The sequence below is a fragment of the Aureibaculum marinum genome (genome assembly GCF_003813905.1).
Lineage (GTDB): Bacteria > Bacteroidota > Bacteroidia > Flavobacteriales > Flavobacteriaceae > Aureibaculum > Aureibaculum marinum.
Genome location: NZ_RPFJ01000006.1, coordinates 115,343 through 230,685, shown reverse-complemented (window position 1 = coordinate 230,685; position 115,343 = coordinate 115,343). Strand labels below are relative to the sequence as shown.

The 115,343-nt window shown below is 30.2% G+C and carries 115 protein-coding genes and 1 tRNA gene (1 of these 116 cut by a window edge); 31 read left to right on the top strand and 85 right to left on the bottom strand.

Going from position 1 to position 115,343, the window contains the following annotated elements:
* The 7 genes from EGM88_RS05605 to EGM88_RS05575 all read right to left on the bottom strand — a co-directional run.
* Positions 1–860, bottom strand: partial view of a PH domain-containing protein gene (locus EGM88_RS05605; protein WP_123896983.1) — the 5' portion only. Its footprint begins 622 nt before the window's first position; only the first 860 of its 1,482 coding nucleotides appear in the window; it begins with the start codon at positions 858–860; the stop codon falls past the left edge of the window.
* Entirely contained in the window at positions 847–1,362 is a 516-nt protein-coding gene (locus EGM88_RS05600; RefSeq protein WP_123896982.1) for a PH domain-containing protein, read from the bottom strand. The genes EGM88_RS05605 and EGM88_RS05600 overlap by 14 nt, the downstream gene beginning before the upstream one ends.
* 26 nt (positions 1,363–1,388) lie before the next feature.
* The gene (locus tag EGM88_RS05595; RefSeq protein ID WP_123896981.1) at positions 1,389–1,841 is read right to left on the bottom strand and encodes a hypothetical protein; all 453 of its coding nucleotides are present in this window, start codon (positions 1,839–1,841) and stop codon (positions 1,389–1,391) included.
* Positions 1,834–2,529 (bottom strand): GTP cyclohydrolase I FolE, encoded by a 696-nt coding sequence (gene folE, locus EGM88_RS05590; protein WP_123896980.1) that lies wholly within the window; start codon positions 2,527–2,529, stop codon positions 1,834–1,836. Before folE (EGM88_RS05590) ends, EGM88_RS05595 begins: the two co-directional genes overlap by 8 nt.
* Positions 2,530–2,635: 106 nt before the next feature.
* A complete protein-coding gene (hisS, locus tag EGM88_RS05585; RefSeq protein ID WP_123896979.1) occupies positions 2,636–4,009 on the bottom strand; it encodes a histidine--tRNA ligase in 1,374 nt (457 codons plus the stop codon).
* Positions 4,010–4,172: 163 nt separating this feature from the next.
* The gene (locus tag EGM88_RS05580; RefSeq protein ID WP_123896978.1) at positions 4,173–4,643 is read right to left on the bottom strand and encodes a hypothetical protein; all 471 of its coding nucleotides are present in this window, start codon (positions 4,641–4,643) and stop codon (positions 4,173–4,175) included.
* A complete protein-coding gene (locus EGM88_RS05575; RefSeq protein ID WP_123896977.1) occupies positions 4,633–5,208 on the bottom strand; it encodes a DUF4126 domain-containing protein in 576 nt (191 codons plus the stop codon). The genes EGM88_RS05580 and EGM88_RS05575 overlap by 11 nt, the downstream gene beginning before the upstream one ends.
* A 171-nt stretch (positions 5,209–5,379) precedes the next feature.
* Here EGM88_RS05575 and EGM88_RS15750 point away from each other — a divergent pair, with 171 nt between their 5' ends.
* From EGM88_RS15750 to secA, 4 genes are all read left to right on the top strand, one after another.
* Positions 5,380–5,532, top strand: a complete 153-nt coding sequence (locus EGM88_RS15750) for a hypothetical protein (RefSeq protein WP_162497548.1) — start codon at positions 5,380–5,382, stop codon at positions 5,530–5,532.
* A 196-nt stretch (positions 5,533–5,728) separates the two neighbouring features.
* A complete protein-coding gene (locus EGM88_RS05570; RefSeq protein ID WP_123896976.1) occupies positions 5,729–6,304 on the top strand; it encodes a cob(I)yrinic acid a,c-diamide adenosyltransferase in 576 nt (191 codons plus the stop codon).
* Positions 6,305–6,407: 103 nt separating this feature from the next.
* Complete coding sequence (locus EGM88_RS05565) at positions 6,408–6,629, top strand: DUF2795 domain-containing protein (protein WP_117883287.1); 222 nt, start codon at positions 6,408–6,410, stop codon at positions 6,627–6,629.
* A gap of 340 nt (positions 6,630–6,969) precedes the next feature.
* Positions 6,970–10,308 (top strand): preprotein translocase subunit SecA, encoded by a 3,339-nt coding sequence (secA, locus tag EGM88_RS05560; RefSeq protein ID WP_123896975.1) that lies wholly within the window; start codon positions 6,970–6,972, stop codon positions 10,306–10,308.
* A gap of 33 nt (positions 10,309–10,341) precedes the next feature.
* Here secA and EGM88_RS05555 read toward each other — a convergent pair whose 3' ends face one another.
* From EGM88_RS05555 to EGM88_RS05545, 3 genes are read right to left on the bottom strand one after another with little or no spacing between them, the layout of a single operon-like run.
* Positions 10,342–11,424 (bottom strand): AMP-binding protein, encoded by a 1,083-nt coding sequence (locus EGM88_RS05555; RefSeq protein ID WP_203229432.1) that lies wholly within the window; start codon positions 11,422–11,424, stop codon positions 10,342–10,344.
* Positions 11,417–12,334, bottom strand: coding sequence for a CPBP family intramembrane glutamic endopeptidase (locus EGM88_RS05550; RefSeq protein WP_123896973.1), 918 nt, complete (start codon positions 12,332–12,334; stop codon positions 11,417–11,419). The genes EGM88_RS05555 and EGM88_RS05550 overlap by 8 nt, the downstream gene beginning before the upstream one ends.
* 29 nt (positions 12,335–12,363) lie before the next feature.
* Positions 12,364–13,398 (bottom strand): o-succinylbenzoate synthase, encoded by a 1,035-nt coding sequence (locus tag EGM88_RS05545; RefSeq protein WP_203229431.1) that lies wholly within the window; start codon positions 13,396–13,398, stop codon positions 12,364–12,366.
* A gap of 203 nt (positions 13,399–13,601) precedes the next feature.
* Here EGM88_RS05545 and EGM88_RS05540 point away from each other — a divergent pair.
* A tRNA-Arg gene (locus EGM88_RS05540) sits at positions 13,602–13,673 on the top strand.
* Positions 13,674–13,793: 120 nt separating this feature from the next.
* Here the strand turns inward: EGM88_RS05540 and EGM88_RS05535 are convergent.
* The 9 genes from EGM88_RS05535 to EGM88_RS05495 form a co-directional block, all read right to left on the bottom strand.
* Positions 13,794–14,474, bottom strand: coding sequence for a metal-dependent hydrolase (locus EGM88_RS05535; protein ID WP_123896972.1), 681 nt, complete (start codon positions 14,472–14,474; stop codon positions 13,794–13,796).
* A 91-nt stretch (positions 14,475–14,565) separates the two neighbouring features.
* Positions 14,566–16,839 carry a TonB-dependent receptor domain-containing protein gene (locus EGM88_RS05530; RefSeq protein ID WP_123896971.1) on the bottom strand — a complete coding sequence of 758 codons (2,274 nt, stop codon included), beginning with the start codon at positions 16,837–16,839 and terminating at the stop codon, positions 14,566–14,568.
* A gap of 154 nt (positions 16,840–16,993) precedes the next feature.
* Positions 16,994–17,380: a hypothetical protein gene (locus tag EGM88_RS05525; RefSeq protein ID WP_123896970.1), complete on the bottom strand. Its 387-nt coding sequence runs from the start codon at positions 17,378–17,380 to the stop codon at positions 16,994–16,996.
* A 163-nt stretch (positions 17,381–17,543) separates the two neighbouring features.
* Positions 17,544–18,470: a 1,4-dihydroxy-2-naphthoate polyprenyltransferase gene (locus EGM88_RS05520; RefSeq protein ID WP_238988387.1), complete on the bottom strand. Its 927-nt coding sequence runs from the start codon at positions 18,468–18,470 to the stop codon at positions 17,544–17,546.
* 113 nt (positions 18,471–18,583) lie between these two features.
* Positions 18,584–19,186: an SPOR domain-containing protein gene (locus tag EGM88_RS05515; RefSeq protein ID WP_123896969.1), complete on the bottom strand. Its 603-nt coding sequence runs from the start codon at positions 19,184–19,186 to the stop codon at positions 18,584–18,586.
* A gap of 18 nt (positions 19,187–19,204) precedes the next feature.
* Positions 19,205–19,984 (bottom strand): (Fe-S)-binding protein, encoded by a 780-nt coding sequence (locus tag EGM88_RS05510; protein WP_123896968.1) that lies wholly within the window; start codon positions 19,982–19,984, stop codon positions 19,205–19,207.
* Positions 19,985–20,250: 266 nt separating this feature from the next.
* Entirely contained in the window at positions 20,251–21,567 is a 1,317-nt protein-coding gene (locus EGM88_RS05505; protein WP_123896967.1) for a (Fe-S)-binding protein, read from the bottom strand.
* 352 nt (positions 21,568–21,919) lie between these two features.
* A complete protein-coding gene (locus EGM88_RS05500; protein WP_123896966.1) occupies positions 21,920–22,870 on the bottom strand; it encodes an MlaD family protein in 951 nt (316 codons plus the stop codon).
* Positions 22,871–22,934: 64 nt separating this feature from the next.
* Complete coding sequence (locus EGM88_RS05495; RefSeq protein ID WP_123896965.1) at positions 22,935–24,050, bottom strand: N-acetylmuramoyl-L-alanine amidase family protein; 1,116 nt, start codon at positions 24,048–24,050, stop codon at positions 22,935–22,937.
* Between the two features lie 114 nt (positions 24,051–24,164).
* Here EGM88_RS05495 and EGM88_RS05490 point away from each other — a divergent pair, with 114 nt between their 5' ends.
* Positions 24,165–26,837 carry a putative LPS assembly protein LptD gene (locus tag EGM88_RS05490; RefSeq protein WP_238988386.1) on the top strand — a complete coding sequence of 891 codons (2,673 nt, stop codon included), beginning with the start codon at positions 24,165–24,167 and terminating at the stop codon, positions 26,835–26,837.
* 27 nt (positions 26,838–26,864) lie between these two features.
* Here EGM88_RS05490 and EGM88_RS05485 read toward each other — a convergent pair whose 3' ends face one another.
* A complete protein-coding gene (locus EGM88_RS05485; RefSeq protein ID WP_162497547.1) occupies positions 26,865–27,503 on the bottom strand; it encodes an HAD family hydrolase in 639 nt (212 codons plus the stop codon).
* Positions 27,504–27,642: 139 nt separating this feature from the next.
* Positions 27,643–28,776 (bottom strand): N-acetyl-alpha-D-glucosaminyl L-malate synthase BshA, encoded by a 1,134-nt coding sequence (bshA, locus tag EGM88_RS05480; RefSeq protein ID WP_123896962.1) that lies wholly within the window; start codon positions 28,774–28,776, stop codon positions 27,643–27,645.
* Between the two features lie 99 nt (positions 28,777–28,875).
* Between bshA and EGM88_RS05475 the strand changes: the two genes are divergently transcribed.
* Together EGM88_RS05475 and EGM88_RS05470 are read left to right on the top strand one after the other, a co-directional pair.
* Positions 28,876–29,514 carry an NUDIX hydrolase gene (locus tag EGM88_RS05475; RefSeq protein WP_123896961.1) on the top strand — a complete coding sequence of 213 codons (639 nt, stop codon included), beginning with the start codon at positions 28,876–28,878 and terminating at the stop codon, positions 29,512–29,514.
* 134 nt (positions 29,515–29,648) lie between these two features.
* Positions 29,649–30,464 carry a lysophospholipid acyltransferase family protein gene (locus tag EGM88_RS05470; protein WP_123896960.1) on the top strand — a complete coding sequence of 272 codons (816 nt, stop codon included), beginning with the start codon at positions 29,649–29,651 and terminating at the stop codon, positions 30,462–30,464.
* 71 nt (positions 30,465–30,535) lie between these two features.
* Here the strand turns inward: EGM88_RS05470 and EGM88_RS05465 are convergent, their stop codons facing one another.
* Positions 30,536–31,006, bottom strand: a complete 471-nt coding sequence (locus tag EGM88_RS05465) for a Dps family protein (protein ID WP_123896959.1) — start codon at positions 31,004–31,006, stop codon at positions 30,536–30,538.
* 114 nt (positions 31,007–31,120) lie between these two features.
* Here EGM88_RS05465 and EGM88_RS05460 point away from each other — a divergent pair, with 114 nt between their 5' ends.
* Entirely contained in the window at positions 31,121–32,059 is a 939-nt protein-coding gene (locus EGM88_RS05460) for a LysR family transcriptional regulator (RefSeq protein ID WP_123896958.1), read from the top strand.
* 12 nt (positions 32,060–32,071) lie between these two features.
* Here the strand turns inward: EGM88_RS05460 and EGM88_RS05455 are convergent, their stop codons facing one another.
* From EGM88_RS05455 to EGM88_RS05440, 4 genes are all read right to left on the bottom strand, one after another.
* Positions 32,072–32,275, bottom strand: coding sequence for a hypothetical protein (locus tag EGM88_RS05455; protein WP_123896957.1), 204 nt, complete (start codon positions 32,273–32,275; stop codon positions 32,072–32,074).
* Between the two features lie 146 nt (positions 32,276–32,421).
* The gene (locus EGM88_RS05450) at positions 32,422–32,691 is read right to left on the bottom strand and encodes a hypothetical protein (RefSeq protein WP_123896956.1); all 270 of its coding nucleotides are present in this window, start codon (positions 32,689–32,691) and stop codon (positions 32,422–32,424) included.
* Between the two features lie 107 nt (positions 32,692–32,798).
* Complete coding sequence (locus EGM88_RS05445; protein ID WP_123896955.1) at positions 32,799–33,779, bottom strand: type I phosphomannose isomerase catalytic subunit; 981 nt, start codon at positions 33,777–33,779, stop codon at positions 32,799–32,801.
* Between the two features lie 9 nt (positions 33,780–33,788).
* Complete coding sequence (locus EGM88_RS05440) at positions 33,789–34,238, bottom strand: peroxiredoxin (protein WP_123896954.1); 450 nt, start codon at positions 34,236–34,238, stop codon at positions 33,789–33,791.
* 132 nt (positions 34,239–34,370) lie between these two features.
* Here EGM88_RS05440 and EGM88_RS05435 point away from each other — a divergent pair, with 132 nt between their 5' ends.
* Together EGM88_RS05435 and mgrA are read left to right on the top strand one after the other, a co-directional pair.
* Positions 34,371–35,393, top strand: a complete 1,023-nt coding sequence (locus EGM88_RS05435) for an adenosine deaminase (protein ID WP_203229430.1) — start codon at positions 34,371–34,373, stop codon at positions 35,391–35,393.
* The gene (mgrA, locus tag EGM88_RS05430; RefSeq protein ID WP_123896952.1) at positions 35,380–36,405 is read left to right on the top strand and encodes an L-glyceraldehyde 3-phosphate reductase; all 1,026 of its coding nucleotides are present in this window, start codon (positions 35,380–35,382) and stop codon (positions 36,403–36,405) included. The genes EGM88_RS05435 and mgrA overlap by 14 nt, the downstream gene beginning before the upstream one ends.
* Positions 36,406–36,474: 69 nt before the next feature.
* Here mgrA and rlmH read toward each other — a convergent pair whose 3' ends face one another.
* Positions 36,475–36,948, bottom strand: coding sequence for a 23S rRNA (pseudouridine(1915)-N(3))-methyltransferase RlmH (gene rlmH, locus EGM88_RS05425; RefSeq protein WP_123896951.1), 474 nt, complete (start codon positions 36,946–36,948; stop codon positions 36,475–36,477).
* Positions 36,949–37,151: 203 nt separating this feature from the next.
* Between rlmH and nadC the strand changes: the two genes are divergently transcribed.
* The gene (gene nadC, locus EGM88_RS05420) at positions 37,152–38,012 is read left to right on the top strand and encodes a carboxylating nicotinate-nucleotide diphosphorylase (protein WP_123896950.1); all 861 of its coding nucleotides are present in this window, start codon (positions 37,152–37,154) and stop codon (positions 38,010–38,012) included.
* Between the two features lie 22 nt (positions 38,013–38,034).
* On the opposite strand, the gene EGM88_RS05415 is transcribed toward nadC, so the two are convergent.
* On the bottom strand, positions 38,035–38,679 hold the full coding sequence (locus EGM88_RS05415; RefSeq protein WP_123897185.1) for a protein-L-isoaspartate(D-aspartate) O-methyltransferase: 645 nt from the start codon (positions 38,677–38,679) through the stop codon (positions 38,035–38,037).
* Between the two features lie 86 nt (positions 38,680–38,765).
* On the opposite strand from EGM88_RS05415, the gene EGM88_RS05410 reads away from it, so the two are divergent.
* Complete coding sequence (locus EGM88_RS05410) at positions 38,766–39,740, top strand: Gfo/Idh/MocA family oxidoreductase (RefSeq protein WP_123896949.1); 975 nt, start codon at positions 38,766–38,768, stop codon at positions 39,738–39,740.
* 145 nt (positions 39,741–39,885) lie between these two features.
* Positions 39,886–40,776, top strand: a complete 891-nt coding sequence (locus EGM88_RS05405) for a 3-hydroxyacyl-CoA dehydrogenase family protein (RefSeq protein ID WP_123896948.1) — start codon at positions 39,886–39,888, stop codon at positions 40,774–40,776.
* Positions 40,777–40,872: 96 nt separating this feature from the next.
* On the opposite strand, the gene EGM88_RS05400 is transcribed toward EGM88_RS05405, so the two are convergent.
* Genes EGM88_RS05400 through EGM88_RS05385 form a run of 4 tightly spaced genes read right to left on the bottom strand, consistent with a single transcriptional unit; the run spans position 40,873 to position 45,199 of the window.
* Entirely contained in the window at positions 40,873–41,982 is a 1,110-nt protein-coding gene (locus EGM88_RS05400) for an efflux RND transporter periplasmic adaptor subunit (RefSeq protein WP_123896947.1), read from the bottom strand.
* Positions 41,983–42,036: 54 nt separating this feature from the next.
* A complete protein-coding gene (locus EGM88_RS05395; protein WP_123897184.1) occupies positions 42,037–43,278 on the bottom strand; it encodes an ABC transporter permease in 1,242 nt (413 codons plus the stop codon).
* A gap of 2 nt (positions 43,279–43,280) precedes the next feature.
* Positions 43,281–44,510, bottom strand: coding sequence for an ABC transporter permease (locus EGM88_RS05390; protein WP_123896946.1), 1,230 nt, complete (start codon positions 44,508–44,510; stop codon positions 43,281–43,283).
* Positions 44,511–44,512: 2 nt separating this feature from the next.
* A complete protein-coding gene (locus EGM88_RS05385) occupies positions 44,513–45,199 on the bottom strand; it encodes an ABC transporter ATP-binding protein (protein ID WP_123896945.1) in 687 nt (228 codons plus the stop codon).
* A 96-nt stretch (positions 45,200–45,295) separates the two neighbouring features.
* On the opposite strand from EGM88_RS05385, the gene EGM88_RS05380 reads away from it, so the two are divergent.
* Positions 45,296–45,706: a thiol-disulfide oxidoreductase DCC family protein gene (locus tag EGM88_RS05380; RefSeq protein ID WP_123896944.1), complete on the top strand. Its 411-nt coding sequence runs from the start codon at positions 45,296–45,298 to the stop codon at positions 45,704–45,706.
* A gap of 34 nt (positions 45,707–45,740) precedes the next feature.
* Here EGM88_RS05380 and EGM88_RS05375 read toward each other — a convergent pair whose 3' ends face one another.
* Both EGM88_RS05375 and EGM88_RS05370 read right to left on the bottom strand, forming a co-directional pair.
* On the bottom strand, positions 45,741–46,586 hold the full coding sequence (locus tag EGM88_RS05375; RefSeq protein ID WP_123896943.1) for a sulfurtransferase: 846 nt from the start codon (positions 46,584–46,586) through the stop codon (positions 45,741–45,743).
* A 46-nt stretch (positions 46,587–46,632) separates the two neighbouring features.
* Positions 46,633–47,940, bottom strand: a complete 1,308-nt coding sequence (locus EGM88_RS05370; RefSeq protein WP_123896942.1) for a dicarboxylate/amino acid:cation symporter — start codon at positions 47,938–47,940, stop codon at positions 46,633–46,635.
* Between the two features lie 172 nt (positions 47,941–48,112).
* Here EGM88_RS05370 and EGM88_RS05365 point away from each other — a divergent pair, with 172 nt between their 5' ends.
* On the top strand, positions 48,113–48,748 hold the full coding sequence (locus tag EGM88_RS05365; RefSeq protein WP_123896941.1) for a DUF937 domain-containing protein: 636 nt from the start codon (positions 48,113–48,115) through the stop codon (positions 48,746–48,748).
* Between the two features lie 168 nt (positions 48,749–48,916).
* Complete coding sequence (locus EGM88_RS05360) at positions 48,917–49,225, top strand: DUF6787 family protein (RefSeq protein ID WP_123896940.1); 309 nt, start codon at positions 48,917–48,919, stop codon at positions 49,223–49,225.
* 52 nt (positions 49,226–49,277) lie between these two features.
* Here EGM88_RS05360 and EGM88_RS05355 read toward each other — a convergent pair whose 3' ends face one another.
* The 5 genes from EGM88_RS05355 to EGM88_RS05335 form a co-directional block, all read right to left on the bottom strand.
* Positions 49,278–49,613 (bottom strand): DUF2853 family protein, encoded by a 336-nt coding sequence (locus tag EGM88_RS05355; RefSeq protein WP_123896939.1) that lies wholly within the window; start codon positions 49,611–49,613, stop codon positions 49,278–49,280.
* 113 nt (positions 49,614–49,726) lie between these two features.
* A complete protein-coding gene (locus tag EGM88_RS05350) occupies positions 49,727–50,050 on the bottom strand; it encodes a hypothetical protein (protein WP_123896938.1) in 324 nt (107 codons plus the stop codon).
* Between the two features lie 176 nt (positions 50,051–50,226).
* The gene (folE, locus tag EGM88_RS05345; RefSeq protein WP_123896937.1) at positions 50,227–50,823 is read right to left on the bottom strand and encodes a GTP cyclohydrolase I FolE; all 597 of its coding nucleotides are present in this window, start codon (positions 50,821–50,823) and stop codon (positions 50,227–50,229) included.
* Positions 50,824–51,078: 255 nt separating this feature from the next.
* Complete coding sequence (gene msrA / locus EGM88_RS05340; RefSeq protein WP_123896936.1) at positions 51,079–51,732, bottom strand: peptide-methionine (S)-S-oxide reductase MsrA; 654 nt, start codon at positions 51,730–51,732, stop codon at positions 51,079–51,081.
* 134 nt (positions 51,733–51,866) lie between these two features.
* Positions 51,867–53,213: a M28 family peptidase gene (locus EGM88_RS05335; protein ID WP_123896935.1), complete on the bottom strand. Its 1,347-nt coding sequence runs from the start codon at positions 53,211–53,213 to the stop codon at positions 51,867–51,869.
* Positions 53,214–53,418: 205 nt separating this feature from the next.
* Between EGM88_RS05335 and EGM88_RS05330 the strand changes: the two genes are divergently transcribed.
* A complete protein-coding gene (locus tag EGM88_RS05330; RefSeq protein ID WP_238988385.1) occupies positions 53,419–53,910 on the top strand; it encodes a hypothetical protein in 492 nt (163 codons plus the stop codon).
* A gap of 14 nt (positions 53,911–53,924) precedes the next feature.
* Here the strand turns inward: EGM88_RS05330 and EGM88_RS05325 are convergent, their stop codons facing one another.
* The gene (locus EGM88_RS05325) at positions 53,925–54,953 is read right to left on the bottom strand and encodes a threonine aldolase family protein (RefSeq protein WP_123896933.1); all 1,029 of its coding nucleotides are present in this window, start codon (positions 54,951–54,953) and stop codon (positions 53,925–53,927) included.
* A 212-nt stretch (positions 54,954–55,165) separates the two neighbouring features.
* Between EGM88_RS05325 and prfB the strand changes: the two genes are divergently transcribed.
* The 3 genes from prfB to EGM88_RS05310 all read left to right on the top strand — a co-directional run bounded on the left by prfB (position 55,166) and on the right by EGM88_RS05310 (position 58,665).
* A complete protein-coding gene (gene prfB, locus EGM88_RS05320; protein ID WP_123896932.1) occupies positions 55,166–56,275 on the top strand; it encodes a peptide chain release factor 2 in 1,110 nt (369 codons plus the stop codon).
* Between the two features lie 76 nt (positions 56,276–56,351).
* Positions 56,352–58,019, top strand: coding sequence for a S41 family peptidase (locus EGM88_RS05315; RefSeq protein WP_123896931.1), 1,668 nt, complete (start codon positions 56,352–56,354; stop codon positions 58,017–58,019).
* Positions 58,020–58,047: 28 nt separating this feature from the next.
* Complete coding sequence (locus tag EGM88_RS05310; protein ID WP_123896930.1) at positions 58,048–58,665, top strand: HAD family hydrolase; 618 nt, start codon at positions 58,048–58,050, stop codon at positions 58,663–58,665.
* On the opposite strand, the gene EGM88_RS05305 is transcribed toward EGM88_RS05310, so the two are convergent.
* Genes EGM88_RS05305 through pxpA form a run of 3 tightly spaced genes read right to left on the bottom strand, consistent with a single transcriptional unit; the run spans position 58,640 to position 60,963 of the window.
* Positions 58,640–59,497, bottom strand: a complete 858-nt coding sequence (locus EGM88_RS05305) for a 5-oxoprolinase subunit C family protein (protein ID WP_123896929.1) — start codon at positions 59,495–59,497, stop codon at positions 58,640–58,642. The two genes, EGM88_RS05310 and EGM88_RS05305, sit on opposite strands and share 26 nt — an antisense overlap.
* Positions 59,494–60,222 (bottom strand): 5-oxoprolinase subunit PxpB, encoded by a 729-nt coding sequence (pxpB, locus tag EGM88_RS05300; RefSeq protein ID WP_123896928.1) that lies wholly within the window; start codon positions 60,220–60,222, stop codon positions 59,494–59,496. The genes EGM88_RS05305 and pxpB overlap by 4 nt, the downstream gene beginning before the upstream one ends.
* Positions 60,223–60,963, bottom strand: a complete 741-nt coding sequence (gene pxpA, locus EGM88_RS05295; RefSeq protein WP_123896927.1) for a 5-oxoprolinase subunit PxpA — start codon at positions 60,961–60,963, stop codon at positions 60,223–60,225.
* A gap of 299 nt (positions 60,964–61,262) precedes the next feature.
* On the opposite strand from pxpA, the gene EGM88_RS05290 reads away from it, so the two are divergent.
* Complete coding sequence (locus tag EGM88_RS05290; protein WP_123896926.1) at positions 61,263–61,991, top strand: hypothetical protein; 729 nt, start codon at positions 61,263–61,265, stop codon at positions 61,989–61,991.
* 184 nt (positions 61,992–62,175) lie between these two features.
* On the opposite strand, the gene EGM88_RS05285 is transcribed toward EGM88_RS05290, so the two are convergent.
* From EGM88_RS05285 to EGM88_RS05115, 35 genes are all read right to left on the bottom strand, one after another.
* Positions 62,176–63,402 carry an Nramp family divalent metal transporter gene (locus tag EGM88_RS05285; protein ID WP_123896925.1) on the bottom strand — a complete coding sequence of 409 codons (1,227 nt, stop codon included), beginning with the start codon at positions 63,400–63,402 and terminating at the stop codon, positions 62,176–62,178.
* Entirely contained in the window at positions 63,383–64,510 is a 1,128-nt protein-coding gene (locus EGM88_RS05280; protein ID WP_123896924.1) for a DUF2891 domain-containing protein, read from the bottom strand. The genes EGM88_RS05285 and EGM88_RS05280 overlap by 20 nt, the downstream gene beginning before the upstream one ends.
* Before the next feature lie 30 nt (positions 64,511–64,540).
* Positions 64,541–65,377, bottom strand: coding sequence for a DUF6438 domain-containing protein (locus EGM88_RS05275; protein ID WP_123896923.1), 837 nt, complete (start codon positions 65,375–65,377; stop codon positions 64,541–64,543).
* 38 nt (positions 65,378–65,415) lie between these two features.
* Positions 65,416–66,954, bottom strand: coding sequence for a YifB family Mg chelatase-like AAA ATPase (locus EGM88_RS05270; RefSeq protein WP_123896922.1), 1,539 nt, complete (start codon positions 66,952–66,954; stop codon positions 65,416–65,418).
* On the bottom strand, positions 66,944–68,074 hold the full coding sequence (locus tag EGM88_RS05265) for a 1-acyl-sn-glycerol-3-phosphate acyltransferase (protein WP_123896921.1): 1,131 nt from the start codon (positions 68,072–68,074) through the stop codon (positions 66,944–66,946). The genes EGM88_RS05270 and EGM88_RS05265 overlap by 11 nt, the downstream gene beginning before the upstream one ends.
* A 37-nt stretch (positions 68,075–68,111) precedes the next feature.
* On the bottom strand, positions 68,112–69,398 hold the full coding sequence (locus EGM88_RS05260) for a phenylacetate--CoA ligase family protein (RefSeq protein ID WP_123896920.1): 1,287 nt from the start codon (positions 69,396–69,398) through the stop codon (positions 68,112–68,114).
* A gap of 360 nt (positions 69,399–69,758) precedes the next feature.
* Entirely contained in the window at positions 69,759–71,420 is a 1,662-nt protein-coding gene (locus EGM88_RS05255) for a C45 family autoproteolytic acyltransferase/hydolase (RefSeq protein WP_123896919.1), read from the bottom strand.
* A gap of 65 nt (positions 71,421–71,485) precedes the next feature.
* Positions 71,486–73,015: a phytoene desaturase family protein gene (locus EGM88_RS05250; RefSeq protein ID WP_123896918.1), complete on the bottom strand. Its 1,530-nt coding sequence runs from the start codon at positions 73,013–73,015 to the stop codon at positions 71,486–71,488.
* On the bottom strand, positions 72,999–76,709 hold the full coding sequence (locus EGM88_RS05245) for an MMPL family transporter (protein WP_238988384.1): 3,711 nt from the start codon (positions 76,707–76,709) through the stop codon (positions 72,999–73,001). Before EGM88_RS05245 ends, EGM88_RS05250 begins: the two co-directional genes overlap by 17 nt.
* 3 nt (positions 76,710–76,712) lie before the next feature.
* Positions 76,713–77,897 carry a DUF2062 domain-containing protein gene (locus EGM88_RS05240; RefSeq protein WP_123896917.1) on the bottom strand — a complete coding sequence of 395 codons (1,185 nt, stop codon included), beginning with the start codon at positions 77,895–77,897 and terminating at the stop codon, positions 76,713–76,715.
* Between the two features lie 18 nt (positions 77,898–77,915).
* On the bottom strand, positions 77,916–78,413 hold the full coding sequence (locus tag EGM88_RS05235) for a hypothetical protein (protein ID WP_148084081.1): 498 nt from the start codon (positions 78,411–78,413) through the stop codon (positions 77,916–77,918).
* Between the two features lie 80 nt (positions 78,414–78,493).
* Positions 78,494–78,865, bottom strand: coding sequence for a hotdog family protein (locus EGM88_RS05230; RefSeq protein WP_123896915.1), 372 nt, complete (start codon positions 78,863–78,865; stop codon positions 78,494–78,496).
* 83 nt (positions 78,866–78,948) lie between these two features.
* Complete coding sequence (locus EGM88_RS05225; protein ID WP_123896914.1) at positions 78,949–79,563, bottom strand: hypothetical protein; 615 nt, start codon at positions 79,561–79,563, stop codon at positions 78,949–78,951.
* Positions 79,544–80,104 carry an outer membrane lipoprotein carrier protein LolA gene (locus EGM88_RS05220; RefSeq protein WP_123896913.1) on the bottom strand — a complete coding sequence of 187 codons (561 nt, stop codon included), beginning with the start codon at positions 80,102–80,104 and terminating at the stop codon, positions 79,544–79,546. The genes EGM88_RS05225 and EGM88_RS05220 overlap by 20 nt, the downstream gene beginning before the upstream one ends.
* Before the next feature lie 55 nt (positions 80,105–80,159).
* Complete coding sequence (locus EGM88_RS05215; RefSeq protein WP_238988383.1) at positions 80,160–80,816, bottom strand: polysaccharide deacetylase family protein; 657 nt, start codon at positions 80,814–80,816, stop codon at positions 80,160–80,162.
* A 101-nt stretch (positions 80,817–80,917) separates the two neighbouring features.
* Positions 80,918–81,982: a beta-ketoacyl synthase N-terminal-like domain-containing protein gene (locus EGM88_RS05210; protein ID WP_123896911.1), complete on the bottom strand. Its 1,065-nt coding sequence runs from the start codon at positions 81,980–81,982 to the stop codon at positions 80,918–80,920.
* Positions 81,979–83,178, bottom strand: a complete 1,200-nt coding sequence (locus EGM88_RS05205; RefSeq protein ID WP_123896910.1) for a beta-ketoacyl-[acyl-carrier-protein] synthase family protein — start codon at positions 83,176–83,178, stop codon at positions 81,979–81,981. The genes EGM88_RS05210 and EGM88_RS05205 overlap by 4 nt, the downstream gene beginning before the upstream one ends.
* Positions 83,179–83,436: a phosphopantetheine-binding protein gene (locus EGM88_RS05200; protein ID WP_123896909.1), complete on the bottom strand. Its 258-nt coding sequence runs from the start codon at positions 83,434–83,436 to the stop codon at positions 83,179–83,181.
* The gene (locus tag EGM88_RS05195) at positions 83,437–84,057 is read right to left on the bottom strand and encodes a 3-oxoacyl-ACP synthase (protein WP_123896908.1); all 621 of its coding nucleotides are present in this window, start codon (positions 84,055–84,057) and stop codon (positions 83,437–83,439) included. It abuts the gene before it with no gap.
* Between the two features lies 1 nt (position 84,058).
* On the bottom strand, positions 84,059–85,204 hold the full coding sequence (locus EGM88_RS05190; RefSeq protein ID WP_123896907.1) for a beta-ketoacyl-[acyl-carrier-protein] synthase family protein: 1,146 nt from the start codon (positions 85,202–85,204) through the stop codon (positions 84,059–84,061).
* Between the two features lie 122 nt (positions 85,205–85,326).
* The gene (locus EGM88_RS05185) at positions 85,327–85,749 is read right to left on the bottom strand and encodes an acyl-CoA thioesterase (RefSeq protein ID WP_123896906.1); all 423 of its coding nucleotides are present in this window, start codon (positions 85,747–85,749) and stop codon (positions 85,327–85,329) included.
* Positions 85,750–85,793: 44 nt separating this feature from the next.
* Entirely contained in the window at positions 85,794–87,083 is a 1,290-nt protein-coding gene (locus tag EGM88_RS05180) for an ABC transporter permease (protein ID WP_123896905.1), read from the bottom strand.
* Positions 87,076–87,831, bottom strand: a complete 756-nt coding sequence (locus EGM88_RS05175) for an ABC transporter ATP-binding protein (protein WP_123896904.1) — start codon at positions 87,829–87,831, stop codon at positions 87,076–87,078. Before EGM88_RS05175 ends, EGM88_RS05180 begins: the two co-directional genes overlap by 8 nt.
* A gap of 174 nt (positions 87,832–88,005) precedes the next feature.
* Positions 88,006–89,001 carry a BtrH N-terminal domain-containing protein gene (locus tag EGM88_RS05170; RefSeq protein WP_123896903.1) on the bottom strand — a complete coding sequence of 332 codons (996 nt, stop codon included), beginning with the start codon at positions 88,999–89,001 and terminating at the stop codon, positions 88,006–88,008.
* The gene (locus EGM88_RS05165; RefSeq protein ID WP_123896902.1) at positions 89,001–89,405 is read right to left on the bottom strand and encodes a hypothetical protein; all 405 of its coding nucleotides are present in this window, start codon (positions 89,403–89,405) and stop codon (positions 89,001–89,003) included. The genes EGM88_RS05170 and EGM88_RS05165 overlap by 1 nt, the downstream gene beginning before the upstream one ends.
* On the bottom strand, positions 89,402–89,863 hold the full coding sequence (locus tag EGM88_RS05160; protein ID WP_238988382.1) for an ABC transporter permease: 462 nt from the start codon (positions 89,861–89,863) through the stop codon (positions 89,402–89,404). The genes EGM88_RS05165 and EGM88_RS05160 overlap by 4 nt, the downstream gene beginning before the upstream one ends.
* The gene (locus tag EGM88_RS05155) at positions 89,860–90,231 is read right to left on the bottom strand and encodes a hypothetical protein (RefSeq protein WP_203229437.1); all 372 of its coding nucleotides are present in this window, start codon (positions 90,229–90,231) and stop codon (positions 89,860–89,862) included. Before EGM88_RS05155 ends, EGM88_RS05160 begins: the two co-directional genes overlap by 4 nt.
* Positions 90,232–90,289: 58 nt before the next feature.
* Positions 90,290–91,423: a beta-ketoacyl-ACP synthase III gene (locus EGM88_RS05150; protein WP_123896900.1), complete on the bottom strand. Its 1,134-nt coding sequence runs from the start codon at positions 91,421–91,423 to the stop codon at positions 90,290–90,292.
* Between the two features lie 46 nt (positions 91,424–91,469).
* Positions 91,470–92,402, bottom strand: a complete 933-nt coding sequence (locus tag EGM88_RS05145; RefSeq protein ID WP_123896899.1) for a dialkylrecorsinol condensing enzyme DarA — start codon at positions 92,400–92,402, stop codon at positions 91,470–91,472.
* 1 nt (position 92,403) lies between these two features.
* On the bottom strand, positions 92,404–93,282 hold the full coding sequence (locus tag EGM88_RS05140; RefSeq protein WP_123896898.1) for an LpxL/LpxP family acyltransferase: 879 nt from the start codon (positions 93,280–93,282) through the stop codon (positions 92,404–92,406).
* A 9-nt stretch (positions 93,283–93,291) separates the two neighbouring features.
* Positions 93,292–93,534 (bottom strand): acyl carrier protein, encoded by a 243-nt coding sequence (locus EGM88_RS05135; protein ID WP_123896897.1) that lies wholly within the window; start codon positions 93,532–93,534, stop codon positions 93,292–93,294.
* Between the two features lie 8 nt (positions 93,535–93,542).
* Entirely contained in the window at positions 93,543–94,760 is a 1,218-nt protein-coding gene (locus EGM88_RS05130; RefSeq protein WP_123897181.1) for a beta-ketoacyl-[acyl-carrier-protein] synthase family protein, read from the bottom strand.
* A 14-nt stretch (positions 94,761–94,774) separates the two neighbouring features.
* Positions 94,775–95,506, bottom strand: coding sequence for a 3-oxoacyl-ACP reductase FabG (gene fabG / locus EGM88_RS05125; RefSeq protein ID WP_123896896.1), 732 nt, complete (start codon positions 95,504–95,506; stop codon positions 94,775–94,777).
* Positions 95,507–95,509: 3 nt separating this feature from the next.
* Positions 95,510–96,658: a WG repeat-containing protein gene (locus tag EGM88_RS05120; RefSeq protein WP_123896895.1), complete on the bottom strand. Its 1,149-nt coding sequence runs from the start codon at positions 96,656–96,658 to the stop codon at positions 95,510–95,512.
* A gap of 135 nt (positions 96,659–96,793) precedes the next feature.
* Positions 96,794–98,323, bottom strand: coding sequence for an HAL/PAL/TAL family ammonia-lyase (locus tag EGM88_RS05115; RefSeq protein WP_123896894.1), 1,530 nt, complete (start codon positions 98,321–98,323; stop codon positions 96,794–96,796).
* A gap of 92 nt (positions 98,324–98,415) precedes the next feature.
* Between EGM88_RS05115 and EGM88_RS05110 the strand changes: the two genes are divergently transcribed.
* Complete coding sequence (locus tag EGM88_RS05110) at positions 98,416–99,651, top strand: NAD(P)/FAD-dependent oxidoreductase (protein ID WP_123896893.1); 1,236 nt, start codon at positions 98,416–98,418, stop codon at positions 99,649–99,651.
* Positions 99,652–99,654: 3 nt separating this feature from the next.
* Here the strand turns inward: EGM88_RS05110 and EGM88_RS05105 are convergent, their stop codons facing one another.
* A complete protein-coding gene (locus EGM88_RS05105; RefSeq protein WP_123896892.1) occupies positions 99,655–100,260 on the bottom strand; it encodes a hypothetical protein in 606 nt (201 codons plus the stop codon).
* Between the two features lie 26 nt (positions 100,261–100,286).
* A complete protein-coding gene (locus tag EGM88_RS05100; RefSeq protein WP_123896891.1) occupies positions 100,287–101,585 on the bottom strand; it encodes an N-acetylmuramoyl-L-alanine amidase in 1,299 nt (432 codons plus the stop codon).
* Positions 101,586–101,663: 78 nt separating this feature from the next.
* Between EGM88_RS05100 and kynU the strand changes: the two genes are divergently transcribed.
* The 8 genes from kynU (at position 101,664) to EGM88_RS05060 (ending at position 109,280) form a co-directional block, all read left to right on the top strand.
* Positions 101,664–102,935 carry a kynureninase gene (kynU, locus tag EGM88_RS05095; RefSeq protein ID WP_123896890.1) on the top strand — a complete coding sequence of 424 codons (1,272 nt, stop codon included), beginning with the start codon at positions 101,664–101,666 and terminating at the stop codon, positions 102,933–102,935.
* A complete protein-coding gene (locus tag EGM88_RS05090) occupies positions 102,928–104,343 on the top strand; it encodes an FAD-dependent oxidoreductase (RefSeq protein WP_123896889.1) in 1,416 nt (471 codons plus the stop codon). Before kynU ends, EGM88_RS05090 begins: the two co-directional genes overlap by 8 nt.
* Before the next feature lie 53 nt (positions 104,344–104,396).
* Positions 104,397–104,801: a RidA family protein gene (locus EGM88_RS05085; protein WP_123896888.1), complete on the top strand. Its 405-nt coding sequence runs from the start codon at positions 104,397–104,399 to the stop codon at positions 104,799–104,801.
* A gap of 2 nt (positions 104,802–104,803) precedes the next feature.
* Positions 104,804–105,193, top strand: a complete 390-nt coding sequence (locus EGM88_RS05080) for a hypothetical protein (protein WP_123896887.1) — start codon at positions 104,804–104,806, stop codon at positions 105,191–105,193.
* A 1-nt stretch (position 105,194) separates the two neighbouring features.
* Positions 105,195–106,637 carry an aldehyde dehydrogenase gene (locus EGM88_RS05075; protein ID WP_123896886.1) on the top strand — a complete coding sequence of 481 codons (1,443 nt, stop codon included), beginning with the start codon at positions 105,195–105,197 and terminating at the stop codon, positions 106,635–106,637.
* Positions 106,638–106,747: 110 nt separating this feature from the next.
* The gene (locus tag EGM88_RS05070) at positions 106,748–107,533 is read left to right on the top strand and encodes an SDR family oxidoreductase (RefSeq protein WP_123896885.1); all 786 of its coding nucleotides are present in this window, start codon (positions 106,748–106,750) and stop codon (positions 107,531–107,533) included.
* 53 nt (positions 107,534–107,586) lie between these two features.
* A complete protein-coding gene (locus EGM88_RS05065) occupies positions 107,587–108,108 on the top strand; it encodes a 3-hydroxyanthranilate 3,4-dioxygenase (RefSeq protein ID WP_123896884.1) in 522 nt (173 codons plus the stop codon).
* An 80-nt stretch (positions 108,109–108,188) separates the two neighbouring features.
* Positions 108,189–109,280 (top strand): amidohydrolase family protein, encoded by a 1,092-nt coding sequence (locus tag EGM88_RS05060; protein ID WP_123896883.1) that lies wholly within the window; start codon positions 108,189–108,191, stop codon positions 109,278–109,280.
* Between the two features lie 250 nt (positions 109,281–109,530).
* Here EGM88_RS05060 and hppD read toward each other — a convergent pair whose 3' ends face one another.
* The 5 genes from hppD to EGM88_RS05035 form a co-directional block, all read right to left on the bottom strand.
* The gene (gene hppD, locus EGM88_RS05055; protein WP_123896882.1) at positions 109,531–110,691 is read right to left on the bottom strand and encodes a 4-hydroxyphenylpyruvate dioxygenase; all 1,161 of its coding nucleotides are present in this window, start codon (positions 110,689–110,691) and stop codon (positions 109,531–109,533) included.
* A 10-nt stretch (positions 110,692–110,701) separates the two neighbouring features.
* Positions 110,702–111,868, bottom strand: a complete 1,167-nt coding sequence (locus EGM88_RS05050; RefSeq protein WP_123896881.1) for a homogentisate 1,2-dioxygenase — start codon at positions 111,866–111,868, stop codon at positions 110,702–110,704.
* A 317-nt stretch (positions 111,869–112,185) separates the two neighbouring features.
* On the bottom strand, positions 112,186–112,422 hold the full coding sequence (locus EGM88_RS05045; RefSeq protein WP_123896880.1) for a NifU family protein: 237 nt from the start codon (positions 112,420–112,422) through the stop codon (positions 112,186–112,188).
* A 4-nt stretch (positions 112,423–112,426) separates the two neighbouring features.
* Positions 112,427–113,569: an Mrp/NBP35 family ATP-binding protein gene (locus tag EGM88_RS05040; RefSeq protein WP_123896879.1), complete on the bottom strand. Its 1,143-nt coding sequence runs from the start codon at positions 113,567–113,569 to the stop codon at positions 112,427–112,429.
* Between the two features lie 168 nt (positions 113,570–113,737).
* Positions 113,738–115,336, bottom strand: a complete 1,599-nt coding sequence (locus EGM88_RS05035) for an Ig-like domain-containing protein (RefSeq protein WP_123896878.1) — start codon at positions 115,334–115,336, stop codon at positions 113,738–113,740.
* Between the last annotated feature and the right edge of the window lie 7 nt (positions 115,337–115,343).

The window sequence follows — 115,343 nt, the reverse complement described above, 5'->3', positions numbered from 1 at the left end:
TCTAATTGCACGGTAAATTCTGTTTTATTAAAAATACCTTTAGTTATTACAAATGCTTCCCTTTTTTTTCTAATAGAAAAATTAAAATTTAAAATCAGTGTAGTTAAAATGGAATATAACAATCCTGAAATCAATAAAAAAAGTATAATCAATGTTGATCCTAAAAAGAGATTATTGTCAAAAAACAAGGATATAAACTGACTATCTATAGTTGTTCCAAATTCTGTTAACAAATCTTTTATATCATGATAAAAACTTACAATGGCTACTATTATTATCATTAAATTTCTAAAATGATTTTCTGTAATACCCACTAAAAGAAGATCAATAAAATTCAATTTTACAAGAATAGCATCATTTGACCTATCTTCTGTTTTTTGTTCTTTTCTATCAAGCAACAGCTTTTTTAGAGCTAAAGCTTTTGGTTTCGACAACGCTTTTATTTCAACTTCATCTCCTTCATCTCCTGAACTATCAATAGTTACTTGAACAACATTTAACAGTTGTTGTATAAAACTTTGACTAATGTGAATATTTTGAATTTTAGACTTTGGAATTACCGTTTTTGATTTATTAAAAATACCCTGATGTAAATAAAACTGGTTTTCTTTAAATAGAAATGTAAAATTTTTATAAACTAATATTCCTCTAACAATCCAGAAAGTTAATAAAAAACATAAACCAACTACTACATACACACCATATGTATGAGCTAATTCAGTTTTTTTATACCATTGAAAAAAAACATAAACAAATAAAATAGCATATTGCTTTAACCGCTTTCCTAAGGTTATTAATACAATAATTATAATTCCTTTTATTGATTGACGTGTAGGTTCAGAAAAGTTATAATTTTCCATTAATTTTTGAAATTATAAAGTTTCTTATCTCCTCTGCGGTTTCAGTACGCAAACCTTTTATATAAACATCATCACCAGCACCTGCAGTAAAAACTTTTATATTAGACAGATTAAAAAATTTAGAAACAAAACCTTGTCTAATTTCCACATGTTGTGTTCTAACAAAAGGAACGGTATAATATTTTGAAAACAACCAACCTTCTGTATAAGAAATATCATGATCTCTTAACGCATACTTCCTATTTTTAAATCCAATTTTTGCAGCATAAGCATGAAATAAAATTCCAATAATTAATATACCAACTATCCAGGGAAAAAAGCGATTCCAATCAAATTTGGTATTAAAAAAATAAACAAAAAACAAAATAACAATTATGCTAATGTATTTTATAAGATTATTAATTAACATTACCTTATAATAATTCCTTTCAATAGAAATCATCTCCATATCCATAACGGACGGAAGCGAATTCATATCAATTTGATTATTTTGAAATGTCATTTGGTAAAAATAGGGAAATATTTATTTTAATTTCTTCTGAATATACTTATTGTCAGATTCATTAAAAACAGTATTTGTGCTGTCAAAAAACTCCATGTAGCATAAAACTTTAAATTTGAATTTAACCTTATTATCCTTAAATTTTCTTTTAGATCAAATCCGTCTTTTGCAGGATGTATTTGTTCAAAAATTGGACTTTTAATTAAGATTATCAATCCAATAAAAAATAAAATAATATGCATTATTGTAAGAAGTCCAATAGGCTTAAACTTTTCACTATAATATGCTAAATAGTAGCCTAAACCTGTCACAAAAAGTATTACAATTAGTAATAAAACAAAGAAATATTGAGGCAGCACAAAGTAAGTATCATGAATATTTATGTCTGTATACTTATCATAAGTAAAAAGTATATATATCAGTAGTAGAGGAATTAATCCCCAAAATAAAAATGGTACTTTACTTATCCATCTATTCAAAACTTGTTTCTAACTTAATATAGTCTAGAAATTCACGTTTTACTGCGTCTTCTTTAAACTTACCTCCAAACTCAGAAGTTACAGTACTGCTTGCTATGTCTCTAATGCCACGAGAATTTACACATAAATGTTTCGCATCTATTACACAAGCCACGTCATCTGTATTTAATGCTTTTTGTAGTTCTTGCACTATTTGCATGGTTAAACGTTCTTGCACTTGTGGTCGTTTTGAATAATAATCTACAATTCGATTCATTTTAGACAAACCAATTACATTTCCATTAGAAATATAAGCAACATGTGCTCTACCAACTATTGGTAATAAATGATGTTCACAGGTAGAGTAAACTGTAATGTTTTTTTCCACCAACATTTCGCCATATTTATAATTGTTTTCAAAAGTAGACGCCTTTGGCATATTTTTAGGGTTTAAGCCAGAAAATATTTCTTGAACAAACATTTTGGCTACCCTACGTGGAGTTCCTTTTAAACTATCATCTGTTAAATCCATACCTAAGGTATGTAAAACATGAGCCATATCTTCTTCAATGGCTTTAATTTTATCTGCATCTGAAAGTTCAAATGCATCTTTTCGCAATGGTGTTTTAGCAGAAGTTCCTATATGGTTATCCCCGATTTCTTCTTGCATAATTTCGGAATTTATTTTACCGTTTTTTCCTTCAAACATAGTCTTTAAATTAAGATTCTGGGGAATAGTACAAAATAAAACGCCCCTGAAAGTCCTTAAAAGGACAGTTTAAATCAATTATATTAATTAAAAATATTTTGCAAATTTACGAATTCTTTACTGTTTTAAGCATTTCTTCGTAACTACATGTTATTTGCTCTCCAGATTTCATATTCTTTAACGTAAAGTTTTGTTCTTTTAATTCAGATTCACCTACCAACACCACATAATCTATATCACGTTTATTAGCATAATTCATCTGTTTTTTAAGTTTGGCTTTATCGGGATACAATTCTGATTTCACCTCATTTTCTCGCAACTTTTTAATTGTTTTTAAACAATATAAAGCTTCATTTTCTCCAAAATTGATAAATAACACTTTAGGTTTTGGCAATTCTACTTTTTTAAACAAACCTAACTCTTCTAACACTAAATAAATTCGATCTAAACCAAATGAGATACCTATCCCACTCATATTTTTTAAACCAAATATTCCCGTTAAATCATCATATCTTCCACCACCACCAATAGAGCCCATTTTTACCTGAGCTGCTTCCACCTCGAATATAGCTCCCGTGTAATAATTTAAACCTCTAGCTAAAGTTACATCAAGTTTTAAATTACTAGTATTCAATTCTAATTCATTAATTTTATCAATTACAAATTCCAATTCAGAAACGCCTTGTAAACCTTGGTCGGAATCCTTTAAGATAACTTTCAATTCTGCTAACATTGATTGATTGTTACCTTGTAATTCCAATAACGGTTCTACTTTTTTTATAGCCTCTTCTGTAATCCCTTTTCCTAACATTTCTTTAACCACACCTTCTTTACCTATTTTATCTAATTTATCTAAGGCTACGGTAAAATCAATCAATTTATCAGAAGCTCCAATAACTTCGGCAATACCAGAAAGTATTTTTCTATTATTAAGTTTTATTATAGTCTCTTTTAAGCCCAGTTTGGTAAAAATATCATCATACAATTGTACAAACTCTACTTCTTGCCACAGTGAAGTACTACCAACAACATCCGCATCGCATTGATAAAACTCTCTAAATCTTCCTTTTTGAGGTCTATCTGCACGCCAAACAGGCTGCATTTGATACCGCTTAAAAGGAAATTCAATTTCATTTCTATGTTGTACTACATAGCGAGCAAAAGGTACAGTAAGATCGTAACGAAGGGCTTTTTCAGAGATTGACTTTGTTAAAGCATTACTATTCTTTTCTTTTAAAGAAACTTCATCGGCTTTAGCTAAATAATCCCCTGAATTCAAAATTTTAAAAATCAACCGATCTCCCTCTTCACCATATTTTCCCATTAGAGTAGATGAATTTTCAAAACTTGGCGTTTCAATAGGTTGAAACCCGTATTTTTCAAAGGATTGCTTAATTACATTAAAAATATAATTGCGTTGAGCAACTTCTGTTGACGAAAAATCTCTTGTGCCTTTAGGTATACTAGTTTTCTGTGCCATTTATTTTATTAATAAGATGGCAAATATCGTAAATAATTACCGTTTTTTAAGAATGAAAACTGAATTGTTTATGCCTTTCAAGTGCAAAAAAATTGGCTAAAACAAAAAAAATTAAACTTACAATTAATAAACAAACAAGTAACACATAGGTATTGACACATTTTCAAAGTCTATCAAATTTTGTTTTGTCTTCAAAATTTAATGTCACCTCTTCTTTAAACTTTTCCTTTTTAGGAAATTTCAAATACATAATCACTGCTATAAATAGAGATATGAGTAAAAAAGTAACATTATTTGAAGTAAAAGCTACTGCTATGGCTAACATTGCTGGAGCCTCTAAACAAGCACCTTTTACTAAAGTAGCTGTTTGGTATTGGGCTAACTTAGAATTTAAAGATTGATTTGATACTATTTTAGAAAGTAAAGATTTGTATAAAAAATCACTTAAAAACAATCCTCCAAAAGTAACAACCACCACTACAATTGTAAATACATTAGACAACTCTATCTCATAAGAAGGATTTTCTATTAACAAAAAGGAAACTATTGTAACTATAACTACACCTAAAACAAATGCACCATAAATAATTTGTAACGTTTTAAAAATATTGTTTTGCTGTATATTATTGTTCATTTGACTGTTTTCTTGGTTTAAACCATTTAAAAACTCTAAAAATTAGCCATAATATTAAAGCTACAAAAATTATAGCCAATACAGGAGCTACTAATGCCAAAATTGACATTATTATAGAAGTCCCTGATTCAACTGTAGAAACTATCGGATTGGCAAAACCTCCAGTTGTAGCTGTTGATGTTAACCTAGCTGTACTAGTTGAAGTTTTTATTGCAGTTGCTGTACCACCACCTGCAATAATAGCCAATGACCAAGTGGTTATAGGATCTAAATCTGCTGCAGTAGATAATACCACCGCTGTACCCGCAATAGCCGCCAGAGGTACAGCAATTGAATCTAAAGCATTATCAAGCCAAGGTATTAAGTATGCACCTATTTCTACAACAGTTGCAATACCTAAGGTAATCATAGCTGCTGAACTTCCAATCCACTCCCAGTTCTCATTCAAAGGAATAACTTGATAATAGGAGGCTATACTCAATGCAAAAAGTGGCACAAACACTCTAAAACCAACCGATGCTGCTAGACCAATACCTAATAAAACACTAAAAATTGTTTCGGGCATATATTAATATATTTTAACCTATATACTTTAACACAAATATACTTACATTTTTAACATCTTAAATAAAATGGGGATTTTTCCCCTTTTTTCATTAGGATTTTCCCCTTATTTATTTACAAAATTTTTCTTTTACTATTCAATGACCTACATTTGAGTATAAACAAAACTATTATGTATCATTCTCAACATAGATTTGATGACGAAAAAAATTCAGAACCTTTTGGTCCTCAATTTTGGGATAAGGTTGTAAAAACATTATTCATAACAGGCGTCTCATTAATACTGGTTATAATCGCTTTAAAATGGACCGGAATTATAATTTAAATAAATAACGTCTTTAAATTATAAACCTACTATATATTCATCCTTTTAAAATAATTATTTTCATTATTAAATCCATTAGCTTCACATTGCTAAAAAGTAATGCTATTTTTTATAAAAAATTTAGCAAAATCTTCTTGTATTATATTTTTAAATCGCTAAATAACTCAATAACTTAGCCACTCAATAATTAGTTACCATGAATATATATACAAAAACTGGAGATAAAGGACAAACATCACTTTTTGGAGGTACTAGAGTACCAAAATATCACTTACGGATAGAAGCATATGGCACCATAGATGAACTAAACTCTTACGTTGGTCTACTAAAAGATCAAAAAATAGATAAAAGTACAGCTGACACTTTACTTAAAATTCAAAATGAATTGTTTACCATCGGAGCAATGTTAGCGACTCCACGAGATAAAGAAACATTAAAAAATGGAAAAGCACGATTGAACATACCTAAAATTTCTAAAGAAGAAGTTGACTATTTAGAACAAGAAATTGACACAATGCAAGAAACGTTACCCCCAATGACTAATTTTGTATTGCCAGGAGGTCATCAAACTGTGTCATTCTGTCATATCGCGAGATGTGTTTGCAGGCGTGCAGAGCGTTTGACAGTCAATTTAAATGAGAATGAAACTATAAATGAACTTATTTTAACATATTTAAACAGGCTTTCTGATTACCTTTTTGTATTGGCACGAAAATTGACTTACGATAACGAAATTAAGGAAATACCTTGGGTTCCAAGCAAAAATAATTAGTAAAACTATGTTCTTTTAAATAAATTTAAAATTAATACATAAAAAACTTGCTTTTTTCCTTAAAAAAATTACTTTTGCAAAAATTTAAAAATTAATTACTATTATGTATTGGACTTTAGAATTAGCGTCTTATTTAAGTGATGCTCCTTGGCCCGCCACCAAAGATGAGTTAGTAGATTATGCTATCAGAACTGGTGCACCGCTTGAAGTAGTAGAAAACTTACAAGCTATTGAAGATGAAGATGATTCTTATGAGTCTATTCAAGAAATTTGGTCAGATTATCCAACGGATGAAGACTTCCTTTGGAACGAGGATGAATATTAACAAATCTAAAGTCTCATTTTTGAGACTTTTTTTTTTGAATTTTATGTTGCTTTAAATAAAATTTAACAAACTCTAATAACTCATATTCTTATATTTGTCTAAAATATAGATGTGACTAAAATTATTTTTTTAGAGTTTTAATTTTCACTGTTGGTATTCTATTGATTTACTTCTTTGACAATGATGGTGTTAATTTTATTTCTAGTTTACTAATTAGATTTAGTATCGGTATTGCATTTGTTGAACGATTTAGTTTAAAAAAATGGATTCTAATCAGAATAACATTATTTTAGATTCACATTAAATATTGAAAATTTTTCAGTATTAAAATAAAAAATATATGAGTATTTTAAATTCAGTCCTTAAAGTCTTTGTGGGCGATAAAAACAAAAAAGACTTAAAACAGCTACAGCCTATAGTAGATGAAGTTAGAACTTTTGAAAGTAAAATGGGAAGCCTTAGCCTTGATGAGTTACGGGCTAAAACAACAGAATTTAAGCAGAAAATTAAAGAATCAAGAAAAGATTTTGATGATAAAATTGCCGAACTAACAACCGAGCTTGAAACTGCAAATATTGATAGAAAAGAAGAAATCTATAAAGAAATTGATCTCTTAAAAGAAAAGGCTTATGAAGCATCAGAAAATACATTAAAAGAAATTCAAGCAGAAGCATTTGCCGTAGTTAAAGAAACAGCAAAACGTTTTGTAAATAATTCTGAATTAAAAGTTAAAGCAACTCCTTTTGATCGAGAAATTTCTGCTACTAACGATTATGTTACCTTAGAAGACGATTATGCTATTTGGAAAAACTCATGGGATGCAGCTGGTAAAGCCATCACTTGGGATATGATACATTATGATGTGCAACTTATTGGAGGTTCTGTATTACATCAAGGTAAAATTGCTGAAATGATGACTGGTGAAGGTAAAACATTAGTAGCCACCTTACCTATTTACCTTAATGCCTTAACAGGCAATGGTGTACATGTAGTTACCGTTAATGATTACTTAGCAAAACGTGATGCCGCCTGGATGGGACCTCTTTTTGAATTTCATGGTTTAAGTATAGATTGTATTGATCATCATCAACCGAATTCAGACGCAAGAAGAAAAGCTTATAATGCCGATATTACTTATGGTACCAATAATGAGTTTGGTTTTGATTACCTACGCGATAACATGGCTCATGATCCAAAAGACTTGGTACAACGACCTCATAATTATGCCATTATTGATGAGGTAGACTCCGTATTAATTGATGATGCTCGTACACCTTTAATTATTTCTGGTGCTACACCTCAAGGTGATAGACACGAATTTAATGAGCTAAAACCAAAAGTAAATGACATTGTTAACAAACAACGCTCTTTTTTAACAGGAGTATTAGCCGATGCTAAAAAAATGATAGCAGAAGGTAATGAAAAAGAAGGTGCTTTTCATTTACTTAGAGTATATCGAGGATTACCAAAAAATAAAGCTTTAATTAAATTTTTAAGTCAAGAAGGTATAAAACAACTGTTGCAAAAAACAGAGAATTTTTATATGCAAGATAACAATAAAGAAATGCCTAAAATTGATGAGGCATTATGGTTTGTTATCGACGAAAAAAATAATTCTATTGAACTAACTGATAAAGGTATTGAATACCTTTCTGGGAATGATAACAAAGAAGATAATTTCTTTGTTTTACCAGATCTGAGTATGGAAATTGCTAGAATTGAAAAAGAAAATGAAACTCCTGAAGAGGTTGCAAAAGCTAAAGAAGAGTTGTTTAGAGACTTTAGTATAAAAAGTGAACGAATCCATACTTTAAATCAACTTTTAAAAGCATATACTCTATTTGAAAAAGATGTTGAGTATGTGATTATGGATAACAAAATTAAAATTGTTGATGAGCAGACAGGACGTGTTATGGATGGCAGAAGGTATTCTGATGGGTTACATCAAGCCCTTGAAGCCAAAGAAAATGTAAAAATTGAAGATGCAACCCAAACTTACGCAACCATTACATTACAAAATTATTTTAGAATGTATAATAAGCTTTCAGGAATGACAGGTACTGCGGTTACTGAAGCTGGTGAATTTTGGGAAATCTACAAATTAGATGTTGTTGAAATACCAACAAACATGCCTTTAATTAGACAAGACAAGGAAGATTTAATTTACAAAACTAAACGAGAAAAGTACAATGCGGTAATTGATGAAATTGTAAGGTTAGTTGGAGAAAAAAGACCCGTTTTAGTTGGAACAACTTCTGTTGAAATTTCTGAATTATTAAGCAGAATGTTAACCATAAGAAAAATTAGACACAATGTATTAAATGCTAAATTGCATAAAAAAGAAGCCGATATTGTGGCAGAAGCAGGTAATCCTGGTGTAGTTACCATTGCTACAAATATGGCTGGTCGTGGTACAGATATTAAATTATCTGACGAAGTAAAAGCATCCGGTGGTTTGGCAATTATAGGTACCGAGCGTCATGATTCTAGACGTGTAGATAGACAATTACGTGGTCGTGCAGGGCGTCAAGGAGATCCTGGTTCTTCACAATTTTATGTTTCTTTAGAAGACAATTTAATGCGACTATTCGGATCTGAACGTGTTGCAAAAATGATGGATAGAATGGGATTAAAAGAAGGTGAAATGATTCAACATTCTATGATTTCTAAATCTATTGAAAGAGCTCAGAAAAAAGTTGAAGAAAATAACTTTGGTATTAGAAAACGACTCTTAGAATATGATGATATTATGAACTCTCAACGTGAGGTAGTTTATAAACGTCGTCGCCACGCTCTTTACGGTGAGCGTTTACAAGTTGATATTGTAAATATGGTTTATGATACTTGTGAAGCTATTGTAATGGATAATAAGCCTAACAATGATTATTCTAATTTTGAATTTGAACTAATTCGTTTTTCTTCTAGCTCATCACCTTTCACAAAAGAAGAATTTCAAAATAAATCTGCTCAAGATTTAATTGATGAGTTGTTTAGAATTGTTTATAAAAATTACCAAAATAAAATAGCTAGAAATGCAGAAGCTGTTTATCCTGTAATTAAAGATGTTTATGAAAAACAAGGAAATCAATATGAGCGTATTGCAGTACCTTTTACAGATGGCGTGAAAACTTTAAATGTTGTAACCAATCTTAAAGAAGCTTACGAAACCCAAGGAAAAGGACTAGTTGCTGATTTTGAAAAGAATATTTCTTTGGCCATTATTGATGAAACTTGGAAAGATCATTTACGTCAAATGGATGATTTAAAACAATCGGTTCAAAATGCAACATACGAGCAAAAAGATCCTCTTTTGATTTATAAATTCGAAGCTTTTGAATTGTTCAAAAAGATGTTGGACAAGGTGAATAAAGAAGTATTATCATTCTTATTTAAAGGAGAATTGCCAAATCAAAATGCTCAGCAAATATCACAAGCAAAAGAGCAAAAACGAGAAAAGGTTCAAGTTAGTAAAGCAGACTTTAACAGTCCTACTCAAGAGACTAGCACTAACCAAACTCAAGAGCAACAAGTTACTGAAACCATTGTTCGGCAAGAACGAAAAATTGGCAGAAATGAACGTGTTACTATAAAACATGTGATGAACGGCGAAAGCAAAGAAGTGAAATACAAACAAGCAATTCCATTAATTGAAAAAGGTGAATGGGTGTTGGTAGAATAACTCTTTTTTAAGTAGTTTATTCGTTGTAAAAAATTACAATTTATTAAGAATTAAATCCAATGTTTTTTGACGTTGGATTTTTTTTGTTTCTGTATCAACAAACTTCTTTAAGAAATAAATTTCTTTTGGAATTTCAAATTTCTGTAAAGATTTTAGTTTTAGAATAGAATTTTCTATTTCACTTGACGTGATATCTGAATTTCCTTTCTCAACTATTAATATTAATTTTTCGCCTAACAATTCGTCAGGAACACCAATTACAAAATAACGCTGAAGTATAATTTCCGATAATTTTTCTTCAATCAGTTCAGGAATTAACTTTACGCCTCCAGAGTTAATAACATTATCTACACGCCCCAACCATTTAAACTCTTTTTCAGAAACAATTTCAACCAAATCATTGGTTATTATTTTCTCATCAGAAACTTTTGGTGCAGTAATAACCAAACATTTTCTAGTATCTATTGATATGTTCACATTCGGTAAAATTTTATAAACCGAGTGCATCGATTTACTTTCATTTAAAGAGAATTTATTTAATCTTTTTACTGCAATATGCGTGATGGTTTCAGTCATTCCATAAGTAGCAAATATTTCCGTTGAAACGGATTGTAATTTTATCAACAAATTAGTATCAACTGCACCTCCACCAACAATTAACTTTCTTACCTTGTATAAATCTGTCAATGAATGATAAACCTGCATAGGAACCATTGCACTAAAATCATACGTTTTATCAACACCTTGCAAAGGATTAGAACTAGCTTCTATTACATCTAAATGCCATCCTAAAGTTAGAGCTCTTATCAACATCATTTTACCTGCTATATAATCAGCTGAAAGACACAATAAAGCAGTTGTATTCTCATTTAAATTAAAAAAAGTGCCTGTTGCCTTGGCACTATTTATCATATATTCTTTTTTTAAAGCAATACTTTTAGGAGTACCCGTTGACCCTGAAGTTTGAACTTTTATTGTTTTACTAGCATCAAACCAATTCTTAAATAATCTATTAATACTTGGAGATAATCCTTTAGAATAGCTCAATAATTCTTCAACAGAATTAAAAGTTATTCCGTTAAGTTTAAAGTTTTTATGGATTTTTGTGTTAATCATTAGTAATTGCATTAGGTTTTACAACCTTTCCCAACAACTTCTCTTTCCAGTTGTTCCAATGATATTTTTTAGAAAAAATAAACAATAATATTGGAAAAAGTATAAAAACAGGAACAATAACATTTAACCCTGCTGATGGTTCAGAAATATCTAGTAATAAAGAATCTGTTTGAAATGCTGTCCAATCAGATGTAACTAAAAGTGCGGTAACTAAGTTATTGGCAGCATGGAAACCTAAAGCCAATTCTAAACCGTCATCCATTAGCGTTATAATACCCAAAAACAGGCCTGTTCCAATATAGTAAATCATTATAATTGGTCCTAGTTTATCAACCTCTGGATTTGCTAAATGCATCAAGCCGAATAAAACAGAAGTAACAAGTAATGGAATCCATTTATTTTTCACCAACACCCCTATGCCTTGCATTAAATATCCTCTAAAAAAGTATTCTTCAAAACTCGTTTGAATGGGAAGAAATAGTATCGACAAAAAGGCAAGAACTAAAAATTTATGCAGCTTAAAATTCCACACAAAATCTTCTGGAGCATCAAAATATGAATATACAATCATACTTGCAGTAATAATTCCCCATAAACTAAAGGAGAATACAACACGCTTTAAATCAATACGTTCTCTTGAGGTAGATAACGAAATAATGGATTGTTTATTTACAAATCTTACCCAAAGAAATAAACCTCCAAGAAATACAACAAATACAACTAAATTTTCAAAGAATACTCGATTAGCACCCTTTTCTAAAATGCTCTTGCGAAGCAATTCATTACTATCTAAGTCTAAAACTGAAATTAAAATACTATTTAAAATAAAAATACTGAGAAGTCCTAAAGTTGGCAATAGATATTTCCAAAAGTGAGGTTCACCTTTATAAGCTTGTTGTATAAAATTCATACTGTAAATTTCTTTAGCAAAAGTAAGTTTTATAAGCTAAACTGCCATTTTAATTTAGAGTTATAATGTAATTGTCCACTTTTAACCTCTAAGGGAGAATTGAAATTATTAGTAAACAAACCTCCTGTACCTAAACCTTGTGGCATGGTGGTTTTTAAACTGTACGTATATTGAGCGATAGCATTGAGTCCAATATTACTTTCTAAGGCAGAAGTAATCCACCACAATGCCTTTTGGCTAGTTGAAACTTCAATCCATTCATTACTACCGTTAATACCACCTACCAAACTTGGTTTTAAAATAATAAATTGTGGTTTAATGGTTTCAATAAGTTTTTGCTTATCTGTCGTTTTAAAAACTCCTATTAACTCTTCATCTAATGCAATAGGTAATGGTGTCTTTTCACACAATAATGCCATTTCTTGCCATTGTCCAGCTTTAATTGGCTGTTCAATAGAATGTAAATCATAATCTGACAAACGCTTTAATTTTTCTAAAGCATTTTCTGGAGCAAATGCTCCATTTGCATCTACCCTTAATTCAATTTCATTAGCGGTATAGTCTTTACGGATTAATTTTAACAACTCTATTTCTTTATCAAAATCTATAGCTCCTATTTTAAGTTTTATAGTGGTAAAGCCATCAGCCAATTTTTCTTTTATTTGTTGTTTCATAAAATCTACTGTCCCCATCCAAATTAATCCATTTATGGAAATAGCTTGTTTGCCTTCCGTAAATTTTGAAGGAAACAATGTAAATTTATCACTACTTTTAAAAGACAAAAGGGCTTGTTCCAATCCAAACTGAATAGACGGAAATTCAATTAAAGCTTTTAATAAATTGTCTTTTTCTAAATTTATATTATCACAAAGCCATTGTAACTTATTTTCATAATCATTTCTATCATCAGCACTTAACCCTCTAAAAAGTCCACACTCTCCTATTCCTTTTTTATAACCATCTTCTACTACTAAAAAATAGGTTTCTTTGGTTTTTAAAATTCCTCGAGAAGTTCCACTTGGTTGTTTAAAATTAAGAATGTATTTTTTAAAAGTTGCTTTCATTATCATCTATAATTCTAAAAATTTCGATTGACAAAATACAAATAAATCATAGTTTTAAGAGTTCAAATTCAAAAAATTTAGTTTACATATTATAAGCCTATTTTTAAAATTGTTATTAATTTTGCCACTCACTTTTAGTAATGATAATTTTTAAATCTTATAGGTTTCAGAATTAAAAGTTTCAATTCTAAAATCTAAAAAAAGCCCTCGTAGTTCAACGGATAGAATAGAAGTTTCCTAAACTTTAGATCCAAGTTCGATTCTTGGCGAGGGTACTTTTTTTTTACTTCAGGAAAAGTTTAATACTAAATTTTATTGTGTTGAGATTTGCTATACAATCATTGCACTTACACACCTCAACACAATAAAATTTAAGAAAATAATTAGTAGTAGATTTATAATTTAATATTACCTCCAATAGCTAATAAATTTAGCTCTTTACCCTTATCTGCAAATTTCTTAATTGCTTCGGTATGGTCTATTTTTATATAACCAAAAGTATCGAAATGGCAGCCTAAAACTTTATTACATTCTACAAAGTCAGAAGCAATTATTGCACTTTCTATATTCATAGTAAAATTATCGCCAACAGGTAAAATTGCTAAATCTAATTGACCATAAAGCATGGGTATTAACTTCATATCATAAGTTAATGCTGTATCTCCTGCAATATATACCTTATGATGTGAGGTTTCTAATATAAACCCTGCAGGATTTCCGCCATAACTACCATCTGGAAAAGAACTAGAATGAATAGCATTTACCATGTGCAATTTACCAAAATCAAATTCCCAACTACCTCCATGGTTCATCGGGTGACCTTTTATACCCTTTGGTTCAAAATAAGTTACAATTTCAAAATTAGAAATAATGGCTGCACCCGTATTTTTAGCGATAGTTTCTACATCTAATATATGATCACTATGAGCATGAGTTATTAAAATATAGTCAGCCTCTAAAGTATTAATATTTATATCTTTAGCAAGTTCATTTCCGCTAATAAAAGGATCTACTATAATCACTTTTCCATGAACCTCAATACTAAAAGAAGCATGACCTAAATATGTAATTTTCATAATAATAAATTTTATAAATAAGTTACAATTTACAAAAAAGCTGCAATTAATACAGCTTGCAACGGCTGTTTTAACAACACAAAAAACGCAATTAAAACTGATAATTCACTTTTACAGTAAAATTTCTGCCTGGTTCAAATATTCTTCCTGATAAAAAATTAGAATTATTATATGAAAAATTTAAATGTTCATAATAAGCTTCGTCAAAAATATTTAAAACAGAAGCTCCAATAGTCAAATTTTTTATTGGTTTAACACCTATACTGAAATCAAATGTAGCAAAATCTTCAGAAGCTGTTTCCATAAAGCTTTCAGATATTCGATTTTGGGCTGCTACAAATCTCGAATTTAAGTTTAACCAATAATTACTTTTTTGGTACTTTAAGGCAGCATGTGCTGTCATCGGTGTTATTTGAGCTAAAGGCTCATTATATTCTTCATTTTGAGCATAGGTATAAGAAATATCAGAAGAAAATTTAAAATGATCTGTTATTTTATAATTCCAATAAAATTCAAACCCGGCTTGTGTTGCTTCATCTATATTTACAAAACGTTTGGCAACAGATGGTTGAGCAGTAGGCATAAATTTTCTTGGTATGTTTTCATCTACTATAGGTAGTATATAATCTTGAATATAAGAATAGAAAACACTAGCTCCAAATTCTATTTGACTATACTTTTTATTAAATGACAATTCTATTTGATTGTTAATTTCAGGATCTAAATTTGGATTTCCAACATACTCATAAGGATCAACACCAACACTAAAGTGATTCACAAATCGCTCAATCATTGAAGCAGTTCTTACTCCTCTACCTAATGCCAATTGTATTTGACTATTATTTTCTTTATATTTTACAGAAACATTTCCACTAAAATTTGTTTCGTTGGCATCATCAATGGTACCTCCATAAAATTGTAAAAAATCTTCTTCTGGATCATTAATAGCTGCATGTACAAAATCGGAACGCAAACCTGCTGTCAGTGTATATTTGTTTGATAACCTATACTTTCCTTCAATAAATACCCCAAAATCATACACTTCAGAGTCTTGCCATATTTTATCTGTAAAAACCTTAGGTGTTGGTAAGGTATTTCCATTCATTATCTTTACAGTTCTTATTCTGTCTCCATCCCTCTCTATTAAATTAGCATCTAAACCTGTAAAAATAAATAAGTTATTATTTGGTGATAAAACGAACTCTGTTTTACCTCCATAAGTGGTTGAAAACACATTTGATGAAGCTTCTGTTGCATTAAAACTCGGACGATTATCATTAGTCATTAAATGATCTACTTCAGAATAAAAGCCTTTTATAGAAAACGAATTTACTAAGGGAGACAATTCGTAAATTTTATAATCTATTCCTGCCAAAAAGCTATCGTCATACGGAGAATCCATAGGCAAACCTGCGTGATCTATATCTCTACCAAAAGATTGTCTCCAACTTAACTGTAATCGTTGTTTTTCTGTAGGATTATATCCCAATTTAACTGAATAATCGGTTGTTCTAAAAGACGACGGAACTTCGGTTCCATTACCATCTTTATAATCATCATAATCGCGATACTCACCATTCAGGGATAAGTCCAATTTTTCTCCTTTAAAAATAATATTTCCTGTAGTAGATATATTTTGTCCATTGGTTTCATACCCGGCATCAATACTTCCATGAATTCCGTTTGAAACTGAATTTAAATTTTTGGACACCAAATTAATTATACCTCCAAAATTTTGACCAAATCTAACAGTAAATGGGCCTCTAACAACTTCTATCCTATCAATCTCATCTGAAATAATATGCGTAGTTATAGGGTCCATTCTATTAGGACAGGCATTTACAATTTTCATTCCTCCATCCAATTGTATATTCAGTTGTTCATATTTAAAAGCTCTAAATATAGGTTCAGAAGCATATGCTCCTCTTTTTTGAATACCAAAACCTTTTATGTCTCTAAAAAGATCACCTACGTTTCTAGGTTGTGTAGTACTTTTAATGTTTTCTACAATAACTGTAGACTGAGATAAATCTCTTAAAACATCTGCCTCTACAATAATATTATCTAAATTAATTAATTTATCTTCTAAAGTAATAAATAACTTTTCTGAGACAACCATTATTTCTTTAGTAATAAAACTAACGTGATTAATTACCAAAACATCATTGATACTAGCAATAATTTCAAAGCTACCATCTTTATTCGAAGTTGTAAATTGAGTTGTATTTTTGTTTTGAATAGAAGCTTCTTCAATTGGCTTATTGTTATTGGCATCTATAATTTTTCCCTTTACAGTAAGTTGTTGTCCTAACAATCTCACTGTTGATAATACCATGATTAATAGTATTAAAATATAGTTTTTCATTATTATATTTTTTAGTTATTATTCTATAATCAAATACAGTATCTATTCTTAAAACAACTTTTAGAAAAGTCACTTTAGAACATACTGATAGTGTCCAAATAATTTTATTAAATGGACTAAGTTTTTAATTAAAAAAACAAGCTTGAAACTTAGATTAAACTAAAAAATCTGGTGGTTGAAAAACAGCAGTTATGTAATTTTTTGTTTTACCTATTTTACTTAAAAAAAAATTTAATTTTTTGGAAAAGTTAAATAATTTAAATACCCGTTGGTTGGTATTATGATTAGAAATAATGTACTTATCAAACTCTACAGCAGGTAAAACAGGTTGCTTATCTTTTGTTTTAATAGGTAAAGTTTTTGCTATTTTTTTAGACAAATGGCATTGTCCATTACATTGAAGCTCAGGTTTCTCTTTATTTATACATAAAACGGTTGCTATATAATCATAATCAACAACATATTCAATAACAGGAACAATTGGTCTTATTAAAGTAAATGTATAAAGAATTATAAATATGTAAACCCAAATTTGTTTCACTAATAAACAATTATAGCCCAAATTTAAGTTGAATTGATTGTAGTTGAAATGATATTTATCATAACTACTTAGTTAAGTAACTTTTGATACATTTCTAAAAATAAATTTTAAAAGATTCTAGTATTGAATTTTATTCGTATTATGCATCTAAACAGTGTTTTAATTATAAAATTTGACCTATTCCAAAAAGAATGGCATACAGAAATGTACTCAGAGCTAATTTTTTTAATTCAGGATCTAATTTTGCAGCATCCTTGTTTTGATACACAGTCACTAAATGTTTAAAAATTGGAATAAAAGCCAATACAAATAAGAATTGTTTGGGAGAGTTATAATGTAAGCTAATATATAGAATAGTCAATAGAAATGCTATAATCAATATCAAATAATGATAATTTTTTGCTGCTTTCTCTCCTATTTTCACAACTAAGGTGTGTTTATTAGATTTCTCATCAGAAACTCTATCTCTAAGGTTATTCAAATTTAATACCCCAACACTTAGCAAGCCAACCGCTGTTGCTGGTAAAAAAACATCCCAATAAAGTTGTTTTGTATATAAAAAATAACTTCCAACAACACTAAGCCAACCGAAAAACAAAAAAACAAACACATCTCCAAAACCACTATATCCATAAGCTTTTTTACCCACAGTATATTTTATGGCTGCAGCTATGCTCGCCAAACCTAATATTATAAACAGTAAAAAGTAATAGATATTAGATTTTCCAAAAGAAAAGTACAATAATAATAGAGCAATTAAAAAAGTGAGTATGCCTGTAATTATCATAGCATTGAGCATTTCTTTAGGAGAAATTATTCCACTTTGCAAGGCTCGTTGTGGTCCAATTCTTTCTTTATTATCGGTTCCTTTTACCCCATCTCCATAATCATTTGCAAAATTAGATAACACCTGAAAACCAGTAGTGGTTATTAATGCCAATAAGCATATTTTCCAATCAAAAAAACCATGTAGAGTGGCTAAAAAGCTACCAACAATAATTCCTGATACTGACAATGGTAAAGTTCGTAAACGAGCTGCTTTAAATAAAGCCTTAGATTTTGAGTCTTGGATTTGGGATTTTGCGTTCAAGGACTAGAATTCTAAAATTAATGATTAGTACATTAGTTTTTGCAGTATATTTACTATTCTATACATAAGAAATTATAAATCATTGCATTGTAATGAAGATTATTTACAAAAATTTAGTTTAAATATTGAGTCTCTTCACTTAATTCTAAAGCTTCTCTTATATTAACGGGATTTCCATAAGATTGAGCAATAATAAAACAATCTGTAAACCCTAACCTTTTTAAGTCTTCTTTTAATACTAAAGCTTCCGCATAAGTAGCAAAGTTACCAATAGCATATTTATTAAAACCTCCTTCTGTAAATTCTTTCATGTGAGTTAAATTATCAGAAAATAATCTTGCTTTAAAATTGTTAAACGCACCAATTTGAATACTATAAACGATTGTTTCTGCCACAATTCCTTTTGTACTTTCTTTTACTATAATTAACTCTTCTTGAGCCTCTTTTAAACGCTGTAGTGTATCGTTATCTATTAATGATAGATTATTTTTAATTAAATATTTTTCATCAATTGCATTTGTTTTTGGTAAAAAAGACCATAAAAATAATATTAGTGCTAATAAGCCAAAAATGCCCAAAATAATTCTATGTTTCCTTAAAATAGAATTATTCTCTTCTTCTTCTTTAAGTAACTTATTTAATTTATTTATGGTTTGATTAGCTTTATCAACCTCTTCATAAATATTCACTAAGTTTTTATCTTTAATATATGGCATAACTAGTTGAGATTTAAACTATAGATCTTCTGCATTTGCAATTAGTTCTGCAATATCTAACACATCTACATCTTTTTCTTTTTCCTTGTTTTTAATACCATCTGTCATCATGGTATTACAAAAAGGACAACCTGTGGCAATAATTTCTGGTTTTACTTCTAAGGCCTCTTCGGTACGCTCAATATTAATGTCTTTATTTCCTTTTTCAGGTTCTTTAAACATTTGAGCTCCTCCAGCTCCGCAGCATAAACCATTACGTTTAGAACGATTCATCTCTACTAATTCAACTTCTAATTTTTGAATTAAATCTCTAGGGGCTTCATAAATTCCATTACCTCTACCTAAATAACAAGGATCGTGAAATGTAATTCGTTTACCTTTATAGGTACCACCTTCTATTTTAATTTTCCCTTCTTTAAGTAAGGATTTTAAAAATTGGGTGTGGTGCATTACTTCATAATTACCACCTAACTGTGGATATTCATTTTTAATTGTATTAAAACAATGTGGGCATGTAGTAACTATTTTTTTTATTTCGTAGGCATTCAAGACCTCTATATTGGTCATTGCTTGCATCTGAAAAAGGAACTCATTCCCTGCACGTTTAGCAGGATCTCCAGTACACCCTTCTTCTGTTCCCAATACTGCAAAACTAACCTCAGCCTTATTTAAAATTTTAACAAAAGCTTTGGTAATTTTTTTAGCTCTATCATCAAAACTACCAGCACAACCAACCCAAAACAGAACTTCTGGTTGTTTTCCTTGAGCTGCAAGTTCAGCCATGGTAGGTACATTCATAATATAATTTTTTAGAGTTATTTAAAGTCTTTTTGATTTTGTTATCTATTAATTTCACAATCACCCATATCAAACATTCTAAAGTGATAACAAATTACAAATTGACATTACCTTATTAATTTTTCATCTCTCTTTTAGAAGAAAATTCAATTATTTAATTTTTCCCGTTTTAAAATCGTTCAATGTTATAGTGAAAGTAATATTATTACATAAACATCATTACAACAATATATTTCTATAAATTAAATTTTAGAACATTCTAAAATTTAATTTTCATCTTTCCAATTTAATCTATCCAATTGATTATACTGCCATGGAGCAGCATTATTCTCAATATTTGTCATCATCATATTTAATTCTTGAGAAGCAGCTGATTTTTCCATCACTAAATATTGTCTCATACTCATAATTATTGACAATGGGTCTATGTCAACAGGACATTCAGCTACACAAGCATTACATGTTGTGCATGCCCAAAGTTCTTCATGAGAAATATAATCAAACAGACTCTTACCGTCATTTTCAAATTTTCCGTTCTTATCAATATTTTTTCCGACTTCTTCTACCCTATCCCTTGTTTTCATCATAATCGCTCGAGGAGATAATTCTTTCCCTGTAATGTTTGCAGGACAAACAGAAGTACACCTTCCACATTCAGTACACGTATAGGCATTCATCAATTGTACCCAATTTAAGTCGAAAATATCTTCCGCTCCAAACTTTTCAGGCATAGTATCATTCTCAGTCTCATCAGTATTTTCAGGAGGATTAGCAAAAGGATCTGCATTAGGGTCAAGCATCATTTTAACTTCTTCTGTAACTGATTGTAAATTATTAAATTTCCCTAAAGGATTTAAATTTGCATAATAGGTATTTGGAAAAGCCAATAAAATATGTAAATGCTTAGAGTAATATAAATAATTTAAAAATATTAAAATACCTATAATATGTAACCACCATGCTACTCTTTCTATACCATGTAGTAAATCAGGATTAAGGTTTTTAAACCATGGAGCTATAAATTGACTAATTAAATTTCCTGAATTTGCTTGTTGAAATGAACTGTCTGTGGCATTCATCACTAAAAATAAAACCATCAAAATCATTTCAAAGTATAAAATATATAAGGCATCATTTTTTGGAAATCCTTTCATTTCTTTATTCCAAAATCTTGGAATACGAAGTATCATTCTGCGAATCCAAAAAATAATAACAGATAGCAACACTAAAAGAGCTAATACTTCAAAACTACTGATTAAAAACCCATAGAAACCTCCTAAAAATGAAAGTACTCTATGCGTACCAAAAAGTCCATCAATAATAATTTCTAGTACTTCTATATTAATAATTATAAAACCTACATATACAGTAATGTGAAGTATGCCTGCTATTGGTCGCCTAACCATTTTAGACTGCCCCAAAGCAATGTTAATCATATTTTTTAATCGTAAATTAGAATTATCTGTTCTATCAACAGATTTTCCTAATTTAATATTACGGATTAGCTTTTTTATATTTTTCATAAAAAAACCAATGCCAATAATTAATAAAATGGCAAAAAGTATGTTTGGTATGTACTGCACTTAGATAGTAATGTTGTTTTATACGTTTCTATTTTTAATTAAAATGCTAAAAAAGCAAGAATAAACATTCAACAAATCTGCATGTTCAAAACATCCCTTTACAATATATATAGCTGAATATCAACACTATAAAACCTACAAAGTTACGTAATCAACATAAAGTAAAACTAATGAATAATATTTATGTTATGTGATTTAATCCCAATTAGTTATTAACCAAATCTTAACAATCTTAATAAAAATAAAAAAAAGCACACAAAATAAACATGAAGTTAATCGAAGAACAATACAAAATAACAACAGAACCCAATGCAATTATCATTTAAAAACAATTGCTAAAAGAAGACATTAATTATTCTTCAACAACTTCTTCTGGCTTGTAAGGTTTAGGTTTTTTACCAAATAATGAGAAATGAACAAATCGTTTAGGGTTCACCTTTAATTCAAAAAGAAGTTCTTCCATTTCTTTAGAGGCCGCCTCCAAATTATCATACAACCCTTCATCTTTAAGCAATTTACCAATACTTCCATCTCCATTTTCAATTGTAGATAAAATACCATTAAATTTTGTAATTGTACTTTGTAATTGTAAAACAGTTTCTTTTATTTGAGACTCATTTAACGAATCTGTTAAGCTCACTAAATTGCTTGAAGCTATTGAAGCATTTGTTAAAACTGAGTCTATTTTCCCATTTTCAGCCAACATTATATTTAAAGACTTTGAGGCTGTATTAAATGTAGACAATGTAGTGTTTAAAGATGCTATAGCACTTTTTAAATTGGTTTGAGTTTCTTGATTAAACACCGCATTTATACCTACTAATAAGGTGTCAGCATTTGTTATAAAACTTGTTACTTTTGCTTGAAGTGGTGCAATTTGATCATTTAAAGCTCCTAAAATTCCTGCCTCAATTTTTCCTGTTAATGTATCGCCTGAAACAGCATTATCTCCATCAAAAGAAGGAAGTATTTTTATAGATTTTCCACTGATAAAATCAGGACTATATATCTCTGCAATACTATTTTTACTGAATTTAAAATTATTTTCTAAAGAAAAATTCACAACCAATACTCCGACTTTATTAGGATGAAAATAAATTTTATCTACGGTTCCTACGGTTAGTCCATTTATTGTTACAGGAGCTGAAACAGACAGCCCTTGAACATTTTCATATTCTACGAAAAAATGTCTGCTACTATCAAATAGATTAGATCCTTTTATAAAATTAAATCCCCAAATAAAAATTCCAATGGTAAGAACTGCAATAATTCCTGTCTTTAATTCTCTTGATATATTTGCCATAAATAGTGTTATCTCTGATTAGCAATATTACTAATAATTTCCGTGAATAGAACGATTTGTTTTTTTACTTAGATGCTAACGCCTCCTTAACAGAAATCTTTTTTTTATTTTTAAAAGCAACAATAAATGCTCCTTTATACCCTTTTGATTTTGCCTCTGCTCTATAAGCCAATGCTTTATTATAGTCAGAAGTAAACCCATAATAATATTTATGATGTGCCCCAACTCTAACACGCTCTACACCTTTTAAACCTTTAAAATTATAATGTTCTGTACTAATTCTTTTAGTACTTGAAGCAATTTGTACTTTAAAATCAACACCTTTAATAATTCTAGTTTTTGATTTGTTGTCTTCTTTAGGTTCTTTTTTTACAGGTGGCACATCAACAACCGTATTAGCATCAATTTGCTTCTTATAAGATTTAATAGCTTTATAGATAGATTTAGCTACTTCCTGTTGACCTTTTTTTGAATTTAAATAAGCCCCTTCTAATTTGTTTGTTAAAAAACCTGTTTCTATTAATACACTAGGCATAAAAGTATTTCGAAGTACTAAAAAACCGGCTTGTTTTACCATTCTATCTTTTCTACCTAAACCAACCATATTTTTTTGAATTAAACTTGCCAATGCTAAACTTTGATCTAAATATTCTTCTTGCATTAACGTTAAGCCTATTACAGCTTCTGGTGAATTAGGATCAAAACCATCATAATTTGCTTTGTAATTGTCTTCTAATAATATAACCGAGTTTTCCTTTTTTGCAATCTCAAAATTTCTATCATTTTCATGTAATCCCAATACAAATGTACCCGCTCCATGAACAGAAGATTTATGGAAAGCATCACAATGAATAGAAACAAACAAGTCTGCTTTTGATTTTTGTGCAATACTACCTCTTTCGTGTAATTCTACAAAAGTATCATCGTCTCGAGTATAAATTACTTCAATACTATTATCTGCTTTTAGTAACTTACCTACTTCTAAAGCAATTTTTAAAACTATATCTTTTTCTGAATATCCATTCCCTGTATTTCCTGGATCTGTACCTCCATGACCAGCATCTATTACTACCTTAAACTTCTGTTGAGCATAAATAGTAGAAGTCTGAAGCCCTATAATTAAAACAAATAATAAAAATATAAATTTCTTATTTGTTAATCTAGAAAACGAATTATTCATAAAAATATTAATTATTAACTATTCTTTAGGTGAAACGGCTTAAAAAATATATGTAAGTTTGTAATTTCAAAAACTAAGCCAAATTTAACGTTTACAAAAATACTATTTATAGCATTGCAATCAAATTTTAAGTATATAGTTTTTGTTTTCCTTTTTTTAGGGATAAGTTGCCTGTCAATAAATGCTCAAAACATAAGTCAAAAAAGGGATTCTCTAAAACCAGTTAAAAATCAAATTGTAGGAATTAAAGGTTTTTCTTTTAGTGACACCATCAATCTACCTGATGCTTCAACCCTAAAACCTATTGATACCACTAAAGTAGACTCAATTCAACCAAAAGAATTTTTAGAAGATAATATTATTAAAAAAGCTTCTGATTATGTTCAAAACGATTTTATCAATAAAAAAGCTATTTTATATAACAACGCAGAAATTTATTATCAAGATATTGAGCTAAAAGCAGGTACAATTACTATTGATTATGAAAAAAACTTAGCTTATGCCAAAGGAATTATTGACAGTACTGGAACATATGTTCAAAAACCTAAATTTAAACAAGCTGGACAAGAAAGTGAACAAGATTCTCTAGTCTATAATTTTAAAAATGAAAAAGCTATTATCTATAATACCTCAACGGTTCAAGAAGGTGTAATTGTTAGAGGAGAAATTACTAAACGTGAAAACGACTCTGTTTTTTATTTAGATAAAGCTCATTTTACTACATCTACAAAAGAAAAACCTGATTATGAGATTGTTACCAGAAATATTAAATTGGTACCCGGTAAAAAAATAGTAGGAGGACTTTCTCAACTTAAATTGGCAGATGTACCCACACCAGCTGTTTTACCTTTCTTTTATGTACCGCTTACTAAAGAGCGTTCTGTTTCTGGATTTTTAATTCCTACTTGGGGCGAAAACAGTAATCAAGGATTCTTTTTACAAAATGGTGGGTATTATTTTGCTATTAATGATTATGTTGACCTTGCCGTGTTAGGAGATGTTTACACCAATGGGAGTTGGGGTATGCGATTTGAATCTAATTATTCTGTTCGTTATCGTTTTTCAGGAAATTTTAGTTTACGATTTGAAAATTTAATCACTGGACAACGTGGATTTAGCAGTTATAATAAAAGAAATAACTTTTATGTAAGATGGTCACATAGTCCATCGACACAAGCTTCACCAAATTCTCGTTTTTCAGTTTCTGTAAACCTTGGTAGTAGTAAGTACTTTCAAGAATCGTTAAACGAATATAATATTTCACAAAGTGTTACCAACAGTTTTAATTCTTCTATAAATTATTATAAAAAATTTGTTGGTACCCCTTTTAATATGAACCTAGCTTTAACTCATAGCCAGAATACCAATACTGAACAAATTGATATGACTCTGCCTTCTTTACAAATAGGAATGGATAGAATTTACCCATTTGCTCCAAAATCAGGAGCAAAGAAAAATGCTATTCATAACATTGGCTTAAGTTATAATTTTGATGCTCAAAATAGGGTTTCTACTACTGATGATTCTTTTTCTTTAAAAGATGCTAAATCTGGTGCAAAACATACCGTGTCTGCCAGTACGAATATGAAAGCATTAAAGTACATTACGCTCTCTCCTTCTATAAACTATAACGAAGTTTGGTATTTAAAAACAGTAAACCAAAGATATAATCAAGATCTTGATGAGATTGAAAGAGACACCATTAATAAGTTTGATTCATTTAGAGAGTACTCAGGTGGAGTTTCCGCTTCAACTACCATTTATGGAATGTTTAATTTTAAAAAAGGAAGATTACAAGCAATTCGTCACGTAATGCGTCCTTCTGTTTCCTTTAATTATAGACCTGATTTTAGTTATTTTTATGACGAAGTACAACAGAGCGAAGACCCTAATGATTTAGCTGAATATAGTCGTTTTGACGGAGGTATATATGGTTCTCCTTCTAGAGGATTATCTAGCAGTATTGGTCTTAGTTTAAACAATACTTTTGAAGCAAAAATGATGTCTAAAGATTCTACTACCACAGAACCAAAAAAAATTACCTTATTAAACAACCTTAACTTCTCAACTAGTTATAATGTTGCCGCTGATTCACTAAGATGGAGTCCTGTTAGGGTAACAGCAGGAACCTCTTTATTTGACAATCAATTAAGTTTAAATGCTAGTGCAACTTTAGACCCTTATGCACTAAGTGCAAGTGGTAGAAGAATTAACACTTTTAATATTAATAATGATGGTAGTTTGTTTAGGTTAACACAAGCTAATATGTCTGCCAGTTATTCTTTATCTAGTGATACATTTCTAAAAAAAGATGCCGACCCAAAGAAAAATGAAAAACCTGGAGGTTCACAAAGTGATGGTGAGAGTCTTTTTGGAAATGATTTGACAGCGAGAAATACTAAAGATGATCAAGAAGAAAGCACAACAAAAGTAGCTAAACTTTATGGAGCTACTTTTCCATGGAAATTAAGCCTTAGATATAATGTTGGGTATTCTAATTCTAATAGGCAAAACGAAATATCAAACAACTCTCTTCAATTTTCAGGTAATGTAGAATTATCTCCTAAATGGAGCGTTGGTTTATCTTCGGGTTACGATTTTAAAAATAAAGGTATCACATTTACCAATTTAAGTTTTGAACGTGATCTTGATAGCTGGAGAATGAGTTTTAACTGGGTACCTTTTGGAAATAGCACAACTTATTATTTCTTTATTGGAATAAAATCTTCTGTGTTGAGTGATATTAAGTATGATAAGCGTAAGGTACCAGACAGAACGTTATTTTAAAGTTTTGTAATTCTTTTCTATGGTTATTTATAAACCTAAAATACGTTCTAAATCTCTCATCTTTTTAAAAGTAGAAACATCAACATTTTTTAACGTTGTTTTATTACTCTCATTTTCCAAAGCAAAAACATCAAAACCTCCTGCTTTAGCTGCAGTAACACCAGGCAAGCTATCTTCAATTACAACACAGTCTTCTGGAGAAAATCCCATAGTTTTAGCTGCATGTAAAAATATATCTGGTTCTGGTTTCCAACTCTTAATTTCGTAACAACTAAAAATATTATTATCAAAATAGGGTAACAGATTAGTGATTTTTAAATTTAATTTAATTTTATTTACAGGGCCGCTAGAAGCAACACAATAAGGTACAGTTAGTTTTTCTAACAATGCTTGAACACCATCTATAGGTTGTAAATCACGTTGAAAAGCCTCGAAGGATAATTTTCTATAGGTATCTTCAAAATTATCAGGTAATTTTTTACCAATTTCCTTTTCTACTAAAGCAAAATTATCTTTTAAAGCCAAACCAGTAAACAAATCAATAGCAGTTTCTATATTAATATGGTAATCAACTGTTTTTAATAAATCTACCATTACCTGTGTAGAAATAGCTTCACTATCTACCAAAACACCATCACAATCAAAAATAATACATTTATACTTCAAAATTAACTTCTATTTTTTAATGCTATTAATACCTATTTTACTAAGACTAACTTTTTGTTATATAATTAAAACATACCATTCTGCAACAATAATTGTTTACAAAACAAACTCTAACTACAATTTATAATGATGCCATTATTTAACAACAACCAGCTTTGACTTCTCTATAAACAGCTTCATATTGTGGCAATATTTTATCGATAACAAAATTCTGAGCATTGGCATAAGCCTTGTCCTTGAATTCAATCAATCGTTTATCATCTTCTAATATATAAATGGCATTTTTAGCCATGGCTTCCGTATCACCAACATCACTTAAAAAGCCCGTTTCACCATTAATATTTACCTCTGGTAAGCCTCCTGAATTAGATGAAATAACTGGTGTTTTTGCGGCCATAGCTTCAAGAGCTGCCAAACCAAAACTCTCAGTTTGCGATGGCAATAAAAATAAATCTGATAAACATAATATTTTACCAATCTCAACACTATTTCCTAAAAACTTAACACGATTAGATATACCCAATTTCATTGCTTTTTTTTCTGCACCATCCCTTTCAGGACCATCACCTACCATTAATAATTGGGCTTTCATCTTTTGCTGAATTCTGTAGAATATATCAATCACATCATCAATACGTTTTACAGGTCTAAAATTACTGATATGAGTAATTATTCGTTCATCTTCTTCAGCCAAATTACCTCTTAAACATTCATCACCACCCAAAGCATCATATTTTTCAAAATCTATAAAATTATAAATAACTTTAATTTCTTTTTTAATATCAAACAGCCTTATTGTATCTTTTTTTAAACTTTCTGAAACAACGGTTACTGCATCAGAATGATTAATACTAAATTCAACGGCTTTTTTATAGTTTGGATGACTTCCTACTAATGTTATATCTGTACCATGAAGAGTAGTTACAACCGGAACATCTATACCATCAGCTTTTAACATCTGCTTTGCCATATAAGCGGCATAAGCATGCGGAATTGCATAATGCACATGCAACAATTCAATGTTATGTAACTTTACCATAGCTACCAATTTACTAGATAGAGCAAGTTCATATGGTTGATAATGAAACAAAGGATATTCTTCAACAAAAACTTCATGAAAATGAATATTATTTGACAAAGCATTTAACCTAACTGGCTGGTTGTAAGTAATAAAATGCACTTCATGTCCTTTTTTTGATAATGCAATACCCAATTCTGTTGCCACAACACCACTACCCCCATAGGTAGGATAACACACAATGCCTATTTTCATAAATTAATGTTTTATTCTTATGTCGAAATAATTTTCGAATTCTTTCAAGAAAATTAATTGTAATTTTGAATTAAAATTCGTGTAAAACTAAAAATTTTAATGGACTTCAACTCTTTTTTATCACAAATAAATAAATTAAAAAAAATACCATTAGGCGGAATAGAATCTCAATTTAAAATGGCTCCTGAATTGAGAAAAAATTTTTCATCAGAAGACATTCAAGAGCGAAACCCTAAAGAGTCAGCAGTATTAGCATTATTTTATCCTGACAAAACCAATACAACAAAAATCCTTTTAATGCTAAGGTCTAACTATAAAGGGGTGCATTCAGCTCAAATTAGCTTTCCTGGAGGAAAAAAAGAAGATACCGATAACAGCTTATTAGAAACTGCTTTACGAGAAACCAAAGAAGAAATTGGTATTGATAAAAAAGAGATTACAATTATAAGAGAAATCACCAAAACATATATTCCTCCAAGTAATTTTTGGGTATATCCATTTGTAGGATATACAAATAAAGTTCCTTCTTTTGTAAGTAATTATGAGGTTGAAACATTAATAGAAGTTCCTATTAGTGATTTAATAGATGACCGTTCTTTAGGACTTAAAAATTTATCTACTTCATACATGAAAAACATTGATGTACCGTGCTTTAAATTAAACAGTTACATTGTCTGGGGAGCCACAGCTATGATTTTGAGTGAGATTAAAGATTTGTTTAAATGTCTAAATTCATAATTTCTTTTGTAAATTTGATTTTCATCAACCCATAGAATTTGAAATGACATGCATACTAATCAATATCACTTTAATCTTTAAAATGTTAAAAATAACAAGCCGTCTGACTGATACTAAATTATAAATACTAACAGATGAAATTGTTTAAACAAGACCCTTTTGGCAATGCCCTTTTTCTTAAAAAGTTTTTAATAAGAGTACTAGGAGCTATCTCTCATGGGCGATACCAAGGATTTAATAAATTAGAAATAGAAGGTTCAGAAATACTTAGAAAGTTACCCGAAAGAAATGTTTTATTTGTTTCTAATCATCAAACTTATTTTGCTGATGTAGCAGCAATGTTACATGTTTTTAACGCCTCATTAAGCGGTAGAGAGGATTCTATTAAAAATGTGGGATATATCTGGCAGCCAAAATTAAACATTTACTATGTAGCTGCGTTGGAAACTATGAAATCAGGCATTTTACCTAAAATATTTGCATACACAGGGTCAATATCAATAGAACGCACTTGGAGAAGTAAAGGTAAAGATGTTAAACGACAAGTAAAAATGTCTGACATTAGCAATATTGAAAAAGCTTTAAAAGATGGTTGGGTAATCACTTTTCCACAAGGTACTACAACTCCTTTTAAACCTATTAGAAGAGGAACCGCTTTTATTATTAAAGAAGCAAAACCAATTGTAATACCTATTGTAATAGATGGTTTTAGAAGAGCTTATGACAAAACCGGATTACAACTAAAAAAACGTAATATTTTACAATCTATGGTAATAAAACCACCAATGGATATTGATTATGAAAATGATTCTATTGCTGATATAGTAACAAAACTAGAATATGCGATAGAACAACACCCTTCTTTTTTAAAGGTTCTACCAGTACCAGAAGAAGAGTACGTAAAACATGAAGCTGCTTTAGATAAAAAAAGAAAGTTTTGGGATTATTAAAATAATTATTACAAAAAAAATTTCGGGCTTTTACCCGAAATTTTAATTTTTTTTAATGTTAGTCAAAGACACTATGCCAACCAAGATTTAAACATCCAAATTGTTTTCTCTTGTTCCGAAATAAAATCACTCATCATAGCATTTGTTCCTTCATCATCTGCTTCTGCTGATTTATCTAAAATAGCCCGTTCAATTTGAATTATTTCTTTAAGAGAAGATACTACTAAATTAACAGCTTCAACATCTTTTGAAATATTTTTTCCAACAGGCACTTTTGCCAATTTAGAATAATCGTCAAAAGTATGTAGTGGCGTACCTTCTAAGGTTAAAATACGCTCCGCAACTTCATCAATTTTTACTTGAGAATCATTGTATAACTCTTCAAATTTTTCGTGCAACTGAAAAAAGTTTTTACCTTTTATATTCCAGTGTAAACCTCTCAAACTTTGATAGTAAACTTGATAATTAGCTAGTAATATATTCAAATCTTCTGCTAATTCATTTATTTTTGACTCGCTTAATCCTAATATTTTTGTGTTCATAATTACTTTGTTTTTAATTCATTACAAATATAATTAAAGATAGGCTGAAAAAACCATAACTACCATTGATAGTTTTTATATTTTTATAGCCAAAACCTATATTAAAAATTAAAAATGACTATTACACAACTTACTTATTTACTTGCAGTTGCAGAATATAAAAATTTCACATTAGCCTCTGAAAAGTGTTTCGTAACGCAACCCACTTTAAGTATGCAAATTCAAAAATTAGAAGAGGAATTAGATGTTACTATCTTTAATCGTAAAAAAAAGCCAATTGAACTAACACCTATAGGAGAAAAAATAATTGAGCAAGCTAAAATTATTGTTGACGAAAGTAATAGAATTAATGATATTGTAGATCAACAAAAAGGTTATATTGGAGGTGATTTTAATGTGGGAATTATACCAACAATTATGCCTTCGTTATTACCTCTATTTTTAAAAACATTTATAAAAAAATACCCTAAAGTTAATCTAATTATTGAAGAATTAACCACTGAAGAAATTATTAGAAAATTAAATGATGGATATTTAGATGCGGGTATTGCTGCCACACCACTTGAAGAACCTTCTATAAAAGAAAAAGTACTGTATTACGAACCTTTTGTAGGTTTTTTACATAATAATCATAGGCTTTATTCAGAAAAAAACATATCCGTTGAAGATTTAGATATTGATGATATTTTACTACTGGAAGATGGGCATTGTTTTAAAGATAATATTATTAACTTATGCAATAGTTTTAAAAAGAAAGATCCTCATAATTTCAGAATAGAAAGTGGAAGTTTTGATACTCTAATAAAATTAACAAAAGAAGGCTTAGGCATGACTTTATTACCATACCTTCAAACCTATGATTTAAAAGAAAGTGATCAAAAATTGGTACGTTCTTTTAAAAATCCTGCTCCATCAAGAGAAGTGAGTATAATTTATCACAAATCGCAACTAAAAATACAATTAATAGATGCCTTAAAAGAGGTAATTGATAGTTTAATTAGGGGTGTAATAGCCTTTAGTGACGTTAAAATTATAAGCCCACTAAGAAAATAAAATGCAAAAAAATTACCTTTTCGGCTTTACAAGACTCATACAAACGTATAATTCTGGCTTATTAGCCGTAAATTGCTGTAGCCAAATTTTTAATTCATCAATTTCGTAAGGTAATAATCGGTTTAAAGCTTTTTCCAATTCTTTGCAAAACAGTTCTGCATTAAAACTAACTTTTTTTAGAACCGTTTTAGTGTATTCAAATATTGCTCTAGCCATTTTAAAAAATAAGTTTAATTGGTTATGCTACACATAAATAACATATGATAAACATTAAATTTACAACGCTAAAGTTAATCAATTATTTTAAGTCAATGTGTTAAAGTTTTTCTTAAAAAAATAGAACACATTGACTTAATTTAAATTTATAATTTCTCAATTTTATCTAATAGAGCTTGGCCTTTAGTTTGAAGTTCTTCTTTTATAGCTTTAAAATGTGCTTTTTTATCTTCAACCTTCTTGGTATTCACCTTTTCTATAAGCTCATCAAAAATAGAGATTGCTTCATCAATAATACTTTCTGCTTTATCTTTATTTTTAGAATCATCTTGTAAAATTTGCCATTGATAACACTCTTCAATAACATCAGATAAAACGTAATTAATATCTTTTTTTAAATTCTTTACACTTGCCATTTTTTATAATTTTATATGTTCACAAATTGATTTAAACTTAACGTTTTAACTAAAAATTAAATCCTTGCAAATTTAAGTTAAAAACCAATAACATTAACTTTTATAATTTATTTAATATACACCTCTAATACTTCTGATTTTTCTTCTGATTTTAATTGAAATTTAGAAAGACATGCCGGCATCAAAACGGTTTCTCCTTCATTTATGATTACTTCTTTTGCATCATTATAAATAATGGTTGCTTTCCCTTTAACAGCCATATAAATAACAAATGAATCTTTATTTTCATTGTTAATAGCAATGCTTCCATCCAAATTAATAATATTTGTAGTAAAATACTGACAATCAACTATGTTTTTACTCTTATTTAATTCTGGTTTATAACTAGTTGCATAGTTATCGATAGCATTGTAGTCAATAGCATCTAATGCTAATTCAGTATGCAATTCCCTTTCATTACCTTGGTCATCTTTTCTATCCCAATCGTAAATTCTATAAGTTACATCACTGGTCTGTTGAATTTCAGCTAACAATACTCCTGCTCCAATGGCATGAATTCTTCCTGTAGGAATGAAGTAAACATCTCCTTTTTTTACTTTATCTACATTTAAAATTTCTAATAACGATTTATTTTCTAAATGTTTTAAATATTCTTCTTTATTAGAATTCTTTTTAAATCCAACTATTAAATTAGCATTTTCATCTGCTTGCATTACGTACCACATCTCAGTTTTACCAAAAGAGTTGTGTCTTTCTTTTGCAAGTTTATCATTAGGATGTAATTGAATACTAAGTGCTTCTTTTGCATCGATATACTTTATTAATAGAGGAAACTTAATGCCAAACCGTTGATACACTTTTTTTCCTAGTAAAATCTCTTTATATTGATCAATCAAAAAAGTTAAAGACTTTCCCTTAAATTTTCCATTAGCAACCACAGAAACATCTCCTTCTACATCAGATAATTCCCAGCTTTCACCAATATTCTCCTTTTCTGTTTTTTTATGTAATACAGTATTTAATTTATTACCCCCCCAAATTCTTTCTTTTAAAATCGGTTCAAACTTCAATGGATAATGTACACTCATAACTTAAATTTATTTTAATTTTGATAACGCTTCAGATATATGTTTTTCAGCTCCAAACTGACTATTAAATATATGGATAATTATTCCTTTTTTATCTACCACGTAAGTAACACGTCCTGGCAATAGACCTAACATACTTTTGGGCACACCAAATAAATCTCTAACTTTATTATCTGTGTCTGCTAATAATGAGAAAGGTAAATTGTACTTCTCAGCAAATTTTTTATGCGACTTTACATCATCTGCACTAATTCCAAACACTTTTACATTTAAATCAGTAAAAGCTTCATATTCATCACGAAACTTACAAGCTTCTTTTGTACAGCCAGGCGTATCGTCTTTAGGATAAAAATAGATAACCATTGCATTTTTACCAATATAATCATCAATATTTATTGTGTTATTATGTTGGTCTTTTAAAGAAAACCGGGGAACAGTACTACCTACTTCTATTTTCATTTTTTGTGGATATATATATTGAATTACAAAGAGTAATAGTAAGATAATAATAATGCTAGTGAAAATCTTTCTAATCATACTACAAATGTCGACAATTTAAGGTTAATCTTAAAATTTGTTTTAACTTTGAATATGATTAATTTTATAAATAACTTACCAAAAGCAGAATTGCATTTACACATTGAAGGCTCTTTAGAACCTGAATTAGTATTTGCATTAGCAAAACGAAACAATATTAAACTTAAATACAATTCTGTTGAGCAATTAAAAGCCGCTTACGAATTTGATTGTTTACAAGACTTTTTAGACATTTATTACCAAGGTGCCTCCGTTTTAATTACTGAAGCCGATTTTTACGATTTAACTTATAGCTATCTTCAAAAGTGTGCAGCACAAAACATTAGACATACCGAAATTATGTTTGATCCGCAAACACATACAGAACGAGGAATTGCATTTAAAACTGTGATTAATGGCATTTCAAAAGCTTGTATAGATGCTAAAGAAAAATTAAACATATCTTCTTTATTAATTATGAGTTATTTACGACATTTAACTGAAGAAGATGCTTTTAAAACTTTAGAAGAGTCATTGCCATATAAACATTTAATTACTGCTGTAGGTTTAGATTCTTCAGAAAAAGGAAATCCTCCCTCAAAATTTGAACGCGTATTTAAAGCTTCTGTGAAAGAAGGTTATATACCTCTTGCCCATGCAGGTGAAGAAGGTCCGTCTGAATATATTTGGGAAGCTCTAGATATATTAAATATAAAAAGAATAGATCACGGTAATAATTGTTTACACGACAAAAATCTTATACAAGAAATTATAAAAAGAGACTTGGCATTAACCGTTTGCCCACTTTCAAATACAGCTTTACAAGTGGTTGATGATTTAAAAAATCATCCTCTAAAAAAAATGATGGATTTAGGTTTAAAAGTAACAGTAAACTCTGACGATCCAGCCTATTTTGGCGGACAACTCAATCAAAATTTTATTGAAATTCAAAAAGCTTTAGAATTATCAAAAAGACAACTCTATGAATTAGCAAAAAATTCCTTTAAGTACTCTTTGTTGAGTAATAACGAAAAGCAAATTTATCTTGACGAACTAAAAACTTTTTACTCAAAACAAGACAACTATGCAAATAAATGATAAATCAGGATTAACAGAATACAAAGCATCTTCTGAGCGATATAACATTATGAAATATAATAGATCTGGAAAAAGTGGATTATTACTTCCTGCTATTTCGTTAGGTCTATGGCATAATTTTGGTGAAGTTGACAACATGCTTAATGCACGTTATATTTTACGGACTGCTTTTGATTTAGGCATTACTCATTTTGATTTAGCTAATAACTATGGTCCTCCTTTTGGGTCTGCAGAAGAAACATTTGGACTTATTTTTAAGAAAGATTTTAAGCAATATCGTGATGAACTTATTATCAGTACTAAAGCGGGTTATGATATGTGGCCTGGACCATATGGAAATTTAGGTTCTAGAAAATATCTAATTGCAAGTATTGACCAAAGCTTAAAAAGAATGGGCTTAGACTATGTTGACATTTTTTATCACCATAGACCTGACCCTGACACACCTTTAGAAGAAACAATGATTGCTTTATCAGATATTGTACGGCAAGGTAAAGCATTATATGTAGGCATATCTAACTACCAAGCCAAAGAAACTGCTGAAGCTTCAAAACTATTAAAAGAATTAAAAGTGCCTTTTGTTATCCATCAAGCTCGATACTCATTATTTGACAGATGGGTAGAAAAAAGTTTATTAAATACATTAGATAATAATGGGTTGGGGTGTATTGCATTTTCACCGTTAGCACAAGGAATGTTAACGGACAAATATTTAAATGGCATCCCTAAAGACTCTAGAGCTTTTAAAAATTTCACTTATTTAGATACTGCCCAAGTAGAAAATAATCTTAACAAAATTCAAGAGTTAAATAAAGTCGCCAAAAATCGCAATCAAAAACTATCACAAATGGCAATTTCTTGGCTATTGGCTCAAAAAAATATTACTTCTGTTTTGGTTGGGGCCAGCTCTCCTAATCAACTAAAAGAGAATGTTAAATCTTTAGATAATTTAAAATTTTCAAAAGAAGAACTTAACATAATTGATGATATTTTAAATTTTTCGGGCAAGTAAAACCCCACTAATAGTTCTATAAAAAAACTACCCCTCTCTAAAAAAGAGGGGTACAGTATTTCTCTCCTTTTATTCATGATGATAAGGTTCATTTTTTAAAATTGTAAATGCCCTATACAATTGTTCTACCATAAACAAACGAATCATTTGATGCGAGAAGGTCATCTTTGATAAAGCAATTTTACCTTGTGCTTTTTGATATAATTCATCTGAAAATCCATAAGGCCCACCAATTACAAAAACCAACTGTTTAATGCCTGAATTCATTTTTTTTTGTAAGTATTTTGAAAATTGAATTGATCTAAATTCTTGTCCTTTTTCATCCAACAAGATCAACACATCAGTTGGAGACAGTCGCTGTAATATTAATTCTCCTTCTTTTTCTTTTTGTTGGTTTTCAGATAAGTTTTTTACCTTTTTTATATCAGGAATTATTTCTAAATCAAATTTTATATAATGATTAAGTCGCTTTTGATAAATAGAAATTAATGCTATTAAATTTTTATCATCAGTTTTACCTACAGTAAGTAATTTTATTTTCATATTACGAAAATAAGAATTAGATTTTATTATTCAGTAATATAAAAAATAGGATAGCAATAATAAAGTTTTGATTTAACATTAACTTCTACAAGATTTTCTCATCAAAACAAAACTGAGTACACTCCAAAAAATAATACTAAAAAATCTACTAGTTTTCATAGTTGTAACATTTAATTTATATTTTTGTTTTTAAACTTCAACACATGATAAGCGAACAACAATTTCAAAATGAATTAGATCTTATAATAAAAAATGCCATTAGAGAAGATGTAGGTGATGGTGACCATAGTTCTTTGGCTTGTATTCCGTCTGATACAATAGGTAAAGCTAAATTATTGGTAAAAGATGAAGGCATTATTGCTGGTGTTGAATTTGCTAAAATGGTATTTAAATATGTGGATGCCGATTTAAAAGTGGAAACTTTAATTAAAGACGGAAGTTCTGTAAAATTTGGAGATGTTGTTTTTTATGTAGAAGGCCGTTCGCAATCTATTTTAAAATCTGAAAGATTAGTATTAAATGCTATGCAACGTATGAGTGCCATTGCTACAAAAACAAAATCATTTGCCAATCTATTAAAAGGAACAAAAACCAAAATATTGGACACTAGAAAAACAACACCTGGCATTAGAGCCCTTGAAAAATGGGCTGTAAAAATTGGTGGTGGTGAAAACCATAGATTTGCACTCTATGATATGATTATGTTGAAAGATAACCATATTGATTTTGCTGGCGGATTAACCAAAGCAATTGAAAAAACAAAGCAGTATTTAAAAGATACTAATCGTAATTTAAAAATTATAGTAGAAGCTAGAGATTTAAATGAGATTAAAGAAATATTGCAAACAGATGGTGTATATCGTATTTTAATTGATAACTTTAATTATGAAGATACCCGAAAAGCGGTAGAACTTATCGGAGATAAATGCTTAACAGAATCTTCTGGTGGAATCAATGAAAATACCTTACGGAACTATGCAGAATGCGGTGTAGATTATATATCTTCTGGAGCACTTACACATTCTGTTTACAATATGGATTTAAGTTTAAAGGCTGTTGAATAACTTAAAAACAAAAATCATAGACTTATTTAGCACTCTCTTTTAGCATAGGTACAAATCGAAATTCACCAAACTCATGCTTTTCAAATTCACTTTTGTCTTTTCTTATAAATAAAGTCATGATTTGAACATCTTCACCTACAGGAATAACCAACCTACCTCCAATCTTTAATTGACTTAACAATGGTTTTGGCACAAATGGAGCACCAGCTGTAACAATAATTTTATCAAAAGGAGCATATTCAGACCACCCCTTATAGCCATCTCCATGTTTTAATTTTTTAGCAACATAACCTACTTTAGGTAAAAACTTTTTTGTTTTTTCATACAATTCTTTTTGTCGCTCAATACTGTACACTTCCGCTTTTAAATCAATTAAAACGGCTGTTTGATAACCAGAACCAGTGCCAATTTCAAGTACTTTATCTTTCGGATTTATCTGTAATAACTCCGTTTGAAACGCAACAGTAAATGGCTGTGATATAGTTTGATCTGCAGCAATGGGAAATGCTTTGTCTTGATAAGCAAAATCAATAAATCCAGAATCCATAAACAAATGTCTAGGAATATTAGAAATTGCACCAAGTACATTTTTATCTCTAATCCCTTTGCTTTCTACTGTCTTAACTAGTTGGTTACGAAGTCCTTTATGTTTTGGGGTATCATGCATCATAATGTTCCCAAAGTAAATAAATATTCTTATTAAAAACCAATTAAAAAAGTGTTATTTACTACCTTTGTTAAAAATATTAATTTATGCTTAAAGTTGGTGTATTAGGTGCAGGGCATCTTGGTAAAATTCATTTAAAATTATTACAGCAATCAGAAAAATATGATTTGGTCGGTTTTTATGATCCCGACAGTGAAAATGCAAAAAAAGTTGAGGAAGAATTTGGTTATAAATCATATCCCTCAATTTCTGAATTGATAGATGCTGTAGAGGTAGTAAACATTGTCACTCCTACTCTATCACACTTTAATTGTGCTGAAGAAGCAATAACTAAAGGAAAACACATTTTTATAGAAAAACCAATAACACACTCTGTTACTGAAGCAGAAGCCATTAGAACATTAGCTAGTAAATACCATGTAAAAGGTCAAGTAGGGCATGTAGAGCGTTTTAACCCCGCATTTACTGCAGTTAAAAAATCGATAAAATCTCCAATGTTTATTGAAGCTCATAGATTGGCTGAGTTTAATCCACGAGGTACAGACGTTCCTGTTGTGTTAGATTTAATGATTCACGATATTGATATTATTTTAAGTGTAGTAGATTCTGAAGTAAAAAATGTACACGCCAGTGGTGTAGCAGTTATTAGTGAAACACCAGATATTGCTAATGCTCGAATAGAATTTGAGAATGGATGTGTTGCTAATTTAACTGCAAGCAGAATTTCTTTGAAAAATATGCGTAAAGCTCGTTTTTTTCAAAAAGACGCCTATATTTCTGTAGATTTTTTAGAAAAGAAAAGTGAACTCGTTAAAATGAAAGATGCTCCTGAAAATCCTGATGATTTTGCAATGATTCTTCAAAATGCAGAAGGTGTTAAAAAACAAATTTATTTTGAAAATCCAGATATTGAGCCGAACAATGCCATTTTAGATGAGCTTGAAACTTTTGCTAATGCCATTGAAAATGACCTTAGACCTGTGGTAAGTTTAGGACAAGGAGCAAAAGCTTTGAGAGTAGCTCAAGAAATAATTGATAGCTTTTCAATTACTACAAGTTAAAAATAAATACTACTTTTAATACCTTTGGTATTATAAAACACCAATTTTTAATTAAAAATGGGTTCTTACATTTTTTAGTAGGTTAATGCTTATTTTAATGCCTAAAAACTAAAATTAATAGAACTTAATTACTAATCTATTTATAATGAAAAACATAGCAGTTATAGGAGCCGGAACTATGGGAAATGGTATTGCCCATACTTTTGCTCAATTTGGATATCAAGTTAATTTAATAGACATTTCAGAAACTTCTTTAGAAAAGGGATTGTCAACAATTACTCGTAATTTAGATCGAATGTTGGCCAAGGAAAAAATCAGCAATGAAGCTAAACTGCAAACCTTAGCGAACATTAAAACATATACAACACTAAATGATGGTGTTAAAAATTGTGATTTAGTGATTGAAGCTGCTACTGAAAATGTGGATTTAAAACTAAATATATTTAAAGAATTAGATACCATTTGTAATACTGAAACCATTTTAGCAACAAACACATCTTCAATTTCTATTACTAAAATAGCTTCAGTTACTAAACGACCAGACAAAGTTATAGGAATGCACTTTATGAATCCAGTACCTATTATGAAATTGGTAGAAGTTATACGTGGTTATTCTACATCTGACCAAGTTACCTCTACAATTATGGAACTTTCAAAAGAATTAAAAAAGGTTCCTGTTGAAGTTAATGATTATCCTGGTTTTATTGCCAATCGTATTTTAATGCCTATGCTTAATGAAGCTATATACTCTCTTTACGAAGGTGTGGCTGGTGTTTATGAAATTGATACTGTTATGAAACTTGGAATGGCTCACCCAATGGGCCCTTTACAATTAGCCGATTTTATTGGATTAGACGTTTGTTTATCTATTTTAAAAGTACTTCACAATGGGTTTGGCAATCCTAAATATGCACCTTGTCCGCTATTAACAAATATGGTTATGGCTGGAAAATTAGGTGTAAAATCAGGTGAAGGATTTTATGATTATTCTGAAAGTAGAAAAGCGGAAAAAGTTGCAAAACAGTTTATTCAGTAGATGTTAACCTTGATAAGGTTCAAAGGCCATAAATAAAAAACCTCCATTTAATTACAAATGGAGGTCTTGTTAACTAAATATAATTGAGTTAGTTATTTAGTTATTTTCATTTTCATCTAACTTTTTAGAAACTTTATTCCATACTTTAATTTCATCATCTTCAGTAATTCCACTTACAACTTCAACATTAACACCATCTGAAATACCAATTTCAATGTCTTTTCTTTCATATTCGTTGTCTCCAGTTTTAACTTCAACAAATGGCTTTTCTGTTTTTCTATCGAATTGTAATAAAGCTTCTTTAATTGACAGAACACTATCTTTTTTCTCTAAAACAATATCTGCATTTGCACTATACCCTGCTCTTACAAAATAAGCCGAGTCTAATGAAACATCTGCCTTTATTTTAAATTGTACCGCACCATTTTCTTCAGTACCTTTTGGTGCTATAAAAGTTAGTTTAGCTGGAAATTTCTTTTTATCTATTGCTCCAAGAACCACTTCAATATCTGAATCTTCTTTCAGTTTACCAACTTGAGCTTCATCTACTTGACCTTCAAAAATCATTTTATTCATATCGGCTATAAAAGCAATAGTTGTACCTGCATTAAAATTATTACTTTCTATTACCTGATACCCTTCTTTAACTGGAATTTCCAATATCATACCTGAAGTAGTTGCTCTAATATTGGTATTTGCTGCTCCACCAGAACCAGAAAATCCTTTTTTAACAATTTGATAATCATTTTGAGCATTTTGTAAGTCTTGTTTGGCTTGATTATATGCCAATTCAACATTTTCAAATTCTGCTCTAGAAATTACACCTTTTTCATACAATGCTTTATTTCTATCAAAAGCAATTTTAGCATTATTTAATTGAATTTGTATGCTATTAATTCTTCCTCTAGCACTACTTAACGATTGCTCGTTAGGCACCACTCTTACTGTAGCTATTAGATCTCCTTTTTTAATTTTAGCACCTTCTTCTACATATATTTTATCGATAATACCAGAAATTTGTGGTTTTATCTCCACTTCTTCTAAAGGTACAACTTTACCTGTAGCTACTGCTTTTCTTTCAATAGTAGCTTTATAAGGTTTTTCAGTTTCAAACTCAAGAGCAGGTTTGCTATTCATTTTACCGAACCATATTAAAACTAATACAAATGCCGCAGCGATTACACCAAATATGATTTTTTTCTTCATTTTAAATTTATTTTCAGTTGATTTTTTTTATTTTGCTATACATTATTTTTTTACTTATTCTTCTCTTAATGCTTCTATTGGTCTTATACTTACAGCTCTCTGAGCAGGTATTAATCCAATTAAAGTACCTAGGGTAACTAAAGTAGCAAAAGCTATTAATATTACAGGAATATCAACCGTAGGATTTACTAAAGTTGCATCTTCTCCTTGACCAACTAAAGAATTGATAACCATCAAAATAAGCCCCCCAAAAATAATACCTAAAACCCCAGCAATGGTTGTTAAAAATATGGATTCTAAAATAATTTGCCTTCTAATTTCAGCTGGTTTCGCTCCTAACGCTCTTCTAATACCTATCTCATTGGTACGTTCTTTTACTGTAATTAATAAAATATTACCAATTGCAAACACCCCAGCAATTAATGTTGCAATACCAACAAACCAAGTTAAAAATTGCATTCCTTTTAAAAATCCTGTTACTTTTTCTATCTGATCGCCAAGATTAAAACTGCCAAAAGCCCTTTCATCATTTGGATGGATATCGTGCAAATTTCTCAACATAAGCTTTATATCTTCTTCCATTTGTCTAATTTCAAACCCTTCACTAGCAGTCACCATCAACCAACCAATATTATCTGCCTGATTATAAACCTGTTGAAAGGTAGTAAAAGGAATATGAATTCCTCCTTGCGGCCCTCCCATCCTCATTTTATCTTTATACAAGCCTACTACTTGATAGCTAATATCATTAATAATTACATGAGATCCAATAGGGTTTACCCCTTTATCAAACAATTGTTTATAGGTATCATTTTCTATAACACAAACCTTTTTTTTATGTATAATATCATTTTCATTGATAAATCTTCCAAAAACCATATGCTTCTTTTGAAGTAAATCTAATAAGGGATAATCACCAAAAATACCTGTAGTTATTGTTTTTATATCGTTAACAACCAAAGCATTTGTAATATTTCTTGGAAGTATATATTCTATTCCTTTTACTTCTTCTTTAATTTTATCAACATCAGACCGTTTTAGTTGTACTTGTTTCCCTTCCTGAAACCCCATAAAAGGCATACTGGTTCGTTGTCCCCAAATAAAAACACTATTGGTTGCAAAATTTCCAAATATTGTATCAAATTTATTACCCATTCCTCTTGCTGCACCTAACAATACTACCAATAAAAAAATACCCCACATTACTCCTATAATAGTAATAGCTGTACGTAATTTATTTTTACGTATGCTGCTATAAATTTCTTGCCAAGTATCTCTATCGAATAAAAACTTAATCATTAGTTATCGTTTAATGCGTCTATTGGTTTTATACGTGCTGCTCTTTTTGCTGGTAAATACCCTGCTATGGTACCTGCTATAATTAAAATTATAGTTGCACCAATTACCACACCTGTATTTACACTAGGGTTGGTAATAAAATATTGTTCTAAACTTGTTCCTAAACTTTTTAAAACACCTGTTCCAATTAACAATCCTACATATCCTGCAATAGCTGTTATTAATATAGACTCCATCATAATCATACTTATTATAGATCGTGGTGTAGCTCCTAGAGCTTTTCTTATCCCCAATTCTTTAGTACGCTCTCTTACAATGTAAACCATAATATTACTTATACCAATAATACCAGCTATTAATGTACCAATACCTATAAATAATATAATTAAGTTCAGTACCAACATAAAATTTGAAGTATCTCTATTTACTTCTGCCATATTAAAAAGTCTAATGGCTCCTTGGTCACTTGGTGCAACACCATGCTTTTCTTTTAATGCTTTAGTTAAGTTATTGCTAAAAGAAATTGCTTGATTTACATTTAAATTAGGATTGTAACTTAATGTAACAGATCCTAGTTCGTCAGTATTGCCATACAACCTTTGAATAGTAGTAAATGGGGCATATATAATTCTTTCGTCATTAGAACCTCCTGGGTCTGAGAATGTACCTATGACTTTATATGAAATGCCATCTATGGTAATATTTTTTCCCAAGGCACTTAACTGACCAAATAAATCTTGTTCAACTAACCTACCAATACTTACTACTTTATTTCTTTGTTGTAAATCTAATAAACTGATAAACCGCCCACTTTCAATCTCTGCTTGTTCCATTTTTTGAACGTCAGGATAAACGGCTGTTACTTGATATGTATCTTGTTCTCCTTTATAAACGGCTTGCAATCTTTTATCAATTTTTGGAGTAATTCCACTTAATTTACTGTCATAATTATCAATTATAAAATCAATATCATCATTTCTTAATTGAATTGGACGACCACTTTGAAGCCCTTTATAAGGTTTTGTTGTTTTACTTGCCCATAAATAAATTGAATACATAGAATCACCAGCAAATTGACTTTGAAAAGTGTTTCTAAGTCCATTACCTATACCAAATAAAATAGTAAATAACATAATAGCAAAGGCAATAGTAAAACCAGACAGAATTGTCCGTAATTTATTTTTATTTATAGATTGAAATATTTCTCGCCAATGGTCTATATCAAACATACTTATGCATTTTGCAATTGTAATTCATCACTCATAATAATCCCATCTTTTAACCTTACAATTCGTTTGGTTTGTTCTGCAATGTCCTCTTCATGAGTAATTACCAAGATGGTCATTCCTTCTTTATTAATATCTTTTAATATTTGCATAACAGCACTAGAAGTAGCTGAATCTAATGCTCCGGTAGGCTCATCAGCTAAAATCACTTTTGGTTGAGTTACTAATGCTCTAGCAATAGCAACACGTTGCTTTTGACCGCCCGACATTTCACTAGGTAAATGATTTGCCCAAGCTCCTAATTCTACTTTTTCAAGATATTCCATGGCAATTTTTTGGCGTTCCTTTCTACCTACTCCCGAATAATATAAGGGTAAAGAAACATTTTCTAATGCCGTTTTATAGTTTATTAAATTGAACGATTGAAAAACGAAACCTAAAAACTTATTACGCAAAATTGCAGCCTTTTTTTCATTCAGTTTTTGAATAACTTGACCATTCAAAATATACTCTCCTTCGTCATGTTCATCTAATAAACCTAAAATATTTAGCAAGGTAGATTTTCCTGAACCAGAAGACCCCATTATCGATACGAATTCACCTTCTTTAATAGATAAGTTTAATCCTTTTAAAACATGTAGTTTATCTTTCCCTATTGGGTAGGATTTATGAAGGTTTTTTATTTCAATCATTTGATTAGTTTTATACTAAATTAAGAAATTGGCAACTCTAATTTCTTCAATACTTGATTAATAGACGAATAAATAATGATTTTGTAACTTTACTTTATGATAAATTTAGATAATAAATCAATTATTTTATTTGATGGCATTTGTAATCTCTGTAATAATGCTGTGCAATTTATTATAAAAAGAGACAAAGACAATCATTTTCTATTCACTTCTTTACAATCTGACGTCGCTCAGGATATTTTGTTACACTTTAAATTAAAAAATTCTGATTTTGATTCCATAATTTTAATTGATAACGGAAAATTATTTACAAAATCGACAGCTAGTCTTCAGATTTCCAAAAAGTTAGATGGTTTATGGAAATACTTGTATGTACTTATTATTATTCCCGAGTTTATTCGTGATTTTTTCTATACTCTCCTTGCTCAAAATAGATATAAATGGTTTGGCAAAAAAGAGACCTGTATGATTCCTAACAAAACAATAAAAAATAGGTTTTTAGAATAAATTATTTAAAGCTCTAGTAAGTTTTTTTAATACATTAAACTTCAATAGGTAATTCGTGTAAACTCCCCCACTCTGTCCATGACCCATCGTAAACAGATAAATTTTTATAGCCTGCTACATCAGCACCTAGAGCTAAAATACATGCTGTAATACCAGATCCACAAGAAAAAATAATTTCGGATGTATTACCTACTAAACCGTCAAACTTTTTAAATATTTCACTTTCAATCAACATTTCAGCACCATCAACCAACTCTGTGTATGGTAAGTTCTTAGAATTAGGGATATGTCCGCTTCTTAATCCTTCTCTAGGCTCTGATTTTACACCTTTAAACCTATCAGAAGATCTAGCATCTAAAATAAGAACACTTTTATTAGAAATTGCTTCTAGCACTCTGTGATAATCAGAAATAGTGCTGGATTGATAATTAGCTTTAAAAACTCCTAAATTTCCTTTATACTTTGTAGTTTTTTCTGTAGGATAATTTGCCTTTATCCACTCTGGAAAACCACCATTTAACACTGCCACATTTTGATGTCCCATGGTTTTAAACAACCACCAAGCCCTTGGACTAGAATATACCCCATGATGATCGTAAACTACAATAGCACTATCATTATTAATACCTAAGCGTTGAACCTCTTTCTCAAAAGTTTTAGGATCTACAATTGTATTAGGGAAAATAGAATTTTTATCAGAAAAGACATTTTTTATATCAAAAAATCGAGCGTTTTTTATGCCTAAATCCAGATTTAAATCAGAATTCGTTTGACCTACTTTCGGAATTGTTGCATCTAAAATTACCAAATTTGATGCATTTATATTCTCAAATAAGCAAGATGCAGAAATTAATGAATTGGTAAAATTTAATTTGTTCATAATTAAAAAAAGATACTTTTATCTAAACAAAATTAATTAATGGGCACTATTTTCTCTTTCGATATTCATCATCCCAATCTTTAACTTCAGGATCACCTAATTTATCAACAGATTTTGCAACCACCATGGCTACTGTAGCATCTCCAGTAACATTTACTATAGTTCTACACATATCTAATGGACGGTCAACAGCAAAAATAAGAGCCAATCCAGCCTCCGGAATTCCTGCTTGAGCTAATACTATTACCAACATTACCATACCTGCACCTGGCACTGCCGCACTACCTATTGATGCTAAAGTTGCAGTAGCTACAATACCTAATTGGGTAGCAAAATCTAATTCCATACCGAAGGCTTGAGCAATAAAAACAGCAGCAACAGCCTGATACAAACTTGTCCCATCCATATTAATAGTAGCACCTATTGGTAATACAAAACTTGCCACCTCTTCTTCAACACCAATATGCTCTGTAACTCGTTCCATGGTTACCGGTAAAGTTGCAGCACTTGAACTTGTTGAAAATGCTAATAATTGTGCAGGAGCCATATTTTCCATAAAAAACTTTGGGCTTCTTCTTGTAAAAGTGAACATGATAATGTTATAAACAACTATCATTAAAAATAAACCTACAAGTACAGTAATGGCATACCAGCCCAATGCTTTAAACAAATCCAAACTAGGTGATTCCACAACTAAAGCTGCTAGCAAAGCAAACACACCAAATGGTGCTGCCAACATAATAAGATCTATCATTTTTAAAATGACCTCATTAAAACCATCAAAAAATTTCTTTACTGGTTCTGCAGTAGCGTCTGGAATTAAAATTAATCCTATTCCAAAAAAGATTGCAAAAAAGATTACCTGTAACATACTACCGTTATCGGTGGCTGCTTTAAAAATATTATCAGGTACTAAATCTTCTAAAGCTTGTAATGGTCCACTTTCTCTTTGTTTTTGAGCATTTTCCTGAACCCTAGCCGCATCGCCACTATAACTCTCAACCAATTCTGCTCTTGTTTCTTCTGTAATAGAACTTCCGGGTTTTATTAAATTAACTAAAACTAACCCAATAGCAACAGCTATAACAGTTGTAACTAAATATACAGCTATTGTTTTACCCCCCATTTTTGAGAGTTTAGAAATATCTTTAAGATCTGAAACTCCTTTTATTAATGAACCTAAAATTAATGGCACAGCTATTAACTTTAAAGAGTTAATAAACATATTTCCAAATGGTTTAATCCAATTTTCAACAAAAGTATCTCCTCCTTCAAAATTTGTCATTAACCATCCAAAAGCAACACCAATAACCATTCCTATTAGTATCTGCCAATGCAATTCTATTTTTTTCATTCGTTGTTGGGTTTAAAAATTCCTGAAAGATATAAAAAAAGTTGAAAACAATTGAAAAAGCAAACTAAGCCTTTTAGATTACATCTATAAATAATAGTTATTATCAAATTGTTTTTTGATAATAAATTGTATCTTGTTGACCTAATTATTAAAAAAAACAATTAATACAAAAATGGCAAATTTATTAGATTTATTAAATAGTGATTTAGGAAAAACCTTAATCAATGGAACCAGTCAGCAACTAGGGCAAGATAAAGCAAAAACAGCTTCAGCTTTAAGTGCTGCTTTACCATTAATTTTAGGAGCTATGAAAAATAATGCTAAAACTCCAGAAGGAGCATCAGGCTTACTAAATGCTCTTAATAATGACAAACATAATGGAGGAATTTTAGACAGTTTAGGTAGTATTTTAGGTGGTGGAGGAATAGACGAAGACGTTTTAAATGATGGTGCAGGAATTTTAGGTCACGTTTTTGGAGGAAAAGAAGAAAATGTAGCAGGTGCTGTTAGTAAATCTAGTGGTATTGATATGGGTTCTGCTATGCAAATTTTAAAAGTTGCAGCTCCTTTTGTAATGGGTGCATTAGGTAAAGAAACTCGCCAACAAGGTGTTTCTAGCACTAACGGTTTAGGTGACTTATTAGGTGGTATGTTGGGTAATGACAGTCCTGAACAACAAAGCATGATTACGCGTTTACTTGATGCTGATGGTGACGGAAGTGTTATAGATGATGTTGCTGGAATGCTATTAGGAGGTGAAAAAAAGAGCGGTGGAATTGGCGGTCTTTTAGGTGGTTTATTTAAATAAAACCTATAAGTAAACATAATAAAAAAGGTTGAGTTATAACTCAACCTTTTTTATTATGTTTTTTTGTTGAATATCTATATTGTAATTTTGCATTTTTATAAAGTTATCTAGTCACATTTATAAATAATTATTTTAACAAAATAGAAATAGGTTTAACAAATTCAATCTATGTTAGAGAAATTAAAAAAACGTTGGGGTATTAACTCTAATTTACAAATAATAATTATACTTATTGTATTTTCAATTACGGGTTACACTTCTTTATATATCGCAAAACCTATTTTAGAAATTATAGGATTGTCTAAAGAAACTACTAATCCTTGGATATATAGACCTTTAAGAATAATACTAATATTTCCTTTTTACCAAGTATTAATTGTTGTTTTTGGATGGTTGTTTGGTCAGTTTGATTTTTTCTGGAATTTTGAAAAAAAAATGCTACGACGAATAGGATTAAAAAGGTTTATAAGTGAATAAAAAAAGGGTTTCCAAATTGGAAACCCTTTTTTTAATTGTTATTAATAACAATCTATTTTTTTAATTCTTTTTGAACCATATAATAAAAAGCAACTCTATTTTTTTGTCTTATTCCAGACATTTTTTCAGCTACCTTTTTAATTGCAGCCATTGCTTTATCTTTATCATCAACACCTAATTTTTTTTCAACAAAATTCTTTCTTACTGTTTCCAACTCAGCAGGATCAGTACCTGAAACTAAAATCGCATCTTTATTATTAACGATTAATCTCATTCTTCCTACCAAATCATCTAACAATTCATTGTCAATATTAGACACTCCAGAATCTTTTAATTGAGATTCTGCTTGTTCTTTCAATTTAGCTAATTTTTCTGCTAACTCACTCATGATACTATTTTTTGGTTATTATTTTTAATGCTTAACAAATAAACTTAATTACTTTTACAATTATTTTACTAAGATAACAAAAAAATTTTAAACTTATTATAAAGTTTTAACTTTTAAACAGCTCCTTTTTTAATTATATACTTATAAATCCACGTTAACGTAAAGGTGGGTATAAAGTCTAAACCAGGTACTGCCTCTTCTATAAAAGATATCATACCTCCTATTTTCCCTACTGCTCCTTTATACATTTTATAAACTAACATTGCTGAAATAGGTGCCCAAATAACATCACTAAACTCTCCAATAGCTGGTATTGTAAAAGACAACATTCCTATAGCATCAAATAAAATACTTAATGCTAACAAACCATACTTATTAGTAGCTTGACTTTCTTGTTGGGTTTTCGGTTCAATTATTTCTGGTTCAATTGTATCCATATTATTTTTATTTCTTATACTTTTTTATACTAAAAACTGAATAAAAATTTATTTTCATTTTTAAGTATTTTTACAATATACCCAGCAATAAAAATGCCAAAACAAATTATACCGTTTAACTATTGGTTATTATTATCACTTTAACATATGTAACTTTAAAAATTTATAAAGATAAGTTATGATAAATTAGAGCTTATTAACTTTAAGAATTCATTTCTGGTTTCCATATTTTTAAATGTTCCTCTAAAAGCAGAAGTTGTAGTAACTGAATTTTGTTTTTGTACACCACGCATCATCATACACATATGAGAAGCTTCAATAACTACTGCTACGCCTTGAGGTCTTAACACATTATTAATTGCATTTACAATTTGATCTGTTAAACGTTCTTGCACTTGTAACCTTCTCGAAAAAATATCAACCACACGTGGTAACTTACTTAAACCAACAATTTTACCATTTGGAATATATGCAATATGAGCTTTACCAAAAAAAGGTAAAATATGATGTTCACATAAGGAATATAATTCTATATCTTTAACGATAACCATTTCCGAGTAATCCTCATCAAATAATGCCGACTTTAATACCTCTTCTGCATCTAAATGGTAGCCTGATGTTAAAAATTGTATTGCCTTAGATGCTCTTTCTGGAGTTTTAAGCAATCCTTCCCTATCAACATCTTCGCCAATGCCCTCTATAATCGACTTGTATTTTTCTCTAATTTCTTCTGTTAATTCTGAATTATATTCTGTAAATTTATTATTAGACATAAATGTTTATTTTTTAAAACTGAAAGGTAAGAATTATTAAATTTATTGAAAAATTAAAAGAAGGAAAAATACAGCACCAAAGCGGTTATGGAATTAAATATAAAGGAGAATTAAAATTATAAATTGATGTAATTTTAACCTCTAAAAAAAAGAAAGATTTGCCAAAACGAACCTCGACAAATCTTTCAAACCAAAAATCAACCAAATCTTTATTAGTATCAGTTATATCTTAATCAATAAAGCGTGATTCTTTATTTAATTATTTTCTTTTAATTTATTTTTATATTGCTTCTTAAATTTTTCCAATTTTGGATTAATAACTGCTCTACAATATCCTTCATTTTTATTATTGTTATAATAATTTTGATGATAATTTTCTGCAGGATAATAATTATTTAATGCGGTTACCTCCGTAACAATTGGATCATCAAAAACATTCTCTTTTTCTAAGGCCGTAATCATAGCTTCAGCAGCTTTTTTTTGTTCATCATTATGATAAAATATTACTGATCGGTATTGCGTACCAACATCTGCACCTTGTCTATTTAAAGTGGTAGGGTCGTGGGTGCTAAAAAATACTTCTAGTAACTCTGAGTATGAAATTATTTTAGGATCAAATACTATACGTAGCACTTCTGCATGACCAGTGGTACCTGTACATACTTCTTTGTAGGTTGGATTTTTAACATTACCACCCGCATAAGCGGCCTCTACTGAACTGACGCCTTTTAATTGTTGAAAAATAGCTTCGGTACACCAAAAACAGCCATTTCCAAAAGTTGCTAACTCTTTTCCTTCTATAGTTTCTTGATTCATAATTAATTTTGTAGTTTCTCTTTGTTGCTCAGCCTTTAAATTACAAGCAAAAAAAGTAGTTAATAGTATTAGAAAAACGCCTTTGTTAATCATTATATAAATTTAATAACTTGGACGATTTTAGTCAAATTAAATTACATGCTTATGAAAACTTTAACAAATGTTTTACTATTTAATAGCATTAACATTTATGCTAAATAGACATTTTCATTAAATCTGATTAAAAATCAATTTTGACGTATCAATTGATATGGAAATTGTACCAAGCTTTCAGCTCCATTTTTACCAACGCTAGCCACTCCAAATAAATAATTGTCAATAACAATATTTTCAAGAGTATATTCTGTAACATCTCCCACAAATCGACTTTTTTGCCATTGTGGCGAAGTAGTATCTCTCCAATATATTTTATAACCTAATAAATTGCTATCTTCTACACCATCCCACTTCAATTGTGTTGAAGGTTTTACTGCTCCTCCAATTTTTACATTTTTAGGAGCAAGAGGTGCAGATGCTAACGATGCCAAAGTCAACGCATTTACTGCAGTTAATTTTGCTGCATAATCAAAATTCACGGCTTCTATCACATCTCCATACTTAATACCATTCTCTGTCCGTAAATCTTGATGTTGCTGATTGTAATTCTCATGAGTTTCCATAATTCGCACACCTGCAAATCCTAAATCATTAAAGGGTCTATGATGTCCTCCTCGACCAAATCTATCCAATCTATAAATCATAATAGCATCTAGGTTGGTCATATAAGCATCGGTAATTTTATCAATATATCGTGCCAACTGTCTAGAAGGCCCATCAACTTCGCCGCCATAAAAACGCATAGAAGCTTTTTGTTTTTCAGACAGCTCCATAGAAATTGCTTCTGAAAATACTCTAAACGTACTATTATCAATTACAGCATCAATTCCTTTGATATTTCCAATCATGTCATTATTAATAACCCCAACAATATCCCAGCCTTCATCCTTTGCAATTTTTGCCATGTATTGCCCACCATACAAACCTTGCTCTTCACCTGATAATCCTACATAGATAATTGAAACTGGAAATTTATACTTACTCAATATACGAGCTGCTTCTATTGTCCCTGCCATACCTGATGCATTATCATTAGCTCCTGGACTGTCACTTGTATAATTATTAACATTTGAGACTCTTGAATCAATATCTCCTGACATTATTACATAACTATTTGGATATTTTGTACCTCGTTGTACAGCAAGTACATTAACCACATAAGTATCTTTTGTAATTCTACGATTATCCTTTGAAACTAAATTACGTTGATAACTAACCTCTAAACAATTATTACATGCTTTAGAGATTCGATCAAATTCAGATTTAATCCATCGCCTAGCAGCACCTATTCCACGTATTTCTGAAACAGTATCTGATAACGTATGCCGTGTACCAAAATTAACAAGAGTTCTAATATCTTTCTCAATTCGCTCTGCTGATGGTGCAGTAGCAATTTCTGTAAGCACTTTTGAAATATCGCTTTGTGCAGAAATTGTAATAGTAACTAATGTAAAAAGACTAACTAATATTTTTTTCATAATTTTCTAATTATTAATTATATATATTTAAAGTTTAACTTATTCTTTTTTCCATTTTTGAAATATCATCCATTTTGTAGTGTAAAAAAAGATACTATAAAAATATACTACTATATTTTAAATCTGCTTTTATTATTAAATAATAGCTTAGCATTGTGATTGATATAATTAATTCTTTATTTTCGTAAAAATAATGCAAATTACTATGAAAAAAATATTTCTTGTTTGTTTTCTGCTAACGTCTTCTTTTCTTTTATCTCAAACTACTGACAAGCCTCAATTTTGGGATAAAGTACAATTTGGTGGTGGTTTAGGACTTAGTTTTAGTAATAATTACACCACAATTTCTATAGCACCAAGTGCCATTTATAATTTTAACCAATATATTGCTGCTGGACCAGGATTAAGTTATTTATATGCAAAAAATGGAAGTTTAAAATCTAATGTTTTTGGAGTAGGATTAATTACACTATTTAATCCGACTCAAAACCTACAATTGTCTGGAGAGTTTGAACATTTATTTATAACACAAAAACTAGGTGTAGATAAATCACATTTTGACTACCCTTCGCTATACTTAGGTGCCGCTTATAGAATAGGAAATTTTTCTGCTGGATTACGATATGATGTCTTATACGATAGTGATAAAACTATTTATGCATCTGCTTTTTCTCCTATTATTAGATTTTATTTTTAATAGACATTCTAATTTTACTTAAATTTTAATTTGGACAACACCTGGATTAATTTCTCAACCATTTGATCAGAAACATCTAAATGAAAAACCATACGTAATTTTCCTTCACCCATTCCGGTAATTAAAATATTTTCTATTTGTAACCGATTTACAAAATCTACATCATCAATAAAATCTTTAGTATAAAAAATTATAATATTTGTTTCTACAGGTTCCACTTTTTTGATGTAATCAACAGCCTTTAAAACTTCTGAAACACGCTTTGCATTTCTATGATCTTTAGCTAAACGCTCAATATGATTATTTAACGCATAAATTCCCGCTGCTGCCAAATAACCAATTTGCCGCATACCTCCTCCCAGAACCTTTCTATACCGTAATGCTTTTTTAATATGTTTTTTAGAACCCAATAACAAAGATCCTACTGGACAACCTAACCCTTTTGACAAACAAATAGAAATAGTATCAAATAAAGCTCCATATTGCTTTGGCTCTTCATCTTTGGCAACTAACGCATTAAATAATCTAGCTCCATCCAAATGAAATGCTAAACCATGCTCTTTACATATATTTTTTATCCTTTTAAGCTCATTGACATCCCAGCAAGCTCCACCGGCTTTATTTGCTGTATTTTCTACTACCACTAAACTTGTAATTGCTTGATGAATATCTTCTCTATTGCTAATATTTTCTAAAACTTGCCCCGCCGTAAACATACCTCTATGGCCATCTATTAACTTACACGAAACCCCAGAATTAAATGATGCTCCTCCACCTTCGTAATTATAAACATGACTCCACTTATCGCATATAAGCTGTTCACCTGGTTGAGTATGAATTTTAATAGCAACCTGATTAGCCATAGTTCCTGAAGGAAAAAACAAGGCGGCTTCCTTTCCAAATAATTCAGCAATCTTAGCTTGTAATTGATTTACTGTAGGGTCAGCATTAAACACATCATCACCAACCTCCGCATTAAGCATAGCCTTAAGCATTTCTTGGGTTGGTTTAGTAACCGTGTCTGACAATAAATTTATTTGCATTATTTAGTATTTGTTTTAACTTGTAAGCTCTAATCCCTTAATACATCATTAAAATTAAACAACGAAGAAATCTACTTTGCTATTTATTAAGGTTTATTTATGACTTAAACACCTTTTAAGATTATCACGATTAAAGAAAATAATTTATAAAACTAATAAATAAGTCTGACAATTTCAACACATACTAATTTTAGTTTATTTTTGTCCCAACTATGATTACACAAGATACTATAAAAGATATTGACGAGAGAATTATAAAACTCAAAGATTACTTACATATTGATCAAAAATTGATTGAAATTAGTAATGAAGAGGAAAAAGCTTCAAATCCAGAGTTTTGGAACAACCCAAAGGAAGCTGAACTATTGATGAAATCTTTACGTGAAAAGAAAAAATGGGTTGAAAATTACAACACCTTAGTTACCAACAACGAAGAGCTTCAAATTTTATATGATTTTTATAAAGATGGTGAATCATCTGAAGAAGAAATCATGAAAGCATATTACAAAACCAACAATTTACTAGAAGACTTAGAGTTTAAAAACATGCTTTCTGACGAAGGCGACAACCTAAGTGCCGTATTACAAATTACAGCTGGAGCAGGTGGTACAGAAAGTTGTGATTGGGCATCTATGCTAATGCGAATGTATTTGATGTGGAGCGAGAAACAAGGTTTTAAAGTTAAAGAACTAAACCTACAAGATGGCGATGTAGCAGGAATAAAAACGGTAACCCTAGAAATTGACGGCGACTTTGCTTTTGGATACCTCAAAGGTGAAAATGGCGTACATCGATTGGTTAGAATTTCACCATTTGACAGCAATGCCAAAAGACACACCTCATTTGCATCAGTATATGTATACCCTTTAGCGGATGACAGTATTGAAATTGATATCAATCCAGCTGATATTTCATGGGATTTTGCCCGTTCAAGCGGTGCTGGTGGACAAAATGTAAATAAAGTAGAAACTAAGGCAATTTTAACACACCACCCTACAGGAATTATAATTCACAATTCTGAAACCCGATCTCAATTAGAAAATCGTGAAAAAGCTATGGTGATGTTAAAATCACAATTGTACGAAATTGAACTTCAAAAACAACGAGAAAAACGTGATGAGATTGAATCCAATAAAATGAAAATTGATTTTGGCTCTCAAATACGAAATTACGTAATGCACCCATACAAATTAGTAAAAGATGTACGTACAGGTCACGAAACAGGTAATGTTGATGCAGTAATGGATGGAGATTTAGATGGCTTTATTAAAGCTTACTTAATGGCGGCGGGTAATGATGAGAGTTCAAAAGGCACTTTGTAGAATCACTAACGAAGCAAGTAACTAAATTAACAACACTTTAACTCTGTGTTAGATATAATAGTTTTATTTTTATAAAATGAAAACTAAACTCTTCCTACTAATTGCATTTTTCCATTTTACAAATAACCTAACAGCACAAAGTAAATTATCTGAAATAGACAAGCTAGCCTCAACGGCTAAAGTTTGGGGTTTTTTAAAGTATTATCATCCCCAAGTAGCTCAAGGTAAGTTTAATTGGGACAACGAACTTTTAAAAATATTACCAAAGGTTGAGCAATCTAAAAACAAAGAGGAACTATCATTGATATACCTCAATTGGATAAATTCTTTAGGCGAAATCAAAAAGTGCAATTCCTGTCATAATAATCATTCAAACTATTTTGATAAAAACTTTGATCTCTCTTGGATACAAAATTCAAACTCTTTTACCAAAGAGGTTTCCCTTGTGCTTGAAAATATTGAGAAAAATAGATACGTCGGAAAAAAACCTTATTACGCTCAAGCAAGTAAGATCGGGAATATTTCAATAACCAATGAGCCAGAATATAAAAACAAAGAATATCTAAAGAACGTCAATTACAGGTATTTAAGCCTATTTAAATATTGGAATATCATCGAATATTATTTTCCGTATAAATATATGACAGACCAAAAATGGAGTGACGTTTTAATAGAAATGATTCCTAAATTTAAAGATGCTACAAATGAAGAAACTTATCACTTAGCCATACAAGAAACGAGTGCAAAAATTAACGATAGTCACACCCCGTTAATGGTTTTAAATGGGGTTGTAGAGCATCTTAATGGAGGTGATAAAACCGCCCCAGTTCGTCTAACTGTACTTAATGATAATGTTATTGTTACAAGGTTTTATAATGATTCTTTAGCAAAAAAAAATGACTTAAAAATAGGCGATACCATAATTAAAGTAGAGGATGAGACTACACAAGATATTATCAAGAGGATGGAAACCTTTGTACCCGCTTCTAATAAAAATCGAACTAAATTTTATACACAACAGATCCTACTAAGAGAGTATAAAGACAGCTTAAAAATAGCTTATGTAAGAAAAGGTGAAATTTATGAAAAATATGTACAGCTGTATTCTTCGAAAGAAATTAATTTTAAGATTCCAGAACCTTTAACAAAGAAATTTAAAATTTTAAACGACAATATTGGCTATATAAATATGGGTGGTATAAGAATTTATGAGGTGAAAGAAATGATGAAAGAACTAATGAACTGTAAAGCCATTATTTTTGATTTAAGATATCGACCACATGGCACATACAGATATATTTCAAAATACCTAAACTCAAATAGAACTGAATTTGCAAAACTTTTAGTACCTGATGTTTCGTATCCAGGAAGGTATACTTGGAAACAAACTAAATATACTGGAGTAGGTAAAAATAATGAAGATTATTATAAAGGTAAAGTTATTTTACTGGTCCATGGCAAAACACAAAGCCATAGCGAATATAGCACAATGGCTTTACAAACCGCACCAAATTCAATTACAATTGGTACGCAGACTTCAGGAGCAGATGGTAACGTTAGTAGATTTAATTTTTTAGGAGGTTTTAAAACTGTCATAAGTGGTATTGGCGTATTTTACCCGGACAATACAGAAACCCAGCGTAATGGAATTAAAATCGATGTAAAAGTTGTACCGACATTTGCAGGAATAGTTGCAGGTAGGGATGAAATTTTAGAAAAAGCCATTGAAATCATCAATAAATGATAAAAACTAATCAAAAAAAAATAGGATAATGAGCAACATAAACACTATCATTTTCGATTTAGGCGGCGTATTGATAGATTGGAACCCGAAATACGTATATCGCGAGGTTTTCGAAGGCGACGAAAATAAGGTAAATTGGTTTTTAAACGAAATCTGCACCATGGAATGGAATATGGAGCATGATGCTGGCCGTCCAATCAAGGAAGGAACTGAAATTCTTATAAATCACTATCCTCAATACGAAACATGGATACGCATTTATTACGACAGGTGGACTGATATGTTAGGCGGACCAATAAAAGACAGTGTAAAACTCTTAAACAGCCTTAAAAAGTCAAATAACTACAACTTATACGCCTTAACCAACTGGAGTGCAGAGTTATTTCCTATTGCCATAGAGCGTTACGATTTTCTTCAGAATTTTGAAGGCATAGTAGTTTCTGGTGCCGAAAAAACCAGAAAACCATTTGCTAAAATTTATGAAATTACTTTAAATCGCTATGCTATAACTCCAAAAAAAGCGGTTTTTATTGATGATAATTTAGCAAATGTTAAAGCTGCTCAGAAGTTAGGAATTCATGGGATTCACTTTACTTCAGCAGATAAATTAAAATCTGACCTTACCAATCTAGGTCTTCAATTATAAACTGAATGGTATCTCCTGTAGATTTTTGAGCCAACCTATTAATTGCTATTTCACTCAACTGCAGCACCCTTGGATAACCTCCTGTTACCTGACAATCTCGCATTAAAATAATAATCTTTCCCGAAGGTGTTAATTGCACTGTTCCTGGTAAAACAGAAGAAGTAAGTATAGAAGGAAGCTTATTCTCCAAATGTTCCTCCAATCGATATCCCATTCTATTATTATCTTTCGAAATGGTAAATACTACTTTTTTTAACTGTGCTTTCTGTTTAAAACTTAACAAATCATACTCTGGACCAGGATAAGCCAAAAGATCTTTACTTTTAAAATAGTTCTCATCAACCTTAACAGAAGCATTTAAAGGTAATTTTTCAATGATAAAACTTCTTATAGGCAATATATCATCTTTCTTTAACAAAACCCGAGACGTTATTCCTTCATAAAAACTTCTACTTCCTAACTCTACAGAAGTTTGAAATCCACCTTTAACCGCAAGATAAGCCCGCGAGCCATATCTTTTTTTTCCAAAAGATAAAATGTCATTTTTATTGACTAAAACAGCCTTATTTAAACGGACAGAATCATTGTTTATTTTTGGAGAAAAATCAGCACCAGAAACACATACAACAGTCTGTTTTTCAAACTTTAAAATACAATTACCTAAACAGATTTCTAATAAAGAATCATTTACATTATTCCCAATAATTTGATTGGCCAATTGACCAGAATATCGATCCATAATTCCAGAACTCGGCACGCCTATATCCGCATAACCATAACGTCCCATATCTTGAATAGTAGTGTAAAATCCCGGTGACAACACCCTAATCATAGTTTAGATTTTTTAAGTTTGTAAACACCTTTTTCTACTTCAGATTCAATTTGATTATACTCTACAACATCTACTGGAATAAATTTAATTTCATCACCAGACTTTGCAAAACAAGGCTTTGCTAACTTACTATCAAAAAAGGTAATTGGAGAATTCCCTATAATATGCCAACCTCCAGCATTAATAGACGGATAAACACCCGTTTGATTGCCACCAATAGCTACTGAACCTTTCTCAACTCGCAACCTTGGGTTTGATTTTCTTGCTATATGAAGTCTTTTATCCAACCCACCCAAATACATAAACCCTGGTAAAAAGCCAATAAAATACACCGTATAAATTGATGACGAATGAATACGAACTACTTCTTCAAAATTCAAATTATTTTTTACCTGAAACTCATGTAAATCTATACCAAATTTTTTATCATAACACACCGGAATTTCCCACCTAAAATTTTCAACCGACTCTTGCGAAATATTCAGACTATAAAGTGATTTTAAGTTCAATATTTCACTATAAATATTATTTATAGCAATATTGTAAACAATTGTCAATGAGTTATATGAATTGATTACATCAACAATTCCTTTAATATAACTTTTAAGAATTTTACTCTTAAATAAAATTACATCTTCAAGTATATTTTTATCAATTTCAGAAGGCCACTCTATTAAAATAGCACTTTTTCCATACACTTTAAACGTTAATTCAAACGCACTCATTTAAGTAATTTTTATTCCGTAATTGGGTAATTTTTTAGAGAGGTATTTTAAAATCCTAACAGCATTAGAATTGTCACCATGAATACAAAAAGTATTAGCCTTAACAACAACCTTTTTTCCCTTAATGGTTTTTACTTTATGTTTAGCCAACATTCTCAATAACTGTTTAAGCACTTTTTTAGAATCCATTATCACCGCCTTAGGATTATCTCTTGACACAAGAGTCAAATCATCATTATATCGCCTATCAATAAAAGCTTCAAAATACACCTTTACCCCTTGCTCTAATGCAATTTTAGCTAATACCGAACCATAGGGTGCATATAACCAGGCATCTTTTGTAGTATTTTTAACTGCATCTAATAAACATTGAGCCGTTTTTGAATCTACAGCAGCTTTATTATACAATGCTCCATGAGCTTTAACATGATTCATAGTAGCAACAGACTTTCTCAGTTCATTTTGCACACTACTAATCTGATCTTCTATACTTTGCTGCAGCTTATCTAAAGAGATATCCATCTCCTTTCTACCAAAATTTTCTCTATCTGGATAAGAAGGATGAGCCCCAATATTCACACGATATAACAACGCTAACCGAATGGTTTCTTTTATAGTTTCAGCATTTCCCGCATGACCTCCGCAAGCAATACTACATGAACTTATCATTGGCATAAGCTCTAGCTCATTACCTACACCTTCACCAACATCACAGTTCACATCTATGGTATACAAATTCATACGGTTAGATTTTACAGTTTTTTATTAAAAAATTAAATTTACTTGTTTTACCGTTTTTATTTCTAAATAAAACAACAAACACAAATTAGTAATACACACAAAGTTATACTATTTTATCAGAAACATACCATTAACTTAGTTAATACAAAAAGAAAATAACAATACGTAAATTCCCCCCTTTATTTAATGCATTACCCAACTCTTTTATCTAAGTTTACACTCATTAAACATCAAAATCACTACAAATAGCACAATAAATTTAATATTTTTACATCCATTATTAACTACAACCCCTTAAAATGGAAGTTTTTAATTTTTCAGAAAAAGCCATCAGTAAACTAGCAGTAAAAAAAATAATTTCAATATACCCTATGATTATTGGAGCATTGATAACCACGTTTATAATTATTAACAAAATAGAAAACAACGAAATTGTTGAAACCCCAGATTTACAACTAATTTTTGCAGGTGTATGCTTGTTTATTCTTATTGGAGGTTTTTTTTCATCTAAAAAATCTATTAGTACAATACTATCAAACACCTATTTTACTATTGACGAAAACTCTATCGTAAAAATTGTAGAGAACGGCAATAAAATACATATTCAATTTAGAGACATAAAAAGATACCAATCAGAAAAATCAGGTCTGCGATTAAAAACAAAAACACAGCAGCTAAAAATACCTAAAGAGATTAACAACTTTAATGAATTAAACAATAGACTAAAATTGAAAATAAACACTTCAATTATTAACTACGACACAAAATTCAAACTCAACCAAACCCTTTTAAACACCCTTATAGCTTACGCTATGTTCGGACTTATACTAAGTTTCTTTATTGTAAAAAGTAAACAACATAAATTAATGCTAGGGTTCCCTTTATTATTACTTTCCATAGGCGGTATAATTGAATTAATAACAAAAAAACACAATCGTCATTACGTAGACAGTTCCACCATCTTTAAAGCTATATTTCATACACTCATTTTGTTAGGGTATTTAATTTATATACTTATTTTTATTTAATATTATTTAAACTTTTACTTTAACTCTATTTATCATTGCAAAATAAAATACTTCTAATAAATCCTTGTTAAAGACATTTAAGGTAAGTAATAAATTACTTATAAATTCAAATTATTAAATAACATACATTATCCACACTTACTTTAAAGCATTAAGAAAGTTTTCGTTTTCAAAAAAAGGCCTATTAAACCAATTCAAAAACCTTGAGAATACTCTTTAACCCTAAAAATAGGGTTACTATTAATATCAAAAGCCCAATACTATTTTGAAATAATGAATTTTTAAAATCGCCTAACAATGATTTTTTATTCATTAACCACAGTAACAACCCCGCGATAACCGGCAACAATAGACCATTTGCAGCTTGAGCAAATTTGATTATTTCGATAGGTTTAATCCCCAAAGAAGAGAACAGCACCCCCAATGCAAGAATAAAAAACCAAACTGCTTTAAATTTAGGAGATTTTAAATCTGTGCTCCACCCCAAACATCCGGTTGCCACATAAGCCGCTGCTAAGGCTGCAGTAATTGTAGAAGTAATTCCTGCTGCAAACAGACCTAAAGCTAAAAAGTACTTTGCATACCTACCAAATAAAGGTTCTAATCCCAGAGCCAAATCAGCAGCATTACCTACTCGTTGATATTGGATAGCCGCAGCAGAAATAATAATACACATTGAAACTATACCTCCTAATGCAACAGCTATAATAGTATCTCTTCTTGCGTATTTTAAATCTGATGAGAACTTCCATTTTTCTTTTACCAAGCTAGCGTGCAAAAATAGATTATAAGGCACTACTGTGGTTCCAATTAAGCCCACAATAGTGAAAATACTATCATCTGGAATTGTTGGAGTAAAAACCCCTTTAAACACATCGACTAAATTAGGTTTAGTAATAATTGCTGTTATTAAAAACGCAACACTCATTAAGATAACCAAACCTACTAACACTTTTTCCAAAACCTTATAGTTACCAACGTAAAGAAGAACAAATGCCACAAGACCAATTATAAAACTGAAAATATTCAAATTTAAACCACCAACAGAAATGCTATAATTTTTAAAAACAGTTTCTAACCCCAAAACACTACCACTTATATTTCCAGCTTCATAGGCCGCATTACCTACAACAATGGCAGACAGCACTAACAAAATACATAATTTTCTAAAAAGAGGATGTTTAATTTCTGTTCTAATTACCTCAGAAAGACCTTTTTGAGTCACTACCCCTAACCTAGCAGACATCTCTTGAAGTATAGTAGTTGCAACAATTGATAGCACCATAGCCCACAACAATGCATAACCAAAATGCACGCCTGCTAAAGTACAAAGTGTTACTGTACCCGGGCCAATAAAAGCTGCTGCCACTAAAGGTCCAGGACCTATATTTTTAATCCACTTTTTTATCAATAGAGATCGAATTTAAAGCATAGATAGCAAAACTTCCCAACCAATGCCCGCCTTCGTAACTATCACCAACAACATTAGACAAAGAACTATTAATATGCTGATTAGCAATTTTTTGAAGATGATAATATTCAGGCAAATCTTCAGAAATTTTATTTAAGCTCCATGCTCTTGAAAAATTAACCCCATCTAAATGTACCAACTTTCCATCTGTTCTATCTGAGACTTCACCAACTGACAAAGTAAAACTTTTATTTGATAGTTGAGGTAGAAACTTTGACAACCAATTTTTATACTCTTCTATAGGCAACACTCGTTTCATTAAAGCTGCTTCCTCTAAACATGGAGACAAAAAATCAAATCCACTTGGCTCCCAATTAATAGGACAATCTACATCGTATAAATAAAAATCTCTTGCTCTTTTATCAATAAGCCTAATTAACTCTTCTTGATTTACTGTTTTTGCATAATCATAAGCAAAAGAGAGACCAAACGCAGTATTTGTATGTTCTCCAACACGGATTGGATAATTTAATTTAGGCAAAAATTCTAAATATTTTTGAACTATTAAATCTGTTAAAGGCTTTAAATTACTTTCTAAAATTCTAGCAGTTTCATCATCCCAAGTATGAATTTCTTCAGCCAATTTTAGCAACCATGCCCAGCCGTAGGTACGCTCATACGATTTGTTATACTCTCCTTCAAAATAAGCCACTTCGGTTAAAATATTCTCTTTAGAAATGTTTTTAAGCAGTTTTTCTTTGATTTCTGCATTATTTTCAAGCTTTGGAAATTGCTTTAACAAACTTACTAAGCTCCAATGTCCATGCACAGATGAATGCCAATCAAAACAACCATAAAAAGCTGGATGCAATGCTTTTGGCGTTTGCAAATCTTCCTCTCCTCCAAGAGTTTGATTTAATTTATTAGGATATTCAACATCTACACAGTGTAATGGCAAAGAAGCCAAACGTTTTGCCTGATTTAAGTTTAAGTGTGGAATTACAATCTCAACAGCATCTTCATTTGTAATTATAGCCTCGCTTTTCTCACCCCCTTTTTTACAACTAATAAGAAACAAGAAACCAAAAAACACATAAATACTCTTCATACTTTTAACTTCTTTTTATTAACATAAAAGTTATTGAGATACACGATACAAATCTAATTTTGACTTTTCAAAATTGTGAATTTTATCTACTTTTTCTAATTCCGCTCTCTTATCTATATTTAATAAAAAATCAGATAATTTATCTAAAACGGGGTGCTGATCATTGGTATTAATTTCTATCGTTTCTCCATCAAATAAATCAACAATATAAGTATATCTCGGCGTATCATTACGTTTTGATTTTTGTTCCCAATTTTTATCAATAGAATATAACTGACTTCTGTTTAAAATCTTTTTTAACTCATAAATATCATTTTTAGAAAGTTTTCCAACAAAATTACCTTGTTTTTTTGCATAACTTTTTCCACGATAAAATACAGAGCCATCAATATTAACTTGAACAGACATAGACGGACAAGTACCAAAACAAGTAGAGGAATGAAAAGTTAATTTCTTAAAATTTACTTTCGATAATAATTGACCTCTATTGTAAAAAACATATTGCTTTTCTTTAGTAAAAGCACTGACATCTAATTTATTATAACCACTACTATTAATATTAGTATCAGGCTCTAGAACCAGTCTATTTCTGTTTATTTCCTTGATTTTAAAATCAAAAACCTCTGTTTTAAAATCTCCAGCCAATCTATAATTTACCTTAAAAGATAATTTTCTATTATCTAAATCAAATGAAACCTCCTGTTTTATATTGTCAAAGTTATAAACAACAGCATCATTATCAAATCTCAAATAATCTAAATCCTTGTTAATCCATTCATTTTTAGTCAACAAACTATTACTAGCCTTAGATTGGGCACTTACTGACATTACTACCGATAACATCAGTAATAAAATTAAGTTTTTCATTGTAGTAGAGGGATTTTATTTTTCAAAAATAGTGAAAATTATCCTAACCATCCTTCTCTATCTAAACTTCTATACTGGATAGCTTCAGAGATATGATCAGGTTTAATTTGATTAGAATTATCTAGATCAGCAACTGTTCTTGCAACTTTTAAAATTCTATCATAAGCTCTTGCAGATAAGTTTAAACTCTCCATTGCAGTTTTTAATAATGAGGTTGAAGATTCATCTAATTTACAGAATTTTCTGATTTGTTTTACATTCATTTGAGCGTTGTAATGCACATTTTTATTTTCTTCAAATCTTTTAGTCTGCAATTGACGTGCTAAAGCAACTCGTTTTCTTATTACTTTACTCGCTTCCCCTTTTCGTTCTTCTGAGAGTTTTTCGAATGGAACCGGTTGCACTTCAATATGAATATCTATCCTATCCAACAACGGACCTGATACTTTACTTAAGTAACGCTGCATCTCTGTAGGTGAAGAAGTTACATGTCCTGGAGTGTCATTAAAATAACCACTAGGACTAGGATTCATACTAGCCACCAACATAAAACTACTGGGATAAGTTACAGTAAATTTAGCACGAGAAATAGTTACTTCTCTATCTTCTAGAGGCTGACGCATTACCTCCAGCACTGTTCGTTTAAATTCTGGCAATTCGTCCAAAAACAAAACTCCATTATGAGACAATGAGATTTCACCTGGTTGCGGATAAGCCCCACCTCCAACTAATGCCACATCACTAATAGTATGGTGAGGAGAACGAAAGGGTCTTTGCCCCATCAACCCTGAATTTTCTCTTATTCTGCCTACAACAGAATGTATTTTAGTTGTTTCTAATGCCTCATCTAAAGTCATTGGTGGTAAAATACTTGGCAATCTTTTAGCCAACATAGTTTTTCCTGAACCAGGGGGCCCTATTAAAATAATATTATGACCTCCAGCTGCAGCAATTTCCATACATCTTTTGATAGATTCTTGCCCCTTCACATCCGAAAAATCAAATTCTGGATGTTCTAAGTTGTCTTCAAACTCCTTTTTTGTATCAACAATTACGGGTTCTAAGGTTGAGTTTCCTTCAAAAAAATCTATAACTTCTTTTATGTTTTCAACTCCATAAACTTCTATTCCATCAACAATAGCAGCTTCTTTTGCATTTTGTTTAGGTAAAATAAAACCTTTAAAGCCTTCTTCTTTTGCTTTTATAGCTATTGGTAAGACTCCTTTTACGGGTTGCAAACTTCCATCTAATGAAAGTTCTCCTAGTATTAAATAATCTGAAATGGCATCACCTTTTATCTGCGATGAAGCTTTTAAAATTCCTATAGCTAAAGTTAAATCGTACGCAGAACCTTCTTTACGCATGTCTGCAGGAGCCATATTTATGGTAATCTTTTTTCCTGGAATACTATATCCATTATTTTGTAAAGCGGCGGCAATTCTAAAATTACTCTCTTTTACAGCATTATCAGGTAACCCTACTAAATGATACCCAATACCCTTATCAATATTTACTTCAACAGTAATTGTGGTGGCTTCAACTCCAAAAACAGAACTTCCATAAACTTTAGTTAACATCTCTTTGTTTGTTTAATACAGGATTAGCATACATCTTTAATAAACGCTCTTGAATATCAATATCATCACTTTGTTCCTGTATATAACTCTTAAACTCAATAAGATTTTCTTGAGTATAAAAATCAACAAAAAGATTTGTTTGATGTAACATATCATATGCAATATAATTGGTTTTAAAAAGCTTATAGTTTTTATAAACCAATCTATCCATTTCACCAGCTATTGCCCTAATGGTAGATTTTAAATCTCCTGAAAAATCAATAGCATCTACATTTAATTCCTCAAAATGTAAACTCACATCACCTTTCTGATCCTCAATCCCTTTAATAATACTATTAATATTTTCGAATTTAGATTTTTTATATACGCCTAGCTCTTCTTTTGTTTGTAATTCAATTGCTTTTTCTACCGCACAAGGTTCGTACTCATATGACACTGAAGATATTACAATTTTTAAATCACTTAGCGACTGCTTTAAGTTATCACCTCCACTCATTAATAACATACGCACTAAGCCTGGAAAAGTTTTATCATTTCCATCTTTTGTTCTTCCATTACCTTGAGCAATCCAAGAAGAAACATTTTTACGAGTTATGGAATATCTCAAGTAAGCTGATAAATTCTTAGCATTTTGTAATAGCTCTACTCTTGTACCTGATCTAAAAACAGTATACATATTATTGAGTTTAGCCACGCGTTCCATTACAGGATTTACAATTAGATTATCTCCTAAAGAAATTTCAGTAAATGGAAATCCTTTATGATATAAGGTATACTGCAACAACCCTGAGTCTAAAAAAATATCTCTATGATTGGAAATATATAGATGATTTCCTTTTCTTGCAACTTCCTCTAAACCTGTAATATACAAATTATTAATAGAGTTTTCAATCAATGAACTAATCATAGGTTCAATAAAATTAACTTGAAAATCAGCACAAGTTTTACATTGATTTAGCTTATGAATTATTTCTTCATCAACCCAATCAGGATAAAAATATTTTACTCCTTCTTTAAATTGAGAACTCGTAGTTAGCCATTGTAATGCTGCTTCTATTTGTTGTTGATTATATGGAGCAATAGTATTAAATATAGTAGCAATTTCTTTAGTTATTGTCATGTTTTAAAAGTAACGCATCCCTATAAAATAACCAAAATTATCTTTTATCAATAAACAGAACAGGTTTTCTACTGTTTTTTGGAAATTTTAATTTGTTAATATACTCAATATCATGTATTTCTATAGATGGAAGCACTCTTAACTTGGCACGACAATGATCTTTAATTTGTTGCAGAATTTTATCAGATTTTTCCAATGTCCCTATTTTTATGAGAATTTCATCGGTACCAATGCTATTATGAGATATTTCTATAATGTAGTTTTCTACAGTATCAAAATCGTTAAGTAAATCATATAACGCAGGAGGATATAGCGTTGTCCCTTTGTATTTTACCATCTGCTTTTTTCTTCCTATAACGGGACTTAAACGCAAGGTGTTTCTACCACAACTACACGGCTTGGTGTGCTTTCTAACAATATCCCCAGTTTTAAAACGAAGTAAAGGCATACCTTCTACACCTAAAGTTGTTATGGTTAACTCTCCATATTCACCTTCTTTTACTAGATTATTATCATCATCTAATACCTCAACAATAATTAATTCTGGATGATGATGTCCTCCTTGTTGAGCTTCACATTCAGTAAATGCAGTACTCATTTCTGTAGAAGCATATGTTGAAAACAATTTTATATTCCACTTAGAGGTGATTTTTTTTGCCAATAAGTTCAACGAAAAATCATCAGTTCTTAAAGCCTCTCCTATACAAATTACACCTTTGACACTTGAAGTATTACAATCAATATTATTTTTTTCGGCATAATCTATCAGTTTTAATAAAAATGAAGGAACGGCAACCAAATAAGTAGGCTTAAATTTTAAAATCGAATCCCATTGCAACTCTGGTATCCCAGCCCCAACTCTAATAATACTTGCTCCTAACTTCCGAACACCTAAAAAATATGCTAACCCTGCAACAAAACGCCTATCCATTGTAGTCATTAATTGTACAGTATCGTTTTTAGTTACTCCGGCACAAGCAAAAGAAATGGCTTCATTATATGCCAACCGATCTAAATCCGCATCTGTTAAGGCAAAAGTAACAGGACTTCCTGTAGTACCTGAAGTAGTTACATAATCTATAATTTTACTTTTAGGAGCACATAAAAAATCATCATTAAACTCTTGCAGATTATCTTTAGTTGTAACTGGAATTTTAGTTAAATCTGCTAACGTTTTAATTTTTGAAATATCAATATTATAAGTTTTAAATAACTTTTGATAGTAAACAGAATGTTCTTTAAGATAAACTAGTAATTCTGCTAACTTTTCTTCTTGAAAACGTTTAATTTCTAAAGTAGATTTAGTTTCTATGGAGGGAATCATACATTAATAAAATGAGCAAGCTAAAGTAATAAAAAGTGTTTAGAAAGAAGTTTTTATAGTAAAAAATTGTGATTTTATTAATCTAACAAACAATACAAGCAACTATAACTAAAAAGTTTAATCCTATTTTTATTACTTTTAAGCTTTCTAATAAAATGTATGAAAAAATACGGAATAATTCTTCATGCATTAGAGCTCTTTACATAGCGAATTGGATTGTAACACTTGTCCAAAGACAATAATTTTGGATTCAAATTTGTAATTGCAGGACTTGTAATAGTAACAGCTGGGCTTTTAATAATTGTATATAGTAGAAGATTAAAAAAGTAAAAGTTCTTAAAAATAGATTTAAAGTATTGGTTAGCGTTCTATCTTTTTTATATACTTTTCTATTCGCTTTTTATCGGGTACAGTTGTAATTTCTTTAGTCAGTGCTTTTTTAAATTGAATTAATGCTGCTGCGTCATAGCCTTTATTGTAATAATACTTTCCAACTAACGCGTACACCTCCCAATATTCAGCATTTGCATATACAAGTTCTTTTAGCAACTGATTGCTAGCTTTACCATTACTTTTAATAATTTTTAATAATTTATGTCTCAATATACGATAACGCTCATAATTCTTATAAGCATTAGTTGTAACAAAATTATCTTCTGGAATGGTTAAGCTTTCTTCAGAGATAGATTCATTAAAATCCTCATTACTAAACTTTTTAAACACCTTATTTAAGTCGTAACTAACAAATTCTCCTAATTGATATGGATTTGTTGAAACCCATACTTTTAACTGTTCTGGCTTAAAAACTATACCATGATGAGCCAATAACTGGTTCAACGCTTTTTCATTACCATAACCAATATTTTTATCCTTTAATCCTTTCGTATTTCTTAAAATATCTACAGCTTTTTTAGGGTTCATTTTTTGATTTTCTGAGAGCAATTCCTCCATACGCTCATAACGATATTGAGAATGACTTTCTGCCTTTTGTTTTCTGTTGTTTTCATCATTAATGTAGACATCGCTTTGAAAATGATTTGAACACAATAATTGACTCGAATTATTCGCTTGATAAACTCCAAAATTATTGGGAGAAACTTCTATAGCAACCGCATTATGATCTTTAGCACTACCCACCAAAATAGCTTCTGAAACAAACACCTCTCGTTTTTTAGCAATAGCAATAGCTTCTTCAATAGTAGATGCATACTGCAAAATTTCTCTTGTTAACAAAGAAATCGGAGTTTTAGCCACCAATGGGATATCAGACTTTCCTGCATTAATAGTAACGGTCAATCCTTGATCATTCATCCCAGAGACTACACCAATCATTCCTCCCCAAGTAACTGACATAAACTTATATCCTTTATCTGGATTTACAAATGCAATAATTTTTTCTTTAGCAAAATCATCACCAGCATAAAAATCGAAATTTCTAGCTAATAACAAGCTTCCGTCTTCAGATTTATCATCCCAAACAGCAAATGAAGAACACCCTACCAAGGCTAAATCTTTTAAAGCATGTCCAATGTCATGAGCTCCATGTAAGTATAAATTTCTAAGATAATCTTCTGCGATATAATCATAATTATCACCAGCATAACGAGACACTCCAAAAATTTCTGTTTTATATTCTTCGGTTATATTTAAATAGAGTTTTCTATTATACCAGGCCAAAAATTTACGCAAAAGTGCTTGTTTTAATTTAGATGGCACCATCTCCTCTATTTTTGAAAAGAAAATTTGTTCTTGATTTTGATATAATTGACGAGTTAAGCTTCCATTTGCCAATCCTCGTTCTAATGGATCACCTTTAATATACAATTCCCAAAGACCATGTTGATTTTTTCGTAATTGATTTACTCCAACAGTATATGTTGAATCGTTTATTTTTACCCTTTCAGGTATTTTATTAATATAACCTTCTAGTTTAGGTTGATGATTAATAGATTTTTTAATTCCACAAGAGGTTGATAAGACTATAAGTCCTATTAAAAAGTAAGAATTAGGTATTATTTTCATCTTATTTTTCAAGCAATTGTTTCTTTACTTTTTACTGATCTTATTGAATTAATTACTTTACACTTTTAAAGTTTATTTGCTTTTACAATCTTATTTAGCAAATGTTCTTTACCTACAATTTCTGAACATGTTAATACAGCACTAATTGTTACTCCTAAAATACCATGCATATTAAGACTTTGACCTGTAAAAAAAAGATTTTTTAATCGAGTTTTTGGAGATAAAAAAGATTTCATTGGACTATTTGCATCTTTAACATATCCATACATTGCCCCTCTATTAACACCAATATAATCTCGATAAGACAATGGTGTTGAAGCATATACAGATTTAATACAATTTCTAATATTTGGAAATTTCTTTTCCAATTCAACTAACATCAATTCAATTTTATCTGCTTTAAATTTTTCATACGCTTGCCCTCGATCTCCTTTTTCTACAACAGTATTAAAAGTATCTTCCCATTGTTTTACTTCATCATAATTCATATAAGTTATTGCAGTCATATTTTCTGCCCATTTATTATCTTCAGGGTGTTTTACACTCATAGAAACCATATAACCTTCAGGCCAGCTTTTATCATCATAAGAAGAAGCTGTCCAAACTTTTTTATAATCTTTAAAATGATAATAATTATAATTAATATACTTAAATGTTTTAGGCTTAAAAACAATATAGACACTGAAGGCAGAAATTACACTTTCTATACGAGAAATACGATTTATATATGACTTTCTAAGTCTGTCAGTTCCTAACATTTTAACCGTATGTTTTGGCTCTATATTAGAGATAAATACATCTCCCTTTACTTCGAGACCATCTTTTGTTATTACAGAAACTAATTTTTCTTCTTCAAATCCAAATGATTTTACCTCACTACGTTTGTAAGCCTCTCCTCCAAATTCTTTTAATTTTCTGACTAATAATTTAGCAATCTGACTACCTCCATTAATACATCTAAACGAACTCTGAATATATGAATTAACAGATAGAGCATGCACATAAAATGGAGTTTTATCTTTATCGCCTGCATATAAAAAATTAGAACCTGCTAATACAGATTTTAACTTCTCATTGTTGGTAATACTATCTAAAAAATCACTTATTTTAAGACTTAATAAAGTGGTATTATTATAATATGTATCTCCTAATTTTAAATTATACAATGGAAAACTATTACAAGTCTCTCTAATTTTATCACAGTAATGCTGAATAGCTTTTGCTTCATCAGGAAATTTTTTTGTCAATTGAAGAGCAAAATTATCGTAACCTTGTGCATGAGGATATTCAATCGTATCATTATCAAAAGTGATAACATCATATTTATTTTTATCCATTCTTTTTAACTTTAGGTCATCCATAATACCTAAATAGTTAAAGTATTGGTATAAATTTTGCCCTTTATCCAACCCGCCTATATAATGTACACCAGTATCAAAAACACTTTTATTTCTAGAAAAAATCTGAAGATTACCTCCGTACTGATTATTTTTCTCGAGTACACAGACACTTTTGCCTTCACGAGCCAATATGTTGGCTGAAACAAGTCCACCCAAGCCACTTCCTATAATTACAACGTCATATTTTTCTTTCATCGGATTTTTCTCTTAATTCTAGATAGATTACTGACTTGTTTTGACATTTTATATGATACCCATTTTTAACAAACTCTTCAGATAACCGCTTATTTTTTACCAGAAAAATATTACTTATTTGTAAATCTATTATTCTTTTTACAACTGAAGGAGTTGTTATTAGTGCTGAAATTATTAAAAATTTAATGTTTTGAGATATTAATTGCTCAAAATCATTCAAATAATTTACTTTTTTATGAATAACAGTATAGCAATTCTTTGCAATATTTCGTTTTTCATGATCTTGAATATAACAAGATATTTTTCTATCTAAAAACCTAGAGACTAATAATATATCTATCTGTCCATAATCATCTGCAATATGTGTAATATCGGATTTTACTGGTAGGCCATCAGAAAGTTCTTTATAAATTTGTTTATTTTTAGAGAAATCGCGTTTTACAGCATTAAAAATGCGTTTATCTTTATAACGATAATTATTAAATAAAATATCTTTAAAATAATCAGCATTTTCAATAGAATCTCTAACTTTTTGGAATTCTTGTTTATAAAAAGTTCCTATTTTCTTAGTTCGTTCACGATCTGAAATTCCATATTGTTTATCGTTATAAGCTATTCTTTCACCAACTACAACTGTTAAACTACCATCATAAATAATAAAATCACGTTTAGGTAAAACTTCTGCATTACCATGAAGGTATAAAGGTAAAATATCTAATTTTAATTGTTCCGCTAAGAAAAATGCTCCTTTATGAAAACGTCCTATTTTATTAGTAAATGACCGTTTGGCTTCAGGAAAAACAACCAAACAGTAGCCTTGTCGTATTTTGGCTTCCAAATGTTCTAAACTTCCATCTACACCACTAGAAACTGGATAAAACCCTGCCACTTTTGCCAACAGACCAAAAACTGGTGATTTATACACCCAATCATTTACCAAATAAATAACATTTGGTGTTACCATACCTATAGTTAAGGTGTCTAAAAATGAAGAATGGTTTGAAATAATAACAGCTGGTTTTTCAAATTTTTCTTGATGTGGATTGATAATTTCCTTTTTAACAAAAGGATTTCCATATAAAGTGGCAGTTACCATTTTTGCCATAGTGTTATGTAGCCACTTCATTTTCTTTTTCTTAGAAAATGGTAAAATCGGTAAGATTGTGATACTAAAAAGAGACAATAACATTCCTCCTACTCCATAAAAAGCAAACAACAACATTGCATGTAAAAATGTTCTTATTCGCAAAGGAGCTAACCCTTTTTTTATACGCCATCCAATAAAAAATTTAAAGAGCAAAGGTTGAATGGTAAATGCAATTAAAACCGCTGATAAAATTCCAATAATAGAAACCGCTGATATAGACTTTAATGCAGGATGTTTAGCGATAATTAAAACACCAACTCCTAAGACTGTAGTTATAACCGATAATAAAATTGAGGTTTTATAGGTTGACATTTCATTAATACCATAAGTGTATTTTTTTAACAACCCATTAGTAATAAAAATACTATAATCTACCCCAAGACCGAATATAAATGATGATATAATAATATTAAAAACATTAAAATGGATATTGAAAATTCCCATAACTCCAATGGTTAATATCCAAGTTAATGCAATTGGAATTATTGTAATTATAGTAAGCTCAGCACTTCTATAAAAAATGAATAAAATAATTACAACAGCCCAAAATGAATAACCAATAAGTGTATTAAAATCATCTTTTAAACTTCCTAAAAAAGTTTCATTAATATGTTGCCGATCAATAACCACAGTTTGAGGCAAATTATCTAATTTATTAACTATATTTTCAAGGTTTTCAGGAGCTACTTTTACCATAGAAACAACAGTAGTAAAGTTGCTATCTATTGTAACAAACTCATCTAAAAACAAAGAGTTAAGTTTTTTATAATCTTGAAAATTTAAAGTAGAAAAATCACTTTCTAACAGTTCATAAAAACGACTAAACGTTTTTGGTTTAAAACCAAGAGTTTTACCGCTTTCTATCAAGTTTTTCTTTACGGCTTGTTTTCTTTCGGAATTCCAAAAATTATTCCACTGTTGCTTTTTATTATTTTGAATTTCCTCAGCCAACACCAAAGAACCAACCGAGCTAAAACTTAAAATGCTATCCTTTAACTTTAAACTATTTAAGGTGTTATAAATCTCTTCATTAATTACTAAAGCTTCATTTACAGATGTTCCATAAGCCGTGACATAGATGGATTTAGATGCCATATCCATTAATACGTCCAACTTTTGTTCTGCTTTTTTTAAGTCTTCAGATTGATAATTCATTTTTGAAATATCCTGATCAAAAATCACATTTCGATAAGTAAAAAGACTAATAAAAAAAACAATAATTATACCTCCTATCAATATTTTACTACCATGAAAACCATAAGCTGCAATTCTATCTATAATTGTGTTTTTAGTTCTTAACTTTTCTTCTTTAAAACGGTATAATTGAGGAATCAATACTAAAGCAAAAACAGAGGCACTTATAACACTAACTGAGGCAAAAACACCTAAGTCATTTAAGGCTTCTGACTTTAAAAACAGCAAACATAAAAAAGCAATTGAAGTAGTAATACTACTCATTAATATTGGCTTACTTACATCTTTGTAGAGCTGTTTTATATTATTATTATACTTATAATGAGTTAAAATATGTAATGAATAATCTAAAGTAACTCCGAGCAAAACAGAACCAATACCTAAAGAAATAGCTGAAATTTGACCTTTTGTAAGATACAACACCGAAATTGCTACCAAACCACCAAAAATAGTCGGCAAAAACAAAATAATTGGAATTAGTATTTTTCTATAAAAAAAAATAAGAATTAACACCAAAACGGTAAGTGCAATACTTACGGTAAACTGCACATCCGTTTTAATTTGATTAGCATTGGCTACGGCAACTACAGTTGCACCGTAGTACTCACTCTGAACTTTTGAATGATATTTTTGATTTAAATTATCTTGAATCTTATACAGTTGATTCACAAATAATGTGTTATTAGCTGTTTCATTAGATCTCAATTTGGGCACTATAAATAGCAGGAGATTTTTACGATTTTTACTCACTAAAAACCCATTGTAAATTTCAAAATTATCTTCAACTTTTAATTGTTCTAATTTTTTTAAACCTAAAAAAGAAAGTGCTAGTGGATCTTTTAAAATTGTTTCTCTAGCAACGATACCTGTAGGAGATACCAGCGTTTTAAAATTTGATTGTGTAATTTTAAAAATACTATCTTTCTGTAACCTCGTATCTATAGTTTGATAATCAGCTTCATTCAGAAATAGAGGTAAGTTTTTATAAATAAAATCTAGAGTTTTTCCAATTTCTTCATCAGCAATTTTCCCTTGAATTTCCTTTATATAATTGCCACTTTTATTAATCGTACTGTCTATAAATTCTGTTGCATACTCAATTAAATCGTTGGCATTTGCGTCATTCTTAGCTTCTATATTAACAATTATTTTATCTGCAAAGTTTACATTTTTAAGGACTTTATTTGTAATATCTGATTTTTCAGAATTTGGAATTAACTTCGTTATATCTTCCTCAAACTTTAAGTTTGAAGCAAAATACACCAATAAAAGTACGAATAATAACAAAAAAGCTGTCCATATAACTTTTTGTTTTTGAAGTAATTTATATATTTTATAAAAAAAATCACCCATAACCTACTTGCTATTTTTGCTACTAAAAAGATGAAGTGTAATATAACCAATTGTTCCAAAAAGTATTGCTGTCAAAAAAGCTAACACAAAACTACCTACTACATACTGCACAAGGTAAACTCCAATTTTAAAATTTTCATCAATTTGATTAAGCTCTAAGCTGGTTCTACCTAAAATAGATCCTCCCATTTTTAGGCTACCATAAATTATAAAAGGTATAAATATGGGAAAACTAACATTTGAAAACACAAAGCTAATAACCTTATTTAATTTAAAAATGGCAGCTAACATTATTGCTAAAATAGAGTGAAATCCCCAAAATGGTGAAATACCAATAAAAGTACCCAACGCAATAGACAATGCTTTTTTTAGGTTAGAATCTCTACTACCAATTAAATCTTCATAAAAAAATTTTTTAAACCCTTTTTGCTTAAATCTTCTATAAAAGTCACGTGGTTTAATATAAATAATAGCAACCGTAAACAACCAAGTATTCATTGCACTTATACGGATAAAATCCATAAAAGGTCTATAATGAGAAACACGTTCATCAGAATCGTAAAGTACTCTTATGGGAATATTTCTAACCTCAATTCCATTCCAAGAAGCCTTTACAATAACTTCTACCTCAAATTCAAATTTAGTACTTAAAAACTTGATTTTATTTATCTCTTTGACAGGATACATTCTAAATCCAGATTGTGTATCTTGTAATGTAAATCCTGTCTCTGCCCAATACCAAAAATTTGAGAATTTATTAGCAAAACTATTTTTTCTAGGCATGCCTTTGGCATTCAAATTTCTTGCCCCTATAAATAGTATTTTCTTATTTAAAGAAGTATCAAATTCTTTTATAAACAACGGAATGTCATCTGGATAATGTTGACCGTCAGAATCGATAGATATAGCATACTCAAAGTTTAATTCTTCAGCCCTTTTTAAACCTAGCCTTAAAGCATTGCCTTTACCAACATTATTTTTAAGATTTATTTGAGTAATCTCAGGATACTTTAAAAGTATATTTTTTGTATTATCAATTGACCCATCGTTAATAACAATAATATTTTTTGTGTACCTGAGCACACCTTGGATAACACGTTCAAGTGTAGTGTCATTGTTATAAGTAGGAACTACAACACAACAATTATAATCGCTGATTTTTTGTATTATTTCTTCAGGGTTTTGCACGAAACTTTATCAACTGCTTTAAAGTTTCGAAATTACAGTTTTTTCTTGGGCTGTAAAAGCATTAGATTGTGAAACATATCCTTTTATATGATTCTTTAACGCTTTATTTTTCAGATATGATAATTGACTAGTAATAAACATTTTATCTTCCTTAATATTCATTTTATATTTTAGTATTTTAGGAGCATGCTCTTGAATACTTAAACGAATTAATCGCAACTCAATATTACTTGGATATTTAATAATTATATCTTCTAATAAAACTACCCCTTCTTTAAAAAGAGCTTTTTTATTTTTTATTTTATCGGCATACTTGGCTTGCATTGTAGTAGCTGCAGCTTTATACCCCACTAATGTAGCCTCATCAGTTTTAGTTACATTTTTTAACTTTTGATAAAATTTAGTTGCTGCTTCTTGTGATGCAGATGCTTTAACATATAAATCACGCACCTCAACAATAGATGGATTTATTGCAATTGCTTGAAAAAGCATTATGTAAAATATAAGTTTTACCATTTACTACTATAACTTTTTTTAAAGATCTTTGTTTTCTAAAATATTAGATATTCAAATTTGACTTTCTTTTAAAAAATAGGTTAAACACTTACTTCTTTATAAATACCATTAAATTTTAAAGCTAGGGTATCTTCCATTTTCGTCGTGTTTTTTACTTTAAACCTATCATCATCTTCTCTAACATCTAAACTTAAAACTAAGGTATTGTTAACTTCTGGATTAATTAATGCCATAAATTTAATATTACTTGATTTTTCCATAAACAAGTGCTTGTTTAATGCTTTCTCGGTAAGCTCTTTAATAATTTGAATCATACAAACACCCGGCATAACTGGATTACCTGGAAAATGTCCTTTAAAAATTTCATGATCTTTATTTATAAAGATTTCAGATTCTATTTTACCCTCTTTAAAACTAAAGGATTGTATTTTATATAAATTTTTTAATAGCATTTACTTTTATTTATAATTGGTAAAAATAGAGTTTCTTTTTTAATTTATATGCATTGTAAGTTTTTACATAGTTTAACACTCCTTTAAAAAGCTTTCAATTCAATTTTTAATTTTAAATTTTTATGTTCAATTAAAATTTTCTCAGCCATTTTACACTCATTGCTTTTAAAATTAAAAATCACTTTTTCTTTTATTTTTGAAGTATTAACTAGCTTTTCTAAACAATTATGCTCTTTTTTTACAAAATAAAAATTTAAACGGTTTTTATTGTTAGATTGATATACATTAAAATATTCATTTTTAAAGGTCTTATTTACTAATATATCTTCTTGTAATAAAATTCGAAAATCCTTTTTTAAAGTATTAACTAATATTTTTTTATTTAACTCACTAGCAATAAAATGGATTGTATAGTCCTCTTTATTTAATTCCATGTCTAACATTTTTGTACCAAATTCAGTAGCAAAAACAATTCTATGATGTTGTGTAGCTAATTTTTTAATTATTAAAATTCCACTAAATTCATAACCATACACCTCAATATTAGCTTTATAAACATAATCTTTAAATACATTAGAAAAATATGGATTCTTGTAGTTTGATAATTCTACATTAGCCTCTGTAAAATCTTTGGTTATTGCTAAAGAACAAGAAGACAATAGAAAAATAACAAGTATATTAATTTTTAAAAACCTCATCCTTTATGGTTTGATTTTCTATACGATTTTTAAAAATTATATGGGTATAGTCATCTGAAGGTTCAACCATCTTCACTTCCATAACAGTGTAATTCTCTTTATCAAAATACAATATAAATTGTTTGATATACTTTTTAAGCTCCGCATCTTTAGAATTAAAAGTAACAATATAGTTCTCTGTGGTTTTAATAAAATTCATGGTAAACTCAGTTTCATCAAACATATCTCCGCTAATGCTTTTTACAATAAGTTGGTTAAGCTGTTGAAACAATTGATTAGAGCCAATATTAACATCACTTTTTTTACCTTCGTTATTAATCAATAAGTTTCCTTCTTTAAAAACCACACTATATTGAAAAGGCTTTGTATATGACCATTTTACCAATTTTGGAGCTTTAAATTTCATTTTACCAGATGTTTTTATAGCATCAGATAAAAATTCCATATGCTTAAATTGGTCAAAATCACTATTTATAGTTGTTGTTTTTTGAGCCACAATTTTTACATTTTTTTTTAAATCAGTTATTTCCTTAGGTGTCATTACCTGTTGGGAATAAATTGTGGTTGTTGTTAGCAATAGAAATGTAAATAGCATTCTAAACATAAGCTTCTATTTCAAATAATTTATCTACCGTAGTAGTTTCAAATTGATGTTCATGTAAAAATAACAATAACTGTTCCAAAACAACTAGAGTTCTTTTATTGGTATCATGTAATAAAATTACATCACCTGGTTTAAGACGTTTCGTAATTCTTTTTAGAATTTTTTCAGGGTTTTTAATTTTAGTATCTAATGACCTAACATTCCAGCCTATTACGTGATGTCTTGTTTTTGCAATTGCTTTTCTTATAGCTGGATTTGTTACACCAAAAGGAGGTCTAAAAAGATTTGAATTTACATTTAAATTTTCATATATCAACTCATTACACTTATTCACATCATCAAGAACTTTTTTATGAGAAAAAAAACCAAAATTATTAGAATGACTGTAAGAATGATTTCCCACTACATGTCCTTGATTAACTATTTGATTAAACAATTTCGGATGATTTTCAATCTGCTTTCCAACACAAAAAAAAGTAGCTTTTATATTATGCTTTTTTAAAAATGTTAATATTTGAGGTGTGAATTCCAAATTTGGACCATCGTCAAAGGTAATAGCCACTTGTTTCTTATTAGTATGTGGATTAGAATGTAATGCTTTAAGATGATAATTCCATCTGATATGAAATGAACCAATTATAGTTATCACTAACCAAACTAAAAAAATAAAAAAGTACAAAAATTTAGGGACTTCAAATGTGTAAACCAAAAGAACTACTACAAAAAAGAAGCTATTTACACGTTCAAATTTTAACATGATTGTAATAATACGAAACTATGGTTTTCTCCTCTATATTGATTATATAATAAGATGTTTTTATAACTATTAGACCTCTTATTATTAATTTTTAGCACATTAGGTACTGTTTGTGATTTTAATATTTTAGCTCCGACCCAAAAACCAGTTGCAGACACAGTATTATATTCTCCAAACAGATGTTTATAAGCTAACTGTTGAGTATTTTTAAAAAGACCATCTTGTAATTTGTTGTAATAATTATCAAACTCTACATCTCCATTATTACCTAGAATAACAGCATCAATATCTTCTACACTAATGCCATTACGGTTTAAGAAGTGCAAAACGCGATCTATTATGTTTTCCAGTTTAATAGTATTTATTATTTCAACATCTACTAACTTACCATATGAACCATGTTCCTTTTTATCTGACAATAAAAAAAAGGAAGCTCCTTCTCCGAAGATAGTACCTGGTGTTTTCGAATTTAATAGTTGAACTGTAGAAACAGGTTCTTTTTTAATATGACCAATTAACTTATGCAAATTATTAGTATGTGCACCATGCTCATCAACACCTCCAACCAAAATATGCTTTACTTCTTGTTCTTGAAACATTAATTGAGCGTCTATTAAGCAAGATTCAAAAGAAACAGCTCCGTTAACATAACTAAAATTATAAGCTTTACACTGTAAACCCAATGCAATTTGTGCACCTACAGTATTGTGTGTAGATTGAATAAAAGATGTAGGTGTTAAAAACTGCTCATCATTAGTAATCATACTACTTACAAATTTTTCAGAGTCTTGTAAACAGCCCATTCCTGTTCCTGTAATAATGGCATCAGGTATGGTAATATAGGCTTCTTTTAATGCCATAGCAGAAGCCACCACACCAATTTTTACCCCTTTTGCCATTCGTCGAGCAGCTGCTGGAGGAATATATTCTTTATAAACAGGATTTATAGCAGAAATAATATTTTCATCATAAAAAACCACTTCCTCCAAAAAGTGATCATTCCTTAAAGTATTTTGAGCTGAAACACAGGCAACGCTATTTATATAACAGGAATTCATAGTTTTTTTGAAAATATTAGAGTAGAGCAATTGCCTCCAAAACCAAAAGAATTAGAAAGCACATGATTAATATTTTTTTTCTTTATTGAAGTTACAGGAACAATTCCTGTTTGCTCAATAGCATTGTTATAATTTAAATTAGGAAATATGGTATTATTTTGTAATGCCAATACAGAATACACTGCTTCAATTGCAGCAGCTGCGGCTAACGTATGACCTGTAAAAGCTTTTGTAGAGCTTAAATCTGGTATATTTTCACCAAAAACACGTTGTATGGCAACACTTTCTGATAAATCATTATTTAATGTTGCTGTACCATGAGCATTAATATAATCAATTTGATTTGGCTGTAGCCCAGAAACTTTGAAGGCTGCTTGCATAGCCAAAGTAGCTCCTTCACCATCTCCTGAAGATGCTGTTTGATGAAAAGCATCATTAGCATTTCCATAACCAGCAATATAGGCCAATACTTTTTTATTTTGTTTCACTACAATTTCTTCAGATTCTAATACTAAAAAAGCTGCTGCTTCACCCAAGTTTAAACCAGATCTATCTCTATCAAAAGGTTTACAATATGTTTCTGATAAAATCATTAATGTTTTAAACCCATTAATAGTAAATTTAGAAAGACAATCGGCCCCACCAACTACTACCCTATCTAACTTACCTGATTTTATCATTCTAGCTCCTAACATTATAGCATTAGCTGATGAAGAGCACGCAGTGCTTATCGTAGTAACAAAATTAGTTATTCCTAATTGTTCGGCTATTTTATGAGTTGAATCACCTGCATGATGTCCTCCGATATATTTATGATTGGTGTTATCTTCTAAATATTCATAATAGTATTTTTCGGTCATGTCCATACCTCCAACACTAGTTGCAGAAATTAATCCTGTTTTACAATCATTAATATTTGTAATATTAGCATTAACAACAGCTTGTTTAGCTGCAATTACTCCCAACATCGCTGTTCTGGAGTAATTATTAGTTTCTGGTAAATTCAATTGCTCTATCAATTCTTCATTAGATAGTGTAATTTCACCAACCATAATTTCATCTTTATGCCGCGTATGAATATTCGATATCCGAGAAATACCATGCTTACTTTTGAGTAAGGCACTCAAATTCTCTTCAACTGAATTTCCAATTGAAGAAATAATACCCATCCCAGTAATGGCAACTCTTTTTGACATTTATTTAGTTCTATTTTCAGTAATATAAGCAGCCATAATGGCAACAGATTCAAATATTTTTTTTCCTTCTTTTGGATCTGTCAATTTAATACCATAATCTTTATCTAGCATTACTATTAATTCTAGGGCATCTATAGAGTCTAATCCTAATCCATCACCAAAAAGAGGATCATTATCTCCTATTTCTTCTATAGAAATATCTTCTAAATTAAGTTGTTCTATAATTTTTTCTTTTAATTCTAATTTTAAAGCTTCCATCTAATCCTTTATTTTATACAGGTTTTGTAATTTGTTAATTGTATGTTTTATATCTCCTATTTGAGATACCTTGTACATAAAACAGTCATATTTCTCATTGTCATAATCTACCCATCCACACAGTACACTTTCTGCTTTATTATTTTCGAGTAAACTACATGCATAATTATGTAAAAACTCTGCATTAAAAGCATCGAGAATAAAAAATGCATTTTCACTCTTTAACTGATGCTTAATACTTATTTCTCCTATGGCAATATTTGGCAAGGTATATACAAATATTGCAGGACTGGGATAATAACTCTCTTTATCTTGAATACTTGATTGATGTTTTCTATCCGTATCTAAACTAGATGCTCTATTTGTCAATACAATTGCAATGTTATCGTCTTCATTGGTCTTTTCTCTATTTAAAACACATTCTGCTGCCAAAAATGCTAATTTACTTAAGTTATCCATTTTAAAAAACTTTGGATAACTTAAATTTAAATCTTTATACACTTTTTTAGAAAAGATTGAAAAATCAGTATCAAAAGCATCTTTAATAAAAGGCTTTCCATTTATTAAAATCTTATTATTTCTAATATGACAATAGGTTGATATGTAAGTTTCTAATTTCAAATTATAGTACTTTTTTAAAAATTGCAGCTGTATTACAACCTCCAAAACCTGATGCCGTTTTTAAAAAAGTAGTTAAGGGTTTTTCTGTTGTTTCTTTAATTATATTTAATGGTTTTGACACACCTATTTCATCAAATCCATAAGAAGCATATAACGTATTGTTATATAAAGATTGCATACCTACAATAGATTCAAGCAAACCAGAAGCTCCGAGAGTGTGTCCATAATAACCTTTTAAACTATTAATAGAAACTTTTTCTAAATTTATTCTATCGAAAGCAATGGCTTCCATTTCATCATTGTAATTAGTTGCAGTACCATGTGCAGAAACATAATCAATTTCAGTTGTTTTAATATTAGCCTCATTAAAGGCTGATAACATGCTTCTATATAAACCTTCGCCTGTTCTAGAAGGTCCTGAAATATGATTGGCATCATTACATGAAGCATCTCCCAAAATTTCTACAGCATCGGGAGCTAAATTTTCCTTTTGAGAAGTTACCAATACTGAAGCCGCAGCTTCACCAATATTTATTCCTGTTCTATTTTTTGAAAAAGGTTTACAAGAACTATCACTAATAGCTTGAAAAGATTGAAATCCTGAAATTATAAATTTAGAAACAATATCTCCACTTACTACAAATACATTATCATACATATCTGATTTTATCAGTCTTTTTGCTACTGAAATTGCCAAAACACCTGAAACACAAGCATTAGACAAAACGATAGCTTCATTTTTAAATCCAAAAAAACGTTGAATCTGCTTTGCTAATTCAGATAAATAAGCTCTCTTTTTAGAAAATTTAGAGGAACTATCTAGCACATCTATATTTCCTTTTGTAGTTGAAATGATAAGGCCTGTTTTAGGTGTTATTTTCACATTTGATTCCGTCAACACATCGTGTAATGATAAAATCATTAATTTTTCTAGCCGAGTAAAATCATTGATGTTTCCTAACTTTTTAAAAGTATTATCTAGTTTTATTGTATTTACTAAAGAAGTATAAATTGGCGTTTGAGATAAATTAATATCTTCTATCTTTTCTATTCCAGAAATGTCTTTTGAGATATTCTCAATATTTTCAGTAGTGGTAAAACCAAGGCTAGAAATAATATTATTATATGTTAAATAAATCTTAGACACGAATAAAAAACGAATTTACTATTTAAATATTAGTTGCAAAAGTAGTTAAAAGTATTTTGTTGATAAGCATAACTTTATCGTGAACAATTATAGCTTAAAATAGATTCTTATACTATGATAAATTAGGGGAAGTTTATTCCAACTTTTTGCTTCCATGCAGCAAAAAATTTAGGAATAGTTAAACACAATTCTCCTTTATTATCCGTAAACACCTGAACCGTTTCTCCAGTACACACCAACTTACCTTCTGGGTTAAATATTTTATAAGTAAAGTTCATTTTTGCTGCTGGTGAATCTACAAAAGTAGTTTCAATGGTAGCTATATCTCCATATTTTAAAGGCAACTTATGTTCACAAGAAGATTTTACTATAGGAGTAGCAAAACCATTTTTCTTTATGTCTAAGTAAGAAATACCATGTACTCTTCCAAACGCTTCTCTTCCATCTTCAAAATAGGTAATATAATTACCATGCCAAACGATACCTAAAGGGTCGGTTTCGTTAAAACGAACTCGTATTTTTGAAATATATGATATTTTTTGCATATTATGAATTCCTTTTATGACATTTACTAATGTTTTATAATTTACTAAACTGTTCTTTGTCTTTTATCATACCATATAGAAATGGTTACTGTTACAATAAAAAACAACAATAGCAATCCTATTTCTGGCAACACTTCCATGATGCCTCCATTACGCAATAAAACATCATAAAAAGCATTAAGCCCCCAATTCATCGGTGAAATATTTGAAATAAGTTGCATAAAATTGGGCATAAGAAAAACTGGCACCCAAACACCACCAATAGCAGCTAGAATAACCACCATAGTTGCCCCTAATGGAGCAGATTGTTCTGGTGTAGTAGCCAATGTACCTAATAAAATGCCAAAACCTACAGCTGCCAATCCTGAAAATAAGGCAACAATAAATAATGTTATAAAGTTAGAACCTACTTCTAGAGCATGTAATCCTAACAATGGTAATAGAAAAACACCAACAGCTAACATTAGTAAAAACTGAATCAAACACACTATTAAGTAAGTAATTGATTTACCTCCTAATACCGTTAAATATGAAACTGGATTTGTTCGCAACCGCACAAAAGTACCTTGATTTTTTTCTTTTACAATATTGATAGAAAGAGGAATAACTATAAAAAAAATGGCAAAAAGTGTCCATGCTGGCACATTATGTTGCGTTGAATTAGGTAAAGTAACTCCTTGTCCTTCTTTTGGATTTATCTCTTTAAATGACACAAAATTACTATTTGTTAATAACGGATTTTGTTGTTTCTGTTCTGCCTCTCCCAGTTCTTCTTGAAAAGCTTTATAAATAGATTTAGATTCTATTCTAGAAATCATTTTATCTATATTATTCATTACTGCATTTTTGAACGATTTTTGAACAGCAGGATCAAAATACAACTTAATTTCTTTATTAAGAATAACTTCATCGGTGGATTTAGGCTCATCATCTACACCAAATTCGCTAAGGATTTTGGCTACATTTTGATTTACTTTTTTATCCAAATCAGAACTTAAATTTTTAGGAATAATCACAGCAAGCTGATATTTTCCTTTTAAAACTGCTGATTTTGCCGTCTCTTCAGTAAAGAAAACATCATCTTGTTTTGTAACAATTTCAAAGGCATCATTACTGTTTAAATTTTCTAAAATAGTATTAGAAATTTCTTCTTTATCGTTATCAACAAAAAGAATAGGAATTTTAGCTTCGTTAATAGTTTTAAAAGAACTATCTTGAATAAGTGTAATGGTGATAATTAAAACTAATGGCATTACAAAAAGAATTACCAAACCGCCTAAATCACGTGATAACAACAACATTTCTTTATATGTAGAGCTAATAAGTTTAAGCATAATCTCTTAGAGCTTCACCAGTTAATTGTATAAATACATCTTCTAAATTATTTGCACCTGTACTATTTTGCATGAGTTCTTTTGGTGTACCAGAAGCCACAATTGACCCATTATCAATAATAGAAACTTTAGAACAGAATGTTTCTGCTTCATTTAAATGATGTGATGTATAAACTATAGTAGTTCCGTTTTTGTTTAACATCTTTAGATGCTCCATAATTACATTTTTAGATTGCACATCAACTCCAACCGTTGGTTCATCTAAAAATAAAATTTCAGGTTGATGTAAAATTCCAGCGATAAGATTTACCCGACGCTTCATACCTCCTGAAAATGTTCTAATTTTTTTATTTTGAAATTTTGAAAGTCCTAAATGCTCTAAACTTTCAGTCACTTTAAATTTTAAATCAGTGCCTGACAATCCATACATTGCCCCGAAATACATTAAATTTTCGTAAGCAGTTAGCGTAGGATATAATGCATATTCTTGTGGAACTACACCTATAGTCTGCTTTATTTGTTTAGCATTGTCTTTAAAAGATAACCCTTTAATGGTTATTTGACCTGAAGTTGGTTTTAACAACCCGCAAAGCATTGAAATTAAAGTTGTTTTACCTGCACCATTAGGACCGAGCAATCCGTAAATTTCGCCCTTGTTAATCTCTAAACTAAGATTATTAATAGAGAAAACATCAGCTCCTTTATATTTTTTATAAACGTTATTGATATGGATTACTGACAGGTTCATTTAAAATTATATTATGCATTTTATCGTTAGCATACAGTTATTATACAAGTAATTGGGCTATTTTACTAAACCAAATATAAAAGATTTTGGTATTTTATCGGAACAGATTTCTATTGTTTAAAATAACTAAAAAACTACTTATATTTTTTGATAGATACTATTAGGTAGTCTTTTTTATATTGATTTTTTTAATTTTTTATAAAATTCTTCTTCCTTATAGGACAACTCCATCAATTTATCAGCTACCTTATTGTAGGCGTCCAACTCAACACTTCTGTTCTTATAAATTCTAGAAGCATCAACAGCAAAATCTCTCCATAAATCACCAATTTCAGTAATTTCTATTGACAATTCCTTCAATTTAGTATTATTTAAAATTACCGAAGCTTCTTGCAAAAAAGCTCCATAAATAAAACGGAATCCTCCGCCACCTGTTCCAATTTCTTCCTGCATTCGAACCAACTGCCCTAAATAATGATTTGCTATTTTAACCCCTTTTTTCTTAGGCCATTTTCGTATTAATTTAGCTATAGTTCTCATTCCCCTAACACCAACATAAGGTACTGGAGCTAACATATCTCGACAAACGGTTTTAATTCCTTTAACAATGGCTTTTTCTAACTTCAACTCTTTTGGAAAGTCAATGGGATAATACATATGCCCTTTAGGAGACATCGCTCCTTTTGCAAAACGTACTCTATTGAGTTCTTTTTTAGTTAAGGTTGTTGTAGTCTCCATTACAGGATCACTAATTAAATAGGTATCTTTTTCTTTACCATAAACAACTAAGTTATGGGCATTGAAATGAAAACGGTATTCATCTGGAAAATAGGTTAAATTATATACTCCAACCTGTAAGCCTACAGGATTATTACGTTTTAACTCAAGTTCTAATGCTTTCTCTGCTTTTTTTTCGTTTTGAAATTTAAAACGTTTTATTTTGATTCCTACACGATTAGCAAACCTTTTAAAAATAATTCCTGGCATAGGCCTGAAACTGATAACAGGTGCATAATTTACTTTTAAGAATGGGATATAAACAAAAAAAAGTCCTGACCCTATTCCAAAAACCATAGGTTCACTAACTTGATAACCTTTATGCTTTAATAAATTTGAAACCACACCATTTTCACAATGTGCTGATTGATGATGTGCAAAGTTTATTTTCATTAATTTTTTTCTATATTTTTAAGTTGTTCAATACTGATATCAAAAACATCAGCATATTTCTGTAACAACCTATTATTTAACTTTTTAAATACTTTTGGTTTAAAATGTCTTTTTACACGCCATTTCCATAATCCAACATAACTAGCTAATATGGGTAAATCCATTTTGTGCACTTCCATATAGTACTCAATTGGACTTGTTTCGTTATTTAATACTCTTTTTTTTGCGTTTTCAATGCGTTCTTCAATAACTTGAATCGCATTATCTAATGCGATTGTTTTCGGATTCCAGCCAGAACTATTTTCTGTTGTATAATTTCCATTTTCATCAATAGCATAACAGAGTTCTCTAAAATTTGCAGACTCTAAATTACTTTTATCCTGTGGAACTTCACTTTTTTTCATGAAAAAACCTCTTTAATAAATAAATTCATCTCACATGTAGCTAAAACAGTATTATCATTTTCTATAAAACACTTTAATGAGCAAATACTATACCCATCTGCATCAAATCTAGATACGAGCGTTGCATTAGTATAAATGATTTCATTCACTAAAGGTAATTTATTAATTTCAAAATTCTTTACTCCACTAATAAATCCAACTAATTTATTACTTTCTCCTTGAACATCATCTTCTTTAAAATAACTTTTACCAACTATTGCTGAACAAGTTTGAGCAGCATTTTCAATTAAACCAGCTTCTGAAAATACATTTTTTGAAACAAAAACACAATCTGATTTTATCAAAAACTTGGTTTTAACACTTTCATTAGTAATAGACAATAGTGTATCTACCATTAACATAGGTGGCCTATGCGGTAAAAAATTTTTAATGTCTATATGATTTTTATTTTTCTTCAACTATTTGCTACTACGGTTTTCATTTCGCCAGTAGCTATTGATTTACCGTTTAAAGTTACATCAATGGCTACTAAAGTAACTCCCATTATTTCATGCAAAATAGAAGCCCTAGTTATTAACGTATCTTTTATTTGGGGTAAGTTACTAATTTCTACTCTTTTTATAGAACCAATATAACCCGTTGGTGAAGGTTTATTTTGTAGGTAGTATTTATAACCTGTATGCAACGCTACTGTTTGTGCCATGTGCTCTATTAAACCTGGTTCAGTAAGCGAATGTCTATTGGTAAAAATATTTGATTTTAAAACCGTTAACTTTGAGGTAACTTGAGTCTCTGAATAATGCAACAAAGTATCTACCATTACCATAGGCTCTTTCTGTGGAATTAAATCAAATATTGGTATATTAATTAATTTATTTTCCAACTTAGCAAACAGTTAAAAGAGCATAATTATATGCAAATCTGGCACTTTCTGGTACGTGCAATAAAATTTTATCGCCTTTCTTTAATTTACCTGAAGTAACCAATTCTTCTAACATAATATAAATAGAGGCAGCTCCAACGTTACCTACCTTTTCTAAATTCATAAACCATTTATCCTTTGGAACTACAAAATCTTGACGAACCATTTCTTCATATAATTTATCCTTAAAATAGTAAGAAGAAATATGAGGTAAATAATAAGTTAAATCTTCAGGGGTTACATTATGTTTATCAAGAGCTTTTTTTAAACTATCTACTCCTTTTACTAAAACATTTTCACTTAGCAACTTCACATCTTGTTTCATTGCAAATAAAGATTTTTCACTCCATTCATTTGCCGAATACTCACTCCAAGGTTTTAATTCTCCATTTTCCAATTTATCACCACCTGCATACATACATGTTTCTAATTCATGAGCATAAGAATAACCTTCTATCCATTCAATTTTTAATGGATATTTTCCTTTTGGTTCACTTTCTAATAAAAAAGCACCTGCTCCGTCAGAAAGCATCCATCTTAAAAACTCTTTATTAAAAGCAATAATAGGTTGTTCTTCTAAAGATAGTAAATGATTTACTTCTTCAGAAAAGGTATTGGCCATCATCCATGAAGATGTTCTTTCAGACCCTGCACAAACTGCATTATTTACTTGTTTCGCTTTTACTGACAAATATGCATATTTAAAAGCATTCATTCCTGCACAACAAGCACCAGACGGTGAATTTATCTCTAAATTTCTATTTTTTAGAAACCCATGAACCATTGCTGTATGTGATGGTAAAATCTGATCAGGACTAGAGGTTCCACAAGACAACAACTCAATATCTTGTACAGTAAAATCATTATCACATAAAGATTCTATTGCCTCTTTTGTCAACTGAGCATTATTATGCGTAATATTACCATTATCATCAATGGCATAATACCTTGTTTTAATTTTATTATTGCGGAGAACTATTCCTTTTGCTTTTGAAGATTTACCATTTAGAAGACCTAATTTCTTCTCCATTTCATCGTTAGAAACGGGATTATTAGGTAAATACTTAGCAATTCGAGTTATGTAAACGTCATTCATTATTTAAAAATACATTTTTTTAGAGCACCAAAAAAAATTCTGCATACTACACTTCTTTTAGCGTAACAGATGCATAATATTTTTGATCCTTTTTAATTTTACCCATTAAGGGCAAGTAAGTCAACAAAAATACAATAAAAAGTATAGGACCAAAGAACCAAATAGCAAATTTTAAGTATTTATCAAACACCCTGACCCATTTTAGCCGTTTAGGGTCTCCTGGCATTCCTTTTTTAATGAGAAAATTGGCCCATTTATCAAAAATAACATTCGCTCTTTTATCCATTGTAATTAAAAATGGCTTTACCTCCACAGCTCCTATTTTTAACAAATTGTCTTGTAAATGATTGAAATCATTATGAATAAGACTTTCTAAAATAGGGGTACCAAATTTAACTGACTCATCAATATCTTTTTGAGAAACACCTGGTTTTGGAAAAAGACCTAAGTATTTCTCTTTTTTACCACTCAACATCCATTTTTCAATTGTAATAACACTGATATGATTAATATTTCTATCAACCAGTGCAATATTACCAACGAGTTTAGCCTGATTTTCAAGTAATAAATGCTTCATTTTTTCTTGAGCCTTTATCCACATATTTCTACACGCAATAAGTGTGATAACAGGTGTGTTTTTTAGCAACTTCTTAGCTTGTTCTGATTTTAAAAATGAATTTACCGGAACAGAAGGTGTTAAATACCAAACTTGATAAGCTAAAATAACTAAATCGTACTTTTTAGAAATAACTTCAGAACTGGGCTGTTTTAATTTACATGGAATTTGTAAAAAAGATTCAGGAAAAACATCATAAAAATTATTAGCTTTCCACGGAAAACCAAATTCTTCTACTGGTTTAATTTGATAATAGGTAACGTTAACTTTACCTGAACTTTCTAATTCTTTAACCACATTTTGGGCAATTTCTAAAAGCTGTCCAGATTGAGTATAATAAACAACAAGTACATTTTTCTTCATTCTATTTTATTTTATCCCAAAAATCAAAATAATTAAACCATTGCAACGGATATTGTTTTAAAATCCATTCTATACTTTCAGTATAATTTTGTAATAACCCTTGAGCATCTCTTTTTTTTGCAGTTGCTAATCTTGTAAATAGATGATAATGTTTATTCGTTTCTTTCATTACATATACAAAAGCAACTGGTACTTTAAGTCGCGAAGCTAATAAAAATGGACCAGCAGGAAATTTTGCCTTTTCACCAAGTAAATCTTCCTCTAAAGAACGAGTACCATCAAAATATCTATCACCGGTAAAACAAATCAATTCATTTTTTGCCAATGCTGCATTAATATCAAATATATGAGAAAAATCTTCTTTTATCAAGATTAATTTTACAGGTGACTTTTGCGAAACAGACTCTAAATATTCTTTAATATCACTATGTTCTTGGTCAGTAGTAACAATATTCATTTCTGAATTAAAATCGATTTCTTTTAAAAAAAAATCTGCGATTTCAAAATTACCTACATGGGCACTGATTAAAATTCCTCCTTTTTTATCTGCAATTAACTGCTTTAGGCTATCAATACCATCAAAATGATAAGTAAATCTGTTTCTTAACCCTGACTTAATTGCTACTTTATCAATAATAGTTTGACCGAATTTGTAATAACTACGATATACACTATAAATACTTTTTAAAGCATTATAATGTAGTCTTTGCCTAAAATAATAATACGACGATTTAGTACCTTTAGGAGAAAAAAACAAAAAATAAAAAGCTACAAAATAGAGTATAAAATAAGCTGAACTTAAGCCCAACTTTTTCATAAAAAAAATAAAAATTTTATAGCCTAAAACGGTACCTCTGGATTTTCCTTCCCATTGAGCCATAGTAGATTTTTAACCTAACTTTCTTTCTATAAGATTGTAAAAATCTTGAAGTGTATTAATACCAACAAAATCTTCTCCTACTAATTTCACCCCAAAATTAGATTCAACTGCTACTACTAAATCAACAAAGTCTAAACTATCTAATTCTAAGGTATCTTTCAAATTAGCGTCAGGACTAATATCTTCCGCTTCTACTTCAAACTCATCAATAAGAAAATCATTAATCTTACTAATGATTTCTTCTTTCATCATTTCCATGGTTATATTTTTTTAATAATCAACGCTGAGTTTGTTCCTCCAAACCCAAAAGAATTTGACAAAAATACATCAATTTTTTTATCTATTGTATGCTTAGCAATCTTTAATTTTGCTGCTGCATCATCAGGTGTATTTAGATTAATATTTGGTGCAACAAAAGAATGCTGCATCATTAGCATTGAATATACAACTTCACTTGCTCCTGCCATCCAACATTCATGTCCCGTCATTGATTTTGTTGAGCTTACATAGGGTCCATTATCTCCAAAAATATTATAAATAGCTTTTGCCTCATTAGCATCTCCTACGGGCGTAGATGTAGCGTGAGCATTAACATAATCTATTGTAGAGGCTTTTATTTTTGCTTCGTCAATGGCTTTTTGCATTGCTTTTGTTGGCCCTTCCGCATTTGGAGTTGAAATATGACCTCCGTTTGAAGAAAACCCATACCCAATAATTTCACCCAAAATTGGAGCTCCTCTTTTTACAGCAGAATCATAACTCTCTAAAATAACCGTTGCTGCCCCACCACTAGGCACTAATCCATCCCTTTCTATATCAAAAGGTCGAGAAGCTTTTGAAGGATTATCTTCACGAACTGAAAATACTCCCAAGCCATCAAAACTAGCCATAGCCATTTTATTAATTTCTTGAGCTCCACCACAAATTATAGTGTCTTGGAGTCCACTTTTTATTAAATGATAACCAACGCCAATAGCATGAGAACCACTTGCACAGGCTGCACTTATGGTAAAATTAACACCTGTTAATTTAAAAATTGTAGACAAATTCATATTTACGGTAGAGTTCATAGCTTTAAAAATGGCTCCTGACCCAACTAAGGTAGTGTCATTTTTTTCTCTAACCTTATCTACAGATTCAATTACTGAACGAGCAGTACTATCGTTTCCGAAAAGAATCCCAACTTCATTATTATCTAAAAAATCTTGCGTAATACCCGCATTATTTAATGCCTCAATTGTTGAAACATAAGCAAATTGAGCTTCTTCACCCATACTAACACGCTGTCTTCTAGAAAGTAGCTTTTTTAAATCTGGTTCTGCTACCATTCCTGTTAATGCAGAACGATATCCGAATTTTTTACGTTCAGAATCAAATACTATACCTGATTTACCTCGATATAAAGATTCTTTTACTTCGTTAAGATTACTCCCAATGCAAGAGTAAATACCCATTCCTGTAATTACAACTCTGTTCATTTTCATTTAAACAATTATGAGTAAATACCACCGTTAATGTTAATTATTTCGCCTGTAATGTAAGAAGATTTTTTTGAAGCTAAAAACGAAACTAAATCGGCAACTTCTTCTGGTTCCCCAAATCTATTGACTGGAATCATCTTTTTTAATTCTTTTTCGTCTAGTTCAGCTGTCATGTCTGAATTAATAAACCCAGGAGCTACCGCATTAACAGTTATTTTTCGTTTAGCAACTTCTTGAGCTAAGGCTTTTGTAGCGGCTACAATGGCTCCTTTTGCAGCAGAATAATTGGTTTGCCCTGGCGTACCTTTAACTCCTGAAACAGAAACCATATTAATAATTCTACCGTAGCGATTGCTTAACATTTTTTGAATTAAATGATTGGTAACATTATAAAAACCATTTAGGCTTATATTAATAACATTGTGCCAGTCTTCAGCAGGCATCCACATGAACAATCCATCTTTGGTAATTCCAGCATTATTTACCAAAACTTCAATAATTGAATCCTTATTATTAGCCATCCAATTGTCGAGAGTTTTTTTAACAGCTGCTGCATCAGCAACATTAAATTTTAGAATTTCTCCAGTACTACCTAACTCTTGTACCTGCTTTAAAGTATCTAAAGCAGCTTCTTTATTAGAATTGTAATTGATTAAAATATGATAATCAGAATCTTCTGCCAATTTTTTACAAATTGCTTTTCCGATTCCTCTAGAACCTCCAGTTACTAATGCACACTTCATTAACTAATTATTTATATCTGTAAATGATTCAACTCTATCAAACCAAGTATTATTTAATACATTACCCTTCGTATCGATAAAACCCCATTTTTTTTTCTTACTAACCCTTGCTAAACCGTTATAAAAACCTTTTTCATTGCCTTTTCCAAAAATGAGCCCAACGGCAAATAGGTCTCGATTAGAAATGCCATATTCATAATCAATAACTAGTTTTCCTGTTGTATCAATAAACCCCCATAACTTGTCCATTTTTACAGGAGCTAAACCATCTTCACTAAAAATCTCAGCATCTCTAAATGTTTCAGGAATAACCATTTCTCCTTTCGTATTAATATACCCCCATTTATCTTCCGTCATTACGGGAGCTAAACCGTTATAAAAGCCTCTTACCTTTTTATACTTTGGTTTAAGTACCCATTCCCCTTTTCTATTAATAAACCCAACTAATTTTAAAGAATCATTGGCATATGTTAGCTCTTCACCATCCCGAAAGTCCCAAATTTTTAAAGCTCCTTCAACTTCAATAAATTTACCATCAACGATCATTCCACTTACATTATCTTTTTTAGCAGTAAGATTGCCTTCAGACCAAGTCCCTAAACCTTCAAATTCCACAGGTAAAACAATTTCACCTTTATTATTTATTAAGCCATATAATTCACCTTTTTTCACTTTGGCATGCCCATTTTTAAAGGCAAAAATTTTATCATAGGTAGGCTCTAAAAGAACATCTCCTTTAGGATTAATCAAACCTATAAGGTCATTTTGCTTAATGTATGCTACTCCATCTTCAAAACTATAAAGCTCTTTGGAGGCTGGCATTTCAACTTTTTCACCTTTCTTATTGATGTACATCCATTCCTTGTCTAGCAACACAATGGCTAAACCACTATTAAAGCTCTTTACTTTTGCATACTTTGGTTTTATTACAACCTCTCCTTCTCCATTAATATACCCCCAACTTTTACCTTCTTTAAAAGGTGCTAACCCATCTGCAAAATTACCAGCATTTTTAAGGGTAGGTTCAATTATCCACGAACCATCGGGCCTAATAAATCCAACTTTCTTTTTTTGAACAACTAAAGCGGCTTTTTGAGAAAAAGCAAATTGAAAAATTAGAACGAACACAATAAATACTGAAATTTTTTTCATAATAAATAAGTTTTTTATTTAAAAATAGAAACTATTTTAATGATTGGTTCATCTAATATATAACTCGCTAGAAATACTGTAAATTTAGTAGTAAACTCTCTACAATTGGTTTACTATAGATAAATATAAAAAAAATTAGTTACTTTTTGTTTCCATCAGATATTTTTTGACTGCACCAACATAAGGATACATAACCAAATCGTCTTTAAATGCTGGTACAAGATTTCTTATAGCATCAAATAAAATTTTAGTTGTAGAAGAAATCTTATCTTGAAATTTTAAATATTCAATAGCTTGTACAATAGTTATCAATTCAATTGCCACTACTTCATAAGCATTTTCAATTACTTTTTTAGTCATTAATGCGGCATTGGTACCCATACTTACAACATCCTGATTATCATTATTATTTGGTATACTATGCACGTACATTGGATTTGACAATGTTTGACTTTCTGCTGTAGTAGAGGTAGCTGTAAATTGTACTCCTTGCATTCCAAAATTTAATCCTAATTGGCCTAAATTTACAAAAGGTGGCAATATATCATTTAATTTAGAATTTAATAAATAATTTAATTGGCGTTCGGCTAACATTGTCATTTTTGTAGTAACAATTTTAAGCTTATCCATTTCTAAAGAAACATAATCTCCATGGAAATTACCTCCATGATAAACTTGTTTATTTTTTACATCAACAATAGGGTTATCATTAGCTGAATTAACCTCCTCTATCAATATTTTATGAACACTTTTTAATGTGTCTAAAACAGGGCCTAAAATTTGAGGAACACAACGTAACGAGTAATATTCTTGTACTTTTTCTTTAAAAACTGTATTTTCTCCATAACCATTATACAAGTACTCTTCCCTATTTCTTATTAAAGAACTATCTTTTAAATGCTCTCGCATTTTCTTGGCAATTTCTTGTTGTCCTTTGTGCTTTTTAGCATTATTTAAAGGCTCTGATAAGTGATCTCCATAAGCCTCAACTACTTCATTAATTGCTGCAGAGCATTTTACAACCCAATTTAATAAACGCTTGGTATAAATTACATTTACTAAACCAATTCCTGTCATTACTGAAGTTCCATTGATTAACCCTAACCCTTCTCGTAATTCAACAGTAATGGGACTTAATTTTTCGATTTTAAATACTTCTGAAGTTTTTAATCGTTCTCCTTTATAAAAAACTTCACCTTCTCCAATTAAAACCAAAGCTAAATGAGCCAATTGTACCAAATCACCACTTGCTCCTACACCACCATGTTCGTAAATTAAAGGAATTATATTTCTATTAATTAACTCCTTCATTAATTTAATCACAGAGGGATGTACTCCTGAATTACCTAAACCCAATGTATTTAAACGAGCTAACATAGCAGCTTTTACATACATTTCAGGAATAGGATTACCAACACCTGAGGCATGACTTCTAATTAAATTGTATTGAAGTTGAATTCTGTCTTCGTCTTTTATTTTATATTGAGCCATTGGCCCAAACCCAGTATTTACACCGTAGATTACTTTATTCTTTGAAAAGTCTTTAAGAAAATTAAAGCTAGCCTCAGCTCTATCTAGTAAAGTCTTGTCGAGCTCAATATTACTTTTATTAAAAATTACTTCGTAAAAATCTTTTAATTCTAATTCTCCTTTAATATTAAGCATTCAACGCTGGTTTATTGATAAATAATTCACTTTTATATTCTAATGATGCGACAAATTTAATATTTTTACACAAAACTTAGTTAAAAATAATAATGAATACAAAAAGTGTAGACGTTTTAATTATTGGTGCCGGTCCTTCAGGCTGTGTTTCTGCTGCTTATTTACATCAAAAAGGCCTGACGGTACAGGTGATAGAAAAGTCTAAATTCCCAAGATTTGTTATTGGAGAAAGTTTATTACCACGCTCTATGGAGCATTTTAAAGAGGTTGGGCTTTTAGATTGCTTAGAAGCTATGAACTTTGAAAAGAAAAAAGGAGCTAGATTTATTCGAAACGAAGAAGTCTGTCTTTTTGATTTTAGTAAAAAATATACGGAAGGTTGGAATTGGACTTGGCAAGTACCAAGAGCTGATTTTGACAAAGCCTTAGCTGATGAAATCATAAGAAAAGGAGTTGATATTGCTTTTGAATGGGCTGTTACTGACATTAAGTTTGAAGGCACAAATTCAAAAACTACAATAAAAGATAATCAGGGCAACGAAAAAACAATCAATGCCAAATTTGTGATTGATTCTAGTGGATATGGACGTGTATTGCCAAGGTTGTTAGATTTAGAAAAACCATCACCTCTACCCAAACACTCCTCTATTTTTACCCACGTAAAAGATAGTAATAGACCACTAGGCAAAGAAGGTACTATAATTACTTTTGATGTGGTGAAACCTCAAGTTTGGATTTGGGTAATACCATTTTCTAATGGAAATACTAGCATTGGCGTAGTAGGTCCAACCGAATTTATTGAATCTTATAAAGGAAATACCACAGAAATGCTCTCAGAAATGCTTAAACTTTCTAAGCATTACTACAACCGTTTTAAGGGTGTTGATTTTCTATTTGACCCTATCTGTATAAAAAACTATTCAAAATCGGTAAAACAACTTTATGGTGAGGGTTATGCTTTAACAGGAAACAGTTCTGAATTTTTAGACCCTGTATTTTCATCGGGTGTTGCATTTGCTACAGAGTCTTCATTGGTTGCAGCAAAATTAGTGGCTCGCCAACTCAATGGAGAAAAAGTAGACTGGGAAAATGAATATACAAATCACATTAAAAAAGGGGTTGATGTATTTTCTTCCTATGTAAAAGAATGGTACACAGAAAACTTACAAACCTTATTTTTTCACAGACCTGAAAACCCTGAAATAAAAGAAAAAATATGTGCGGTTTTAGCCGGTTATGTTTGGGATGAAACCAATCCATTTGTAAAAAAACATGATAGAGCGGTAAGTTCTATGGCTCATTTAATTAGAATGGAGTCTCAACAATAAAATTTATTTAGAAGCCTTTTTGAGTAATTTCGTAAATTCTTTAGCTAGTTTGGCATAACATTCTGAAATTCTATATCCAGAATTATAATCGTTTCCCATAGCTCCATATCCTTGAACTTTGGCATATTTACCAGACCATAAAACAGTAGATGGATTTTCAGTTTCATAAACCGTTAATACTGCGTCTATTTCAGCGTTCTGCCTCCAAACTCCAACATTATACCCAGCATACAACTTCGTAGTATGTATTTTAATAGTATACTTAGCTTCTGTCATTTCTTTATCTGCCTTCATCTCACCATCCGTAAACCTTTTATTAAAAGATTCAATAAACTTAGGTTCATATCTATTTTCACGATCAGCAAACCAAGACTCTTTAAATTTTTCTCCTGTGCCTGCTTCTTTTTCTTCTCTTTTAGCCATCTTATCCTTTAAAAATTCTTCTTCCGAATCGTATTTAGGAATTTGCACATCTGAATAATCAAATTCTAAATTATAAGAAGTAATTCCTTTTAAATCTTTAGTTTTACCTTCAATAGTTTTAGGTTTCTGAGCATAATTTATTGAGGTTACTAAAAGAAACACGAACACTAGTGCTTGTTTTTTCATTAATTGAGTTTTTATTTTTACCAAAATTAGTTTTTTATCAGTTTATAATTGGCTATTTTATTATTTATTTTCAATTTCAACCAATAAATACCAGTTGACAAAAACGATAAATCAACCTCAGACATATTATTAGTTACAACATCTTCATTTTCATAAACCATCTTACCTGCAATATCAAAACATTCTATTTTCAAAAACTCATTATCTAATAAAGATGTTTCAATTGTAATTTTATCACTAAAAGGATTAGGATAAACATTTACCTTATTTAACAATTGATTATCAACACCTAAGGTGTTACAACTATCCATTATACTATTAACACCTGTTCTAATGGTTGGCAACAAATCATAAACTTTTTGACCTGGACATTCAGTACTTCCTCCATCTCTGTGTCCGGATATTGTTTTAATATACGATCCTGAAGAAGCATGATAACTCGTTGCTGTAGGATCAATATTTTTTACACACGCTTTCCATGCCAATAGCTTTTTTAAAGAATCAATCATAACGGTTGTAGGAGTAACTGTTGTATAGGTTCCCATTAAAGAAACTCCCGAGGTTCCACTATTATGCCCTGAAAAATGAGCCCCTGTAGTATCATCTTCTCTCCCTTCATAAATATTCCCTTCTTTATCCAATAAAAAATTATATCCAATATCAGACCAACCATTAGAATTCACATGATAATTCCATATAGAACGCACAACTGCGGCCCAATCACTAGAAGTATTTGAACCTGCCGTATGATGGACTATCAAAAATTTAACGTCAGTAGCATTCGGATAAGCATTTGGAGGGCAATCATTGTTTGGGCACCATCCAGCTCTTGTAATAACTGTTGGCGATGCACAATTACAAGAAGCTAACGTTTTAGTTCTGACACTTTCTATATCACTACTTTTCTTTTGTACTTTTTTTTCTAAAAACTCAGTTTTATAAGGGTAATAAAAATTGAATTTAATATTGTCAAATGAAGTAGATTCTGTAAAAACTATTTTTACTTGCGTTTGTTCAATCTGAGTATCTAAATAGGTCATGGCATGCCAATTATTAACCTCAAAATTATTTTCATCAATAGGAAATATTTTCCAATTTCCATTAAAATCTTTATAATAGGCAGCTTCAATAGAACTTAAAATAGAATGCCCTGTTAAACGAATAGAAAAAGCTACAAAAGGGTTATTGGCAATTTGCTCAACTTTTAAAATCTCTGAAACATAAGTCTTTTTAATTTGTTTTTTTATTTTTAACACCGTAGTCTTAGACTCTTGGGAAACCAAGATAGAACTAAACAAAAAGAAGGATAGTAGTATTTTTTTCATTACACGAATATATATTAATCTAACAACTTATTTAGTTTTTAAATCCTTATTTTTGTTTAACCCTTAAAATTTATAACCTTGTCAGATTATCAATTAGGATTAGAATATGCTCAATCAGAAGATAAAGCGGATAAATTATCTTCTTACAGAAATCAGTTTCACATTCCAAAAGATGAAGCGGGAAACGAACTCATTTACTTTACAGGAAACTCATTAGGTTTGCAACCAAAAACAACACAATCTCATATCAATCAAGAACTTAAAGATTGGGCTGAGTTAGGTGTTGAAGGTCATACTGAAGCTAAAAACCCTTGGCTACATTATCATGAACTCTTAACAGAAAACATGGCTAATATTGTTGGTGCAAAACCAATAGAGGTTATAGTTATGAATACGTTAACAGCTAATTTGCACTTTATGATGGTGTCTTTTTACAAGCCCACCAAAACAAAATATAAAATATTGATTGAAGCTGATGCCTTCCCTTCTGATAAATTTGCTGTAGAGTCTCAGTTGAGACATCATGGAATAGACGAAAAAGATGGGCTCATCTTATGGAAACCTAGAAAAGGAAGTGAATTAGCCAGATATGATGATTTAGAAGCTATTTTTGATTTGTATGGAGATCAAATTGCATTAACTCTTATTGGTGGAATTAACTATTACACCGGGCAATTTTTCGATTTAAAACGAATTGCATCCTTGGCTCATTTTTATGATTCTATGGTTGGTTTTGATTGTGCTCATGGTGCCGGAAATGTCAAATTGAATTTACATGATTCAGGTGCTGATTTTGCCGTTTGGTGTACTTACAAATATTTAAATTCGGGTCCAGGAAGTTTGGCAGGCTGTTTTGTTCATGAACGCCATGCTCACAATCGTGAACTTAATAGATTTACTGGATGGTGGAGCCACAACAAAGAAAAACGATTTGACATGCGTGATGAATTTGACCAACTGCCTGGTGCAGAAGGCTGGCAACTAAGTAATCCTCCTATTTTATCAATGGCAGCAATAAAAGCTTCTTTAGATATATTTGCAGAAATAGGAATGGATAAATTAGTAGAGAAGTCGAAAAAACTAACTGGGTACTTTGAATTTTTATTAAATAAACTGAATAATTCTAATATTAAAATAATTACTCCTTCTAATCCCTCTGAACGAGGATGTCAATTATCCATTCAAGTTAAAAATGCCGATAAAACATTACATAAAAAACTAACAAAAGGTGGTGTTATTAGTGATTGGAGAGAACCTGATGTTATTCGCTGTGCTCCCGTTCCTTTATATAATTCTTATCAAGATGTTTATTATATGGTAGAAAAATTGAAAACTATTTTAAATGATTAAACAAAATAATGTTATAATTATCGGTGCAGGCTTATGTGGCTCACTCCTCGCATTACGTTTAGGTCAAAGAGGCTATAAAGTAACCGTTTATGAAAAACGCCCCGACTTAAGAAAAGTAGATATCAGTTCAGGAAGATCAATAAATCTTGCATTTTCAGATCGAGGTATAAAAGCAATGCAACTTGTAGGTATAGACAAAAAAGTCGAACCTCTATGTATCCCTATGAAGGGCAGAATGTTACACGATGAAAAAGGCAATACAATACTAGCACCTTATAGTGGAAGAGATAACGAATATATCAACTCAATCTCTCGAGGTGATTTAAATGCTTTGTTACTTAACGAGGCTGAAGCATTACCTAATGTAACAATTTATTTTAATCATAAATGTACCAATGTAGATTTTGAAAATACCACTGCTCATTTTTATCAATACGAAACTAAAACTAATATTGTAGAAAAAGCAGATGTGATTTTTGGTGCTGATGGTGCGGGATCGATTTTGAGAAAAAGTTATTATTTAGGTAAAAAGTTCTTATTTAGTTTTAGTCAAAATTACCTTACACATGGCTATAAAGAATTAAGTATTCCTCCAACCGAAAATGGAGAATTTAAAACGTATAAAAATGCCCTACATATTTGGGGAAGAAATTCTTTTATGCTTATTGCTCTACCAAATTTAGATGGAAGTTTTACCGTAACGCTATTTTTAAGTTACAACGAAGGTGAATATAATTTCAATAATTTAACTACTAAAGAACGTGTATTAGATTTTTTTAAAAAATACTTTAAAGATGCGTTAGACTTAATGCCTAATTTGGTTGATAATTTCTTTACTAACCCTACTTCTCCTTTAGGCACCATAAAATGTTCTCCTTGGCATTTTAAAAGTAATACGCTATTATTAGGAGATGCCGCCCATGCTATTGTCCCTTTTTATGGTCAAGGAATGAATGCTTCTTTTGAAGATGTTGTAGAATTTGACAAGTTTTTAGATGACGGTAAAGATTGGGAAAGTATTTTTAAAGCTTTTGAAAAATCTAGAAAAATAGATACTGATGCCATTGCCGATTTAGCCATTGATAATTTTCATGAAATGAAAGGTCACGTAAACAATGCTATCTTTAGAGAAAAGCGTAAGTTGGAAATGGCCTTAGAAAAAAACTTTCCAACTGAATATTCTTCAAAATATTCATTGGTCACTTTTAATGAAAATATTGGTTATTATAAAGCGATGACCCAAGGAAGAGCACAAGACAAAGCTTTGTTAAATATGATTGCAGATCATGATATTTCAATATCTAAAAACACAACAAAAGAAGAATTAGCTGTAATTTTAAATAAAATACAAAAGGAAACTGAAGAGATTATAGAAGAAGATAAAATTGCCAGAAATTTAAAACTTTAAAGTATAAATTGTCACAGGGAATGCACCCTTAAGAGTTATTAAAACAAAAAATTATGAATACTAAAAACGTAACCCCTAGAGGAGCTTACCCACACACCAAACGTGTAGGAGACTTTATTTTTGTTTCAGGCACAAGTTCTCGAAGACCAGACAATACGATTGCCGGAGTTGATAGTATTGACCAAATGGGGACCAAACATCTTAACATTGAAGTACAAACCCGTGAAGTACTAAAAAATATTGAACAGAACTTGTCCAATGAAGGTGCTACCCTAAAAGACATTGTTGATGTTACTACTTTTTTGGTAAACATGAATGATTTTGCTGGTTATAATAAAGTTTATGCCGAGTTTTTTGATATAGAAACAGGACCTACGCGTACAACTGTTGCTGTACATCAATTACCACATCCAGACTTGGTAGTAGAAATTAAAGTAACGGCTTATAAAAAATTATAATTATGGATTTAAAAGATTTTATTAAGAATACAATTTCGTCAATAAGTGAAGCTATTATTGAAAGCCAAACTGAATTAAAAGATAAAGGTGTAATTGTAAACCCAGAAAAAACAGAAATAGGTAAGACGGGAGAGAAACTGTTGAGAAGTGATGGATCTAGATACGTTCAAAACGTTGATTTTGACGTTTTAGTTGCTGTTGAAGACAAGCAAGAAGATGATTTGGAAGGAAGATTAAAAATTGCTGGTTTATTAAATATAGGTGGTGGAATTTCAGATGAGAACATTAGTAAAAATTATAATAAAATCAAATTCACAATTCCAATTGCGTTTAGTACCACTTCTACTCCTGATAAATATAAACCAAAAAGAACTAGAGTAATACGAGAATAATATGACCAAAATTCAAAACTTCATCAACGGAGAATATTCGCACCCAATTTCTAATGGGTGGATCGATAATTATTGTCCTGCCAATGGTGAAGTTTATGGTCAAATTCCCAACTCAACTTCAGAAGATATTGAAATAGCTGTAGAAGCTGCAAAAAAAGCGTTTCCAAAATGGTCACAAACCACTTTAGAAAAGCGTAGTAGAATTCTTATTAAAATTTCTGAATTATTAGAAGCCAATTTAGATCTCTTTGCTAAAGCAGAAAGTAAAGATAACGGAAAACCTATCTCATTAGCTAAAACTGTTGACATTCCAAGAGCTGCAAGTAATTTTCGTTTCTATGGCAATGCCATTACACAGTTTGCTAGTGAAAGCCATGAGAGCATTGGGCAAAATGCTATCAATTATACGTTGCGTCAACCTATTGGCATTGTAGGTTGTATTTCGCCATGGAATCTTCCGTTGTACTTATTTACTTGGAAGATTGCCCCTGCACTAGCCACTGGTAATTGTGTTATTGCAAAACCAAGTGAAGTTACTCCTATGACAGCTTATTTATTAGGTGAAATTTGTAATGAAGCAGGACTTCCAAAAGGAGTATTGAATATTGTTCATGGATTGGGTAATACCACAGGACAAGCCATAGTTAAACATCCTGATATTAAAGCCATTTCTTTTACTGGAGGCACTTCTACAGGAGTAACTATTGCTAAAATAGCAGCTCCAATGTTTAAAAAATTATCATTGGAATTGGGAGGTAAAAACCCTAACATCATCTTTGCCGATTGCGATTATGAAAAAATGTTAGAAACAACAATACGCTCTTCATTTTCTAATCAAGGTCAAATTTGTTTGTGTGGAAGTCGTATTTTTGTAGAAGCATCAATTTATGAGAAATTTAAAAAGGACTTTGTTGCCAAAGTAAAAACATTAAAAGTAGGACATCCATCAGATACTGACACCGACATTGGTGCATTAGTTTCTAAACAGCATCTCAATAAAGTAATAGACTATATAAATATTGCTAAAAAAGAAAACGGAATTGTACTTCATGGAGGTAAAACAGTTTCAATTGCTAACTCTGAACATGGATATTATTTAGAGCCTACTATAATTGAAGTAAGTTCTAATAAATGTAGTATAAATCAAGAAGAAGTATTTGGTCCAGTAGTCACAATAATGCCATTTAAAAACGAAAAAGAAGCGTTGCAACTAGCTAATGATGTAAAATATGGACTTTCGGCTACATTATGGACCAATGATTTATCAAAAACCATGCGAATTACTAATTTATTAAAAACCGGAATTGTTTGGGTAAATACTTGGATGTTACGCGATTTACGAACACCTTTTGGAGGAGTAAAAGACTCCGGTTTGGGTCGAGAAGGAGGTTTTGAAGCGTTACACTTTTTTACAGAAGCAAAAAATATATGTCTAAAATATTAACTAATTACTATAGTATAATTATAGACTTAAGAAGTTAGTAATTCTCAAAAAAAATAAAAATTAAATAACTTTAAAATTTCCAAGAAAAAGGAAATACTATTTTACATCAAATGAATATAAAACTAGAAAACAAAAACGCATTGGTTTGTGGAAGTACACAAGGTATTGGAAAAGCCTGTGCCATGGCATTGGCTGAATTAGGAGCTAACATTACTTTAGTAGCCAGAAATGAAGAAAAGCTAAAAGAGGTATTAATGGAATTACCAAATACCTATCAGAACCATACTTACATAGTAGCTAATTTTCAAAATCCTATAGAATTAGGCCAAAAAGTAGCTCATAAACTAATGGAAGTTGATACCTATCACATTTTGGTTAATAATACAGGTGGACCTGCTGGTGGCTCCACTCTATCTGCAAATTTATCAGAATTTGAGACTGCCTTTACTCAACATTTAAAATCTAATCACATATTGGTACAAACAGTAGTTCCAAAAATGAAAGAAGCAGATTTTGGAAGAATAATCAATATCATTTCTACTTCCGTAAAACAACCTTTAGACGGATTAGGAGTAAGTAATACCATTAGAGGAGCCGTAGCCAATTGGAGTAAAACTTTAGCCAATGAACTTGGAGAATATGGTATAACTGTGAATAATGTGCTGCCTGGAGCTACATCAACAACAAGATTAAAAGAAATTATAAATAATAAGGCTGAAAAAACAGGGAAATCTGCCGATAAGATTTCAAAAGCTATGAAAAATAGTATTCCTGCCAAACGCTTTGCTCAACCTGGTGAAATTGCAAACGCTGTAGCTTTTTTAGCCACAGAAGCTGCAAGTTATATCAACGGAATTAATCTTCCTGTTGATGGAGGAAGAACAAAGTCACTTTAATAGTTAACTTAAAATTCAAATTAATTATTAACTTTAGTAAAAAAATAGACAGTATGAGTAAATTAGTTTCTCCTTTAAATTTTAAAAATTGGATTGAAGAAAATAGACATTTATTAAAACCTCCTGTTGGCAATAAAGTAGTTTGGAAAGATGGAGATTTTATCGTGATGGTTGTAGGTGGCCCTAACAACAGAAAAGACTATCACTACAACGAAACTCCAGAGTTTTTTTATCAAGTAGAAGGAGATATCGTATTAAAAATAATTGACAACGGCGAGCCTAAGGATGTACATATTAAAGAAGGTGACATTTATTTATTGCCTCCAAAAGTACCACATTCTCCACAACGCGGTGCCAATACCGTTGGTTTAGTTATTGAATATAAAAGACCTGAAGGCATGCGAGATGCTTTAGTATGGTATTGTGAAAAATGTACTACTAAATTGTACGAAGAAGATTTTACATTAAAAAATATTGAAACAGATATGCCTGTAATTTTTGATAATTTTTATTCTGATCAGAAAAAACGCTCATGCCCTAATTGCGGTCAGATAATGAAACCTCCAAAAAAGTAAAAATTGATTAATTCTAGTAAAAAGGTAAGTATATTATAAACAGTAATTGTAAAAAATTCTACTTACGTAAGAATTATAAAATGAAAAAAAAACGAAAATTACGCATTAACGGACATTCACACCTACTGCCTTATCCTGAAGAAATACCTCAATACATGAAAGATAAGGGTATTTTTTGGGTAGATAAGGACCGGAAATTTATGTTACAAAAAGATTGGAGCAGACCTGTAACACATTCCAGTTTCTTTTTACACGAAAAATTAGCATGGATGGAACGTTTTAAAATAGACCATGCTGTAGTATTAAACTTATCACAATTATATGGCAACGGTTTGCGTGTTGAAGAAATGAAAAAAGCATTGCGTTTCCAAAATGATTTTAATGCTAGAATCCAACATGATCATCCGAGTAAATTTACTTGTGGCTTTGTTGTACATCCTGGATTTGTAAAAGGAGCATGTTGGGAAATTGAACGTTGTGTTGAACAGCTAGAAATGCAATTACTATGTCTACCAACACATTATATGGATACAATTGGCACTTGGCGTTGTATTTTTGATGAAGAAAATGAACCTATTTTTGAATTGGCTAGTAACTACAATTTAGCCGTAGAAATTCATCCTTACGATGGTGAAAAATTTATAAAATTAGAAAATACCTCTTGGAGATTTCATCTAATTTGGATGTTAGCTCAATGTGCAGATGCCTATCATTTTTTTACATTAAATGGCTATCATGAACGGTATCCAAACATGCGTACTTGTTTCGCTCATGGCGGGCAATTGGCTCAAATGAACTTAGGACGTCGCATTCAAGGTTTTGATGGAAGACCTGATTTATTTGAAGGTAAATATCATCCAAGAAGTGCTGTTGGACATAAAAATATCTTTTTTGACACTTTAGTACATGATACAGGTTCTTTAAAGTTATTAATTGAAAATCAAGGAGCAAAGCAAGTTTTAATTGGCTTAGACGATCCTTATCCGTTAGGAGAAATGGAAAGTAAAAAACAATCATCTTATCCTGGTAAAATATTAGATTTGGCTATTGATAGAAATATTATTACAGAAGAGGAAAAAGATGCCATGTGGGAAGACAACGTAATTCAATGGTTACATGGTGATGATCAAAAAGCTAAGGATGCAATGATTAAAAGGATATTGAAAGAATAAGTGAACGCATAACCCTGACGGAAGAATTATAGTTTTTAGAGTCTGTACTCTTTAGATTTACAGTAGTATTTGGAGAACAATAGCCAAAAACCTAAGTTTCGATTTTGTAAATATTTAAACGAACCTAACAATACTAATTATTATGATTGTTTTCTTTATTTTGGTGACTTAAGTAATTTTATAATTTGACAAAAAACTTTCTCACTTTTAAAACTCCCCTTCTTTTAAAGAAGGGGAATAAAAAATTATTTTATAGTGTACCTCTGTTGGCTTGTTCACGTTCAATAGCTTCAAACAGAGCTTTAAAATTACCCACTCCAAAAGATTGAGCTCCTTTACGCTGTATCACTTCAAAAAACATAGTAGGCCTATCTAAAACCGGTTTCGTAAACAGTTGTAATAAATAACCTTCTTCATCTCTGTCTATTAAAATACCATTTTCTTTAAGCACTTCTACATCTTCATCTATCTTACCAACACGCTCTAACAAATCATCATAATAAGTTTCTGGAACATATAAAAACTCTACTCCTCTTTCTCGCATAGCTTTAACAGTTCTTACAATATCATTTGTGGCTACTGCTATATGCTGAACTCCTGGACCATTGTAAAAATCTAGATATTCTTCAATTTGCGATTTTTTTTTACCTTCTGCAGGTTCATTAATTGGAAACTTAATTCTTCCATTTCCATTAGACATTACCTTACTCATTAACGCAGTATATTCTGTTGAAATATCATCATCTGTAAAGGAAATAATTTGGGCAAAACCCATAATTTTAGCATAAAAATCACACCATTTTTTCATTTGTCCCCATCCCACATTACCAACCATATGGTCAATAAATTTTAATCCAACAGGTTTTGGATTGTAATGTGATTCCCATTTTTTATATCCTGGTAAAAAGGTTCCTTTATAATTTTTCCGTTCAACAAAAATATGAACCGTTTCTCCATAGGTATAAATACCTGATCGAATTACAAAACCATCTTCATCTTCTTCTTTAGTAGGTTTTAAATAAGGTTTTGCACCTCTTTTTGTAGTTTCTTCAAATGCTTTTGTAGCATCTTCTACCCAAAGAGCTATTACTTTAACCCCATCACCATGCTCATTAACATGTTTATTAATAGCACCATCTTGAACTAACGAAGTTGTTAAAACCAATCTTATTTTATCTTGTTTTAACACATAAGAAACACGATCTTTTAATCCCGTTTCTAAACCTGCATAGGCTTCTGATTGAAATCCAAAAGCCGTTTTATAGAAATGAGCAGATTGCTTTGCATTGCCAACATATAGTTCTACGTAATCAGTACCTAGTATTGGTAAAAAATCTTCGGCATCATTAAATATTTTTTTGATACCGTATTCTGTATTTTGTAAATCTTGTAAATTTTTTATACCTGCCATGTTTTTTTATTTAATGATTTTCATCTAACCATGATGTGTGGTAATTTCCTGAATCTATCTTTAATGCTTCTTCGGTTACTTTCAAGGGCTTAAAAGTGTCTACCATTACAGCAAGTTCTTCAGTTTTAGTTTTACCTATGCTACGCTCCATAGCTCCAGGATGTGGTCCGTGAGGAATACCTGCAGGATGCAACGTAATTTGTCCTTTTTCTATGTTATTTCTACTCATAAAATCTCCATCTACATAATACAACACCTCATCAGAATCAATATTACTATGATTATAGGGAGCTGGAATTGACTGAGGATGATAATCATACAACCTCGGTACAAAAGAACAAATTACAAAAGCATTGGTCTCAAAAGTCTGATGTACTGGCGGTGGTTGATGTATTCTCCCTGTTATGGGTTCAAAATCATGAATTGATAGTTTATAAGGATAATTATAACCATCCCAACCAACAACACTAAAAGGATGAGCTGCATACACATATTCGTGTATCATATCTTGTTTTTTGACTTTAAGAATAAATTCTCCTTTATCCGAAAAAGTTTCCAATTCACTAGGAGGATGCATATCTCTTTCACAAAATGGTGAATGTTCTAAATGTTGTCCAAACCAATTTCGATATCGTTTTGGAGTATACACTGGATGTTTAGATTCTACAATAAACAATCGATTATCTTCAGTATCAAAATTTATTTGATAAATCATTCCCCTGGGGATTACCAAATAATCACCATATTCAAAATCTATATTACCCAGAAAGGTTCTGAGTTTCCCAGTTCCTTTATGAATAAAAATAACCTCATCTGAATCTGTATTTTTATAAAAATAATCTCGTAACGATTTTTGAGGTGCTGCTAAGGCTATATAGCAATCGTTATTTGCCAATATTATTTTTCTACTCTCTAAAAAATCAGTAGTTGGTTTTACACTAAATCCATTGAGACTTAATGATTTTATGTTTTTTTCTACTGCTATTTTTGGCGAAACATCGTAAGAATTACGCACTTCTTTAACCTGCGTTGGCCTATGCGTATGATATAATAATGATGACATTCCATCAAAACCAATAGTTCCAAAAAGTTCTTCATAATAGAAATCACCATCATCACTCTTAAAAATAGTATGTCTTTTAGGAGGTATTTTACCTAATTTATAATATCTAGGCATATTAATTATGTTTTAGTTATAACAAACTCATTTTTTAGTTAAATTAACAATCAAAACAAGTTCAATAAAAAGGTTTTATGTTGAATAAACCTCATTCAGGATTACGCTTCATTAGAAACTTAAGAAGTAATAATAATTCTGTAAAAGAAGTAGTCATAGATTAAACTATTGTTCAATCTCAAATATAAGGATTTTTTTTAAAAGATAAGAAAATCAGTATTTTATAGTAATAACCTATTTAAAAATTTAAGGGTAAACCCTAAAATTTTCAAAAACAAAACCAAAAATAGTATTGCTATTTCTCATTTATAAACGAATTAATTTACGCTAATTACCTCTTGTATTTGTGGAGCATATCTTTTTATTGTCGCTTCAACTCCATTTTTCAATGTCATTTGATTTACAGAACATCCCGTACAAGCTCCTAATAACTGAACTTTTACAATGTTGTCATCAATTGATACAAGAGAAATATCTCCGCCATCAGATTCTAAAAAAGGTCTAATTTCTGCCAGAGCTTTCTCTACTTCACTTTTTAATTCTTCTGCTGTCATTTTTCTATTTATTAACGGCACTACACCCCGCCATAGTTGTTATTTTTACCGCTTCAGTTGGTGGCAAGCTATCGTTGCGTTTAACCAATTGAGTAACCATATTTTTAGTCAGATGTATAAAAGCATCTTCTAAAGGTGTATTATTTTGCAATGCTACTGGATGTCCAACATCACCTCCTTCTCTAATACTCTGAACTAAAGGCACTTCTCCTAAAAAAGCAGTATTTAAATCTTCTGCTAAATTTTTAGCACCATTCTTACCAAAGATATAATATTTATTATCAGGCAGTTCTGCTGGTGTAAAATAGCTCATATTTTCAACTATTCCTAAAACGGGAACGCTAATATTTTTCTGCTCAAACATAGCAACACCCTTTTTAGCGTCAGCCAACGCAATATTTTGAGGTGTACTCACAATAACAGCACCTGTAATTGGAACAGCCTGTACAATAGATAAATGGATATCACCAGTGCCTGGTGGCAAATCTATTAACATAAAATCTAAATTGCCCCAATCTGCATCAAAAATCAACTGATTCAAGGCTTTTGAAGCCATAGGCCCACGCCAAATAACAGCTTGGTTAGGTTGAGTAAAAAAGCCTAATGATAATAATTTCACGCCATAATTCTCAATAGGTTTCATTTTAGAACGACCGTCTACATTTACAGCAATTGGTTTTTCATCTGCAACATCAAACATTATTGGCATTGACGGACCATAAACATCAGCATCTAAAACTCCTACTTTAAATCCCATTTTTGATAAAGTAATGGCTAAATTAGCAGTAATTGTAGATTTACCTACTCCTCCTTTACCAGAAGCTACGGCTATAATATTTTGTATCCCATCTATTTTTTTACCTTTAATTACATTTTGTTGCTTTTTTTCTGGCTCTGCTACTTTTACCTTGACATTTACCTTAACATCAATTTTTTGATAAACATGATCGTGAATTGCTTTTATAATCTCCACTTCCACTTTCTTTTTGGCTTGAAGTGAAGGATTACTAATAATAACATCTACAACTACTTCATTACCAAAAATTACAACATTTCCTATTGATTTACTCTCTACTAAACTTTTACCTTCTCCAGGTGCAGTAATAGTTTCAAGAGCTTTATATATGTCTTCTTTACTGAATTTCATCTCGCTTCTTTATATTCATTCTAAATTACAAAGATAGGGTATTGAATTAAATAAATAAAGGATTTTTTGATAAACAAAATACTGAATATTAACAGGTGACTGGACCAAATAATTATAAATACATTTTTCTTTAAGAATGTATTAAATTCATAAAATTTTAGTAAAAAATTATTCTAATGTGAAGCTTTCATTTAAATCCCAATTGGCTCTCACATCTCTGTCAAATTCTAAATAAATAACCTTTTCTGGTTGTCTTTTCTGTAAGAAATTACCTGTATCCCATTTTCCATTTCTATTCTCGTCGTAAATAACTCTTAACATATACTTTCCAGGTAATAAATTTATAAAATTGAATGTTTGTGTTTCCGCAGCATAAATTTCTTTGACTATTTTTTCCTTATCTGTAAGCAATTGCACAATAATAGGATAACTTTCAACTCCTTTTAAAGTCACATATAATTTTCCATAGTCAATTTCTTTTTTAGTAATAAGGCTATACTTCAACGTGTCATTAGTTTGTCCAAAAAAATCTGTTATGGCATTTGGTAATATTTCTATTGCATACTTTTTATCATAATCTTTAACAAAGTCTAAAATTAATTCGGTTTTATCTTCAGATAATTTAAAATTATAATTTACAGAAATCGAGTCTTTATCAATTAAATTGATTTTTGAAGAATCAACAGACATTAATGGTATATTACTTAGCAATGTAAAGTTATTTGAGAAATAAGCATCATTTAAAGGAGAGCGTTTAAATTGCAAAGAATCCGTATCTTTAGACCTCAACCTTACCATAACCGTATCTAATTTACCTTTATTTTCTACTTTGAACTGAATAGAATCTGCACTATATCCCTTAAAAAAATAATTTATTGTATCTTTTTCTTTTTCAAAACTAGTGTTACTAATAAACTTATCGCTTACATTTAACGGCTGTATTTTTATACTATCAGCTTCCCCTTCGTAACCAAACATAATATGCCCTTTAGAAACTTCAAATGGTCGTGTTAATCGGTATGGAATTATCTCTTTAAATAAATTAATACTATATACGCTATCAGTTGGTACGGTAATTGTCTCTTTTACAAATCCTATTTTATCTTCTCTTGGGTTAAAAGTGTAATTTCTTGATACATCTTTTAAGGCCATTAACAAGTACTCTCCTGCCTTTATATTTGTAATTTCCCATAATGTAGAATCTAGAGTATTGCCAACATAATAAGGTTTTTCTTTATATATAATAGAATCATTAAATGATTTGTTAATTTCATATAACATTACTGTAACATTATCACCAGGTTCTTTTTGAAAAGCTTCTGTAATGTTTCCTCTTATTTCAAGAGAATCAATTATGGGACCTGTAGAAAAAACAAACTTAAAATTATTAAACACATTGCCTTCATTATTATCAGCAACACTTTGACCAAAATTGAATAAATAGGTCGTATTTTCTTTTAAAGTATCTAAAATTTTAATGGTAATTGTTTTACTAGCAGTACCAGATGGACTAATCATAGGTAGATTCTTTAAAGGTGGTGAGACTATAAGTTGAGTGTTTACATCTTTTAATTTTACAAATTCGTCAAACACTAATTTTATTTCATTGCCATTAAAATTTGTACTGTAATTTCTAGGAAATGACTTCACCAAAAGTGGTGCATCTTCATCTTTATCACCACCTGTAGGTCTTCCTCTTTTCGCACAATCAGTAAAGATTATTACTAAAAATAAAAACGCAATAAGCACAGAAAACTGTTTCCTCATAGTTATA

Bases quoted from the DNA above. Each gene is read 5' to 3' on its own strand.
- EGM88_RS05280 (WP_123896924.1), bottom strand. From the start codon at position 64,510: ATGAAGAGTATTTATGTGTTTTTTGGTTTCTTGTTTCTTATTAGTTGT.
- EGM88_RS05130 (WP_123897181.1), bottom strand. From the start codon at position 94,760: ATGAACAGAGTTGTAATTACAGGAATGGGTATTTACTCTTGCATTGGG.
- EGM88_RS05365 (WP_123896941.1), top strand. From the start codon at position 48,113: ATGGCAAATTTATTAGATTTATTAAATAGTGATTTAGGAAAAACCTTA.
- EGM88_RS05460 (WP_123896958.1), top strand. From the start codon at position 31,121: ATGACTATTACACAACTTACTTATTTACTTGCAGTTGCAGAATATAAA.
- EGM88_RS05085 (WP_123896888.1), top strand. From the start codon at position 104,397: ATGAATACTAAAAACGTAACCCCTAGAGGAGCTTACCCACACACCAAA.
- EGM88_RS05235 (WP_148084081.1), bottom strand. From the start codon at position 78,413: ATGGTAAAACTTATATTTTACATAATGCTTTTTCAAGCAATTGCAATA.
- EGM88_RS05200 (WP_123896909.1), bottom strand. From the start codon at position 83,436: ATGGAAGCTTTAAAATTAGAATTAAAAGAAAAAATTATAGAACAACTT.
- EGM88_RS05100 (WP_123896891.1), bottom strand. From the start codon at position 101,585: ATGAAAAAAATACTACTATCCTTCTTTTTGTTTAGTTCTATCTTGGTT.
- EGM88_RS05115 (WP_123896894.1), bottom strand. From the start codon at position 98,323: ATGCTTAATATTAAAGGAGAATTAGAATTAAAAGATTTTTACGAAGTA.
- prfB (WP_123896932.1), top strand. From the start codon at position 55,166: ATGATTACACAAGATACTATAAAAGATATTGACGAGAGAATTATAAAA.
- EGM88_RS05550 (WP_123896973.1), bottom strand. From the start codon at position 12,334: ATGAATTTTATACAACAAGCTTATAAAGGTGAACCTCACTTTTGGAAA.
- EGM88_RS05380 (WP_123896944.1), top strand. From the start codon at position 45,296: ATGATAAATTTAGATAATAAATCAATTATTTTATTTGATGGCATTTGT.
- EGM88_RS05455 (WP_123896957.1), bottom strand. From the start codon at position 32,275: ATGGCTAGAGCAATATTTGAATACACTAAAACGGTTCTAAAAAAAGTT.
- EGM88_RS05170 (WP_123896903.1), bottom strand. From the start codon at position 89,001: ATGAAAATAAACTTTGCACATCATCAATCAGCACATTGTGAAAATGGT.
- EGM88_RS05255 (WP_123896919.1), bottom strand. From the start codon at position 71,420: ATGAAAATAATACCTAATTCTTACTTTTTAATAGGACTTATAGTCTTA.
- nadC (WP_123896950.1), top strand. From the start codon at position 37,152: ATGATAAGCGAACAACAATTTCAAAATGAATTAGATCTTATAATAAAA.
- EGM88_RS05335 (WP_123896935.1), bottom strand. From the start codon at position 53,213: ATGAAAAAAATATTAGTTAGTCTTTTTACATTAGTTACTATTACAATT.
- EGM88_RS05245 (WP_238988384.1), bottom strand. From the start codon at position 76,709: ATGGGTGATTTTTTTTATAAAATATATAAATTACTTCAAAAACAAAAA.
- EGM88_RS05330 (WP_238988385.1), top strand. From the start codon at position 53,419: ATGAAAAAAATATTTCTTGTTTGTTTTCTGCTAACGTCTTCTTTTCTT.
- hppD (WP_123896882.1), bottom strand. From the start codon at position 110,691: ATGGCAGGTATAAAAAATTTACAAGATTTACAAAATACAGAATACGGT.
- folE (WP_123896980.1), bottom strand. From the start codon at position 2,529: ATGTTTGAAGGAAAAAACGGTAAAATAAATTCCGAAATTATGCAAGAA.
- secA (WP_123896975.1), top strand. From the start codon at position 6,970: ATGAGTATTTTAAATTCAGTCCTTAAAGTCTTTGTGGGCGATAAAAAC.
- EGM88_RS05370 (WP_123896942.1), bottom strand. From the start codon at position 47,940: ATGAAAAAAATAGAATTGCATTGGCAGATACTAATAGGAATGGTTATT.
- EGM88_RS05405 (WP_123896948.1), top strand. From the start codon at position 39,886: ATGAAAAACATAGCAGTTATAGGAGCCGGAACTATGGGAAATGGTATT.
- EGM88_RS15750 (WP_162497548.1), top strand. From the start codon at position 5,380: ATGTATCATTCTCAACATAGATTTGATGACGAAAAAAATTCAGAACCT.
- EGM88_RS05350 (WP_123896938.1), bottom strand. From the start codon at position 50,050: ATGGATACAATTGAACCAGAAATAATTGAACCGAAAACCCAACAAGAA.
- EGM88_RS05155 (WP_203229437.1), bottom strand. From the start codon at position 90,231: ATGGTAATGGTAGATACTTTGTTGCATTATTCAGAGACTCAAGTTACC.
- pxpB (WP_123896928.1), bottom strand. From the start codon at position 60,222: ATGAGTGCGTTTGAATTAACGTTTAAAGTGTATGGAAAAAGTGCTATT.
- EGM88_RS05180 (WP_123896905.1), bottom strand. From the start codon at position 87,083: ATGCTTAAACTTATTAGCTCTACATATAAAGAAATGTTGTTGTTATCA.
- EGM88_RS05175 (WP_123896904.1), bottom strand. From the start codon at position 87,831: ATGAACCTGTCAGTAATCCATATCAATAACGTTTATAAAAAATATAAA.
- pxpA (WP_123896927.1), bottom strand. From the start codon at position 60,963: ATGAATTTGTATACCATAGATGTGAACTGTGATGTTGGTGAAGGTGTA.
- EGM88_RS05090 (WP_123896889.1), top strand. From the start codon at position 102,928: ATGATTAAACAAAATAATGTTATAATTATCGGTGCAGGCTTATGTGGC.
- EGM88_RS05310 (WP_123896930.1), top strand. From the start codon at position 58,048: ATGAGCAACATAAACACTATCATTTTCGATTTAGGCGGCGTATTGATA.
- EGM88_RS05040 (WP_123896879.1), bottom strand. From the start codon at position 113,569: ATGAAATTCAGTAAAGAAGACATATATAAAGCTCTTGAAACTATTACT.
- EGM88_RS05355 (WP_123896939.1), bottom strand. From the start codon at position 49,613: ATGAGTGAGTTAGCAGAAAAATTAGCTAAATTGAAAGAACAAGCAGAA.
- EGM88_RS05080 (WP_123896887.1), top strand. From the start codon at position 104,804: ATGGATTTAAAAGATTTTATTAAGAATACAATTTCGTCAATAAGTGAA.
- EGM88_RS05250 (WP_123896918.1), bottom strand. From the start codon at position 73,015: ATGAAAGAAAAATATGACGTTGTAATTATAGGAAGTGGCTTGGGTGGA.
- EGM88_RS05260 (WP_123896920.1), bottom strand. From the start codon at position 69,398: ATGATTCCCTCCATAGAAACTAAATCTACTTTAGAAATTAAACGTTTT.
- folE (WP_123896937.1), bottom strand. From the start codon at position 50,823: ATGTCTAATAATAAATTTACAGAATATAATTCAGAATTAACAGAAGAA.
- EGM88_RS05575 (WP_123896977.1), bottom strand. From the start codon at position 5,208: ATGCCCGAAACAATTTTTAGTGTTTTATTAGGTATTGGTCTAGCAGCA.
- EGM88_RS05220 (WP_123896913.1), bottom strand. From the start codon at position 80,104: ATGACACCTAAGGAAATAACTGATTTAAAAAAAAATGTAAAAATTGTG.
- EGM88_RS05545 (WP_203229431.1), bottom strand. From the start codon at position 13,398: ATGAAAGCAACTTTTAAAAAATACATTCTTAATTTTAAACAACCAAGT.
- EGM88_RS05530 (WP_123896971.1), bottom strand. From the start codon at position 16,839: ATGAAAAACTATATTTTAATACTATTAATCATGGTATTATCAACAGTG.
- EGM88_RS05465 (WP_123896959.1), bottom strand. From the start codon at position 31,006: ATGAACACAAAAATATTAGGATTAAGCGAGTCAAAAATAAATGAATTA.
- EGM88_RS05120 (WP_123896895.1), bottom strand. From the start codon at position 96,658: ATGAAAAAAATTTCAGTATTTATTGTGTTCGTTCTAATTTTTCAATTT.
- EGM88_RS05035 (WP_123896878.1), bottom strand. From the start codon at position 115,336: ATGAGGAAACAGTTTTCTGTGCTTATTGCGTTTTTATTTTTAGTAATA.
- EGM88_RS05450 (WP_123896956.1), bottom strand. From the start codon at position 32,691: ATGGCAAGTGTAAAGAATTTAAAAAAAGATATTAATTACGTTTTATCT.
- EGM88_RS05045 (WP_123896880.1), bottom strand. From the start codon at position 112,422: ATGACAGCAGAAGAATTAAAAAGTGAAGTAGAGAAAGCTCTGGCAGAA.
- EGM88_RS05065 (WP_123896884.1), top strand. From the start codon at position 107,587: ATGAGTAAATTAGTTTCTCCTTTAAATTTTAAAAATTGGATTGAAGAA.
- EGM88_RS05110 (WP_123896893.1), top strand. From the start codon at position 98,416: ATGAATACAAAAAGTGTAGACGTTTTAATTATTGGTGCCGGTCCTTCA.
- EGM88_RS05165 (WP_123896902.1), bottom strand. From the start codon at position 89,405: ATGAAAAAAAGTGAAGTTCCACAGGATAAAAGTAATTTAGAGTCTGCA.
- EGM88_RS05060 (WP_123896883.1), top strand. From the start codon at position 108,189: ATGAAAAAAAAACGAAAATTACGCATTAACGGACATTCACACCTACTG.
- EGM88_RS05070 (WP_123896885.1), top strand. From the start codon at position 106,748: ATGAATATAAAACTAGAAAACAAAAACGCATTGGTTTGTGGAAGTACA.
- EGM88_RS05050 (WP_123896881.1), bottom strand. From the start codon at position 111,868: ATGCCTAGATATTATAAATTAGGTAAAATACCTCCTAAAAGACATACT.
- EGM88_RS05265 (WP_123896921.1), bottom strand. From the start codon at position 68,074: ATGACAATAACTAAAGAAATTGCTACTATATTTAATACTATTGCTCCA.
- EGM88_RS05500 (WP_123896966.1), bottom strand. From the start codon at position 22,870: ATGGCAAATATATCAAGAGAATTAAAGACAGGAATTATTGCAGTTCTT.
- EGM88_RS05600 (WP_123896982.1), bottom strand. From the start codon at position 1,362: ATGACATTTCAAAATAATCAAATTGATATGAATTCGCTTCCGTCCGTT.
- EGM88_RS05140 (WP_123896898.1), bottom strand. From the start codon at position 93,282: ATGGCTCAATGGGAAGGAAAATCCAGAGGTACCGTTTTAGGCTATAAA.
- EGM88_RS05150 (WP_123896900.1), bottom strand. From the start codon at position 91,423: ATGAATGACGTTTACATAACTCGAATTGCTAAGTATTTACCTAATAAT.
- EGM88_RS05580 (WP_123896978.1), bottom strand. From the start codon at position 4,643: ATGAACAATAATATACAGCAAAACAATATTTTTAAAACGTTACAAATT.
- EGM88_RS05475 (WP_123896961.1), top strand. From the start codon at position 28,876: ATGGACTTCAACTCTTTTTTATCACAAATAAATAAATTAAAAAAAATA.
- rlmH (WP_123896951.1), bottom strand. From the start codon at position 36,948: ATGAAAATAAAATTACTTACTGTAGGTAAAACTGATGATAAAAATTTA.
- EGM88_RS05535 (WP_123896972.1), bottom strand. From the start codon at position 14,474: ATGAAAATTACATATTTAGGTCATGCTTCTTTTAGTATTGAGGTTCAT.
- EGM88_RS05275 (WP_123896923.1), bottom strand. From the start codon at position 65,377: ATGAAAAACTTAATTTTATTACTGATGTTATCGGTAGTAATGTCAGTA.
- EGM88_RS05360 (WP_123896940.1), top strand. From the start codon at position 48,917: ATGTTAGAGAAATTAAAAAAACGTTGGGGTATTAACTCTAATTTACAA.
- EGM88_RS05415 (WP_123897185.1), bottom strand. From the start codon at position 38,679: ATGCATGATACCCCAAAACATAAAGGACTTCGTAACCAACTAGTTAAG.
- EGM88_RS05105 (WP_123896892.1), bottom strand. From the start codon at position 100,260: ATGAAAAAACAAGCACTAGTGTTCGTGTTTCTTTTAGTAACCTCAATA.
- EGM88_RS05135 (WP_123896897.1), bottom strand. From the start codon at position 93,534: ATGATGAAAGAAGAAATCATTAGTAAGATTAATGATTTTCTTATTGAT.
- EGM88_RS05185 (WP_123896906.1), bottom strand. From the start codon at position 85,749: ATGCAAAAAATATCATATATTTCAAAAATACGAGTTCGTTTTAACGAA.
- EGM88_RS05515 (WP_123896969.1), bottom strand. From the start codon at position 19,186: ATGCCATATATTAAAGATAAAAACTTAGTGAATATTTATGAAGAGGTT.
- EGM88_RS05385 (WP_123896945.1), bottom strand. From the start codon at position 45,199: ATGATTGAAATAAAAAACCTTCATAAATCCTACCCAATAGGGAAAGAT.
- EGM88_RS05325 (WP_123896933.1), bottom strand. From the start codon at position 54,953: ATGCAAATAAATTTATTGTCAGACACGGTTACTAAACCAACCCAAGAA.
- bshA (WP_123896962.1), bottom strand. From the start codon at position 28,776: ATGAAAATAGGCATTGTGTGTTATCCTACCTATGGGGGTAGTGGTGTT.
- EGM88_RS05305 (WP_123896929.1), bottom strand. From the start codon at position 59,497: ATGATTAGGGTGTTGTCACCGGGATTTTACACTACTATTCAAGATATG.
- EGM88_RS05390 (WP_123896946.1), bottom strand. From the start codon at position 44,510: ATGTTTGATATAGACCATTGGCGAGAAATATTTCAATCTATAAATAAA.
- EGM88_RS05315 (WP_123896931.1), top strand. From the start codon at position 56,352: ATGAAAACTAAACTCTTCCTACTAATTGCATTTTTCCATTTTACAAAT.
- EGM88_RS05290 (WP_123896926.1), top strand. From the start codon at position 61,263: ATGGAAGTTTTTAATTTTTCAGAAAAAGCCATCAGTAAACTAGCAGTA.
- EGM88_RS05400 (WP_123896947.1), bottom strand. From the start codon at position 41,982: ATGAAGAAAAAAATCATATTTGGTGTAATCGCTGCGGCATTTGTATTA.
- EGM88_RS05375 (WP_123896943.1), bottom strand. From the start codon at position 46,586: ATGAACAAATTAAATTTTACCAATTCATTAATTTCTGCATCTTGCTTA.
- EGM88_RS05555 (WP_203229432.1), bottom strand. From the start codon at position 11,424: ATGATTAACACAAAAATCCATAAAAACTTTAAACTTAACGGAATAACT.
- EGM88_RS05565 (WP_117883287.1), top strand. From the start codon at position 6,408: ATGTATTGGACTTTAGAATTAGCGTCTTATTTAAGTGATGCTCCTTGG.
- EGM88_RS05445 (WP_123896955.1), bottom strand. From the start codon at position 33,779: ATGAGTGTACATTATCCATTGAAGTTTGAACCGATTTTAAAAGAAAGA.
- EGM88_RS05510 (WP_123896968.1), bottom strand. From the start codon at position 19,984: ATGAATGTACCTACCATGGCTGAACTTGCAGCTCAAGGAAAACAACCA.
- EGM88_RS05410 (WP_123896949.1), top strand. From the start codon at position 38,766: ATGCTTAAAGTTGGTGTATTAGGTGCAGGGCATCTTGGTAAAATTCAT.
- EGM88_RS05270 (WP_123896922.1), bottom strand. From the start codon at position 66,954: ATGTTAACTAAAGTTTATGGAAGTTCTGTTTTTGGAGTTGAAGCCACC.
- EGM88_RS05440 (WP_123896954.1), bottom strand. From the start codon at position 34,238: ATGAAAATAGAAGTAGGTAGTACTGTTCCCCGGTTTTCTTTAAAAGAC.
- EGM88_RS05435 (WP_203229430.1), top strand. From the start codon at position 34,371: ATGATTAATTTTATAAATAACTTACCAAAAGCAGAATTGCATTTACAC.
- EGM88_RS05075 (WP_123896886.1), top strand. From the start codon at position 105,195: ATGACCAAAATTCAAAACTTCATCAACGGAGAATATTCGCACCCAATT.
- fabG (WP_123896896.1), bottom strand. From the start codon at position 95,506: ATGAAGTGTGCATTAGTAACTGGAGGTTCTAGAGGAATCGGAAAAGCA.
- EGM88_RS05230 (WP_123896915.1), bottom strand. From the start codon at position 78,865: ATGCTATTAAAAAATTTATATAAAATACAATCCTTTAGTTTTAAAGAG.
- EGM88_RS05145 (WP_123896899.1), bottom strand. From the start codon at position 92,402: ATGAAGAAAAATGTACTTGTTGTTTATTATACTCAATCTGGACAGCTT.
- EGM88_RS05470 (WP_123896960.1), top strand. From the start codon at position 29,649: ATGAAATTGTTTAAACAAGACCCTTTTGGCAATGCCCTTTTTCTTAAA.
- EGM88_RS05210 (WP_123896911.1), bottom strand. From the start codon at position 81,982: ATGAATTCCTGTTATATAAATAGCGTTGCCTGTGTTTCAGCTCAAAAT.
- EGM88_RS05495 (WP_123896965.1), bottom strand. From the start codon at position 24,050: ATGAATAATTCGTTTTCTAGATTAACAAATAAGAAATTTATATTTTTA.
- EGM88_RS05225 (WP_123896914.1), bottom strand. From the start codon at position 79,563: ATGAGGTTTTTAAAAATTAATATACTTGTTATTTTTCTATTGTCTTCT.
- mgrA (WP_123896952.1), top strand. From the start codon at position 35,380: ATGCAAATAAATGATAAATCAGGATTAACAGAATACAAAGCATCTTCT.
- msrA (WP_123896936.1), bottom strand. From the start codon at position 51,732: ATGATTAACAAAGGCGTTTTTCTAATACTATTAACTACTTTTTTTGCT.
- EGM88_RS05570 (WP_123896976.1), top strand. From the start codon at position 5,729: ATGAATATATATACAAAAACTGGAGATAAAGGACAAACATCACTTTTT.
- EGM88_RS05205 (WP_123896910.1), bottom strand. From the start codon at position 83,178: ATGTCAAAAAGAGTTGCCATTACTGGGATGGGTATTATTTCTTCAATT.
- hisS (WP_123896979.1), bottom strand. From the start codon at position 4,009: ATGGCACAGAAAACTAGTATACCTAAAGGCACAAGAGATTTTTCGTCA.